Source organism: uncultured Thalassolituus sp. (genome assembly GCF_950066645.1).
In the GTDB taxonomy this organism is placed as follows: domain Bacteria; phylum Pseudomonadota; class Gammaproteobacteria; order Pseudomonadales; family Oceanobacteraceae; genus Thalassolituus.
The window spans coordinates 57,672-173,014 of sequence record NZ_CATMFB010000006.1; the positions used below are offsets into that span (position 1 = coordinate 57,672).

Consider the following 115,343-nt stretch of genomic DNA (forward strand, 5'->3'; position numbering starts at 1 on the left):
GGGTGGGCATCCGGAATACGGGCAAGGGCTGCCTGGCTGCGCTCACCGACCGACGCCGCCAGACGCCGAGCTTCTTCTGTCAGGTTGAGCGTTTCACCCACCGCAATGATTCGTGCCTGCACTCCGGCAACGGAATCTTCAGCAGCTATCCGGCGGACCCTGATACCCGCTTCCTGCAGTTGTGCAAACACAGTCTCAGGCCCGGCATCATCGCTGGCGATCACCAGATCTGGATGCAGCGCAAGGATGCCCTCGGCCGAAAGCTGCCTCATATAGCCGACCTGAGGCAGATCCAGAGCGGCTTTCGGGTAGCGACTGGTCGTATCCACCGCAACCAGACGATCCTGCGCGCCCAGAGCGTAAACAATTTCCGTCAGAGCACCATCAATACTCACAACCCGCTCTGCTGCATGGGTTGCCTGTGACAGTCCACAGGCAACCAGAAGCGTCATCAGATATCCGCTGAGGCGCCTCATGACACCTCTCCTGCTGTTGCTTCGACGAGCGAGAAGTCCGCCTCGATGGAAGCAATCAGTGCCTGCCACGCTGGATTTTCAGGCTCGCCATTTTTGCGTTCGCCAAACATCAGGGCCAGTTGTTCACCGTCAGTATCGAATACCTCCAGTGATGTCACGATACCGTCACTGGTCGGCTTACGAACCACCCACGCCTGACCGATCTGAGTAGTATCGGCATGCAGGTTAAAACCAGGGTCGAGTACGTTAAACCACGGACCTGTACGCTTCAGATGTTTTACCGGACCCGTGTGAATCTGAATCACTCCCGGGCTACCCACAAACACCATGATAGAAAGCTGGGTTTCTGCGGCGCTGGTTAATGCAGCCTCAAAGGCAGTCGAAGTCACCTGACGGGCGTAGTCATCACGCACAGCACGATAGGCCGTTGCACGTGTTGTCTTGTGCTTTTTCAACAACGCCAGAAAATGGTGAACATCCTTCAGTTCACTCCAGCCCTGCTCAAGCGCTTCAACATCCAGTGGATGATCTTCCGCCGGCTCACTGACCCGCGGAGAAACGTCGACAGAGGCCTCCTGATCATCACTGGTAAATTCCGCGATCAACGCATCAAACGCCTCGATGTCTGTTGCTTCACGAGCATAAATTTTATGCACGGCTTCGCCATATTCATCAAAGAACTGCAGGCTGCGACGTTCACCAACCGGGCTGTCTTCCCTGACGGCAAACGCCGTTTCAAAGCGGTTAAAAAATACCCGAAGGTCGATAACGCCCAGGGCAAGTCCCATGTTTCCATGAATACTGAGATCTTTATATTGCCCGGTTTTTTCATGCACCATGGCATCGTTCCGGGTCAGAGCCATGACCTCACCCAAAGACTCGATTCTTGCCATAATGCCTTTTGCATCACTGCGCAGGCGGATCACACCTTCTCCAGTGCGGGTTGCCAGCAATTCTGCTTCACTGACACCAAGAACCTCCGCTGCATTTCTGATACGCAGTGCAGGATTGTCTTTTTTCAGCTGCTCCCAACGGGTACCCAGCTCCTGATATGCCTGATTCATAATATTTTTCTCCGTCAACGAAAGGTTTATTCGCCGTCTGTCGCCAGTTCAATAAAACGTAATTCCGGACTGCCCGAGTCTTCCAGGCTGTAGTAATTACTGATCTGAAGAGCGAACTGAGTTGAACCTTCCGTTGAAGAATCAGTGTTCACCACATAAGTACGGAAGTTAGGCCAGAGTTTGTGATTTCCACCCAGGTTATAGGCGTACCAGCTTTGCTCTGCAAAAAGTCCGGTGCTGCTGTCCTGAGAATAATGCGAAGCAATATTGGCTGTGTTAATCACAGTCGCGCTGGTGTAACCCGCCAGGGCTTCCGCATCGATCGCCCCGAAAACAGCACCATTGCCTGTGCCGAACACACCGCCGTTGGTCCACAGATTAATCGCGCGCGCAGAAAGATCGACTTCATACTGAAGCTCCCATCCGTCAGCCGCACAATCCATTGACTGCACAGTGTCAAAGTCGAGGCAGACCAGAGTCTCGTCTTCACCAAATTCGACGCTGAAGGTTTCTTCATCACCAGCGAACTGAGAGGTACCAGCCGCCTGCGTTTCGTAGCGAACGGTCATACCGGTATAACTTGCGGCATCAATAAACAGCTTGCTGTACGTCGCGCCATCGGCATGACGGATAAGATAACCGACGCTTGTGTCAGCACTGATCTGGTGGGTCATAAAGTCATAAACGTACCAGTCGGTAAGGGCTGGTTCGTTGCTGTCCTGAACGTAGCTGAGAGTAGATGTGTCATACGCCACCAGCAGTGCAGCTTCTTCAATATCAGCGTCGGCATTCATAAATACGGAAGGATTTGCCGAACCGTCGCCGTTATAAAAATCATCCTGAGCATCGGCCAACGCCACGCTCACATTACCGGAACCAGAATCGCCACCATTCACTTTAATGGCAGTGCGTCGCAGCGCCAGCTGCCAGTCTGTTGACGTTTCCGCTTCTTCAGCCGTCAGCTCCAGCACCTTTCCTTCCGTCAGGCTGACAAATACCCAATCTGTATAGCTGGCTGCGTTCACTTTCAGGCTGGTCACACCCTGTGAATCCACCACCTGATCTGTAGTATCTGTCGTGCCGGTATCGACAACATCGGTGACATCTTCGAGACTACTGTCGCTGTCGCCACCACAGGCGGTCAGTCCGGCCAGAGCGACTGAAGTTATCAGCCATTTACCCATTTCTTTTGTCAGTGCGTTCATACATTTCCCCCAATATCAGAAACGGAAGTCGACGCCCACATAGGGAAATCGTCCTTCACTTGGTCTGCGGTCATAAGAGTCCGACGGATCACGAACGTTATCCGTCAGGTTATTAATGCCCCCGAACAGGAGCAGATCTGGTTGCAGGCGGTAACCGGTTTTCAGGTCCAGCCGAAGAATATCTGGCGAGTACGACACCGCCTCTGTGCTACTGATGCCACTGGCCATACCACTCTGATAATCCAGGGTCAGAGTCGTGTCCCAGGCATCAGTCCACTGAACTGTGGTCATACTTTTGAGATGACGTGGCGCGCGCAATAACAGCGGTAAATGGGTATCCAGGTCTTCGGCAGTCATCCAGGCATAAGAGAGGCGCGAAGATAAATAAGAGGTGCTGTATTGCACCGAGAACTCAGCGCCAAAGGTGCGTGCGTTTTCGAGATTTTCGTAACGATAAATAACAACGCTGCCGCCTGACTCGCGCTCACCGGAATCCTCTGCCTCTATCAGGTCGTAAAGGCGATTCACAAAACCTGACAGCTCAATATTCCAGTGGCGCTGATCAGAAAGACTCGCTGACATCTGAAAACTGTGTGATTTTTCGGGTACCAGATCTGGATTCCCAAGTACTTTGTATCCGTTAACGCTGTGATCAAATACGTAATAGCGATCTTTCAGGTTGGGCACCCGATAACCCAGGCCGATTGACTCCCGGAGCTGTACCTGCCATTCATCGCCCAGAACAAATTTCTGACGTGCCCCCAACGTAGGTGAAGCGTAGCCGCCAAAATCGCTGTCGTTCTGTAGCCGTAACCCGGGCGCCCACTCAAGAACATTTCCGTCGGACAGTTGCCGGGTTGCCGTCATCGCCATAAACGCTTCGACGCTGCCGCGGTCAGCACCGTCCACTTCTGGCGTGTAGATGTAACATCCTCCCGATGGCAGATTTACCGACACTGCTCCCTCAGCAGCGACGTCACACGTCAGGCGGACTTCTGCTTTATCCTGAGAAAGTGATTCCCCAAACACTTCCAGACCAGACGTCGCCAGCCACTGATATCCAAACCCGGAACCAATATCGGTCTGATATTGCGCCACTGCTTTATGCTGATCGTAATCCGCTTCACGCCACAGACTGCCGGGCAACGCCCCTGATTTATTCAGCTGCGCGGTATCATCGCTTTGTTGCTCATACAACGCCTGCACCATCCAGTGGCCCGAGCTGGTATGAAGGTCCGCCTGAGCCGTCATTCTCTGGCGGCTCAGATCTTCCGTTTTATAACCCGCACTTCCCGAACTGGTGACGCGACGATTAGTCAGCGCTTCTTCATAGTTTTCAGCGTTCAGGCGCCATTGCCAGCGCCCCTTTTCAGCCTGATTACTGACATCCAGTTTCACCTGAGTTTTGGTGCCATCGAAGCCCTGGGTCGCATAAGTCGCGTCGTCCAGATCGAATTCACTGGAAATGCGCCGGTCCATCATCAGATTCCACTTAAGGCCGACAAATTCGGTGTGCCCAGACACAAGCAGGTGACGCTGTGGAAGCGGCTCATCCGATAATTCACGATCAGAACCGAAAGTACCGGCCTGGGCAGAAATACGCCCACCCGTTGCGGCCTCGGTTTTCCGGGTAATGATATTGATCACGCCCCCCATTGCCGCGCTGCCATACAGTGCCGATGCGGCCCCCGGAATCACTTCAATCTGTTCTATATCCAGAGCGCCCAGTTGTGATGTATCGACCGTTGACCCAGTCGTTGCAGATACCGGCATGCCATCAACGAGTATCAACACCCTGTCCCCATTCAGACCCTGTAGCTGAACCTCTTCTCCGGTTTTGCCATGAATTTCCCGCAGCTGAATCCCCGGCAACATCCGCAGAGCATCCCGTATATCCCGACTGTGGAGCCGCTGGATGGTGTCAGACTCCATCACAAGCGTGCGTACCGGAGCATCCGCCAGCAGCGAAGGGGCTCGTGTCGCACTGATAACCATCGGGCCCAGCTCTGTGACTTCGCCATCGCCGTGACTGACGACAGAAGCAACCGCAAGGGCGCACGCAACGGGATAACGAAAGACCTGCACAGCACTCTCCAGGACATTTGAAACGCCGGGGAGTGTATTCTCAATCCAAACTTAATGCAAATCGTTATCATTTAGTATTGCATTTGAGAGGTCTTAGCATAGGCCTTTCAGGCTTGAAGGCTGGCAAACAGAGCGCTATCGTTGAGTTTTAGTCCGCTATCAAGAGATTCCGATATGAAAGGCAGCCAACGCGTCATCGATCAACTACAGAAACTACTGAACTGCGAACTGGCCGCCCGCGATCAGTACTTTATCCACTCACGCATGTACGAAGACTGGGGACTTAAACGCCTTCACGAACGTCTGAGCCACGAGATGGAAGAGGAAACTCACCACGCCGATCTGCTGATCAAGCGCATTCTGTTTCTGGAAGGCACCCCCAGCCTGTCACAACCTGACAAGCTGAATGTCGGTACAGACGTTCCGTCGATGCTGAAGGCGGACCTTGACGTTGAGTACTACGTTGCCGATGCGCTGAAGGAAACCATGGCCGTGTGCGAAGAAGAAAAAGATTTTCAGACCCGCGACATGCTGCAGGAGCTTCTCTTTGATACCGAAGAAGATCACGCTCACTGGCTGGAACAGCAACTCGGATTAATTAAACGGGTCGGCATGGAAAACTATCTGCAGACTCAGATGCTCTGATTGTATCAACGCAGCATCTGCGCTCGCAGATGCTGCAGTGCCCCTCTTTTATTTTTGTTTTCCCTCGATTAAAACGTCCCCTCCGGAAAAGATTTTCCGATTTTCTGTTAACCGTAACTCATTGTATTTAAACACTTATTGACTTCATTAATGGCCAAGGCATGCTCGCAAACGCAACTGTCAATTTACGTCAGTTGCGGAAAATTGAGCAATCCCTCATAACAATAAGTGTGGAAAATAAATGAAGTATAATCCCGCAAAAACCGGATGCCTGATTGGCATCACCAGTCTGCTTGCTGCCTGTGGTGGCGCTGACGACAGCAATTCTCCCGATAACCTGCGTAATTCCGGAAATTCAGATACCTCCGTATCTCTGAACTACGATGTGTCCGCGTTTCTGGCACAAAGTATTTCAGAAAATACCATATCTGCAGCCGATTTTACTGCCGATCAGGTACTGCGCGGCGAACTCGCGGCGACGACTATCGGTGGAGAGAACGATGGCCAGACAGAAACCTTTGCCTGGACAATCTACCTCGACGAAGACACCTTCGAAGCAAGCAGTAATGCGACGCTGACTCTGGAACCAGGCAACTATGACTTCGAACTTCTGATGACCAAAGGTGATCAGCAGTACGCTGGTTACGCGAATCAGAATCTGGTCGATGGCGAAAATGACGTCGCGATGACCATACGTCCGATCATTGGTGATGCTATCGACGATGTCACCATTATCGATCGTCTCGCCTATTTTAAATTCCAGTACGATGCTGCCGAACTGGCCGCACTGACCGCGCCGGGAATCGGCATCCAGGTCGATGCTGGAATTGAACAGGTATTTAACATCAATACTCAGACAGGCCTGAGTAATACGTTTGTTAACCTGCCAGTCGGCCAGCACACACTGGCACTGAAACTCTATGATGCTTCAGTACAGGTCGGTAAATCTGTGACGGCTCAGGAATCTCAGTACATCAGCTATGGTGCAGACCTGACGATGGACATCGTTCCTCTGTACAGTGAAATGCAGTTTCTCCTCACTGAAAACGGGGGCGATGCGAACCTGAGCGTAACCTTACCGGCAGAAGTGGTGAACGAAGTCGGTGGCGTTGCAAACCTGACGGCGACACTTGCCCTGATCAGCCCGAAAAACCCACTGCAGGAAAGCGCTCTCTTCTTTATTGAGCAGCCAGACGGCAGCTATCAGGCAGATCTGGTTCTGACCGATCTTCAGTACGACGAAGTTACCCTCAGCATGACCTTCACAGATAGCAGTACGTCTGATCAGGTCGCCAGCTGCAGCAACCTCTGGACGCTGAATAACCAGAATCAGGCCTTCAACTGTGATATCACTCTGATCCGCCGCGCCGTCGTTAACGGCAATATCCTCGCGGTGGTTGGTATCAACGTCGAAAATGAGCTCGGTCAGCCTGTCGCAGGCGCTGTGATTACTGACGCAGCGGGTAACACACTTGCCGTCACAGGAAGCGGTACTTACGGCACCAGCGGTTACGCCAAGCTCTACCTCCGTGCAGGTACGCACGAACTGACGGCCACTGACGTAACCAACGGTCAGCTGAACGAAACCAGTGTGACAGTGGCACCACTGGAAGTAGAAAACCTGATCATGGTACTGGCAGATCCGGTACCAAGCGGTCTTACCCCGTCTGACTGGACCTTCGATGGTGTGGCAGGCTACTCCATGACTGACACCGCACTGAACATCAGTGTTGGCGGTGGCGGCGGCGGTCTGAATGCTACCACCACGATTGCACAGGACGGTGTGGTCACCTTCGACTGGTCAATCACAGTCTACAGCGCCGGCCAGTACGGCGACCGGATCAGCTACGCAGTCAACGGCGCCCAGGTGAACCTGTCTACCGCAGGCACGGCATCGGGTACCGGCGTAAGCATCCCAGTAAGTGCGGGTGACCAACTGATGCTGAGTACCTGGGGGACGACCCAGTCTTCCAGCTACGCAGCAAGCTTCAGTAACTACACATTTGTAGCTAACTGATCACCAGCCTGATTTTTCAGGCAAAAAGAAAGCCGCTGCAAAGCGGCTTTCTTTTATCTGGTCAGCAGCATGTCAGACGTTCTGAGCGATGCGCCATAAAACCCCACTCGGGTCGTGGAGGGTAAATTCCCTCATGCCCCACGGCTGATCAACCAGCTCAGAAACCCTCACGCCAAAAGTAGTCGCAATCTTCCTTTCCGTCACAGCCGTATGCCAGGCATCCACATCTTCAACCAGAAGATGCATCATCAGATTCTCGGCCAGCGTCTTCTCGTAAAAATTCTGCAGGAGAAAGCTGCAGTGCCCGTGATAAAAATAAGCGACACCCTGAGTATCTGAAGCCAGAGTAAAACCAACGGCCTGATAGAAAGACCTGGACTGCTCGAAATCACGCGCTGGCACAAATGCCTTAATTTCTACTGTATTCAGATTAGAAGCCATAGTTCTTAAACCTTATAAGGGTCATCTGCCAGAAGATAACGACGTAACTCAGCCTTGTTGCGGTTTTCACTCAGCCAGGTCCGGATTTCCCGTACCTTCGCGTAATCTTCAGCGCCGAATTTCTTTTCATACAAGGCGGTAAACGTGAGCGCAGCATTTTCTTCCCGCAGGCGACGCTGCCATTGATCAGTAAGAATACTGTTTACCTGATGCGCCAGACCACGCTCTTTCAGATACTGCCACTCCCCTGCATCCAACCAGACGCCCCCTACTGGCGGACTGTAATCAAGCTTATGCTCTGTATCATTCGAGATCCGGTACTTCTGCATGATGGTACCCGTCATAGGACACAGCATCGCACCGCGGGAATCCTCCAGTTCATACTCCGCTGCTGCCTCTGATAACTCAGCATCGCTACGCTCCTGCCAGGCGACAAAGTCTTCGACCAGAAACCAGTCACCATGACACAAGCGACAACGATGAGAACGAAGGCCATCTTCTAGAAAGCCGGCTTTAAGTGCGTCTTTTTTACAGCTTGGGCACTTCATTACGCGCTCCTTGGTTGTCTTTTTTATCCATAATTAAGGCAGTCAGGTTAACACCTTATCCTTGAGGGGTATTTAACCAGGTCTTGTGGGCGGTCGAAATCACAAGGTCTGGTAGCTGCAAGCGCGGTTCAGTGAAGCTTAGGGCCCCCAATAATCAAACTCAAAAACCATTCCTTCAGGAATATTGAATTCTATTTCGCGACAGGCTTCTATCGTGTGCACTCCAGGAGCGATCTCCCTGATTTCCCCCAGGCCGTAACTCCATTCGTTGCCATCCAGTTTAATTGGATAGCAGTGCTCACCGTTATCTTTAAGGACAGCGAAGTAGGTTTTGCCATCATCAGAAAGAGAGACCTGACCGCGCAGGTGACCATCACCGGAGCAAGAAGCTAAGAAAGCTGCAAGCATAACCAGGACTGCTAGTCTTACTGAGCTATTCTTCATAAAGCGCCTTCAAACGATTTTTTTCGACAAGAGATGAATAACTTCGGCTCAATACACCGACCGCAACAACCATCATAAAACACCACAATAACCAGACAACGATACCAACCATATAACTCTGACTCATCTGCAGTATCTCGCCGAGAGCATCAAAGATCAGATGAATAACCATACACAGCAAAAACAACGCAATAGAGTGTCTATCTGACATTTTCCAGGCCCATCTCAATCCCCGCTTCCGGATACCACTGGCCACCGAAGGGAGTATCAACACCAAGCGACTTATCAGATAAACAGATACTGAATGACTGACAATACTAAGGAAGCTCACATAGAATTCATCCCCAGCTCGCAATACTATTTTTTCACGGATAGTCTCCGAAAGTCCCGCCAAGACAACCTCAGATGCAGCTGCCAGCCATACGATTACTATCAGCCACATCAAATAGCGCAAAGCGCTGCCATTGTCGAAAAACAACTTCTTTCTTTTATCATTACACTCCTCGCTCAAGAACAAATGATGATTGTGCACCATGGTCATAATAAACAGAGGAAGTAAACAGAGTATGATCAACATCGTGAGAACGATAGCAATAAATTTCTCATAGGATGGATTAGCAGAAGTAAGTGAAAAAATCGCGATCACTACCAAACCGCTCACACAGAAAATCGCATTAGCCCAAAAGAATTGGCCCGGCGTTCTGCACATCGTTCTAACTACCGAGATACAAATATCGATTACTGAGAAGTGAGTATTCATGCTAAACGTCCATCTGTTATAGCGAAAACGAAAGATTAATAAAAAGCCGCTAGTCATTCCTGAATAGCGGCTTTCTTTAAAGGCAGTAACGGTGGGCAGTGCCCGCCCTACTTATCAGCTGTTTTCAGAGCACCACACACGCGCATTACGGAACATCCGCATCCACGCACCGTCTTCGTCCCACTCACCTGGAACATAGCTGTTCTGGATGGCGCGGAACACACGTTCCGGGTGCGGCATCATAATAGTGACGCGGCCTTCATTGGCAGTCAGACCTGTGATCCCCTGTGGTGAACCGTTCGGGTTCAGCGGGTACTGCTCAGTGACCTTGCCGTAGTTGTCGGTGTAGCGCAGTGCAATCTGGCCTGCCAGTTCATCGATATCTGAGCTGTCGGCAAATTCTGCACGGCCTTCACCGTGTGCCACGGCAATCGGCATACGTGAGCCTGCCATGCCGGCGAAGAACAGAGAATCGGATTCCTGTACTTCAACCATGCTGACACGAGCTTCAAACTGCTCGCTCATATTGCGGACAAAGTGAGGCCAGTGTTCGGCACCAGGAATCAGTTCGTGCAGGTTAGAGAGCATCTGACAGCCATTACACACACCCAGTGCGAAGGTGTCGTGACGTTCAAAGAAGGCTTTGAACTGAGCACGCGCCTGATCATTGAACAAAATCGATTTCGCCCAGCCTTCACCGGCGCCCAGTACGTCACCGTAAGAGAAGCCACCACAGGCTACGAGGCCTCGGAAGCCCTCAAGGGTAACGCTGCCTGACAGGATGTCGCTCATGTGAACGTCAACTGTGGCAAAGCCAGCACGATCGAAGGCGGCGGCCATTTCAATCTGACCATTCACACCCTGCTCACGCAGAATCGCGACTTTAGGTGCGTTATCTGCTGGAAGATCAAAGGTAATGTCTTCGTTAATATCGAAGGTCAGTTCGGCATGAATACCTGGGTCATTGGCATCCAGCAGGCCATCGAATTCCTGTTTTGCACAGTCTGCGTTATCACGCAGCGCCTGCATTTCGTAGCTGGTCTGTGCCCACAGACGCTGCCAGTTAACGCGGGTTTCGCTGAGGAACTCTTCATCCTGGTAGCTGAAGGTGATCAGGCCATCGGTATTTGGCGAACCAATGACAGCGGTGCAGTCACCCAGACCTGCGGCTTCGAACTGAGCCAGCACTTCTTCCAGGTCATCACGCTTCACCTGCATGACGGCGCCCGGCTCTTCAGCGAACAGCGCTGCTGCCAGACCATCTTTGCTTTCGCTCAACAGGTCCATCGAAATATCGACACCACAATGCGCGGCAAACGCCATCTCAGTCACAGTAGCGAACAGACCACCGTCAGCACGGTCATGGTACGAGAGCAGTTTGTTATCGGCATTCAGGCCCTGCACGACGGCGAAGAAGGCTTTCAGGTCTTCTGCGTCATCCAGATCAGCAGGCACACTGCCAACTTTGCCGAATACCTGCGCGAAACAGGATGCACCTATACGGTTTTTACCGCGGCCCAGATCCACCAGCACCAGATCGCTGTCGCCAGCATTCAGTTTCAGTTCAGGCGTCAGCACTTTGCGCGCGTCGGTCACCGGGGAGAAACCGGTAATGATCAGTGAGGTCGGAGCTGTCACCGCCTTGTCCGCCCCGGCGTCGTTCCAGCGGGTTTTCATCGACATCGAGTCTTTACCCACTGGGATAGTGACCTGAAGATCCGGACACAATTCCATACCCACAGCTTTCACTGTGTCATACAGAATCGCGTCTTCACCGTCGTGTCCTGCTGCACACATCCAGTTCGCAGACATTTTAATGTCGGCGAGTTTGGCAATCGGTGCGGCCGCCAGGTTGGTAATCGCTTCTGCCACTGCCAGGCGACCAGACGCCGGGCCATCCAGCAGCGCAACCGGAGTACGCTCACCCATCGCCATCGCTTCACCGGCATGGGTATCGTAAGAAGACGTTGTTACTGCAACATCAGCCACCGGCACCTGCCAGGGTCCAACAAACTGATCACGCGCGACAGTACCAGTAATCGAACGGTCACCGATGGTGATCAGGAAAGATTTACTGGCAACCGTCGGCAGCTTAAGTACACGCGCGGCGGCATCGGCCAGATCAATACCTTCGATCTCAAAGCTCTGCGCTTCGAACTGACGGGTCGTGACATCACGATGCATACGCGGTGGTTTGCCAAGCAGTACCTGCAATGGCAGATCAACCGGCTTGTTGTCGAAGTGGCTGTCGGTGACCGTCAGGTGCTCTTCTTCGGTGGCATAACCGACGACAGCATAAGGCGCACGTTCACGGGCACAGATGGCGTCGAAACGAGCAAGATCTTCCTGCGCAACGGCCATCACATAACGTTCCTGTGATTCGTTGGACCAGATCGCCAGTGGGCTCATACCCGGTTCATCGTTCGGTACGTTGCGCAGTTCGAAGTTACCGCCGCGGCCACCGTCAGACACCAGCTCAGGGAAAGCGTTAGAAATACCACCTGCACCCACATCGTGGATAAAGGCAATCGGGTTGTTGTCACCCAACTGCCAGCAACGGTCGATCACTTCCTGACAACGACGTTCCATCTCTGGGTTTTCACGCTGTACGGAAGCAAAATCCAGATCCGCATTCGATTGACCGGATGTCATGGACGAAGCAGCGCCGCCACCCAGACCGATCTGCATGGCCGGGCCACCCAGTACGATGAGGCACGCACCCACCGGAATCTCACCTTTCTGTACGTGCTCGTCACGGATGTTACCGTAACCACCCGCAATCATGATCGGCTTGTGGTAACCACGGACTTCACCATTGTGCTCAAGTTCGAACGTACGGAAGTAACCACACAGGTTCGGACGGCCAAACTCATTGTTAAACGCGGCACCACCCAGTGGGCCATCGATCATAATATCGAGCGCCGACACAATGCGGTCAGGCTTGCCGTACTGGCTTTCCCACGGCTGTTCAAAGCCCGGGATCTTAAGATCAGAAACGGTAAAGCCGGTCAGGCCTGCTTTTGGCTTAGAGCCACGGCCAGTTGCACCTTCGTCACGGATTTCACCACCGGAACCTGTTGCTGCACCAGAGTGCGGCGCAATGGCGGTCGGGTGGTTGTGCGTCTCAACCTTCATCAGGATATGCATATCTTCCTGATGGTAGGTGTACTGACGGCTGTCGGGGTTGGGGAAGAAGCGCCCGGTTTTGTGACCACTGATCACCGACGCGTTGTCTTTATAGGCAGACAGAATGTTTTCGCTGTAACACTCGTACGTGTTTTTGATCATGGCGAACAGAGATTTCTCCTGCTCCAGACCATCAATCGTCCAGCTGGCATTAAAAATTTTGTGACGGCAGTGCTCAGAGTTCGCCTGCGCAAACATCATCAGCTCAACGTCAGTCGGGTTGCGACCCAGCACCTGGTAATTTTCAACCAGGTAATCAATTTCATCATCGGCCAGCGCCAGGCCCAGCGTTTTATCCGCTTCAACCAGCGCATCGCGGCCACCGGCCAGGATATCTACAGTCGTCAGTGGCGCAGGCTCCGCGTGAGAGAACAGACCTTCCGCTGCACTGCTGTCGGCAAGCACGGTTTCTGTCATACGGTCATGCAGAACGGCGGCTGCCGCTTCGCGATCTGCTGCGCTGATGCCCTGCACGTAGTAAACAATACCGCGCTCAAGACGATCGATCTTGCCGAGACCACAGTTATGAGCAATGTCAGTCGCCTTAGAGGACCAGGGAGAAATGGTGCCGAAGCGAGGAATCACCAGAAACAGTTCACCGTTTCCATCCTGCTGATCTGCTTTTGGCCCGTAACGCAGAATACGCTCCAGGACATGACGCTCCGTGTCGTTCAGGTCTTCGTTCAGGTCAGCGAAATGAACGAATTCCGCATAAACACCGGTGACCTGCGGCAGTACCTGCTGCAGACGGTTGAGAGTTTTATTCTGACGGAATGAGGAAAGCGCCGGGGCGCCACGCAGCTCAAGCATGGTGGTTCGACTCATAACAGGAAAAAAATGAGGCCGAATTGTACTGGATCAGGCGCATTCATTCCATAACCGGGGTGCGGCCGGGTAACTCCCTTTATGAACGACGCCGGACCATATTTCACAATCGTCACTCCCCCTGAATCAATCAGGAAAGATTGTTCCAGTACGCAGATTCTGGAGATTTCGGCTTATTTATCAGAAGGTTATGAAAACAGACAGATGTCAGCGCAGAGTAAACGACGCCCCCAGACCTGTTTCACAAGCCCGGCGGAGGTTAAAATCTGCGCAAAATATCAATCCAGGTGACGGATGACCAACCTACTGACGACACTGAAAATGACCCGGAGACTGCTCACTACGCTGGTCGGCGTCGTCGTGCTCACGGGAAGTGTACGTCCGTACCTGATCGAAGAAATTCAGGATCAGGGCTCTATCACCATCGTTACCCGTAACAATCCAACGACCTATTACGAGGATCGCCACGGATCTACTGGGTATGAGTACGAACTGGCAAAAGAGTTCGCAGAATATCTGGGTGTTGAGCTGAATCTTCTGGTTGTCAGCAATCTGAAAGAGGCGATGGACGCCCTGAAATCCGGAAAGGCGCATATGGCCGCAGCGGGTCTGACCCGTGAACAGACCGCCGCCTACCCTGTTACTTACGGTCCTTCTTACAGCTCGGTCAGCGAACAGATCATCTACCGTCGCAGTAACCACCGGCCAGAATCCTTGCAGGACCTGCAGAATGGACGCCTGATGGTAACGGCCCGCTCCCGCCACGCCAGCACTCTGCGCCGTTGGCAGCGTGAAGAACTGCCGTCCCTGAGCTGGCGCGAGAGCAGCGAGCTTGAGGCTTCCGATCTGCTGCAGATGGTGTCTGACGGCGAGCTTGATTACACCCTGGTGAATTCCAACGAGTTCCAGCTGATGCGGGCTTACCTGCCCAATCTGGATGTGGCCTTTACGCTGGGCGAATTGCAGTCGGTTGCCTGGGCATTGCCTGACCGTGCCGATACGACCCTGAAAGAGAAAGCATTCGACTTCTTTTACCGCCCGGAAACCGGCGCTCTGATGGCCGAACTGGCCGAACGCTTTTACGGGCATGTTGAACAGTTCGACTATGTGGGGGCACACCGTTTCCTGCGTCAGAAACGCCGTAGCCTGCCCAAGTACCAGAATTTCTTCGAGACTTCCGCTGCGACCTTTGGGTTCGACTGGCGTCTTCTGGCGGCGATGGGCTATCAGGAAAGCCACTGGAACCCGCGTGCCCGATCGTTTACCGGGGTACGTGGCATCATGATGCTGACCTTACGCACCGCGGATGAACTGGGTATCGAAAACCGCCTTGATCCGGAACAGAGTATCTACGGAGGCAGTAAATACCTCGCTGGTCTGCGCGAGCGTCTGAGTGAGTCTGTCCATGAGCCGGACCGCACCTGGATGGCACTGGCAGCTTATAACGTCGGCTTTGGTCACCTCGAAGATGCCCGCCGGCTGGCGGTCACCATGGGCAAAAACCCTGACCTGTGGATTGATGTTAAAGACGTTCTTCCGCTGCTGAGTCAGCAGCGTTATTACAAGCAGACCCGCTACGGCTACGCCCGGGGTCAGGAACCTGTTAACTACGTGCAGAATATCCGGCGCTACTACGATGTGCTGGTGTGGAACGAAGAGCAGGTCGTCGCTATGAATGAGCACCCACAATCGCACGAACACGGCACCGACGTGGCCGTAACCGTGATCCCGCCATTACTCTGATGATGCAGGTGGGGAGGCGCGCTTCAGGCGTTTCTTGCCCGCCCGTCGCTGGCTGAAAAACTCAGTCATAACGCCCGAGCACTCTTCTGCCAGCACTCCTCCGACAATCTCCACCTGATGGTTTAAAAAAGCTTTGTCGAAGAAATGTTCGGCACTGCAGGCAACGCCAGCTTTCGGCTCTGTGGTTCCGTACACCACCCGTCCGATACGACTGTGAACGATGGCGCCCGCACACATACTGCAGGGTTCAACCGTCACATAGAGTGTCATTCCCGGAAGACGATAGTTGCCTACGCGGGCAGCCGCATCACGGATGGCCATCACCTCGGCATGAGCCGTCGGGTCCAGCAGGCTGATCGGACTGTTCGAGCCTATGCCCACTACACGCTGGTCATCCACCACCAGCGCCCCGACAGGGACCTCTCCCTGCTCTGCTGACGCCCGGGCAAGCTGAAGCGCCAGAACCATCGCTTCGTTATCGTCCGCAACACGCTGTCCGACCAGCTGCCTGAGATCACTCATTGTGCATCCCATCCGCGATCATCCAGTTCTGTATTTGCCTGATCATCGGAGCGCAGTACTTTTTCAAGGTCGACGGCGTGCTGTTTCGCCATCGTGATGTATTTACGGTCATCTTCAAGCACCTCACTTAAGGCATAGAGACTTTTCTCGTCATGATGTTTGAAGAGTTTCGCAGCCCTCTGCGCCTGGTACGCCCGGAACCCCATGATCGTCAGAGCCTGACGCCCCATCGACAAGGCAGAATCAAAGGTCTCGCGCTCGATGTGGTCGGCTCCGGCATGAATCAGCTCTGCCGCTTCACGGCGTCCCGCTGCACGCGCGAGAATCTTCACCGAAGGATGATGGCGCTTAACCTGCTCAATGGTCTGCAGCATCCGCTCGTGATCATCAATGGCAAGCACCAGCAGCGTTGCATCCGCAATGCCTGCGGCATCAAGCAGATCTATCCGGGCAGCATCCCCATAAAACACTTTGTGTCCGAAGCTGCGCACCAGATCCACCTGCTGGGCATCGTGTTCAAGTACGGTGATCTCAAAGCCGTTCATCCGTAACAGGCGGCCCACAATCTGTCCGAAGCGACCAAAGCCCACCAGGATCGCCTTGCCTTCGGCATGATCAATTGCATCGTGAGGGCGGGCCTGTTGCTGGCCGCCTAATCGCGGCAGTACCAGCTTTTCGTTAATCACAAACAGCAGCGGTGTTAACGCCATCGACAGAGCGACCACCAGCGTCAGGGGTTCGATAATGTAAGCCGGCAGAACATCCTGAGCTGAGGCGAAGCTGAAGAGCACAAAAGCGAACTCCCCGCCCTGCGCCAATGAAAACGTGAATATCGCATTACTGCGGCTACTGAGCCCAAACAGTTTCCCGAGAATCAGCAGAATCACGAGCTTCACCAGAACCAGTCCGCCCACCATCGCCAGAACCGGCAAAGGCTCTGCCATAAAGAGCCCGAAGTCGATGCTCGCGCCCACAGAAATAAAGAACAGCGCGAGCAACAGACCTTTGAACGGCTCGACTTCGGCTTCCAGCTCATGGCGGTACTCTGAGTTCGCCAGTACGACACCCGCAACAAAGGTGCCCAACGCCGGTGACAGGCCGATGTGTTCCATCAGCAGCGCTATCCCAACCACCAGAAACAAAGCTGTCGCGGTAAACATTTCGCGCAGACGGGTCTGCGCAATAATGCGGAAAGCGGAACGGCTGAGCCAGCGCCCCACCAGCACAATGCCAATCACCACACCAAGTACCATCAGGGCACTCTGCCAGCCAGGCAGATTATGCTTGTCACTGAATGTGCCGACCTCCGAGACCGCCAGCAGAGGCAGAATGGCCAGCATCGGAATCACTGCGATATCCTGGAACAACAGAACAGCAAACGCCGACTGACCACTGTCATTGCGCATCAGTCCTTTTTCATTCAGTGTCTGCAGCACAATCGCCGTAGAAGACAAGGACAACACCATGCCGACCACAACGGCATGCTGCCAGTTATCGAGATAGATGGCGGCAATGCCGGCAATCGCCGCACTGGTGAGCACAACCTGCAGGCCACCCATGCCTATGATGGGCATACGCATACGCCAGAGCTTGGATGGGTCCAGCTCCAGACCGACCAGAAACAGCATCATCACTACGCCAAACTCAGCGAAGTGCATCACCTCATCGATGTCCTGGCCAATCAGCCCCAGTGCAAAGGGCCCGATCACTGCTCCCGCACAGAGATACCCAAGTACCGAGCCCAGCCCCAGGCGGGCTGCAATGGGCACCGCAATGACCGCTGCCGCCAGAAAGATAAACGCCTGAGCAAGAAAACCGGCTTCAGCCATGACGACACTCCTCCAGATAGCTCAGCAGATTCTGCCGGTAAGTCGCGACCGCCCGCTCAAGCACATCGTCCGTCATATGACGGCTGTGGTAGATTTCAAAATTCGGGAAGGCCTTAAGCGCACAGACATTTGCCATGCGTTCGTACTGGAGAAAATAATCAGAGAGCGGACGCTCGTTCACGCCTTCGGTCGCGTATGTATGCTCAGGCGCACCTGCTGTCATCACAATCCACAGGCCTTTTCCTTTCAGCTTCTGCTGATCCCGGCCGTACGCAAACCCGTACTCCAGCACCAGATCCTGCCATTCACGCAGTAGCGCCGGCATGTTGTACCAGTACACGGGGTGCTGAATAACGATCAGGTCGTGCTCCAGCAGCAGAGCCTGTTCCGCCTCTACGTCGATAAAGAAGTCCGGGTAGGTCTGATACAGGTCATGCACCGTCACATCAGAAATGCCCTTGATACTGTCGAGCATCATGCGGTTGGCACGGGAGCGCTGATGCGCAGGATGCGCGTATATGACCAGTGCTTTCGTCATAGGTCAGCCACCCGCCTTTTTCACGGTAAAGCCACGCTTGGTCAGTTCACTTACCAGAAGATCCCGCTGATCCCCCTGAATCTCGATGACACCGTCTTTCAGCGCACCGCCGACACCGCATTTTTTCTTCAGGTCTTTCGCCAGGGTTTTCAGTTCGGCCCCCACCAGAGGCACACCAGTTACCAGGGTCATGACTTTGCCCCCCCGGCCTTTGGTTTCCCGTGCGACCCGGACAATGCCATCGCCCGCAGGCGCAGCGTCATCACTGCAGCGGCAATCATCGACGGGCTGCTGGCACCCCGGGCAGGCGCGACCAAATTCAGTTGAATAAACAAGACCGCCGGAGGAAGATTTTTTAGCCATATCGAAGAACGCCTGAACCACTGGATATGGCGGGAAAAGTAACCGATACCGCCAGAGGGTTCAACGGCTCAGAAAAGAACGTTATCGCGCTGGAATTTAAGGATAACGATGGTGCCCTTGCCTTTCTCGCTGGCAATCTTGAGTTCACCCCCGTGATTCAGCATCAGGTTATAGGCCACCGTGAGGCCCAGACCCGTGCCGGCCCCCACTTCTTTGCGGGTAAAGAATGGATTGATCGCGTTCGGGACATCGGCCGCGTCCATGCCTACCCCGTTGTCTTTGATCACCACACAGACGTCGTCATCAGAAATCTCCGCGGCAATTTCTACAGTTCCGCCCTCGGGCATGGCTTCGCGCGCATTCTGCAGAATCTTATCAAACACCAGTTTGACCTGAGACCGGACACATTCCACGACAGGCACATCCTGCATCACATTCACAACATGGATGTTGCCGGTCACGTCCATGCCAGCATCGGCGACCGTTTCATTCATGACGTCTATCAGATCGACCGGCTCTTTCTCCAGTGCCTCAACGTCTGCGAAGGTACGAAGCTCGTTGACGATATTCTTTACACGATCAAGGCTATGGCGGGATGTTTTGACCAGCTCGGGGGCGTCCTCGCGAACAAAATCGTAATCAATAGACGCCCGCAGACTTTCCAACGCCTGACGTACTGTCATATCGGCAATTTCTTTCTCTGCCAGCTGATACTCTTCTGCCAGTTCAATCAGCTCGGTCAGGTATTCACTGAGGGTGGCAATATTGCTGTAAACCACAGCCACGGGGTTATTGATCTCGTGGGCCATGCCCGCCGCCAGATGCCCGAGCGAGGCCATCCTCTGTGCCTGCAGCAACATCCCCTGCATTTTCTGCAACTGATCAAGACTGGCCTGAAGGTTATGGTTACTGTCGTGCAGTTCCTGGGTACGCGCTTTTACTTTTTCTTCCAACTGCTCGTTCAGCTGACGCACACGGGTTTCTGCCATCTTGCGTCGCTCCATTTCGGAGGTAACGGCCGACAGCAGATCATTCAGCTTACTGGCCAGATCGTCTAACTCAGTACGTTGCAGGGGAGCTTCCACTTCGAGAGGCTCGCGTCCGGGCGCCATGAGATCAATGTCCAGCAGCTTGTTAGTCAGGCGCTTCACTGGCCCGGTCAGTTTGGTCCGGAAGATAATGATCAGAACAATGGCCAGCGCCACATTACGGGCAATATCAACCAGAACGATGGTGACGGCACGACGCTCGTAGCCTGCGGCCATCTGATTCTGATCCGCATAGAGGGTCATATGTCCGATGACCGCGGGGGATTTGCTGTATTGCGCCGGTTCTCGCAGCTCTACCGAGAACTCCGTGAATCCGGGCATCACCTTTCCTTCTGGCGACGTGACCTGAACCCCGACCTCAATCGCAAAACCCGACGAGTTTTCACGGATCACACCACCGACAATTCCCGGCCGCTCGATCAGACTCTGCAGTTCCGTGCGCAGGGATTCATTATCGTAATTATAGAGAGCAAGAGCGGTCGTAGGACGGTGACCCTCCATCATAGTCCGGGTATCAGTCGCAAAGTTACTGATCTCGGCGCGGTAATCCGTCACCATCTGTACTGCACTGAAAATCATCCCGGTGAGCACACTCCAGAGGATGACCTGCAGGGTCAGTTTTTTATCAATCGATGTCGATTGCTTCGGCACGGAAGCGACTCCACCAGCCCGTTTATACCCTCAGTATAGACGCCCCTACGGGATGGCAACCGCCGACCGGTCGACAACTTTGCGCATAACAAAGGAGGAATGCACGCCACTCACGCCATCAATGCGCGTTAATGTGCCCAACAGAAACTGCTGATACGCTTCCATATCTTCGACCAGTACCTTCAGAACGTAGTCGGCGGATTGCCCGGTGATCAGATAACACTCCAGCACTTCAGGGCAGGCACTGACCTCGCTTTCAAAGCGGTTGAAGCGCTCGGGAGTGTGCCGGTCCATGCTGATATTGATCAGCGCCAGCAGATCCAGCCCCAGACGACGCGCGTCGACATGTGCCCGGTAGCCCTGAATGATGCCGCCCTCTTCCAGGGCCTTTACCCGCCGTGAGCAGGGCGAGGGAGATAAGCCCACCCGGTCCGCCAGTTCAAGATTGCTCAGGCTGCTGTCTTCCTGGAGATACTGCAGGATGCGCCGGTCAGTCCGGTCGAGTACAACGGGGGGAAGTTTGCTGGCCAAAATCACTCCAGAAGCATAATTATTCAAACTTAATGAAAAATATAGTTATTTATTGCTAAAAACAAGCAATATCGCGCACACTTTGCAATCTTTCTCGCGGAAAGCGCGCCTATAATGATCACATACTGTTGAGGCAGCCGGAGACTCTCACCCGAGCCCGGCGGCAGAAGGCTCACGAGGCTGACTGAGGCAATGCTCACAAGGCAACACCAACCCGCCCTGCAGTACCGAATCCCGTATCCCAGAGGCATAAGCAATGAGTACCCCGACCAACCCACGTTTCAACCACCAGAAGTACCGCCCGTTCCCGCAGGTTAACCTGCCTGACCGACTGTGGCCGTCTCAGGTACTGACCCAGGCCCCGCAGTGGTGTTCTGTGGATCTGCGTGATGGTAATCAGGCACTTATTGATCCTATGACCGTTGAACAGAAGAAACAGATGTGGGCTCTGCTCGTGCGGATGGGCTTTAAAGAGATTGAAGTGGGCTTCCCTTCAGCATCTCAGCCAGATTTTGATTTTGTCCGCTGGTTGATTGAAGCCCGTCAGATTCCCGATGATGTCACCATCCAGGTGCTTGTTCAGGCTCGTGACGAACTGATCGAGCGGACGTACGAGGCCTTGCGTGGCGCGCGCCGTGCAGTGGTACACGTCTACAACTCAACGTCTCCGGTACAGCGTCAGAAAGTCTTTGGTCTCGATAAGCAGGGCATCATCGACATCGCCCGCAAAGGCGCGGCAAAAGTGCGTGACGAAGCAGCAAAACACCCTGGCACCGAGTGGGTCTTTCAGTATTCGCCAGAAAGCTTTTCCAGCACCGAAGTCGAGTTCGCCACCGAAGTCTGTAATGCCGTCATTGATGTCTGGCAGCCTACGCCAGAGAACAAAGCCATTATCAACCTGCCAGCCACGGTAGAGTCGGCGATGCCAAACGTTTTTGCCGATCAGATCGAATGGTTCTGCCGCCACGTTAATCAGCGCGACTGCATCACGGTCAGTATCCACACTCATAACGACCGTGGCTGTGGTGTTGCCGCTGCCGAACTGGCATTGCTTGCCGGCGCGGACCGGATTGAAGGTACCTTGCTGGGCAACGGTGAACGCACCGGAAATATGGATATCGTCACGATGGCGATGAACTTCTACAGCCAGGGCATTGATCCGGAACTCGATATCAGCATCGCAGACGACATTATTGCGACGGTCGAAGCCTGTACCAACATCAAAACCCACCCGCGTCACCCCTGGGTTGGAGAACTGGTCTATACCGCGTTTTCAGGCAGTCATCAGGATGCTATCCGCAAGTGTCTGGTGCAGCAGTCTGACGATGAACCCTGGGATGTGGCGTACCTGCCGATTGATCCGCAGGACATAGGCCGCAATTATCAGTCAGTAATCCGCGTCAACAGCCAGAGTGGTAAGGGTGGCGCCAGCTACATTGTTGAGCAGGAACTCGGTGTCACCCTGCCGCGCTGGATGCAGATTGAGCTTGCTCAGCATGTACAGCAGGCGGCAGAGCGCAGCGAAGGCGAACTGAGCATTGAGGCCATCGTGAATATCTTCCGTCAGGCGTTTATTCCGAAAGGCGGACACTATGAGCTTGCCAGCTACCAGACGGCGCATGAACAGCAACACCATGAAATTCATGCCAGTCTGCATGACGGTAGCCAGCTGCTGACCTTACATGGACAAGGTATGGGCAGTATCAGTGCCTTCACCGATGCCCTGCACAAGACGACCGGACTGGATATCCAGGTGGTTCAGTTTGAAGAGCAGGCGCTGTCTGAGGGCAGCAACGCACAGGCGATGGCCTTTGTTCAGATCAGCATCCGTGGTCAGCGTTTCACCGCGGCTGCGAGTGACAACGATACGCTGGCTGCCAGCCTGCAGGCGATTGTGAATGCCATGAACATTGCTATCAGTGCAGGCGTTCAGGCTGCGTGATCATCCGGGTCAGGGGCATCTCTGACCAGCAATACCCGGGCTGGAATGCCGGCCCGGTCAAACGCCTGCAACCACGCCTTCTGGTTCTTCTGCAGCGTGTCTCCCGGCCCTTTCACTTCAATCAGCTCGTAACTGCCGTCTTCACAGAAACGGATCAGATCCGGCAGGCCGGCGCGATGATGTCGCAGATCCCGGAGCATAAACTCAAAACACTTCTGCCAGTGCTCCACTGGAATACTACGAACCGCCAGAGTCAGTAACTCTTTGCTCAGGAATCCCCAATGCACGAAGGGATTGGCAAGCCCGTGATATCGCTCAAACGCCCCCAGAGCGGCGTTAAGCAGTGTGTCGGGATCAGCAAGCGACTGCCAGCAACGTGTCATCAGTGACTGCCGTTTCTCACTGAAGTCCTGGTCGTAAAGATCGGCGGGGCGTATCTGAAAAGGATGGAAAAACGCGCCTTCGAGCGGTGCAAACACGGCGTCCCAGAAAATCAGCCCGAACATCCCTGGGATCAGCAGGTTCTCGCAATAGAACAGGTTGTCTCCGGGATACTCCCGGGCCAGCGCTTCTGCCGTTGCGCGCTCGACACCCAACTCTGTCCGGCTGATGTCTGCCGGGAGCACCAGCAGATCACTTTGTGGTTGATGACGCGACTGATTAAGCAACTCGCATAAGGTGACAGCATCTTTGAGCTTGCGCGGGACGAAGGACATCAGAAACTGCAGTTCCTCCTCACACCAGGGCGCCGCAGCCATCTCTGAGGCGTAGGTTTCTGCCTGATCGGTCTGCCCGACCTGTACCAATAGCCGTAATGTACGCTCCCGCGCCGGATGGTGAGTTGATTTGGCATAGATCGCCAGTGCCTCAGTCGAGGCACTCAGGCGTTCCAGTTGCCGCCCGGTCTGATTCAGAAGACGATCACTGCGACGCCGCAGAATTCTGTCGTCACCAGCCTCCGGCAGGCTTGCTGCCAGACTGACCAGATCATTGACAGACGCTTGCCTGAACCAGAGTTCATCCGGCCACAAGGCAAACAACTGCGCATGTCGCTCAAGTTGCGCACGCGTCTGACACCAGCGGGTGGAGGTCGAGATCTCGTACTCAACGTAGCGATAAATCCCGAGATCACGCAGCACGAAGTCAGTGAGATTCTGATGAAGATTTCCGAAAAACAGCAGCCTCAGGGTATCGAGTTCCTGCTCGCCATAAACACAAACGATCGGATCATCGGTCAGTGTTGTCAGCACCAGGTTGCCCTCTGCCACCTCATCGCAGACCAGTGTCACCAGCTGCTCTTTCGGACAACCGCTGAGACTGCCGCGACCGAGCACTGCCACCAGCTCCGGGCGGGTAAACAGCGACACCCATTCATGACAGGTAGTGCGGGCAAGCTCCGACGTTGGGAACACCAGCTGGACAAACCGCTGGCTTGCCAGTTCACGCAACGCTGCCGGAATATCATCAATTTCGCGGTATTCGAGCCGCTCACTGCGGAACCAGTCACCCCGACGCCCAAGCAAGCGGACATAAAGGCACTGGGCAGCGGTGCTCAGCTGAAAGAAATCCCGACAGAAGCTCCGTTCATCGTCGGAGAGGAGATCGTCATACAGATCCCTCACCTGCGACAGCAGATGACAGAAATTATCGAGATAATAGGTGGCAGGTAATTCTGGAGTAACGTCAGCCATGATTCCGGAAATCAATGATTTCCGGAATCATAAATCGCTCAGGCCCCAAGCCCAAGCTCAGCTGCAGAAATTACTCTGTAAGGACAGGTCAGGAGTGTTTCTTCTTCTGATCCTGATCGTGGTGATGAACCGGCGTCGTCCCGCCGTAGGTAATCATCTCACCGATGATCCAGCCACCGACGAACCCTGTAATCGCAGCTTCAAATGACACTCCTGCGATACTGCCGATGATGACGCCAAACACGGCGCCGATGATGCCACCAAAAAACAACGCTTTGCGGCGGTAAAGTGACTTACTTTTATTGCTCATGTTGCATATCCTCCAGACGTTCAGGTATTGAACCAGGCCATGCTGCAGGCGGTTGTAGCAGCCTTTCCTGTGGCTTCCGATCATCATGATCGTGCTGCGAACCGTCTTGTTATTAAGCTATAACAGACTTCGCGAAGCGGTCAATGTGACTCTCCGGTTGTCCCGGAGTTCCATGACACAGGTTAGTAAAAACGGGACATTTTGCTGGAGAAAAATGAAACGTTTCAGTGCAAAGCCAGCTCACTTTTCAACGGTTGCACCAATGCTGCGCAGTCAGTGCGGTCAAAACCGCCTCAAACTGTCTTTCTGAACGCTTTGGCAACTTTGCATAGTCATTACAGAGGAAATAAAAAAAGCGCCCGAAGGCGCTTTCTTTGAATAGCAATCCAGCGACACTTAGTGCTGATGACCGCCTTCGCCGTGCACGTGGCCGTGCGCGACTTCTTCTTCGCTGGCTTCACGAACACTTTCAACTTTTACTTCGAACTTGAGTGACTTGCCAGCCAGCGGGTGGTTAGCGTCAACCGTTACTGTGGTCTCATCTACTTCGGTCACGATCAGGTTGATCGGGCCGTGTTCAGTCTGAGCAGTAAATGCCATGCCAGGCTCAACTTTTTCAACGCCCTGGAATGCTTCAACAGGAACCTGCTGGATGCGCTCATCGCTGTACTCGCCATAGGCATTTTCAGGGGCCACAGTGACTTCAAACTCGTCACCTGGCTGCTTGCCTTCCAGTGCCTGCTCCAGACCCGGAATAATGTTCTGGGCACCGTGCAGGTAAGTCATAGGTGCGCCGCCTTCAGACGAATCAATCACTTCGCCGCTGGCTACTTCAGTGACTTTATAGTGAATGGTTACGACTTTGTGCTGTGCAATGGTCATAGTATGTCCTGTTTTGTTCAGTGAAGCCCCACGGGCTGGAGAATGCGAAACGCAAAGGCGACGTGAGGAAGGGAGGACTTCCGGGACAGCGGCCGGTCTCTACGGTGTGGCGCCAGTATAACAAGCCTGCCACTGAGTAACAGCCCGTCAGAGAAAACGGATCAGAGGCTCAACCACAGAACGTGACAGAGTCCGCACCCTGCTCTCGCCATCAAACCGGACCTTGATATAGCTATCATCGAGACTGATCAGAGTCCCTTCACCAAAGGTCTCGTGCTGTAGTCGCCGGACCTGATCAAACTTACGCTCCACCACGCCTCCCGTTCGCGACACGGTTGCCGGAGGCGCAGCCGGGGTTGCCATGGTCAGCTTTAAGGAAGCAGCCCCGAGATGCTCAAGATAGGCAGGCAGCCAGTCTGCCACCGGCCCATCGGTCACCCGCAGAGCAACCGATCCGGCTTCTGACTCTACAGCGGTCATCAGGTCCTGTGTGCGGGTAAAGGCCATTTCGCGTTCAAACATACTGGCCTTGTCGCGGTCCTGAGGATTCGTCGCTTTGCCGGAGGGGGCCATCAGATGCAACTGACTCCTCGCCCGGGTCATACTGACGTACAGCAGGCGGCGTTCACTTTCGACGCTGGCGGGCGTCATAAACTCGCCTTCAGGCGCATAAGGGAAAAAGTGGGCGTTCAACCCGGGAACAATCACGACATCCCACTCACGGCCCTTACTTTTGTGCGCAGAGGTCAGAACCACGCCCTGCTGCGGCTTGCGCCGCTGCTCTTTCAGGCGACCCAGGAGGTCTTTCCAGTGGGCCAGCATGTCTTCGCAGTTCAGGTCAGTATCACGGACAAACCAGAGAAAGGCCTTGATCGTCTGCAAACGATCTTCGGTCTGCTGAGCCGAGAAAGCAGCGTCTTCGATGCCTTTCTCCAACTCCGTCAGATCCATGTAATCTTTCAGCAGTCGCCAGGCCTTCATATCTGCCGTTTCGGCACTCGCAATTAACTGCGCCCTGACCTCCAGCTGTTGTTTCTGCCACTGGCTGATGCCTTCAGGAATTGCCGCCAGCAAAGCCTCTCCAAAATGATCTGTTGCTACCGCCACGCGCCGTGCGGTGGCCTCCAGGTCCGCCCGGCGGATCTTAGGAAAAGGCGTCGTAAGGATATGCAGCCAGCTTTCTTCGCGGGCGCTCTGGCTGCGTCTGGCAAAACTGCCGGACGCGATTTCGAGCAGCAGCCAGAATATTCTTAACTCCCAGCGTTCCAGCACTGACTGGCTGTGATCCAGCTGGTACGGTACCCCGGCTTTCAGCAGCGCCAGCTCAACAGGAGCACACAGCGCCCAGACCCGGTGTATCACAGCTATTTCTGACGCCTCGCGCTGTGCGAGTTCATCTTCGATGATTTTCAGCGTCAGAGCGGCCTCATTTGCCGCCGGATGAAGGGCAATCCGGGTTCTGGGCGTGGAACTGTGTGAGAGGCCGGTGACGGGTTCGCGTTCGCGATTGTGATGAATCAGATGGTTAGCAAGCAGACTTAACCTGTGCCCGTAGCGGAAGGTATGCGGTAACTGGTAGGTCGAGACCTGGCCGAACTCCTGCTCAAAACGCTGCACAATAAATTCGGGGCGTGATCCGCGGAATTCATAAATGGTCTGATCCGGATCACCGATGACCATCACCGAACCACGGCCGCCGTGCAGCGTACTGAGCAGGCTCTGCTGAACTTCGTTGATGTCCTGATACTCATCCACCAGTATCCACTGCATGTGGCCGGAGAATCTGTCCGCGACCTCGGGGTGCGAGCGGAAACACATCACAGGGTCGTAAATCATGTCAGAGTAACTGATGCGACGCTGCTGGCGGCGCCAGTCTTCAAAACGATAAAACAGCTCTACGAAGATTTTGCACGCCGCCGGGTAGTCCTGCTGTTCATATACATCGGCGGCCGGACTCAGCCCCGCTTTCACCAGATCAATAAAAGCGACTGCTGGCTCAACCCACTTCCGGCGCTGAGAGAGAATATCCTGACGGGTATCGTCATCAGCGATCTCCTGCAGCAGACGCCAGACAACGCCTTCAATCTCGCCGTCAGAGAGAATCTTACTTTCATAAGCCGGCAATGCACCCTGCTGTATCAGCGACTGGTAAATGCGCAAACCGAGGGAGTGGAAGGTACGAACGTCAGGTAACGCCGCCCCCTGAATCAGACCGGACAAGCGCACGCGGAAATCTTCCTGCGCGGCCTTGTTGTACATCAGTACCAGCATTCTGCGCGCTGGCACACCGTCAGCCAGTCGTGCCTGAATAAAGTGCGTCAGTGTTGAGGTCTTTCCTGCTCCGGCCACCGCAATCACCCGCGCATGCCCGTTGCGGTGTGCGACGACTGCCTGCTGTTCGTGGGTTAACCGGGTAATAGCCAAAGGAAAGTGACTCCTGAAATTGAACCGGCATGGTACGGAGCACTTACGTGAGATGCAATTGCATCAGAGGGTGGCAGACGCAGAATAAAACCCGCCCCGGGACAGAGTCACCGGGGCGGGGGCTAGCGGGAAAGGCTGGTCAGCGGATACTGACCGGAATCAGGAAGCGGCTTTCGGAATTGCCGCACCCGAGGTGTCTGCCGGAGCATCATCCAGCTCATGGACAGCCGCTTCGAGCATGGCGAATTCCTCGTCAGCGGTTTTAGCCACCAGATGCTTGCGGCTGTAGCCGAAGAAGTAGGCCGCACCGATCACAAACAGCACGACGGTGTAGAAGAAGGCACGAGGATCAAACGCATATACACCGGTCAGCGCGACAAGCGACAACACCAGAGCAATCGCTGACGTGACGACGCCACCCGGAGTTTTATAAGGGCGTTCCATCTCTGGCTGACGGATGCGCAGCAGGATGTGACTCAACGCCATCAGTGCATAAGACACGGTGGCACCAACAACGGCCATGGCCAGCATCAGGTCGCCTTCGCCACTCAGAGAAGCCAGGAACCCGAGAACACCAGGAACGATCAGTGCACGCGAAGGTACTTTGCGCTCACTGGTCACAGACAGCGCCTGCGGCAGGTAACCCGCACGGGACAGTGCGAAAACCAGACGGCTGTAGCCGTAGATGATGGAGAAGAAAGACGCAATCAGGCCTGCAAGACCAAGAACGTTAACCGCAGTCGCCAGATTTTCATTACCGGTGACCTTCAGGGCGTCGACTAATGGTACTGCACTGCCACCCATGGCTTCTGCGCCTGCAGCGCCAGCCAGCAGCACGACCACAAGCAGAGCGGTGAACAGCAGGAAGACCATGGCACCAATAATACCTTTAGGAACATCTTTCGCTGGGTTTTTCGCTTCTTCCGCCGCCAGAGGAACACCCTCAACCGCGAGGAACAACCACATCGCAAACGGCAGAGCAGCCCACACACCGTACCAGCCAAATGGCAGTACTTCAGAGGCACCCGCTGCCGCTGTCGGCGCGATATCAAACAGACGGCTGGCATCAAAATCACCGATCAGAGCAACCGCCGTTGCCAGAATAGCGAAGACAGCCAAAGCACTGATCACCATCATGACTTTTAATGCCTCACCGACACCAGCCAGGTGAATACCAATAAACACCAGATAGAACCCGGCGTATACCAAGGGGCCATTTAACCCGGTCAGTTCTTCGAAGGCCGAACCGATAAATATCACAATGGCCGCCGGTGCGAGTGCATATTCAATTAACACCGCAAGCCCGGTTAAATAACCGCCCGCCGGGCCCATCGCCTGACGCGCAAACGAGTAACCGCCCCCCGCGGCAGGAATGGCAGCAGACATTTCTGCTAACGACAGCACCAGCGTTAAATACATAATGGCCATCAGAACGGCCGCAATCGCGAAGCCACCCCAGCCGGCTTCTGCTAGACCGAAGTTCCAACCGGCAAAATCACCGGAAATAACGTACGAAACCCCCAGACCCGCAAGCAGAATCCAACCTGCGGTTCCTCTTTTCAGCTGGCGCTTAGCCAGATACTCCTGATTAATATTGGTGTTTGACATATGAGTCTCTCCCCTGTGAGAACTTAGATATAAATCAGGAAATAAGAAAATTCTTATTTCCGGAAACGGTTTCAACGACATCGTCCTGCGTGCGGTCTTTCAGGTTCACACCGGACAGACGCAGGCGTCGTGATTCATTCAGCAGATAGGCCGCTCGACGCGCAGCCTCCACATATGAAAGGCCCGCCGGGCGGATATTTGAAATGCAGTTACGCGCTGCGTCAGTCAGGCCAACATGCGGTTGATAGGTCAGGTACAGTCCCAGGCTGTCTGGAGAACTCAGCCCCGGACGCTCTCCAATGAGAACCATCACACAGCGGGCATTAAGCAGCTCACCAACTTCGTCGCCAACGGCGACCCGTCCCTGTTCAACAACACAGAGCGGCGCCAGAGAAAAATCGTTAAGTTGTGGTAACAGTGTTTCGAGAAATGGCACGACATTCTGCTGCACTGCTAACGACGACAGGCCGTCGACGACGGCAATACTGAGGTCATACTCGCCTGCCACCTCTCCTTTAGTGGCGAGATCATGCTGCAGAATTTCCCGGGAATGAGAGTGCAACCGACGTCCGAGATCAGGACGCTGAAGATACGTCATCCGGTCGTCGGCACGACTTTGCAACCGGTGGATATCCGTTACCGGAATGCCGGCAGAGGATTCAATCGCAGAGACAAGCCCCTCAAAATCCAACGGAAAATGCACTGCATCACGCGCACGGGCGTGCGATAACTGAAACTCGAGTAATTCGTTGGTTGGCAGACTGACTCCCGCCCGCCCCAGACCAATGCGCGCATCGGTAAACTCACGCAGACGACGCCATGGGTTTTCGACCACTGGATTATCTGCAAAGCCGGTAGATTTATTTTTCATCATCAGACCCTCAGTGCTGACCAGAGGCCGGAGGCAGTGAATTCAGTGAACGTGCAAATGCGTCGGGCAGTGCGTCATTCAATACAAAGGCATCTCCCATAATCTGCATTTTGGCCAACCAATGGGCGAATTCAGGCGCGGGCTGACTGCCTAGCACCCGTCGGGCGTACAGCGCATCGTGGAAAGACGTGGTCTGATAATTCAGCATAATGTCGTCAGAGCCAGGAATACCCATGACAAAGGAACAGCCAGCCACACCCAGCAAGGTCAGCAGGTTATCCATATCGTTCTGATCGGCCTCCGCGTGGTTGGTGTAACAGACGTCACAGCCCATTGGCAGGCCGAGTAATTTTGCGCAGAAATGATCTTCGAGACCGGCGCGGATAATTTCTTTACCGTCGAATAAATATTCCGGGCCGATAAAACCGACGACCGTATTCACCAGCAGCGGACTAAATTTTCGCGCGACGGCATAAGCGCGGACTTCACACGTCTGCTGATCCAGCCCATGATGCGCATTGGCCGAGAGCGCACTGCCCTGCCCGGTTTCGAAATACATGACGTTATTACCCACCGTGCCGCGTTTTAAACTGAGTGCCGCGTCCTGTGCCTCGGCGAGCGTCGCAATGTTGAAACCGAATGAAGAGTTAGTCGCCTCAGTACCGCCTATCGACTGGAATACCAGATCAACCGGCGCACCGGCTTCGATGCATTCGATGGTATTGGTCACATGGGTAAGTACGCACGACTGAGTAGGAATTTCGTACTTACTGATGACTTCATCCATCAGTTTCATCAGTTTAATCGCCTGAGCGACATTATCCGTCGCGGGGTTAATACCAATGACGGCATCACCGTTACCGTACAACAGACCATCGAGAATACTGGCGGCAATACCGTTCACATCATCAGTGGGATGATTCGGCTGCAGACGAGTGGATAAATGCCCCGGCAGACCGATGGTATTGCGGAAGGCGGTTTTTATATGGCACTTTTTTGCAACCAGTATCAGATCCTGATTGCGCATAATCTTCGATACCGCTGCGGCCATCTCGGGTGTAATACCCGCTCGCACACCTTCTAATACCTCAGGTGTGGCCATGTCGCTTAACAGCCAGTTGCGGAAATCACCCACGGTCAGATGCGAGATTGCAGAAAATGCCTGTGCGTCATGGTCATCCATGATCAGGCGGGTCACTTCGTCTTCTTCGTACGGCACCAGAGCTTCATTAAGAAACTGTTTGAGAGGCACCTCTGCGAGCGTCATCTGTGCAATCACCCGCTCTTCGGCTGAGCGTGCAATCACGCCTGCAAGGCGGTCACCGCTGCGGGCCGGTGTCGCTCTCGCCATGACTTCGGCCAGGTCGTTGAAATGCCAGGTGCGTGTTCCTGCGGTGTAGCTGTATTTCATAGTTTTCCTTCGCGCTGTATCGCTCACTGTCGTCAGGAGGAACAGAAGTTGCTCTTATCTCTATGAGTCAGAGCGAGGGACATTCCATACGGCTATCAAATTTTGGCAAACTTTTCGGAGAGGCCATGAAAGCTGATGTCACGGGCCTCTGAGCTGGTTAGGATAGCCGCATCTATTGAATGAAGACCGACCGGAAGGGTTTGGGAGAGCGGAACAATGCACCAATACCAGACAAGCAGCGCACCATCAGCGAGCACAACAGAAGCTCACGACGCCGACCTGCACGCGCACAACCTTACTGACTGGCAACAGGAGTATGACCAACTGTCCGGTGGTCATTTCTACGGACGTATTGATGAAATAGCGCTCGACGGACTGCAGATCTTCCGGGAGCACACCAGCCAGGCGCTGCGCCAACAGTGCAATGTATGGCCGGATGCCATCTGGCTAGGTATTGCTGCGCAGCCTGCCGATTGCCGGATAAATGGTCTCGATGTTGGCGGACAACAGATTATGTGCCGTCCGGGTGCCTGCGATTTTGAACTCGTGACACCCGACAACTTTGATATATACGGCCTTGTGATCCGTACGGATGCATTATTGAGCGCGGCGGAAAACGAAGAGCTGGATCTGCGTGGTCTCAGCCTCCACGAGCACCCACGCTTAAACATTCCGGAAGAGACGATGGCACAGGTGCGACGTCTTCTCGCCAATCTGGTCAACCCCGATACGCCTGGGCTGCACCAGCGACTGCAGCGCCATCTGATTCTGTCCACACTGCTGGATCTGCTTAAGCAGGAAACTCCCGCGCGCAGACCCGCCACGAGCTATGCACACCGAAAAGCGGTGGTTGATAAGGTTAAGGCATGGATGGAAATTAATCAGGATGCTCCGGTAAGCATGACGGAACTGTGTGAACTCACACACGTCAGCCGCCGCACACTGCAGTACAGCTTCGAAAGCATTCTGGGTATCAGCCCATTAAAGTTTCTGCGTACGGCCAGGCTGAATCAGGTACGCAGAGCATTAAGTCACCCAGAAAACCATGGCCGCCCGGTCTCTTCCATCGCTGCCGACTGGGGCTTCTGGCATCCGGGACAGTTTGGGCAGGACTATAAAAAGCTGTTTGGCGAAATGCCGTCGGAGACGGTGTCTCGTGGGGAATTGATTTTTTAATCGTCAGACAATGTCCGTTGGGGAACACTTCCTGAGTTATTGAAACCAGCATGCGTTCGGCGCTGGTCAATGATGGGGGCGTTGGCCGACAGAGCAAAACCGAGCCCCGCGACTATATCGAGTTTCACTTCCACGTTAATCCGGGGCGATTTGTTTTGCGTGCCATAAGAACCCAGAAATTGAGCGGAAGAAGCCGTATGCGCTGGTTGAGATAATTCCGGCAGTGTTCCCTTACCTATCACGCACAAAAAAGCCCCGTTTCCGGGGCTTTCGATCTAAGCAATGTTCCTGTTTTAAGCTTACGCCTGCTGAGCTGATACCTGGCCATGCTCTGTCAGCGCTTTAATGCCACTGATACGGTTCGCTTCGGCGGCCAGTACTTTTTCTTCGTCGCTGGCGTATTTCTCATCCCACTCCAGCACTTTTGGCGTCATCAGGTGGTGCCACAGCGGTGGGATCAGGGCGACGACGATGGTAGTCAGGTAGCCATTGATCATGGTCGGTGCTTCTGGGTATGGGCGCAGGTCCTGGTATGGCACTTCACCGTGTGCGTGGTGGTGAGAGTGACGGGTCAGGTTGAACATGGTCCATGACGAGAAGCGCTTGTTGGTGTTCCATGAGTGACGTGGCTGCACCGGCAGTTCTGGGTTACGCACCATGCCGTAGTGTTCCATGTAGTTCACGATTTCCAGCAGGGCTTTACCGAACAGGCCGGCACCAATAAACAGCAGCATAGTTTCCACGCCACCCGCCAGGAATGCCAGTGCAACGATGATTGCACTCATGCCGTAGCCACGCAGTACCGAGTTACGGATCGACAGTGGGCTGTGACCCATTTTACGCAGGCGCTCTGCTTCGAGTTTCAGTGCGCTGATGTTGCCCTTAATAGTCGATGCCAGTACATGGAAATAGACGTTGCGGCCACGCGGTGCAGTCGCAGGATCTTTCGTCGTACTCACATAACGGTGATGACCGTAAACGTGCTCAACAGCAAAGGCAACGTCGAAGCTGAATGCCAGCAACCAACGACCCACGAACATAGAAATCGGGTCCCAGGTACGGTGTGTCAGTTCGTGTGCCGTAATGGTACCGACCATGCCAATCATCAGACCGGTAATAATCAGAGCACACAGATCAGATACCCAGGAGCCTTCGGCTTTTGCCGCCAGCACATCGTAGCCAGTCAGGCTGGTGAGCATTTCACCCAGACCAAACAGATCGCCAGCACTTACCTGCCAGAAATAAGCAAATACGATTAACGACAGCAGCGGTAATGCCAGCCAGAGCTGTACTGTGAGAATGCCTGGGTGCTTAAACGCTGGTGTTGAAGTGTCATCCCCCAGCACGGCGTCCAACACAATATAACCACCGAAAATGGCGATCAGACCATAAATGATCCAGTCGCTGCCCAGGAACATCGCCGCTGCAGCGAGCAGGCCGATGGCGTGAAAAAGAAAGTATTTGAGATAGTGGAACATAGGACTCTCCTTCCGTTATGTTCTTTTTTTAAAAGCTATTTTTAAGGTTTATTTTGTGTGCGAACGATCGGTAAACCGGTCGCAGTAGATTCCGTTATTGCTCATGCCCAGTTCTTTCAGGCAGCTTTCTGCAGCGTCCAGCATGGGCGGCGGGCCGCACATGTAGGTCTGCGAAATATCTGTTAATTCAGGGATTACGTCCGTAACTAGACCGCGACGACCATCCCAGCTGCTGCTTTCTGGTTCTTCGGACAGCACGGGAATAAAACGGAAGCGGCCGGACCAGTTGCGGGAAATCCGGGAAATATCTTCCAGCGCACACAGGTCTTTTTCAGTGCGGGCACCAAACAGGAAGGTCACATCGCGGTCGATCTTGTGGTTCATGGCGTCTTCGAGGATCGCCAGTACCGGTGCGATACCGCTACCACCAGCGATCATCAGCATTTCGCCGCCCCGCTTTTCACCCGCGTCCTGTCGTAAATAGAAATCGCCGTAGGGGCCATCGACAGTGACTTTATCGCCAACGACTGCATGATGATTCGCCCAGCCAGACATTTCGCCACCCGGTACTTCACGAATAAAGAAACGTACGTAATTCCCTTGAGGCGGCGTTGCAAATGAATAGCTGCGAGGGCCGGACGCGATACCCGGTGTTGAGAACAGAGCGTACTGGCCCGGGATATACGCCATCTCTTCTTCCAGAGTGACGGTCACGCTGACGATGTCTGAGGTGAGTTTTTCAATGGCGGTGATTTCACCTTCGTGCGCTTTCGCAACTGAGCTGCCATCAGACAGGCCATCAACATATACCGTCACGTCAGATTTCAGCTGGGACTGGCAGCCGAGAATGTATTTCTGTTCGATATCTTCAGAGCTGAGAATAAAGGCCGCTGAGGTTAATTCTTTGACCTGGCCGTCCTGCAGTCTGCATTTACAGGTTGCGCATCCACCCACTTTGCAGCTGTAAGGAAAGCGAACGCCCTGACGCAGCGCGGCAGTTAAGATCGTTTCTTTCGGGTTAACGGTGAACTCACCGACACCTTCAATGGTTAACGTGTGTGGTTTTGCAGATTTAAACAGCCCGAACATGTCTCGCCCTGATCATTGTTAGATTGTCGGACAATCCTACAATACAAAAAATGATTGGGAAGGTGATATCAGGCCAGAAAACCGGGCAGCAATAGAGCAAACGACTTCAGTTTCAGATCAGGATATGCGCAGACAACGCAAAGAAAACCTGAGAAATTCAGGCTTTAAGGGAAAGTGCGTGCGGGTGAATGCATGCCAGCCCCTCAGGATGAAGGGCTGGAGAACGGCTGTAAAACTGCCATTGCCTTGATATGAGTCAAGCCCGGGCGGGCTCATGACATCCCGTTTGGAAAATCGTCCAACCCAGCCAGCAGTGTGGCCCGCGCTGGTGCCAGCGCCTCGGTGTATGTCTTAAGTTGCGTGACTGCGTATGCCGCACGACGCTGCAGATACTCTTCAGATTCGCCCGCCGTCCCATTCCAGAGATCACCGGCATTACGCAGAATCAGATGCTCCGGTAGCCACAACAGACGTGAATTCTTATAGCCACTGCTACGCAGTTCGGCAATCACAAATGCGCCACCGACTGAGGCTGAGACTCCCACTAATAACGCCGGTTTATGCGCAAAATGCGGGTGATTGCACCAGAGAAAGAGATTTTTAAGACCTGCGGGCGCCATCCCGTGCCACTCAGGTACCACAAACACCAGCCCATCCGCGGCACTGATTCGGGCCTGAACATCAAGCACACTGTCGTTGGCCTGGCGCTCGCCATTCCAGAAAGGAAGATCAGCGGCAAACAGGTCGATAACATCGGCCTCGCCCTCAAAAAAACGTTGGTTTATTTCACCGGACAAACGCAGGCTTTCTGCGCCAGGTCGGTGGCTGGTGCTGATAATCGCGTACTGCGGCATCGACATGTCCCCCGTTTTAAGCTGAGTAAGAAGGACGGCGCTTCATCGCCGCGTACCAACGCTGAATATTCGGATATTCATCACCGATCCTGACTTTCACTATCCGGATAAAGTCGATGGCGCACACGGCGGTAATATCGGCAATGGAAAAACGACCGCCTGCGATCCACTCGTTGTTGGTCAACTGGGTTTCGAGCACAGGTAAGGCTTTCAGGAAGTTGCGCACGCTTTCCTGGCCGAAGTCTTCGACGGGCGTCATGCGGTCTTTAAAGAAGCCCGTGATGTGTTGAAAAGCAAACAGGGCTGGGTATAACAGCATGGATTCCATTCTGTGATCCCACATGTCGATAATTGCGCGCTCTTTTGCGGTAGTGCCATACAGTTCCGGCTCTGGGTAAGCTTCATCAATAAAGCGACAGATGGCAGGCGTTTCTGACAGGCAAAGTCCATCCGGCAATTCCAGCACAGGGACTTTGGAATATGGATTAACGGCCGCGAATTCTGGCTTCAGGTTGTCCCCGGCGCCGAGATCCAGTGATTCCTTTTCGTACTCAAGGCCTTTCTCGGCCAGAACCATGCGTACGCGACGTGGATTAGGTGCATGAGGATTGTCGTACAGTTTCATAGCGGCGTCTCTTGTCCTGTTGGGTGCAAGAAAGCTAGCGGCCCTGAAGAGGCGGGTCAAGTACAGAGAAGACTGAGTAACACTGTTGCTGTAAATGATACGCTGGCGGGTCGCCCGATTCGCTTACTTCACAGCTCGGATCCGCGGACCTGACAAACGACGACGCTTCACGTAACTAAGCCAACACCCAACGGACGATCACTGCTGTGTAAGAGCGGCCAATGCCGCAGCCGCAGCCGATGTCCGGTTCTCGACGCCCAGTTTGCGGAAAACCGGTTCGAGATGCTTGTTCACAGTCCGTGGGCTCATCGACAGAATCTGGCCAATCTCCTGATTCGTCTTGCCGCGGCTCAACCAGAGCAGAACTTCGGCTTCGCGATCCGTCAGACCAAAGCTTTCCTTAAGTATCCGGCGATTCAGCTCTTCATCATCGGGAATCAATCGCAGCAGAAATTCACCGGGCGCGGGCCGCCCTAAAAAGCGCAGCTGCAGTCGGATATCACCAACCTGCAGCCTTAGGCTGTCATTGCGATCTGGCTGGTTTGTCAGCCAGTGCAACGCCTGTGTCTGCAGCGCCGAAGCAAGCGAGGTTTCGTCCAGTCCTGCAGTATCCAGCAGAGACAATGAGCAGCGGGTCTGCCACAGAAGCGCGCCGTCGGTATTACACGCAAAGGCTGGTTGCCCCATTTCTTCCAACGCCATACGGGCACTTTTGGTTTTGCGGGAGTTACTCAGATGAACCTGAACACGGGCGAGCATCACTTCGAGATTCACGGGCTTGGTCAGGTAATCGACGCCGCCCAGCTCGAGGCCACGCACCACGTCATCGGGATCACTCAGACCGGTGAGAAATATCACCGGAATATCTTCCAGATCGGCATCGGCTTTTAATGCACGACAAGCCTCGAAACCGTCCATATTCGGCATCATGGCATCCAGCATAATAAGATCAGGCGGCATACGACGGGCAATATTCAACGCCTGCGCTCCGTCCATCGCGACCAGTACGGTATAACCTGCGCTAGCCAGGGCTTCGTTCATAAAAGCCAGTGATTCTGCGGTGTCATCCGCAACGAGTATCAGCCCCTGGCTGTTATGACCGACCATGATCAACTACCTTTCTGTTCATGGAAATAATATCGTTAAAGCGGAAACTGCGAAGCAGAGCTTCGGTTTCACGGGCGTATGCTGCGGTATCGTCAGAGGCTTTTAATGTTACCAGTAACTCTTCGATGCCGCTGACATATCCAAGCTCCGCCATCTCAATCATCTGGCGGGCGTGAGTCACGCTGACTCCCGGTTCAGTGACTGTCCTGGTCGTTACCTTCTCAGCATCACTTTCGTAGACCCAGGTGAGACCCAGAGCGTTTCCGACTTTCTGCAGCAGGACCTGATCACGGATGGGCTTGATCAGGTAATCGTTGTTCAGTCGCTCCTGCGGGTGCTCGGCAGCCCCCTGCCCTGCGGCCGATAGTTTATCTTCCGCATCGGCAGACACCATAATCACCGGCTTTATAAATCCGGACTCCCGTATTTCACGCAGGAATTCCCAGCCGGTCTTGCCGGGCATAGAGATATCTAACAAAACCAGATCAATCTGCGGGTCATGAATAATGCCAGCGGCAGAGAAGGCGTCTGTCGCCTCCAGTATTCTAAACCCGGCCGGTTGCAGAATTTCACTGACCAGACCGCGGTGGGTGGCATTATCATCAACCACCAGAATCGTCTTCGCAGGCCCTTCGTAACCGCTGACTGCACGCTCACTGCGGCTGACAGGCACTGGATTGGACACACTCGATAACATCAGTGACAAGCGGAATGTACTGCCTTTTCCGGGTTCACTTTCCAGCGATATCTCGCCTCCCATAATATCGGACAGCAACTGGCTGATGGTCAGGCCCAGGCCGGTTCCCGGTTGCTGAACCGTGCCGGGTTTTCTGATCCTTTCGAAAGGCTGGAAAATACGTTCGCGTTCTTCTTCCGCAATACCGCTGCCGGTGTCCGACACGGTAAATTCGGCGACCTGACTGCGGTAACGCACCTTCAGGGTCACACTGCCCTGCTGGGTAAATTTCACCGCATTCGACAGCAGGTTAATCAATATCTGACGCAGGTGTTTTTCATCTGTGCGGACAACCTCCGGCAGATAGCGCGGTGGCTGATAATTAAATTCGATGCCTTTTTCTGCCGCCTGAAGACGGAACATCTCAGTGAGTTCCTGCAGCAGGCTGTGAATACGGACTTCGTCGCGACGTACTTCCAGTCTGCCCGCTTCAATCCGGGAAATATCCAGCAGCCCCTCAATCAGATCGGCAAGGTGGTCTCCACTGCGCCGGATCAGCGACACTTTGGCGCTCTGGCGACTGTTCAGTGACGCATCTTTTTCGAGCAATTGTGCGTACCCAAGAATCGAATTCAGCGGGCTGCGCAGTTCGTGACTGATGCCTCCGAGGTAGCGGCTTTTCGCCAGGTTCGCAGCTTCAGCCAGCTCTTTGGCCTCCTGCAGCGCGCGGTCCGTAATTTCGTGGGCGGCGATTTCCCGGGTAAGCAGTTCGGTCTGGCGGTTTGCCTCGCCGAGCGCCAGCTCCCGGCTTTCGTTCGCCAGCACAAATAACCAGATCAGGACGCCTACGATAATCAGCAACAACAGATACACCTGAATTAAGGTGCTGCTGAGCAACAGCCGCCCACTGTCTTCAATCGGAACCTGCATATACACCAGCCAGAAGAGCAGGCCGACCACGCTGCCAATAATGGTCAGCAGGCCGGTAAACTGCAGCAGCCCCGGGCGCATTCTCTGAGCCAGCGACTGGGGAAGAATGGCCGTCAGCAAGGCTTCAATCTGGTCACTGAAGCGCGCCCGGTCTTTGCACTGATCATGACAGCGGGATTCCAGCGTACAGCAGAGTGAACAGATATGTCCTTTGTACGCCGGACACGACGCCATATCTTCAGCATCAAAGTCATTGTCGCAGACCACACAGCGGTGCTGTGCCTGTACCGGGGTCAGCTGAATCACATCCCGGGCGAGGTAGAAACGCCCTCGTGTTACCAGTGCAATCACCGGAGAAGTAACAAAGGCCGTCAGCAATGCCAGATACGGCGACAAGGCGCTGGCTTCTGGCCCGGCGACGCCGACATAACTGAAAATACCGACCAGCGACGCCAGAATCATAGACCCAAAGCCGACCGGGTTAATGTCATACAGGTAGGCCCGCTTAAATTCGATATGGTTCGGACTCAGCCCCAGCGGCTTATTAATGATCAGGTCGGCCACAAGCGCTCCTACCCAGGCCACGGCAACGTTGGAATAAATCCCGAGGATATGTTCCAGCGACTCGTATACCCCGAGCGCCATCAGCATCAGCGCAATCATCACATTGAAAAACAGCCAGACAACCCGGCCCGGGTGGCTGTGGGTCAGACGCGAGAAGAAGTTTGACCAAGCAATAGAGCCAGCGTAAGCATTGGTCACGTTAATTTTTACCTGACAGAGCACCACGAAGATGCCCGTCAGGGCGAGAATCACCAATGGCGATTCGGTCAGGTAACTGAACGCAATGATGTAGAGCTGAGTCGGATCAGCAGCATCCGATACCGGCAACCCATGATTCAGCGCCAGCACCGCCAGAAATGATCCCGCAAGAATTTTCACTACGCCTACAAGAATCCAGCCTGGCCCTCCCATCAGGAGTGCCGCCCACCACCGTCGGCGCGTTCGCTTATCTGGTTCAGGGAGATAACGCAGAAAGTCGACCTGCTCTCCGATCTGCGCGATCAGTGAAAAAATAACTGCAGAGGCAGCACCAAAATAGTACAGGTTAAATCCACCGCCCTGTTGCGGTGCAGGATTCTGAATGCCCTCAAACTGCGACCAGTCTCCGAGCATGCTGCCCTCGTGCCAGAGAATAAACACAAAGGGCGCCAGCTGCAGGGCTAGCCAGAGCGGTTGGGTCCAGAGCTGGAAGCGGGAGATAAGGGTTATCCCGTGCGTCACCAGAGGGATAACCACCACCGCGCTGATAAGGTATCCCGCCCACAGAGGAAGCCCGAACAGAATATCCAGTGCGGAGGCCATGATGGCCGATTCCAGTGCAAAAAAGATAAAAGTAAACGAGGCATAGATCAGCGAGGTGACGGTCGATCCGATGTAACCGAAGCCGGCACCACGGGTAAGCAGGTCAATGTCGACGCCATCCCGGGCGGCGTAGTAGCTGATGGGAATCGCTGTCAGGAAGATAATTGCAGAAACAACCATCACCGCCAGCACTGTCGCCTGAACACCATAAATCAGGGTAATGGCAGCACCGATCGCTTCGAGTGCAAGAAATGAAATCGCGCCGAGGGCCGTATTAGAGACCCGCGCAGCAGACCAGCGCCGGGCATCTTTGGCGGTAAAGCGCAGGGCATAATCCTCCAGGGTCTGATTCGCTACCCAGCGGTTATAACTGCGTCGGTTTGTCAGCGCCTGTTGCGCCATGGTCTGTCCCCCGTGTGTTGCAACCTCCTGTTTTATTGTTATTCCTGGTTTTTCTCTGACTACTGAATCACGTAATCACGTACCGTGCCAAGCGGACTACGTCATTTGACGTACCCCGGGAGGGTCATTCGGCGAATGTTACTGATGCCGCCAAACAAGCATTCTGCAAAGGCATCTGCAATTCCAACCACCGAAATGAGGCCTGACTATGAAGCTACTCAACCTCGAAACAACCGCTCTTGTACGGCGCGGCTTTCTGAAACACCTGCTCGCAGTACCTGCCGCTCTGGCACTCGCGACCACCAGCCTGCCCACCATGGCAGACAGCGCGAATACTACCGGCCTGGCCGTCACCAAAGATACGGTGAAAGTCGGTATTCTGCATTCCGTCACCGGCACAATGGCCATCAGTGAAACCGGCTCTGTACAGGCTGAAAAGCTTGCTATCGAACAGATCAACGCCATGGGCGGTGTACTGGGTCGTAAGATCGAATACATCCAGGAAGACGGTGCCAGTGACTGGCCAACCTTCGCCGAAAAATCGAAAAAACTGCTGGTGAACGACAAGGTTGCAGCGGTCTTCGGTTGCTGGACGTCCGCTTCCCGTAAAGCCGCTCTGCCCGTGTTCGAGCAGTATAACGGTATGCTCTACTATCCGACCTTCTACGAAGGTCTTGAGCAGTCACCTAACGTGATCTACACAGGTCAGGAAGCGACCCAGCAGATTCTCGAAGGTCTCGACTGGGCATCCCGTGAAAAAGGTGCGAAGAAATTCTACCTGCTCGGCTCCGACTACATCTGGCCACGTACCTCCAACAAAATTGCCCGTAAGCACATCGAGAATAAACTCGGTGCCAAAGTCGTGGGCGAAGAGTACTACCCGCTGGGTCACACTCAGTTCAACTCGGTGATCAACAAAATCAAGCTGAAGAAGCCTGACGTTGTATTTATCTCAGTGGTGGGCGGTTCTAACGTTGCTTTCTACAAGCAGCTGAAAGCCGCGGGCATCGACATGGGTAAAGAGAAGCCTCTGTTCCTGACCATCTCAGTGACTGAAGATGAAATTCTGGGCATTGGTGGTGAAAACATTGAAGGTATCTATGCCTCAATGAAGTACTTCCAGTCTCTGCCGAACGAAAACAACACCGCCTTCGTAAAAGCCTTTAAAGAGCGCTGGGGCGACGACATCGTGATTGGTGACGTAACTCAGGCAGCGTACCTTGGCCCATGGCTGTGGAAAGCGGCGGTAGAAAAAGCCGGCTCCTTCGATATCGACAAAGTGCGCGCTGCGTCACCGGGTATCGAGCTGACGACTGCTCCTGAAGGTTATGTCCGCGTTCACGAAAACCACCACCTCTGGTCTAAAACCCGCGTTGGCCATGCCCAGCCAGATGGCCAGTACAAAGTGGTTTACGAGAGCTCTGAGCTGATCGAGCCTGATCCATTCCCAGAAGGTTACCAGTAAGACTCACCGCAATATCTAAGTCTTATCTGATCTGAAAAAGCGGCCCTGTCCCCAGTACTTCAAGTACAGACATCAAAGACAGTGGCCGCCACCAACCACCGGGGAGAAACATCATGTTTGCCGAATATACCGCGGCCGAGCTGACCTCCATTTTTGCCATGCAGGGTTTTGCCGGTCTTATTCTCTTTTCTGTTTTTGTTCTGATGGCGCTGGGTCTGGCAATTATTTTTGGCCAGATGGGCGTGATCAATATGGCACACGGCGAATTTATGATTCTCGGTGCTTACACCACTTACCTGATTTCCAATCTGTTCGCAGATTATCTGCCTGGAATTTATTCCAGTTACTTTTTTATCGCCATGATCGTGGCCTTCTTTGTCACCGGGGCACTCGGGGCCTTTGTCGAATGGGCGATGATCCGTCACCTGTATCACCGCCCGCTCGACACTCTGCTCGCCACCTGGGGTCTGAGTCTGATCATGCAGCAGTTTTACCGCACCGTATTTGGCGCGCGTGAAGTTGGCGTGACACTGCCAGACTGGCTGATGGGCTCAATCGCCGTCACTGACATGGTAGAAATTCCGATCAACGGTCTGTTTGTGATGGGCCTCACCATCGTCATTACCGTCGGCGTTGCTCTGATGATGCAGAGATCGCACCTGGGTAAGCAGACACGCGCTGTCGTACAGAACCGTCCTATGGCTGCTGCCGTGGGTATTAATACCGAAAAAGTCGACCGCCTGACCTTCGCATTGGGTTGCGGTATTGCCGGTGTTGCTGGCTCGGCCTTCACTATGATCGGCTCGACCGGCCCGACTTCCGGCCAGCTCTACATCGTGGATACCTTCCTTGTGGTCGTCTTCGGTGGTGCAGCCAGCCTGCTCGGTACTGTGGCCTCGGCCTTCACCATTTCTCAGGCTCAATCCACCATGGAGTTCTTCCTCTCTGGTTCGATGGCCAAAGTGCTCACCCTGCTTGTTGTCGTTGGCATTCTGATGCTGCGTCCACAGGGCCTGTTCACTCTGAAAGTACGTCGCTGAGGGGGTTGAAAATATGAATAAAGTCGCAGCATTTATCGGCAAAAATCAGTACAGCCACATGATTATTCTGGCGCTGTTACTGCTCGTTGTTCTGCCATTATCTCTCGATATTTTCCGCCTCAATTTAGTAGGCAAATATCTCACCTACGCCTTCGTCGCACTGGGCCTTGTGCTCTGCTGGGGTTACGGCGGTATTTTAAGTCTCGGCCAGGGCGTGTTCTTTGGTCTGGGCGGTTACTGCATGGCGATGTTCCTCAAGCTTGAGGCATCGTCTCCTGAAAACACGGCGATTCAGTCAACGCCAGGTATCCCGGACTTTATGGACTGGAACCAGCTGACGGCCCTGCCGTGGTTCTGGGAGCCCTTCCACAGCTTCACCTTTACTGTGTTCGCTGTGATTCTTGTACCGGCTATTTTCGCCTTCATTATTGCCGTCGCCATGTTTAAACGTCGCGTCGGTGGTGTGTACTTCGCGATTATCACTCAGGCCGTGGCTGCCATTATGACCATCCTCATTATTGGTCAGCAGGGCTACACCGGTGGTGTGAACGGTATTACCGACCTGCGCACTCTGCACGGCTGGGATATCCGTACCGACGACGCAAAATACATTCTCTACTACGTGAATGCCTTGCTGTTGTTCCTGTGCCTGTTCGTGGCGGCTTTTGTCATCAAGAGCAAACTGGGCCGCTTACTCGTCGCAATGCGCGAACGGGAAGACCGTGTGCGTTTCTCGGGTTACGACGTGTCCGCCTTCAAGATCTTTATCTTCTGCCTGGCAGCAGCGATCTCAGCCATCGGTGGCGCCATGTTCACCCTGCAGGTCGGCTTTATGTCACCGTCGTTCGTCGGCATCGTGCCTTCGATTGAAATGGTGATTTTCTGTGCCCTGGGCGGCCGCCTGTCCATCCTGGGTGCGGTGTACGGCACTCTGCTGGTGAACTACGCAAAAACCAGTTTCTCCGAAACCTTCCCTGAACTCTGGCTGTTCGCCATGGGTGCACTGTTTATCGGTGTTGTGATGGCCTTCCCGAATGGTCTGGCCGGTATCTACCAGCGTTACATGGAGCCATGGCTGCTGAAGCTCAGCAAAAAAGATGAATCACCGTCAGCACCCGCTGTGGGCGCGTCGGAAAAAGCACCAGAAAGCAGCGATGAGCCAATGACTTCTGAGGAGCGTAAACATGCTTGAGTCAACCAAATCCATCCCAGCGAAAGACTTTGTATTGAGCGTTGAAGGCCTGACCGTCTCCTTCGATGGCTTCAAAGCAGTGAATGATTTATCGCTTTACGTAGAAGAACAGGAAATCCGCGTGATTATCGGCCCTAACGGGGCCGGTAAAACCACGGTACTCGATCTGATCTGCGGCCGCACCAAGGCCACCGAAGGCTCAATTAAATTTAAGGGCAAAGAACTGACCAAGCTGAACGAGCACCAGATAGTGCACGCCGGTGTGGGTCGTAAATTTCAGAACCCGTCGATTTATGAAGACCTGACGGTGTTCGAGAATCTGGAGCTGTCTTACCCACGTGGGCGCAATGTCTGGGGCGCCCTCTTCTTCCGCCGCGATGCCGAAGTCGTCGCCAAAGTAGAAGAAATTGCCGACATGATTTTCCTCGGCGACAAACTCGATATGTCAGCCGATCTGCTGTCGCACGGCCAGAAGCAGTGGTTAGAAATCGGCATGCTGCTGATTCAGGATCCGGAGCTGCTGATGCTGGATGAACCGGTGGCGGGCATGTCAGTCTCCGAGCGCAAACAGACTGCCGAACTCCTGCAGCGCATCACCAAAGACCGCTCAGTACTGGTGATTGAACACGATATGCAGTTCGTCGCAGACATCGCCGATCGGGTCACTGTACTGCACCAGGGCAAGGTCCTCTCTGAGGGCTCGATGGACCGGGTGCAGTCTGATCCGAAAGTTATCGAAGTTTATCTGGGTCACTGAGGAAAGCCGCCATGATGCAATTAACCGATTACTCCGTTGCCTACGGTCAGAGCACCATCATTGATGGCATGAACCTGACGCTGAACAAGAACGAGATCATCGCCATCCTGGGTCGTAACGGCATGGGTAAAACCACGCTGATGAAGTCTCTGATCGGCATGATTCCCAGCCAGGGCGGCAAGGTAACTCTCGAAGATACCGAAATTACGCCGATGAAAAGCTACCAGCGCGTCGGGGCAGGTCTGGGTTTTGTACCTCAGGGGCGGATGATCTTTTCCACCATGACGGTCGAAGAAAATATCGAAACCGGCCTCACCAGTACCGGTAAAAAAGAGATCCCGTCGGATCTTTACAGCATCTTCCCGGTGCTGGATGAAATGAAACACCGCCGCGGTGGCAACCTCTCCGGCGGTCAGCAACAACAGCTGGCCATTGCCCGTGCGCTGGCCAGTAACCCCAGTGTACTGCTGCTGGATGAACCCACCGAAGGTATCCAGCCAAGCATCATTAAAGATATGGCGCGCACGCTGAAACAGATCCGTACCCAGCGTGGGCTGTCGATTCTGGTATCTGAGCAGGTGCTGAGTTTTGCGCTTGATGTTGCTGACCGGATTCTGGTGATTGAGAAAGGAAAAATTGTACTGGATGTACCTGTGGAAGAAGCCGACCACGAAACCATTTCCAAGTACTTATCGGTTTAATTTTTTCTTATCTGAAAACTGGAGAGTTTTTTATGCGTCATGGTGATATTTCAAGCAGCCCCGATACCGTCGGTGTCGCCGTCGTTAACTACAAAATGCCACGCCTGCACACAAAAGAAGATGTGCTGGAAAACGCCGGAAAAATAGCCGACATGATCAAAGGTATGAAGGTCGGCCTGCCAGGGCTTGATCTGGTCGTATTCCCGGAATACAGCACCATGGGCATCATGTACGACGAAGAGGAAATGTACGCGACCGCAACGACGATTCCTGGCCCAGAGACCGATATTTTCGCTGCAGCCTGCAAAGAAGCCGACACCTGGGGCATCTTTTCATTAACCGGCGAACAACATGAAGAACACCCGAATAAAGCACCCTACAACACCCTCGTTCTGATCAATAACCAGGGAGAAATTGTTCAGAAATACCGTAAGTGTATCCCCTGGTGTCCGATCGAAGGTTGGTATCCCGGCGACCGCACGTACGTCAGCGAGGGCCCTAAAGGCCTGAAAATCAGCCTCATCATCTGTGACGACGGTAACTATCCGGAAATCTGGCGCGACTGCGCGATGCGCGGCGCCGAACTGATTGTACGCTGTCAGGGCTATATGTACCCGGCCAAAGAACAGCAGATCATGATGGCCAAGTGCATGGCATGGGCCAACAACTGCTATGTCGCTGTTGCGAACGCCACTGGCTTTGACGGTGTTTATTCCTACTTTGGTCACTCAGCACTGGTCGGCTTTGATGGCCGTACGTTAGGCGAATGCGGCGAAGAAGATATGGGCGTGCAGTACGCGCAGTTGTCGGTCTCTCAGATCCGCGATGCCCGTGCCAATGACCAGTCTCAGAACCACTTATTCAAACTCCTGCATCGCGGCTACAGCGGTGTTCACGCCTCCGGCGACGGCGATAAAGGCATTGCCGACTGCCCGTTCGAGTTCTACCGCACCTGGGTCACTGACGCAGAAAAAGCACAGGCCGATGTGGAAGCCATGACACGCACCACGGTCGGTGTTGCCGATTGCCCGGTCGGTAATCTCCCTGTGGCAGAACGCAGCATGGAGGCCGGCGAGTAATCGCCGGAGCCAGCATGGTCTTCGCTAACGAACGTTTACGGGAACAGACACGAAGCGCTAAGCCGTCAAGAGTTGCGCCGTCCCGGTTTGCGTTTAATCCGTCGGACGTCGCCACCAGCCTGCGGGCGCACATCCGTGGTCAGGACGAGGTGATCAACCGGCTGGAAGATCAGCTGAATGTTATTGCCAGTGGTCTGTATGACGAGCGCAGACCGCTTCTGTCCGCACTGTTTATTGGCGCAACAGGCACCGGAAAAACAGAGACAGTACGTCAGCTCGCTAAGGCGATTCACGGGCGCACTGATGCTTTCTGCCGGATTGATATGAACACTCTGTCGCAGGCTCACTACAGCGCCGCCATCACTGGCGCTCCTCCGGGCTATGTCGGCAGTAAAGAAAATCTCAGTCTGTTTGACGATGACCTGCTGTGCGGCACATCGACGCGCCCCGGCATTGTGCTTTTTGACGAAATTGAAAAAGCCGATACCTCAGTGGTTCGCGCCCTGATGAACGTGCTTGATAACGGCGTACTTAAACTTGCGTCGGGACAGAAGTCTCTGTCATTTCACAACACCCTGGTGTTTATGACCAGCAACGTTGGCAGCCGTCAGGCCGACCGCCTCGGCTGGCTGGAACAGCTTCCCGGAATGAATCGCCCTGCGGTTTATAAACGTGCCCTACTGCGCCATTTTGATACCGAATTTATTAACCGTATTGGCATTGTCGAATACTTTTCGGCGCTCCCGTCTACGGCGTTACCAGGTCTCGTTGAGCAGCTCGAAAGCGGGCTGAATGAACGACTGAAAAAGCAGCAGCTGTCTATTGCCATGGATAGCCATGCGCGCCTTTTCATTGCCCAGCACGCGGATACCAAACGTTATGGCGCGCGGGCTTTAGAGCGGGCTTTCCGCGATCACGTTATTACAGGAGTGGCGCGTTTTATTCAGACAGCGACCACCGCCACCACGCATCTTTGCCTGAAGATCAGCGCCAATCATCAGAGCCTGATTTTCCGGCCGGAATATTCTGCCGACGACGCAGAACACACACTGACTACCCCTACCAGCCTTTCGGCGACCCAAGGAGAAAACCATGACTGATACCATCATTAAAATTGATCTCAGTAAATCCGCCTATGACAACGATCAGGTGCACAACCGCTGGCATCCGGACATCCCTATGGTTGCGACAGTGAAGCCCGGCGATGACTTTATCGTTGAATGTTACGACTGGACCGGTGGCCAGATCGAAAATAACGATGATGCCTCTGACGTACGTGATGTTGACCTCAGCCAGGTGCACTTTCTGTCTGGCCCGATTGCCGTAGAAGGCGCAGAACCCGGAGATCTGCTGGAAGTCGATATTCTTGATATTGGCGCCTTCGCCGAACAGCAGTGGGGCTTTAACGGCTTTTTCTCGAAGAAAAACGGTGGCGGCTTCCTGACTGACCGCTTCCCGGAAGCGCAGAAATCCATCTGGGATTTCAATGGCATGATGACCAGCTCACGTCATGTACCGGGCGTTGAATTCGCCGGTATTCTGCACCCGGGCCTGATTGGCTGTCTGCCAGATAAGAAAATGCTGGATATGTGGAACACCCGCGAAAAAGCCTTAGTCGATACCGACCCTGAGCGCGTACCTGAGCTGGCGACACTCCCTTACGCTGAAACCGCGCATATGGGTCGTATGTCCGGCGATGAGAAAATGCAGGCAGCGGCAGAAGCCGCCCGTACTGTGCCGCCACGTGAGCACGGCGGTAACTGTGATATTAAAGACCTGACGCGCGGCGCAAAAGTCTATTTCCCGGTGTACGTTGATGGTGCCGGCCTGTCAGTGGGTGACCTTCACTTCAGTCAGGGCGACGGCGAAATTACCTTCTGCGGCGCGATCGAAATGGCTGGCTGGATTCATATGCGCGTGAATCTGATTAAAGACGGCATGGCGAAATACCAGGTGAAAAACCCGATCTTCAAGCCAAGTAAAATGGTTCCGAAGTATGACGACTACCTGATTTTTGAAGGTATTTCTGTCGACGAAGATGGCAAGCAGCACTATCTGGATACCAGTGTGGCTTACCGTCAGGCCTGTCATAACGCCATTAATTACCTGACGCAGTTTGGTTACAGCGAAGCACAGGGTTACGCCATTATTGGATGCGCACCAGTGCAGGGGCACATCAGTGGCGTGGTCGATATTCCAAACTCCTGTGCCACCCTCTGGCTGCCGACGGACATCTTTAAATTTGATGTGCAGCTCAATCCTGAAGGGCCTAAGAAACACCTCGACGGCAGCGTCGATATTCCTAAAGCACCTGACCTCGATTAAGGAGCAGTATCATGCCTCTCTATGATTACAAATGTCCTGACCATGGTGTTTTTCAGGAACTGGCTTCGATGGAGCACCATGACAAACCCGCGTTCTGCCCGCAATGCAAGACTCTGTCTGCGCGGGTCATCGTGTTGCCACCCGAAGTTGCCAACATGATCAGAGAGCGGCGTGAAGCCATGGAAGCTAATGAAAAGGCGAGTCACTCACCTGAGGTGATGACCGCCAGTGAATTCCACGAACGCGAAAAGGAAAAGCAGGAGCGACGTGCTCATAAGCACGGCAGTTCATGCGGTTGCGGAAGCCAGAAAAAGCGTCAGAGTAATCTGATGTATACGGCGGAAGGCAATAAGATGTTTCCATCAATGCGGCCGTGGATGATCAGTCACTGAGTCCCATCAGTGTGTTGAGATTGCCCCGGCAGACGCCGGGGCCTTTTTTACCGCCAGGTAAGAGTCTTAACCGCGTGGCTTGCGGTCGCGATCGCCGCCTTTGCGGTGTGGCTTACGAGGTGCCGAATCACGGTCACGACGAGGGCCATTACCATTGCCCCCCCCCGGACCATTACGACGCGGCGGACGGGAGGATTTTCCACGACTTTCCGGAATATCACTCTGGTTGAATACCCGCAGCTCCATAGAACGACCACAGACTTTCGCTTTCTGCAGCGTATTCATCACATGCGGAGGCATGCCCGCCGGCAGATCGATCACGGAATAGCTTTCCAGAATCTCGATATGGCCGATGAATTTACTTTCCAGATCTGCTTCGTTAGCAATCGCACCCACGAGGTTACCTGGGCGCAGGCCGTCGTTGTAGCCAACGTTCACCATATAGCGGCACATGTTCACATCCGGCTGCCCTTTTAACGGCAGTGCGCGGGTATCAGGAACGGCCTTACGCGAACCACGTTCCTGACGCTGGCCGCGATCACGACTGTCGCGGTCGTTGCGATCGTCATTATCGCGTTCACGGCGCGCTCTTTTTTCCATACGCTCGTCGGCTTTTTCGTCGAGGAACAGTGGCTTATTGCCCTGGAACAGACGGGCACAGGCGGCCGCAACATCCAGCGCGTCTACCGGGTGCTCGGTCAGGATACTTTCAATAATTTCACGGAACGGCTTGTTCTTTTCTGCATGCAGCGCATCCATAATCTGAGCACGGAAACGTTCACCACGTTTTGCGTTAACCTGCTCTGCAGAAGGCAGCGGCATTTCTTCGATCGGCTGGCGGGTGGCACGCTCAATATCGCGCAGCATACGTTTCTCGCGACCGCGGACAAACACAATCGCTTCACCTTCGCGGCCCGCACGACCGGTACGGCCAATACGGTGAACGTAAGACTCGGTATCCTGAGGAATATCGTAGTTAATCACGTGACTGATGCGCTCAACGTCCAGACCACGAGCCGCAACGTCGGTCGCCACGATCATGTCCAGCTGGCCAGCTTTCAGTTTTTCGACCGCACGTTCACGCTGCTGCTGCGGAATATCACCGTTCAGCGGCGCACACTTAAAGCCATTGGCGACCATAAAGTCGGCAACTTCTTCTGTGGCTTGCTTAGTGCGTACGAAGATCATCATGGCATCGAAATCTTCAGTTTCAGCGATACGCAGCAGCGCATCGTTTTTATGCACTGGGCCAACAAACCAATAACGCTGACGGATCTTATCGTTGGTCGTGGTCTTGGCTTCGATTTTTACCTGGACCGGATCATTCAGGTGGGTTTCCGCGACACGCTGAATTTCGCGAGGCATGGTGGCAGAGAACAGAGCCACCTGACGCTTTGACGGCGCCTGCTCAAGAATCCAGTTCACATCGTCGATAAAGCCCATGCGCAGCATTTCGTCAGCTTCATCAAGCACCACGGCTTTGATATCCGCCAGGCTCAGAGTGCCACGACGCAGGTGATCCATCACACGACCCGGGGTGCCGACCACCCACTGTGGGCCACGCTTCAGTTCACGCAGCTGGCTACCGTAATCTGTGCCGCCATACACCGCAGAGACTTCGATGCCCGGCAGATAACGGCTGTAGGATTTCGCGGCTTCAGCAACCTGCTGTGCCAGTTCGCGGGTCGGTGCCAGCACCAAAACCTGTGGCGAACGGAAGTCCGGATTGGTACGTACCAGCAGTGGCAGTGCGAACGCTGCGGTTTTACCGGTACCCGTCTGGGCCATACCCAGAACGTCACGGCCTTCGAGCAGTGTGGGAATACTGTTTGCCTGAATAGCAGAAGGGGTTTCATAACCCAGCTCTTCCAGAACGCGGAGAACGGGGAAAGGAAGGCCCAGGCCCGCAAAGCCTGTGCTTGGAGCATCACTCATAGTTGTCATTACCTGTAGTCGGTGGTCGCAGGGCCGGACCGTGGGTGGATCACTACTCGTCAGATCTCCGCTAACTTCAGGATGACACGGCTGAGCCCAATAAAAGGGCGCGGAGTATAACGGAAAGGCTCGACGATTTCCTGCATTATTTATGCATAAGCAGCCTGACTTTATGCAAATCTGCTGCAAGCCGACGACTCAGGGAGTACAATCGCGCCCCCATACAACTATTAACCCCACTGCAGTCATTGCTGCAGCCTCAGGAGTAATCTACGTGCTTAAAGTAAATGAGTATTTCGACGGTAAGGTAAAATCCATCGCTCTGCAGACCGAAACTCTGCCAGCAACCATTGGTGTTATGGAGCCAGGTGAATACGAATTCGGTACCAGCCAGAAAGAAGTGATGACGATTGTCTCTGGTTCAATGGACGCACTGCTGCCAGGTGCCAGCGAATGGGCCACCTTCAGCAACGGCGATTCGTTTGAGATTGAAGCAAACGTGAAGTTTCAGGTTCGTATGAGTGGCCAGACCGCTTACTTTTGCACGTACGAGTAACAGTGACAGGCCTGCTGCTCGCAGCAGGCCTGCCTTCTCAGGCAAGCGTCAGTTCGTTCACTGGCACCGGACGACTGAAGTAGAACCCCTGATAGGTCTCGCAGCCGTTCTCCCGCAGGAAATTCAACTGCGCTTCTGTCTCTACCCCTTCCGCCAGTACTTTCAGGCCCAAACCACGCGCCATGCTGATGATGGTGTTAGTAATGACCTTGCCCTCTTCTTCGACTTCCACGCTCTGAACAAAACTGCGGTCAATCTTGAGCTTATCAACACGATAACGATGCAGATAAGCCAGCGACGAGTAGCCCGTGCCAAAGTCATCAACGGCAAGCGCGACACCCAGCTTTTTCAGCCCGGCAATGGTCTCAAGTACCTGAGAACTCGGTTCAAGTAAGGCACCTTCGGTGATTTCCAGTTCAAGCCAGGCTGGATCAATACCCGTCACCTGCAGCAGGCGACGCAGACGTTCAACCAGTCCACCCGCCATAAAGGTGGGTTGCGTGATATTGACGGCCACCGTAATCGGATCAATACCGTCTGCCTGCCAGCGGGCGATCTGATGACATGCCTGCTCCATCACCCAACTGTCGAGATCTGGCATCAGGCCATTATCTTCAGCCACAGGCAGGAAACGTCCCGGCGCAATCAGTCCCTGAGCCGGATGGTGCCAGCGGATCAGCGCCTCGACCCCCACAATCCGCCCTGAATCCACGGCAACCTGCGGTTGATAATACAGTTGCAGCTCATCGGTTGACTGCAGCGCAACACGCAGCTGGTTACCGAGTTCCAGGCGATCCGATACCGCCTGGGTCATCTCATTGCTGTAAAACTTATAGTGATTGCGACCATGTTGCTTGGCCTGATACATCGCCACGTCGGCGTTACTCAGAAGCTGAGTGACGTCGGAACCATGATCAGGAAACACCGTAATGCCCATGCTGGCCCCGATGTGCAGCTCCTGCCCGACGCCCACATCAAACGGCGTGCGTAACAGATCGAGAATAATGTCAGCGACGTTGGCCACCTGTTGCTCAGACACAACGTTTTCCAGCACTATCACGAAATCATCACCACCCTGACGGGCGACGGTATCCGAATCACGCAGGCGCTGACGCATACGCTGCGCAAATTCCTGCAACAGGCGATCGCCAGCCGGGTGCCCAAGGCTGTCATTAATATGCTTGAAGTGATCGAGGTCGATGGCAATCACACCGACTTTGCGACGCTTAACGGTTGCTTCATTGATGGCACCCTCAAGACGGCTGAGTAACAGTGTGCGGTTCGGCAGATTGGTTAACGAGTCATAATTCGAGAGATGCTTCAGCTGCTGCTCAGATTCTTTTATCCGCGACATATCCGAGAATACGCCAACAAAATGCGTCACCTCGCTTTGATCGTTACGCACTTCTGTAATCGTCAGCCACTGAGGATAAACCTGGCCATTTTTACGCTTGTTCCAGATTTCACCGCGCCAGTATCCCCGTTCTGCCAGCTGCTTATTAATACGCGCATAAAAATCCGGGCCATGACGCCCCGACTGCAGCAGGGACATGGATTTGCCTGTCACTTCACGCTCGGAATATCCGGTAATAGTGCTGAAGGCAGGGTTAACGGCTTCAATGTTGCGCTGGGCATCGGTAATAACCACGCCTTCCATGGTGTACTCAAACACAGTGTTGGCCAGCCGTAAGCGGTTTTCCCGTGCTTGTTTTACCGTAATATCCTGCACCGATCCGACGCGGCCGATCACCTGGCCCGAACCATCGACAATCACTTCTGCCCGACCGTGAATAACCTTCACTTTTCCGGAAGGCGGGACAATCCGGTAGATCATGTCGGAAGGTTTACGTTCGGTCATACTCTCGGTGAGAGTGCGCGCTACGCGTTCGATATCTTCGGGGTGCACAAATTCGAAATAGCGGGCCAGGTTCACGACTTCTGTGCTTTCATCCTGCTCAAAAATCGCGGCGGCCTGAGGTGTGATGGTAATCCGGTCGTTAAGAACATCGTCATGCCAGGACCCTATGTTCGCGAGGCGCTCTGTCTGTCGCAGCAGCTGTTCGCGCTCTTCGAGCGTCCCCATAATGTGCATACGATCCTGCAACAGATAACAGAGTTGAGCGAAAGTACCGAGCTGTGCACAACGACGGGTGGTGAGATCCGGTACGCCATGATCAAACGTCAACAGCAGATAGCCGGTCAGACCCGTATCGTTAATCACCGGGATACGGCTGAGGCGCTCCCCGCCCAGACATTCCCGCACACGTTTCTGTGCAGCTGTTTCATCGGCTTCGGAACTGGTCCCGGCAGCAATACCTTCGCCCAGGTCCTGCCAGAAACCGGCGACCGTTTTTTCCAGATCATCGGGCGTGTCATAAGCAACGGACACCAACATCTCCGGACGTCGCGTCAGTAACTCAGGCGCAATATATATAGTGACACTGTGTGCTTTTAACAGGCGCGCAATCTGTAACAGCGCACCTTCAATATCAGAATTTAACGTTTCTGCACGGGTCGTAAGAAACACCCGCATAGAACGTTCTAAAATCGTTTCAAGGCGTACATCTGACGCTCCGAAACGTCCGCCTTTATCTGTCCCCGCTCTGCGGGCTTCATTTTCAATTCTTTGCCAGCCTTCACTGGGCTTATACTTTCCATCGGCCGCCGATGCCAATGCATTCATGCTACTACTCCACGAACCTTCGATGACCACCTGATTCTCTCCGTGAATGCATTGTTTCGTTCTGCTCTCATACCAGAGAGCGATACTCCTGATGTATGAGTGTAGACTATTAACACATAGTCACAGCGATTGGCCCTCTGTGACCCACTAATAATGTCAAATGACGACAAATATTATCTTTACAGGCCAGATTGTTTCAGGAGTAGAGGCGCCCTAGCTTATGTTTACCAAACAGGATCTCGTCAGCCTGGTCCAGACCACCATGCCATTCGGTAAATATCATGGAAAACGTATTTCAGATCTTCCGGAGGAATACCTTCTCTGGATGCAACGCAAAGGCTTTCCTGACGGGCGTCTCGGTTACCTGCTACAACTTATGTTAGAAATAAGAATTCACGGTGCCGAAGACGTTGTTCTGGCACTGAAAAAAAATTATCCACCGATACTTAATCACCCACCGGCCAACGGAGTGCACTGATATGCCAGTACTGGGGTTGCTTGAAACTGATGTTCTCTATCCCGACCTGCTGGAGGATTACCGCTCGTACGGACATATGTTCCGGACATTATTATCGGAACTGGACAGCCATCTGGAATTCCGCCACTACGAAGTACAGCAGGGTGAGTTACCTCAGGATCTCAATGAATGCGACGCCTACCTGGTTACCGGGTCGAAGACCGGCGTGTATGACGATGCCGGATGGATAGCTCCCCTGAGCGACTGGATCAGACAGGCATACCGGGAAGATGCCCGCCTGCTCGGCATCTGTTTCGGCCACCAGATTCTCGCCCACGCTCTGGGTGGTCACGCGGAAAAAAGTGACAAAGGCTGGGGCGTGGGTAACCACATGACACGGGTGGAACACCTGCCGGTCTGGCTCAATGACGACTGCAGTCATTTTCAGCTGATCTACAGCCATCAGGATCAGGTGCAACAGCTGCCCCCGGGGGCGCGACGGTTGGCCGGCAGTGAATTCTGCGAAAATGCGTCCTGGTTTATTAACGACCAGGTGCTGACATTTCAGGGGCACCCTGAATTTACGCCAGAATATTTCCGTCGCCTGCTTGAACGCCGCCGCGAATGCGTAGGCACTGAACTGCTGGACGCCGCGATGGAAGCCATCAGCCAGTCTAACGACAGCGAGCGTATTGCCCGCTGGTTACTTGAGTTTATTCACCTGCCCCGCACCTGACGCTTATTCGTTCAGAATGTTCGCGACGTACCAGCAGCTCGCTTCTTTTTTGAGCCCCTGCTGGTCCGCCCATGCCAGTGCATCCCGCACCAGAATCTCGGCCAGCCCTTTGCCGCGCAGGCGGAAAGGCACATAAGTGTGCGTAAAATTGATCCGGTCGCCCTGTAACGTGTAATCCAGCACGCAGGTATAACCGTCCTGCTCCAGAATAAAGCGCTGGTTTTCCGGCTGATGCTCGGTCATGGGTTTCCCTCATCGTTATGAGATGCAAGAGTCAGGGAGGCCAGGCGTCGGCCTTCGAGAATGACCTCTCCCGGGTAGCGGTCGTCACCTGCCGCACTGAATTCAAAGCGGTAGGTTCGGATGGCGAGAGGCCGCCCCTGATTCCAGCGCCACCGTAACCCTGTCTGCTGGACCGTATCATCCAACAATTGCAGCCCCTCTTTTCTGCACTCCCGGCGCAGATACTGAAGTACCTGTAATTTGGCTCGCTGGCCACGCTGCCACAAAGGCCACAGCATCAGTCCGATCGCCAGCAGCACGACGAGGGTTAACAGATTCACAGGGGAAATCTCCGCTCATTATCCCGAATGCGCGTATAATACCCGAAATTCCTGTTCCTGCCTGTGGAGACGCTCATGGCCAAGCGAGCCTGCGCCAGTCATATCCTTGTTAAAACCCGTGATGAAGCAGAACGCCTGCTGAAGCAATTGCAGCAGGGGGCTGAGTTTGACCGTCTGGCGCGCAAGTATTCCACCTGCCCGTCGTCCCGTAACGGCGGCTCGTTGGGAGAATTCAGCCGGGGAGATATGGTCAAACCGTTCGACGAGGCGGTATTTAAAGGGCCACTCCTTGAAGTTCAGGGGCCTGTCAGAACTCAGTTCGGCTGGCATCTGATCAAAACCCTGTACCGCCAGTAAGAGAGACCGACACCATGTTAAAACCCGGACTGTTTTACACTCTGACCGCCGACGACATGCTCTCTCAGGGCCTGTATCTGAAAGACGAAGAAGGCGAGCGCGTGCTGCTGCCACGACGCCAGGTGCCCGAAAATATCCAGACGGGCGACAGCCTGAAGGTATTTGTCTACCTCGACTCGGATGACCGCCTGATTGCCACCACTGACCGCCCCCGCGCGCAACTTCACCAGGTCGCCTCACTTCAGGTAAAGGACGTCAACAGCACCGGTGCCTTTCTAGACTGGGGGCTGCCAAAAGATCTGTTTGTACCCTTCGCTGAGCAGAAACAGCGCCTGGAAGCAGGTAAGACCTGCCTGGTGTATATCACTGAAGACAATACTGGCCGTCTCATCGGTTCGACCCGCCTGAACCGCTTTATTAAAGATGAAGCCAGATCAGACTGGCCCGGTGCACCTGCGCCCTTCACTCAGGGGGATATCGTCCGTCTGATCATCGCGCAGCGCACAGACATAGGCTACAAAGCCGTGGTGAACGATGAATACTGGGGCGTACTGCATGAAAGCCAGATTCATAAGGCCATCCGTGTCGGTCAGAAAACGGAGGGCTACATCCGCCGGGTCCGCGACGACCATCGCCTGGATCTCAGTCTGGAGCCGATAGGTCATGCCCGTGCCGATGCGCTGGCCAACCGCATCATGAAGAAACTGGTTGAATCCGGAGGCCAGCTTGGCCTCAGTGATCACAGCCCGGCAGATCTGATTGAACTGCACTTCGGCGTCAGCAAGCGTGCGTTCAAAATGGCCATCGGGAAACTGTTCAAAGATCGCCAGATCGTCATTGAAGCTGACGGTATCCGTATTGCTGATGGCCCGGGTGATGAGCGCCGTAGCGCAAAACCGCGCAACGACCGGAAACCAGCGCAGACAGGTAAAGCGGATAAGAAAGCCGAAAAAGCGCCCAAAGCCGCTGCCAGAAAGACAGTCTATCGCAATCCGAAAAGCCAGTCTGAACGGACACTGAAGCTGAAAAAATAAGCAAAGCCGAGTATAGTGCCCGGCTTTAAACCATGCCCTGACAGGAACACCCCGTGATCTCAACTGCCAATATCACCATGCAGTTTGGCGCCAAGCCGCTGTTCGAAAATATCTCTGTTAAATTCGGCGACGGTAACCGCTACGGTCTGATCGGTGCCAATGGCTGCGGTAAGTCGACCTTTATGAAGATTCTGGACGGCAGCCTGGAGCCAAGCGCCGGTAACGTCAGTATCTCTCCGGGTGAGCGCATGGGTAAGCTACACCAGGACCAGTTCGCCTTTGAAGAATTTACTGTGCTGGACACAGTGATGATGGGTAACAAAGAACTGTGGGCCATCAAAGAAGAGCGCGATGCTATTTACGCAAATCCGGAAGCCAGCGAAGACGACTATATGCGTGCCGCCGAGCTTGAAGGCGAATTCGCCGAGCTTGATGGCTACACCGCTGAGAGCCGTGCGGGCGAACTGCTGATTGGTGCGGGTATCGGCACAGAGCTGCATCAGGGGCCGATGTCAGAAGTGGCTCCAGGCTGGAAGCTGCGGGTATTGCTGGCTCAGGCCCTGTTCTCTAATCCGGACATCCTGCTGCTCGACGAACCGACCAACAACCTCGACATCAACACCATCCGTTGGCTCGAGGGCATCATCAATGACATGAAGTGCACCATCATTATCATCTCGCACGACCGTCACTTCCTGAACTCAGTATGTACCCACATGGCCGATATCGACTACGGCACCATCCGTATCTATCCGGGTAACTACGATGACTTTATGATTGCGTCGACTCAGGCACGCGAGCGCCTGCAGGCGGACAACGCGAAGAAGAAAGCACAGATTGCTGAACTGCAGCAGTTCGTGTCGCGCTTCTCTGCTAACGCTTCCAAAGCTAAACAGGCCACCAGCCGCGCCAAGCAGATCGAAAAAATCAAGCTGGACGATATCAAACCCTCGAGCCGCCAGAGCCCCTATATCCGTTTCAATCAGGAAAAGAAACTGCATCGCCTGGCGCTTGAGATCGAAGGCCTGGCACACAGCTATGATGGCGAAGCTCCGCTGTTCAAGAACACTAACCTGCTGGTAGAAGCCGGCGAGAAAATCGCGGTAATCGGTGCCAACGGCGCCGGTAAAACTACCTTCCTCAAGTGCCTGGTCAACGACGTGACGCCGACGGGCGGTACCATCAAGTGGGCTGAAAACGCCGATGTTGGTTATTACGCTCAGGATCACGAGTACGAATTCGAAGCGGGTGGCACGCTGTTCGAGTGGATGGAGCAGTGGAAAACTCAGCAACATGACGATCAGGCAGTGCGCGGCACCCTGGGTCGACTGCTGTTCAACCAGGACGACATCAAGAAAAAGGTGAAAGTCTGCTCGGGGGGTGAAAAAGGCCGCCTGCTGTTCGGCAAGCTGATGATGGCAAATCACAACGTGCTGCTGATGGACGAACCGACCAACCACATGGATATGGAATCCATTGAATCGCTTAACCTGGCGCTTGAGATGTATGAAGGCACACTGATCTTCGTCTCTCACGACCGTGAGTTCGTATCGTCACTGGCGACCCGTATTATCGAGATCCGCGACAATGAAATCGTCGACTTCCACGGTACCTACGACGAATACCTGAAGTCTCAGGGCATCGAATAATACTTTCGCACCAGAACAAAGCACTCTGTTCCACCTTATGCCCACCCTGTGGGCATAAGGTTCTGATTTTCTTCAGCTTTCTCCCGTCCTGTCTTACCTGACACGGTTTTCTGACACTCTGGCCCGACCTTTGCAGTGTGACTATCACAGTAATGCAAATACCTATCGTTCGCCCGGGAGAATCCTGCTGTGAGAAGTCTGCTATTCACTCTGATTATGACACTTGTTCCTGTTTCTGTGCCCACGCTCTGCTGGGGCCTCACGGACGCTGAAGCCATCAACGTCTCTGGGCGTCAGCGTATGCTCTCCCAGCGCATGATGAAGAACTATCTGATGATTGGGTCAGAAGTGAAGGCAGATGAAGCACAACGACAGCTGGATTCTGCGGTAGCCCTGTTTGAAGAACAGTTTCTGGCGCTGCGCGATTACGCGCCCACTGCTGAGATCAATAAGCAGCTGGATGAGGTTGAGGATATCTGGCTGAACCATCGGGTAAAGATCATTTCCACCCCGGAAAAGAAAGACGCACCCGAGCTGATGGAAGAAAACCTGAAGCTGCTGACGGCCTGTAATGACGTGGTGAAGGCCATCGAAGTTCACTCCGGTATCGCCAGCGGTAAGCTGGTCAACATGTCCGGCCGCCAGCGTATGCTGTCGCAGAAGATCGCCAAAACCTACATGGCGATGTACTGGAATGTAGACGCCCCGACGCTGGCGGATGAATTTAATCAGGCCATTGATCTGTTCGATGATTCTCTGACCGAGCTGCAGTCATCAGATAAAAACGACGGCCCACTTAAGAACGCTCTGACCCGTGCCCGCAATCAGTGGAAGTTCTCGCAGTCAGGGTTCGGTCTCGGCGACGAAGGGCGCTACGTCCCTACTGTGATTTCTGTAACAACAGAGTCCATCCTGCGCAAAATGGATCAGATCACCGGGCAGTATGAAGCACTGATGAACGCCGATCAGCTGGTCGCCGGGACTGACTGATCAGGGGCAGACGTAGCGGAAGCTGTCATCCAGATCTTCCGGTAACACCGCCGAGCTCAGGCCACTGCCGCTAAGCTCGGCACAGAAAGCCTGCCGCGCCACAGGGTCAGTGACCAGCGACTCTGCATACTCAACATGTAACACCGCCTTGCCAGCTTCGATGAAGGGCGCCAGTGCATCGCATTCCTCGTATTCCCAGCACTCCTCGTTGACCGCAAAGTCGAAGTCATCCACCAGATCCGGAATCTGATCAAGATCGTTCTTGAGCGCAATTGCCAGTCCACGATCATGCGCAGAGGTCGCAAGGAAGCGGTTGTACTCAAGCTGATCCGGCCCGGTCAGGGCGAATCCACTGTCATTGCTGTAACCATCCACGTTATCCGGCTCTACACCGTCACAACCTTTTGTCTCAGCCATATCCAGTCGGGCAAGCATGATATCCCTGACGGACTGCTCGCGGATATCCAGCCAGCGCTCGTCTTCCCAGCCATCCAGCGTGTTGCCTAAAACGGCAGAGGGAAAATCACCGGCATCCCCGCGCCAGTCTTCGTACGAGCCCGCCGAGAAGTAACAGATCACCCGACGCCCCTGCGCCTGCAGATCAGCAATCAGATCTGAGCTGCTGTCTTCGAGGTCAATGTCGTAAATATCGACGTCATAGCCAGTGTTCACTGTTCCCTGAAGCTGCCAGTGAAAGGTCGCACCCGTGGCTGGCACATAATGGCGGATACTGCTGCCCACCGAAGGCCCTTCGTCGCTGTCGCCGCCGCATCCCGCGAGGATCAGGCCAGAGGCCAGAAGAATCGAAACTTTATGCATTTTTCCCTCTCTGTAGTGGTGCGAGACTGAGGAGCAATTCTCAACTGTCACTCAGATCACGTGCTATATTTTCTGGGCAGTATCCTAATCAGTAACAGGAAGTACCTATGCTCCCCGTCACACAAGACGACATTTCGCTGGATTCCCTTTACCGTATCGTCTCAGGCGTCACCTTCTTTAAGGAGCTGATGAAAAACGCGCCTGAACAGTTTGAACTTCTGATGAGTATGGCACGTTTCGTCACCGCCAAAGAAAATGAAATCATTCTCCATAAGGGCGATGGCGCCAACATTCTGTACTTCCTGCTGCGCGGTCAGCTCGATGTGACGCAGGATGACGAGTCCGATCAGATGATCAATCAGGTCAATCCGGGAGAGCCGTTTGGCGTGATGGCGATGGTGCTGAATTCCAAGCGCTCCGCGTCGGTAAAAGTCACCAGTAAGCAGGCATTACTGGCAGGTATTGAGTTTGCTCATTTCCGTCACAACGACGAAGCCAGTATTTTCTCACTGCACACCCGCATCACGTTTTTCCGTATGTTAAACAGCAACATACGCTGGGCACTTGAGCGCAACCGTATGGCAGAACCGGAGCATCCTCTGATTGCCAGAATGCGCACACTGCCGATATATACCGGAGAAAAAGGCACCGCGGCCGAGCTTCATGAGCAGATGCATCTGGCGCATCTTCAGTCGGAACTTCTGCGCGACTGGAACGAATCCCGGGCATGACAGGGATCAGACTGTTGCACAAATAGACGATGGTACAGCTTCCCCCAGCCGCGTAAGACTTTTAGAATTTCATTTCCTGACGGATTCCCCGCCGCTGCAGACAAAGTAGTTGCTAATGCCTGAAATTCTCAACTGGATCATCATTGCGCTCGCATTGACTGGTCTTCTTGCCGTTATTTTTGAAGAAATTATTCACATCAATAAAGCTCAGTCGGTGCTTTTTCTGGGCACTCTGTCCTGGGTACTGCTGTTTGCCACCTCGTCTGGCACCGAATATCACCAGGATGTGATGAAAGGCCTCGAAGAAAACATTGGCGAGATCGCCGGACTCTGGCTTTTTCTTACCGCTGCCATGACCTTTGTGGCATACCTTAATAAGAAAGGGCTGATTGAGAATCTGATTTATAAATTTCTTCCCGAGCAGATGACCGAACGTGGCCTGCTGCTACTCACCGGCTTATTTGCATTCGGATTTTCGTCGCTGGCGGACAACATTACTGCAACCCTGATTTCCGTCGCGCTGATTCTTTCACTGAACCTGCCTGCCCAGAAAAAGCTGCGGTTTGCCGCTGTGGTGGTCTTTGCGGTGAATTCCGGGGGGGTTGCCATGATTACCGGGGACGTCACCACGCTGATGATTTTCCTGGAAGGCAAAGTCTCCATCACCAACCTCCTGTTTCTGTCGTTACCGGCACTCACGGCCGTACTCGCGCTGATCGCTATTCTTATGCTGCCATTGAATGCGCCGGCGACCATCTCGTATCACAACAAAGAAATGCAGGCTGTGGACCTCACCGTCGCTGGCATATTTCTGTCGACCATTCTGACCACGATTATTCTGAATGTGGCGTTTGATGTCCCTCCGGTGCTGACTTTTCTGACGGGCCTGTCGGTCATGTTTCTGGTGGCGAAGTTCATGGGTCAGGACACCGAAAGTGACCCGATCATGGATTACATCCGCCGGATTGAATTCGACACTCTGATGTTTTTCCTGGGCATATTACTGATCGTCGGCGCACTGAAAGAAATTCACGCGCTCGAAAGCTTTGTCCGTATCTACGATTATCTGCCAGCGTGGCAGGCAAACTTCCTGATGGGGCTGATTTCTTCGATCATCGATAACGTGCCCTTAACAGCCGCTCTGTTGAAATCAGACGTGACTATGTCACCTGCGGAATGGCTGGCACTGACCTATGCCGTTGGGGTGGGTGGCTCGCTGCTGATCATCGGATCAGCAGCGGGGATCGTTGCCATGAGCAAGATCGAAGAACTGACGTTTGGCTCGTATCTGCGCTTTATTGTCGCCCTGCTGGCCGCCTATTCTCTGGGATACGGCCTCACTTTAGCCCTGGGCAATCTACTCTGACCGACACCTGATCAGCGGTTCTGCTCGTAGCGTAAAGCCAGCGAGCGGAGCGCACCTTCGTGAGATTCCAGCCACTGTGCCATCTCCTCCGGCGCATGTTTCATCGACGGCCACTTCAGGCCGTAACCGGATGGCTGAAACAAAGGCGCAAACAGAGAACAGGCGGTCAGGTCTGCCCGGGTAAAGGCGTCGCCCACCAGAAAGCGGTTGTGCGCATAAATCTGCCGCAGCTCTCCCAGAATACGGTCCATATCATCCATCGCCTGATGCGCAGACGCTTCGTTGATTTTCATCCAACGTCGCATCACAGAAGAAATACGCCGATAGCCGACACGAAGAAACAGCCGCATAAACCAGGGCTGTTTCGCACCCAGTAACGGAATGATCACTCCGGGCTGAGGCAGCAGGTAGTGGTAAACAAAGGTGCGCACGGCAGGGCCCGCCACCTCATCAAGACGGGCTTCCCAATCCTGCACGCGCCGGGCCAGATCTTCATCAGCAGGCACGAGGGGCTTATCGGGATAATGCTCCTCAAGGTAATCCAGAATCTGAGATGACCCCTGAACGATATCTCCATGATGCTCCAGAACCGGAACAAACGAATTTGCCGCTATTTTCCGCACACGGCTGATGTGCGGTCCGGGCACGAGATTGATTTTTTTATATTCAATTTTCTTGTAGTCCAGTACCCAGCGAACTTTTTCGCAGTAATGGGATACGGGAAACTGGTACAGAAAAACGCTCATTCTGATCTCCTTAACGGCGACCAGAGATCCCCCGGAGCGCCGTGTGCATCTGTGCCCAGGCCTCCACAACCTGAGCCGCATCCTGCGGAGCTTCACCGCAGAAAACTTCATCCGGAGAGATCACTGACCCTTGTACAACACAGGCTTCCTTCACCATTCCTGTCGCTACCAGTGTTTTCCCCACAAAAAAATCGTGCTGGAAGTATACGTACTTCCTGTCCCGGGCGACCATTCTGGTCGTCATGTCCAGTTTTGCCAGAAATGCCACCGGACGTATGTACACCATATCCTGTGCGGCGATCAGGCGCGTCCCCGGAGACGTCTGTAACCTGTGCTTCACGCCATACCAGTAGCGGAAGCGTCCCAGCTCCATGTAGCTGAGAAATCTGAAGTTCGGAAGGTGCAGTCTCCAGCCCATATCGTGCGGCCAGATTCTGAAACTCAGCTCAGGAGCTGCAGCATCATCATGGCGCAGACCCAAGCCTGACAGCCAACACCAGAAAAAACGAATAAACAGGTTCATGTCACTACCCGGTGAAGAGAAAGCCCGCAGCTTAACGCGCGTCTGTTACCCGGTCATTGGCCGGGCCGGCATCTATGGCAGGAAGAACTGCAGCTCTACCTCTGCCCCTTTGATACTGTCTTCAACAGAGAGGTTTCTTGCCTCTTCTGACTCATCCCAATGCAGACGCCCGGAAAAGTTCATTTTCGGATCAGTCGTCAGAGGCTGAAACACGTCCGGCAGTATGCCGTTGTTTTCAACTCTGCCCGGATTTTTATCCCAGTACATTGCAGGAAGACTCAGATTGAGTGGTTGCCTGTCATTATTGTTTTTATATTCCTCAAGCATTTCGAGAGGTTGATACGTCTGTGCATCATCAGCACTCAGCGCCCCGGTATCAGCTTCTGTTACTTCTGGCTCAGCTACCCGCAATGGCGGTAGCTTAAAGCCGCGCAGGATAGGCTCACAATCCTGTCCGCAGGCGGCCAGAAGGCTGCCCGAGAGCAAAAGTATGGTTATGCCAGTCACTGGCTTCAAGCCGCGGTACTTCATAGTGCTGTCAGCGAAAAAGTAATTGAGAGCATATCACCGTGTCGTAAACCGTCCAACGTATCAGTCGTGCCAGTTGAGCGCTGAAACATGGACCAGTTCACAGTTTAAAAAATAATCGTTCATTAATCCGCACACTGCGACGGGCCGGCCTTCAAACACGACCACTGGCCAGCTACGCCGCAACCACACCGGCACCCCATGGTGCTGCCAGATATCCTTCAGATCCCGTGATGGCTGGCCCGGCCTGCTTCGCAGTGCTACCTTGCCAGTCACGACCGACGTTAACTCCCCTGCAGCGACCACCTGTGCACCGGCAAGAATATTCATCACCGTAGGTAACACATCCAGCTGCGCCCCTGCCCACCCCTGCTGGCATTGAAGCAAGGCCTGTGGGCTGGGCTTATGGGGATACCATACGTACAGTTTATCCCTGAAGCGCTGCAGTACGACCTGTCCCAGATCACACCTTGGGTGTCTGTCGCGCCCCGCGCTGAGACTCTGCTCAAACCAGTGCCCGACCTTTTCACCCTCGGGCCAGACAAGTTTATTGCGCTGCAACCAGTATCTCAGTGCATGTACCCGCACATTGTCAGGGGCCTGCCGCAACGCACCCAGATCGAGGCTCCAGCGGCCGGTCAGGGGCCACTGTTCCTCACACAGCATCGACTCAAGCTGTGGCTTCAGTAGCTCGGTCAGCAACTGATAATCCGCCTGTAACCGCTCTGCCGTGCGCCCCAGCGTCGCCACCAGCGCCGGATGCCGCCCGGTAAGACGCGGCAGAATCTCATGACGCATCCAGTTCCGCTCGTAGCTTTGGTCGTCATTGGATTCGTCGTGAATCCACGCGAGCCCCATTCCCTCCGCGACCGTCTCTAACACAGTCCGCGGGACAGCCAGCCAGGGACGCAGTACCCGCCGGGTCTCCCCCGCTTCACTACTCAACGGCCGGACCGGCAGCATAGCGCCAAGCCCAGCGAGACCACTGCCCCGCATCAGGCGCAGCAACAATGTCTCAGCCTGATCGTCGGCATGATGACCCGTCAGTAGGACATCGTCAGAGGCAATTGTATCCCTGAACACCCGGTATCTTTCCTCCCGGGCCGCCGCCTCAACACCGAGTTTTTTCTTTCTGATCCGCACCCGGTTAACTGTCAGCGGCACCTCTAATGCGCTGCAGACAGCCTCACAATGCGCCTGCCAGTCTCCGGCGTTGGGGGAAAGTTGATGATTGATATGCAATGCGCGCAAACGCGGCTGGAGCGCGGGGTCTGTCGCTGCAAGCGTCAGGAGCAGCGTCGAATCCAGACCACCACTGAAGGCCACCCAGATGACGGCGTCCGCCGGGATAGCGCTGAGCGATTCCGTCAGCGCCCTGCGCAGCGCCGACGATGCATCAGCCAAAGACGAGCTCAACGGCATCGTCTCCGAATTCATATTTCAGTTCCTGAAGCTGCTCGTCCGTCGGGTTAATACGCCAACGGTCATCCAGCTCAATATCACAGGCGGCGACTTCGTTACGGTAATCAATGACCACCGGACAACCGTTTTCCAGCGGCCGTAGCATGGCCGACAGACGTTTACAGAAATTGTCATCCACGGCATCGCCGTCCAGACGGACACGTACCGAGCGGGCAAAATTCAGGCGCGCCTGACTGATTTCCATCGCAGTACGCCCGGTGGCTTTCAGGCCTCCGGAGTAATCGTCATGACTGATCTGAGCTTCAACCACCAGCACCTTATCTTTCGCCACCACTTCCCGGACCTGCTCGTAGACATCCGAAAACAGTGCGACTTCCATCCGCCCTGAACGGTCATCCAACGTGACAAAGCACATATTGTCGCCACGCTTGTTTTTCATCAGACGCATGTCGACCACCAGCCCCGCCAGTTTCTGCGGGGCTTTGGCCTCCTGCAGATGCGATAACCGGGTCGGTACCAGCTTGCGGACTTCCTGCTCGTATTCATCGAACGGGTGTCCGGTAACATAGAGACCAAGGGTATCTTTCTCACCCTGCAGCCGTTCTTTGAGTGGCCAGTCCCGCAGGTTGCGATGACGTTCATACACATCTGCCGTATCCGCAGCCTCTGCTTCAACTTCGCCAAACATATCGAACATACCGGCGGCTTCGTTCGCTGCTGACTGGTTTGCCGCTTTAATGGCATCCTCGATACTGGCCATAAGCACGGAACGCGGAGCTGTGTACTCAAGGCGATCGAACGCCCCGCAACGCACCAGAGCTTCCAGTACCCGCTTATTAATTTTCTTCGGATCGACGCGCTCGCAGAAATCAAACAGATCACGGAAGGTGCCACCGGCCTTACGCGCTGCGATGATGGCATCAATCGGACCTTCACCCACGCCCTTCACGGCCCCCAGGCCATAGACGATGGCACCATCATCATTCACGGTAAATCCGTACTGGCTCTGATTTACATCCGGCAGAACCAGTTCGAGTCCCATTTCGCGGCACTCTTCGATAAAGGTCACGACCTTATCGGTGTTCTGCATATCAGAGGTCAGTACCGCTGCCATGAATGGCGCTGGATAATGCTGCTTCAGCCACAGAGTCTGATAAGACACGACCGCATACGCGGCGGAGTGCGATTTGTTAAAGCCGTAACCCGCAAATTTCTCTACCAGGTCAAAGATTTTCATGGCGAGGTCAGGATCAACCCCAACAGAGACAGCACCATCACGGAAGGTGTCCCGCTGCTTTGCCATTTCTTCAGGCTTTTTCTTACCCATCGCCCGACGCAGCATGTCTGCGCCGCCAAGTGTGTAGCCCGCCAGTGTCTGGGCGATCTGCATCACCTGTTCCTGATAGACAATAACCCCGTAGGTCGGCTCCAGAATTTCCTTCAGACTCTCATGCTGGAAGTCAGGGTGCGGATACGCGACTTCGGCGCGACCGTGCTTACGGTTGATAAAGTCATCCACCATCCCGGACTCAAGAGGCCCCGGACGGAACAGGGCCACCAGAGCGATCATATCTTCGATGTTATCCGGCTGCAGACGCCGGATCAGGTCTTTCATACCGCGGGATTCAAGCTGGAACACCGCGGTCGTTTTTGCTTCTTTGAGCAAGGTGTATGACGGCGCGTCATCCAGTGGGATCGCGCTGATATCGACCGGAGGCAGATCCAGCTTGGCATTCTGGCGGTTGATGGTTTCCAGTGCCCAGTCGATGATGGTCAGGGTCCGCAGACCCAGGAAGTCGAACTTCACCAGGCCCGCTTCTTCAACGTCGTTCTTGTCGAACTGAGTCACCAGGCCGGTGCCATCGGGCTCACAGGCGGTCGCGGAGAAATCCGTCAGTTTGGTGGGTGCAATCACCACCCCACCCGCGTGCTTACCTGTCTGACGGGCGATCCCCTCAAGCTTGAGGGCCATCTCCCAGATTTCCTGAGCTTCTTCGTCTTCATCGAGAAACTCTTTCAGCAGGGCTTCGCTTTCGAGCGCTTTTTCCAGCGTCATGCCCGGATCACCGGGGATCAGCTTCGACAGTTTGTCTGCCAGACCGAACGATTTCCCCTGTGCCCGGGCGACATCGCGCACCACTGCGCGCGCTGCCATGGTACCGAAGGTCACAATCTGCGATACGGCTTCACGGCCATAGTTATCGGCGACGTACTGGATGACCTTTTCACGATCCTCCATACAGAAGTCGATATCGAAGTCGGGCATGGAAACCCGTTCAGGGTTAAGGAATCGTTCGAACAGCAGATCGTATTCCAGAGGGTCCAGGTCGGTAATCTTCTGCGCATATGCGACCAGAGAGCCGGCACCGGAACCCCGCCCCGGACCTACCGGGATTTCGTGATCTTTCGCCCACTGAATGAAGTCCATAACGATCAGGAAGTACCCGGGGAATCCCATCTGGATGATGATATCCAGCTCAAACTTCAGACGGTCGTCGTAAGGCTTACGCTTTTCTGCGTATTCCGGTGAATCTTTGGGTATGTCCGCCAGTATGACATCCAGGCGTTCGTTCAGACCGACTTCAGAAATCTTCCTGAAGAAGTCATCTTCATTCATACCTTCCGGAATCGGATAGTCCGGAAGGTAATAAGTCCCGAGTTCAACTTCGACCGTGCAACGGCGGGCAATTTCAACCGTGTTCTCAATCGCGCTGGGGATATCATTGAATAACGCCAGCATTTCTTCTTCAGAGCGGAAGTACTGCTGATCCGAATATTCCCGTGGGCGGCGTTTATCTTCCAGCGCGTACCCCTGACCAATAGACACCCGGGTTTCGTGAGCTTCAAAATCATCGGCTTTGATAAAACGCACATCGTTGGTCGCCACCAGGGGCATCCCAAGCTTGTTGGCAAATACCAGTCCGGCACGGATCAGTGCTTCTTCACCCGGTCTGCCGGTGCGCTGGATTTCGTAGTAGAAGCGATCCGGGAAGTGGATCATGTACTCGGAGATCAGCGCCTCTGCAGCGTCCACTTTGCCTTTCAGAATCCGCTGACCCACGTCACCATCACGACAGCCAGACAGCAGAATCAGGCCTTCATTCTTCTCGAGCAGCCATTCTTTTTTGACCATGGCTTTATCGTAATGCTGGTTCTCAGCATATCCGCGAGATACCAGTTCACGCAGACCAAGGTAACCAGCGTTGTTCAGACACAGAGCAGTGACCCGGAAAGGTGCCGTCTGATCTTCGGGGTTTTCCAGCCACAGATCGGCCCCCAGTATCGGCTTCAGGCCGGCACCCAGCGCAGTTTTATAAAACTTCACCAGAGCATACATGTTGGCCTGATCAGTCAGCGCGACCGCCGGCATAGAGGCAGCATCTGCCGCCGCCACCAGCTTCTTCACCCGGATGGTGCTGTCATAGAGCGAGTATTCAGAGTGAACTCTGAGATGTACGAAACGATTGGCCATGTGATTCCCCGGAAACTGCTCCGGGATTGTACCGATTTTGTCTGCACCAGAGAAATCAGTGACGCGGAATCAGGACACACTGTTGAGCCGGGAGGGTCCAAAGATCTTTGACCTGACGGCCCGCTCCGCCTATATTGCACGCCCCGCACTCAGCGGGATTGTTCTCGGGGCGGGGTGAAATTCCCCACCGGCGGTAATGGCTCAGGCCTCAGCCCGCGAGCGCCTGCGCTACCCGCGCAGGGACAGCAGATCCGGTGAAACTCCGGAGCCGACGGTTATAGTCCGGATATGAGAGACCCTGATTCACCCTTTATGCAGGTAATATTGATGAATCAGACCACAAAGACTGAATTTAATCCGGCGCAACAACGTTTCGCCTTTATCCACGCGTCCTGGCACACAGACATCGTTCTGAAGTGTCTTGATGGCTTCCGTAAGGGCCTAAAGGACCGCGGATACGATATCGACCAGATCGATGTCATTGCCGTACCCGGCGCTTACGAAATTCCGCTTCAGGCGAAACTGCTGGCAAAGACCGGGCGTTACTCCGCGATCGCCTGCAGTGCTCTCGTCGTCGATGGCGGCATCTACCGTCACGACTTTGTTGCGGCAGCCGTGTGCAACGGGCTGATGCAGGTTCAACTGGAAACGGAAGTGCCTGTCCTGACTGCGGTGCTGACACCACACAACTTCCACGAGCATGACGAACACCGCGAATACTACACGCGTCACTTCGTTGTTAAGGGAGAAGAGCTGGCGAACGCAGCAGATGGGGCGCTGCAGGCAAAAGCAGCGATCTGATCAGTCGTGATGCAGGCTGCTGGGATAACCAAACGCGGCCTGCAACTTCCGGATACGGTCACACTCTGCAGAAATCTCGTCGCAGAGCACATCCAGTTCAAGGTCGTCTTCAGGTTGCAATAAACCATTACCCACAATGCTGTCACCCGGCATCATAGAAGACACAGGCGCACGCGCCCTTCCGAAAATACTGATAAGATTCCGGAACAGAGTCTGCAACTGTTGATTCAGGTTGCCACCCGGTATGTCATTCATGGTTCGCGTATTCCGCTACAGGACGTTTGTTCAGTGTAGCAAGCCTGCTGACAATGCAAGTCGACAGAACTCGCCAACTGTTACCGGGTGATCAGTATACTGACGCTCAGCAATAAATAACTACGACTTAACGGTAAAACCTGACTTTTTTGTCGCCATTGACCTATGAGTAAAAAACGCCGGGACATCCCGAACTACCAGCTGCCTATTATCGAGACCCACTTTCATCTCGACTACCTGAAAGACGCGCCTGCAGAGGAGGTTCTCGCTGCGGCCCGGGAACTGGGTGTCGAACGCTTTATGACCATTGCAGTGACGCCGGCCAATATCCCGGTAGTGCTGCAGCTGACGTCTGAGCACACAGATCTCTTCGGGACGCTGGGCGTACACCCTCATGATGCTGCCGAATTCAGCGATGAGACCGACGCCACCATCCGACAACATCTGAACAACGACAAAATCGTTGCCGTCGGAGAAATCGGGCTGGACTACTTTTACGACAACTGTGACCGGGAAGTTCAGCGTCAGGTCTTCGCGCAACAGCTTCGTATTGCTGCAGACACCGACATGCCGGTCGTGATTCATACCCGGGAGGCCGATGAAGATACGATGGCCATCCTCAGGGAGTACGCCCCCCAGATGGCCAGGAAAGGCGTCGTTCATAGTTTCACCAGTGGTCCGGAGCTGGCCGAGCTGGCCGTTGAGCTGGGCTTCTGCCTGGGCATTAACGGCATAGTGACCTTCAATAAAGCGGAGAACGTGCGCGAGATCGTTGCTCAGACGCCCCTGACTCACCTGCTGCTGGAAACCGACGCCCCGTATCTGACACCGGTGCCTTATCGCGGAACAGAGAACGCCCCTAAGTATCTGCCTTTTATCGCCGAAACTATTGCCCGGGTAAAAGAAGTCAGCACAGAAGACGTGCTTCGACAGACCTATGAGAACTCGCTAAGGACCTTTTTCAGCTGACCATGAGGCCCTGACGGGGAGGCGAACCCCGCCGGCAGGCTCTGGCCGTTGACAGTAGTCGTATAAAATAGCCGCTTGCAATAGCGCCGCCACAGCCTCAATCTGTCGGATCATTTCAGGGAAACAGGATAAGGACATGACTCTGAGAGCATTGTTCGGACACGGCTGGCTGGCGCTGGCGAGTGGTATCGTTTTTATTATCTCCCAGGGGCTGGTGGGCTCTGTTCTGGAAAGCGGTGGGGCTTCTACCCTGCTGTTCAGCTTTCAGTTCACCTATGATCCCGACACGTTCTCCGCGCTGCTCGCGTCCATTTCACCAGAACAGCTGCACGCCCTCCAGGGGCACTACTCCTACGATCACCTGCATCCTCTGTGGTATGGGCTCTTTATTGTGTCCTTCACAGCCTGGTTGCTGAAGATCAATAATATGGCTCCGCGCTGGGATATCCTGATCGCGACAGGAGTCATTCCGTCCGTTCTTGATGTCATCGAAAACCACATACACGAACCCGTGTTTAACGGGCTGGTCGCCGCTGATGACGCTGCGATCGCATTGGCAGGCATCTGCGCGACCGTGAAATGGCTGATGGCGGCACTTTATCTGATTTTTGCTATCGTACTTATTGTCCGCTTCCGCAAATCCCGACGTACCTGATCCTGCTGTTATGAAGAAATCCACCACCAAAAAAGACCTGCGTAAGGCACTTAACGACGATATTGAAGAATATCTGCGCCGCGGTGGTGAGGTGCACTCGTTTGCCCGGGGCGAATCCGGACTGGTGGATGGTCGCTACAACGAACAGGCCATGGCCTTCGACAAACGCCAGGAACGGACGCCCGTTCCGGAGGTCCTGAAAGCCATTGATGACCGTAAGGAAGCACGCAAAAAATCCCCCCGCAGGGCACCACAGAAACGCAGTTCCGGGCCGAAGAAGAAAGTCATTTACGACGACTTCGGTGAACCACTCAGGGTGATCTGGGAAGACTGATCTATGCTCGACACGCCTCTGGCACTGATTGTTGCGCTGGCCTTGTTTGCTTTCGGGCTCTGGTCCCGTTGGGTAGAAGAGCGCGCAATCACCGCCCCTATGCTGTTTGTATCCCTGGGCGTTATGACCAGGCCTCTCCTCCTAGACTGGTCTGCGCCCGGCATAGATGCAGAGGGGCTGAAAACCATCGCGGAACTGACACTGGCATTAATTCTCTTTACCGATGCCAGTCAGATTAACCGCTCTCATCTGGCAAAATTTGAAAATCTGCCACTGCGGCTGCTGGCTGTCGGGCTCCCGCTGACCATCGCCGCCGGGATGCTGGTAGCTCTGGGCCTGTTCGATATCGGTTGGAGTACCGCGCTTCTGCTGGCGATTATTCTGGCGCCGACGGATGCCGCACTGGCGCAGACAGTATTTGGTGAAAAAAGCATCAGCGAATCTCTGCGTCATTCCATCACAGTTGAAAGCGGACTGAACGATGGCCTGGCACTGCCTGTTCTGTTGATGACCATCGCCGTTATTGGCGCTGGCGGCATTCTCGCGGTTGACCACCTGCACTGGCTGAGTTTTTTTCTGCAGCAGATACTGCTGGGGGCCGTGACCGGAATACTGATCGGCCGGGTGGGTGGTTTCCTGATTCAGCGCGCCAGCGCCCGTCAGAGTATGGACCCGGTGTTCCAGCGGCTCGCCTCACTGGCATTGGCACTCCTCACTTACACCAGCGCTGAGCATCTCGGCGGCAATGGTTTTATTTCAGCCTTTATGGCGGGGCTGTTTCTGCAGTCTCACCAGACGGTGGTGATCAGTCGCTTAAAAGAATTCGGTGAAGCAGAAGGACAGCTGCTGTCACTGATCATGTTTTTTCTGTTCGGTCTGATTTATGTGCCGGGTGCACTGCAACATGCCAGCCTGCCGGTAGTGATTTACGCTCTGCTGAGCCTGACCCTGATCCGGATAGTTCCGGTATTTCTCTGTCTGGCGGGTACCGGATTACGCCTCAGGGACAAAGCATTTCTGGCCTGGTTCGGGCCACGGGGAATCGCCAGTATTCTCTACCTTCTGCTGGCGATAGACACGTTAGGATTCCGCGAGCAGACTGAGTATTACGATGTGCTGTTCAGCACGAGCGTGCTGACCGTTTTTCTCAGCGTGTTTCTGCATGGTTTTTCAGTGCCACTGTGGACCCGGCTGTTCCGGCACTGATCAGTGTTCGCGGCCAGCAGCGCGGAACAGCAGCGTCATATACGCCAATGCCACCAGCATCACCCAGATTCCGTTAAACAGCACTGCGTCATAGCCATAACTCCGGAACCCCACGGCCCCTGCCGCCGCGCCACCGATAAAAGCAAAGAAGATAGCCGTCTGCAGAATAAACTGAGGACGGGCAAAGCCGCGGCCTGCAAGCAGATTCCCCAACGCAGATCCGATATCCGACACTATGCCCGTAAGATGAGTGGTACGGATAACCGAACCGCTGTAGGTGGCAACCATGGCGTTCTGCAGACCGCACGCGGCCGAGGCCAGCCACTCAGCGTGGAAGGTATTATGCGTAAAGCCATACCATGCAAATAACAGCAGAGCAGATTCAATCAGCAGGGCCACACCGTAACGTCGCCCCAGTTTCAGCGCTTCGTTACCTATCACCAGACCACTGATCATGGCCCCGGCGATAAAGCTGAGAATAATGGCTCCGGTATGCCAGAGTAACTGCCAGTCGTAGCGGGTAAGTGCCTCTGCGGCAATGGTTGCGGTGCCCGTGACATGAGACACCGCATTGTTCACAAACGACAGCAGAGCGACGCTATTGATAAAGCCTGCGTTCAGAGCGAGCAGTACACTGCCTGCAAATACCCAGAACGGCAGACGATGAATCATTGATCTGAACCCCGGTGCTGCGACCAGGGGTCCCGCCCACCGGGTTTATCACTGCGCTTCAGCCGCACGTAGAGTTCTTCAACTTTGCTTCGTGCCCAGGGGGTTTTACGGAGAAATTTCAGACTGGATTTAACGGATGGATCGCTGCGGAAGCAGTTAACACGAACCTCGGCGGCCAGGCCTTCCCAACCAAGCCGGGCTTCAAGATAGCGGACGATCTGCTCAAGCGTTACGCCATGTAATGGGTCTTTTCCGGCGCCCTCGCGCCCACCGTCCGTCATAGTCATCTCATCGTAAAACGTTCAGAAAATAAAAAGCCCGGACGAATCCGGGCTTCTATTATGAACCTGTTGTCCGCACCTGTGAATTATTCAACAGGGTTGGCACACTCAAAGTGGGTCGGCTCAAATTTGCAGCGCACTTTACGCTGCAGCTTCAGCATTTCAGCATCGTAGTAGTCGCGCGCACGCAGCTGCAGACGAGCCTCCTGCATCATGACCTGATACTCCGCTTTATCTTCCGGCGGGATATCAATCCAGTATTGCTGAGGGATGTCACCTTCCTGAGCTTTGACCAGCTTTTCAATGGTTTCAAAACGGGTCAGGAAATCCTCACGAACCAGCTGTGCCAGTTCCGCCGGGAATTTATCAGCGCGCCCAACCAGCTGCAGAGTAATCTGTGAGAACGGATAGTCTACGATACCACCGTTATCGCCCAGACCTTTGTACAGCTCCATGATGCTGTAGGCCGCCAGCGGTGCCGCCAGAACGTCAACAATCTTGTTGTTGAACTTAGTCCCGGCGTTAACCAGGGCGGTCGGTACCGGGTTGGCACCAATCTGCGACACCATTTCTGCCTGAACCAGATCGTAATCCAGTACCGCTACGCGCTTACCTGCGGCTTTCGCCAGCGTGTTAATTTCACGGTCATTAACGAAGATAAACGCAGCGCCCATCGGTGCATAACCCATAACCACGTACTGACCTTCGGTCATGCGATCAGACATTTTCGGGCTGGTGATCGCCGTCATCAGCAGCTTCATGTGATCACGGCTTGGTACTGCACCAATCGCATCGATCGTGCCCGTGTACTTGTTAAACAGACGGGCGCGCAGACCGGTGAACAGAGCTGCATCACACATGCCGGCTTTCAGTTCTTCAGTCAGAACCGATTCACTGGTGTAAGCGTCCAGCTCAACCTGAACTCCCCAGCGCAGCAGTTCAGCCGTCTGATCAACAGCAGCGTTGTAAATCGGACCGTTTTTACCGGCAATGTCCCAGACACAGATACGACGTGCCGGGATGGTGCCATCTTCATTCAGCATCTCAGGGTACATCCCCTTGATGGCTGCAATACGCTCGTCTTTCGTCAGTTTCGGATTCATTGCGACCGTACGCAGCTCTGCTTTCTTAGCTTCGCTGACCGGCTGTGCCGCATGAGTGTAGGAACCTGCAAGGGTAGTAACAGCGCATAGGGCTGTCGCGAGTAAACGCTTCATAATGTTTTCCTGTTATTCTTTTTCTGCATCCGGGCCATCCATCACATCCCGGCCCGGGAATTTCGCACTTTTAACGGAGCAAACATTCCGCTCCAGAGAGACTTACTTTACACCTGTCTGTTAACTTTGACCAGCCTGACTCAGATATGAGTCTGACCTGAGGCCCTGACCATGCGTTCCTGACGCATGGAATACCACCACCAGATACTGCAGACAGGTGCCAGAATCAGACCGACAGGCAAACCGACCAGTAACAGCCAGCCCACCAGCGACAGGCCATATAGCACCCGGGCGATGTTGATTTCACCGACGATACAGACCTCGCTCAGTGAAAACATGATGTCGCAACCCATTAACTCGGCCAGGGCTGCGCCAAATACGATCAGCAGAAAAGGTGTCATCACCAGCAGAGCGGACGTCCACAGGCTGATCAGAGCTTTCTGTGACAGTTGCATTATTCTGCCTCCTCATCCCGCAGGCGGTTCTTGGCTTCGATCCACTGCGACATGTATTTGCTGCTTTTCAGATAATGATGACGGAGCATACCACTCAGGAACGGGAGTGTGCTCTGTCCTGTGCGGCCATTCATCAGGTGGTTAAGGCGATCCTTCAGTCTCTGGCCATGAATGTCCACCGAAAAGCGCGATTCCATCACCACAGGGCCACACTGACTCAGTGCGTGCCAGTGGCTGTCATCCTGATAGAGTGCCACCGCCGCTTCGACAAAATCCTGATCACTGTCACACACACTCGCCGGCATCTCAGCATCGCCGTACATCCCTTCCGCGCCAATGGGCGTCGTTACGGCTGGGGTGCCGAGACAGGCAGCCTCAAGCAACTTGCCCTTCAGGCCTGCGCCAAAGCGCAGAGGAGCAAGCATCACACGTGCATTGCTGATCACGTCTGTTGCACTGTCGGCCCAGCCTTTCACCAGAAAACCTGACTTTGGGTGATGCAGTTGTGTTGCTTTCGGCGGCGGATAGGCACCGTAAATATGGCACTCTGCCTGAGGCAGGCGTGCCCGGATCTGCGGCCAGAGTTCTTTGAGCTGCAGTACGGCATCCCAGTTCGGCGCATGACGGAAATTACCGATCGAGACAAAGTGCTGGCGCTGCGACAGTGGTACGAGCGGCCGCCGGTCCGGCGCGATCATAAACGGGGAATAACAGAGAATGTCTTCAGGCACAGGTAAGACCTGAGTCAGCCATTGCATCTCAACCTCAGAGATGACCAGGGTCAGGTCACAGCGGAGAATCGCAGCGACTTCACGATAAGCGAGTTCGCTGTTGAGATCCTCAGGCACCACAGACCGATTCTGCCTGAGAGCACGGTGCCGGGCATCCCGCAGACTGTGCATATCTTCCATGTCCAGCAGGCGCAGCGCTTCCGGGCAGGCCTCTTCTACCCGCCAGCCGAACTGTTCTTCCATCATAAACCGGTCAAACATCACCACATCCGGACGGATCCCGCCGATCCAGTCATTGAAACTGGAACAGTTGAGCCGGATGGCCACCGGCTCAATGCCAGCGTCTCTGAGATCCGGTGCATGGGAGCTTTCTTCCGCCGGGGATGCAAAGATGATACGGAAGCCTTCTTCACGGAAGACAGCCAGCAACTGCAACATCCGGCTGCCTGCGGCGGAGGAATCCGGTTCGGGCCAGACATACCCGATAACGACAAGTGTTTTCATAGCAGGCATTATAACCGGCCTCGATCAACTGCCGGGACAAAACTGTGCTACTGACAGCGAAAATTCTGATCACCTTTCTGACGGTTGTCCTGCTGGCCGCTGTCGCCCGTCGTATGGGTGCAGCGGCGGCGGGTGTTCTGGCCGGTTTTCCGCTCGGCAGTGCGATTACCCTTTACTTTATCGGCGCTGAGCAGGGGACTGAATTTGCTGCCGAAGGAGCAGTTCACACCATCGCCGGTCTGCTGGGCTGTCTGGCACTGGCCAGCAGCTACAGTGTCGTCGCCACGCGGTTTCCCCGGGCACGCCAGATCGCCCTGCCGGTCTGCCTGTCGGTGCTGGCATTTCTGCTGGTTGCCATGGTGCTGCAGTACCTGCCACGCCTGCTCTGGCTCTGCCTGTTGCTGACGCTCGCTGGCATTCTGATCACCCGTCACCTGCTCCGCCGTATACCAGATCATCCACTGACCATTGATCAGTCGTCGTTCTGGCAGAAGCCCGTCCCCGCCATTCTGTTCCGGGCGACGGCGGCAACGGCCAGTGTGCTGGGAATTACCGCACTGGCACATTGGCTGACGCCAGCGCAGGCGGGTCTGCTGTCGGCTTTTCCTGTGAGTTTTTTCCCGACACTGGTCGTACTGCAACTCAGCTATGGCGCTCCTGTGGTGGCCACCACAGTCCGCCAGTATCCTGAGGGCCTGGGGGCGATGGTGGTCTATGTCGTCACCGTCACCTGGAGCTATCCAGCCTTCGGCCTCAACGAGGGCACTGCCCTGGCACTCGCCAGCGCCATTGGATATCTGATCCTTTATGCACTGGCACGTCGGGCACTGCGGCGTACGACCTGATATAATCGCCGCCGTAATTAATCTGAACACACCACAGGTATCACATGAGCGACACCTTTCCTCCTCAGTTTCTGAAAGATGCAGTCGATCTGCTGGAAAAAGACGGATTCCGGACTTCTGACGTCTGGTATCACGGCACAGCGTCAGGCCTTGCCGAGTCCATCATGACCCAGGGTCTGATTGGAGGCGGCGACACAGAAACCGCTCAGCGCGAACAGAATACACTGGGCACCATAGGTAACCGTCAGTTTGCCGCTGCTGATCCGGTCTATCTGACCCAGAGCCGCGAGCTGGCACTCTACTGGGCCATCGAAACCACCCACCGCCGCAATATGTTCTTCCAGAAAAACGAGTTTCCTCTGGTGCTGCGCGTGGATATGACGGGGGTGGAAGTGAAGCCGGACGCTGGCGCTGCCGCCATTGCCATTGAACCAGGCAACAACTACATGGAAGCGCTTAAGCTGACGTACAAAGAAGCCGGTATCGATTTCCCTGAAGACATTAACCCGATGAAAATCGACCGTGATTTCTACCTGAAGAAACTGGGCATGGCGTACAGCGCTGATGCCATTCCTGCGGAACGCCTGTCCGTCGTTCGTCCGGACTGATGAAACGCATTTACCTGGCGGGGCCAGAAGTTTTTCTGCCGGATGCCGATCAACTCGGCGCACAGAAGAAAGCTCTCTGCTCCCGCTACGGTTTTGAAGGTCTCTTCCCACTCGACACTGTGATCCCGCCTGCGGAGACGCCCGAGGCGACTGGCTTTGCCATCTCCGCAGCTAACGAAGCTCTGATCGCCTCTGCCGATATTGTTGTTGCCAACCTGACGCCATTCCGTGGTCCCAGTGCCGACGTCGGTACCGTCTACGAGATTGGCCTCGCCCGAGGCATGGGAAAAACCATTCATGGTTACAGCAATGAACCTATGCCCTACACCCAGCGTGTATTTGCCCACTGCGGAGCAGGCAATATAGGTGATCAGCCTGTAGGGGACCTGCGCGACCGGGACGGGTTAAAAATTGAAGAATTTAATCTGACCGACAATCTGATGATCGACGGTGGCATCCGTCTGGCGACAGGCCTGCTGCTGGTTGCCCGGAAAAAGCTCTCTCTGAGCAACCTCGCTGTGATGGAAGACTTACTGCAGCGGCTCTGATCCCTCCACTGCACCACAGCCCAGCTCCGGTGACGTGAAGTTGAAGTACTTCTGGTCACGTGATCCGACAAAGCCGAATCGCTTCGACTCGACCACAATCACAGTTAACCCAGCCAGGGTACAGATCTGCGGATAATGCAGGTACACCTCCTCTGCGACCTCCCCGGATATGCCCTCACGGTCACAGACAGCGTTACCACACCCATTTCCTGAGAGCTCAATGGATACGCTAAGAGAAGCCGGAAGAGGCTCGCCACCAATTTTAATGCTGGTGGGTAAGTTGACGACCACAGAGCGGAACCGCACATCCTCATTCAGCGTATTATGCAGAGCAAGTAATTCACCCAGGCTGCTGTTTTCCGCCACCTTTGGCATGGCAAGAGGCCATATTAATGCTGCGGCAAAAATCACTGCGGTAACGGCTTTGTGAAGCACGGGAGTCGGCAACACACTCTCTTTTTCAAGCACCTGCCGGACGACGTAAGTTCCGGCTAACCAGTCATGCCAGCCACGACGATCAGTACGGTTAAAAATCATGAGGTAGGCGAGAGACAGCAAGCCACCAAACAATATTACCGTGACAGGCACCAGCACCCAGGACTCAAGCGAAGGAATTGAAAATTTATTCAGGGAAATTGGGAGGCTGAAGACTGCACTGCGAAGCAATACTTTCTGAGCTGAAGGTGAAGCGCCTTCTGCATCAACCAGCCAGATTTTCAACAGACGCTTACCAGGTGTCTGTCCATTCATCGCTGGCCTTTCCCAGAAGTAGAAATAACCAACAAGCAGCAGGTAGCCGCAGAAATAGCCAGGATAATAATGCTGCGCCCAGAAATCAGGGGCGGCAAAAAGAATTCCGAGTGCTATCAGCGACACGAGAATGTTGTCGATAAAAAAAGCGATGGCCCGACGCCAGAAGCCGGCTATGGGCGGCAATTGAATACTATCCATGACAGGACGTCCTTACTTCATTCAATGTGAGTTGTGCTGTTTACGAAAAAACACCCAGGCAAAAAACAGCATAAATACCGCATCATTGAGGCCATAGATGCTGTAGAACACACCGGCAAACAGATCCTGTGAATACACAGCACCCAGATCGTTAGCGCTGATCCACAGGCCCCAGGCGACCACGTATACCAGCTTCTCGACCGCAAATGCGCCTGCCAGCCAACGGATATTGCCGGTCGAAAACGCCGCGCCCAGGTAAGCGAGCCCCCAGACCATGATCATCAGTAAGCCGAAAGAAGACATGACAACAGGGTCAGCTTCCATCAGCGCGGTATTGGTGAATCCGCGGGAAAAAGTCAGCACGCCACCAATATTCATCAGGGCAGCAGCGATAAAACCTTTCTGTATCAGCGTAAAAGACATTCGTTAATTCCTTATTTCCGGTCGGCTGAGTGTACAGGTAAACGCCCATAAAAAAACCGGCCCTTGTGAGGCCGGTTTCCATTGCTGCGCGGTTAAGCAGCAAAACTTACGTACGGATAGCATGTGCGACCATCAGGAATCGCACATCGAGGGAACATTCAGTCGCGACGCTGGTTTCGACCTGTACTTCACCTGTACGAGAAACCAGCAACAAAGAATGAACAACCTCAGGCAGCGATCATTACATCATGCCGCCCATACCGCCCATACCACCCATGTCTGGCATCGCTGGCGCGTCTTCTTTCGGCAGGTCAGCAACCATAGCTTCGGTGGTAATCATCAGACCGGCAATAGACGCAGCCGCCTGCAGGGAAGAACGGGTGACCTTGGCAGGGTCCAGAATACCCATCTCGATCATATCGCCGTACACGCCAGTCGCCGCGTTAAAGCCGAATGAACCTTCACCGTTCTTCACTTTGTCGACAACAACAGAGCCTTCCGCGCCTGCGTTTGCAGCAATCTGACGGATTGGAGATTCCATTGCGCGCAGCGCCAGAGCAATACCAACGTTCTGATCTTCGTTGTCGCCTTCAACAGACACGGTGGACAGTGCGCGTACCAGAGCAACACCACCACCAGCAACAACGCCCTCTTCTACTGCTGCACGGGTTGCATGCAGAGCATCATCAACGCGGTCTTTCTTCTCTTTCATTTCAACTTCAGAACCTGCACCAACTTTGATGACGGCAACACCGCCAGCCAGTTTCGCAACACGTTCCTGCAGTTTTTCTTTGTCGTAGTCAGAGGTAGAGGCCGCCATTTCTGCACGGATCTGTTCAACGCGGGCAGAGACTTCGGCTGCTGCACCAGCGCCGTCAACGACAACGGTATTTTCTTTGCTGATCACAACGCGCTTAGCGGTGCCCAGCATATCCAGAGTGGTCGTTTCGAGAGACATGCCCACTTCTTCAGAAATCACCTGACCACCGGTCAGTACTGCGATGTCCTGGAGCATAGCTTTACGACGATCACCAAAACCTGGTGCTTTCACTGCCGCAACTTTGAAGGTACCACGCAGGTTGTTAACCACCAGAGTGGCCAGCGCCTGACCTTCTACGTCTTCAGCGATAATCAGAAGAGGACGACCGGACTTAGCAACCGCTTCAAGTACCGGGATCAGCTCCTGCAGATTGTCGATTTTCTTATCGACCAGCAGGATCAGTGGGTGTTCAAGTTCAGCAACCATTTTTTCCTGGTTGTTGACGAAATAAGGAGACAGGAAGCCACGGTCGAACTGCATACCTTCAACCACTTCCAGCTCGTCGTTCAGGCCTTTGCCTTCTTCAACGGTGATGACGCCTTCTTTGCCTACTTTTTCCATCGCTTCTGCGATGATTTTACCGACGGTTTCGTCAGAGTTAGCAGAAATAGTACCCACCTGAGCGATGGCTTTGCTGTCTTCACAAGGCTTAGCCTGTGCTTTCAGTGCTTCAACCACGGCCGCAGTTGCTTTGTCGATACCGCGCTTCAGGTCCATCGGGTTCATGCCTGCTGCAACTGCTTTCAGGCCTTCGTTAACAATCGCCTGAGCCAGAACAGTCGCAGTGGTTGTACCGTCACCCGCCTGATCATTGGCCTGGGACGCTACTTCTTTAACCATCTGGGCGCCCATGTTCTCGAACTTGTCTTCAAGTTCGATTTCTTTAGCAACTGAAACACCGTCTTTAGTGATGGTTGGTCCGCCGAACGCTTTGTCCAGAACGACGTTACGGCCTTTAGGACCCAGGGTCACTTTTACCGCATTCGCCAGGATGTTTACGCCTTCCAGCATTCTTGCGCGGGCGTCATTACCAAATTTTACTTCTTTAGCAGCCATAATAATTTTCCTTCAAATGAGTTGTCTGTACAGATCGTAGCCAGGTGACAATCAGGCTTCGATCACACCGTAAATATCGCTTTCGCTCAGGATCAGCAGCTCTTCGCCGTCGACTTTGATTGTGTTGGTGCCCGAGTACTTACCAAAGACCACGGTATCACCCACTTTGACATCTACAGCGCGTACATCGCCGTTTTCAAGAACACGGCCTGTACCGACAGCTACCACTTCGCCCTGATTAGGCTTCTCAGCCGCAGCGCCCGGCAGCAGGATGCCGCCCGCTGTGGTCTGCTCTTCTTCCTTGCGACGGACTACGACGCGATCATGTAAAGGACGAATTTTCATCGAAGTTTCTCCAATCTATTAGCACTATGGTGGATAAACGGGGAGCCTGACACTCAGTGTGACTGACTCAGAAGCCGCCCCAAAATCTGTTGTTTCTCTCTATGGGGGAGGAGCAAAGTGTTTTCAACACCTCCGCCACAAAAATTTTTCACATACGGCGATCAGTCTTCCCGGCGATAGTCGCCTTCAATCACATCACCCTGCCCCGGACGACGGGGTTCGCTCTGCGCCGAATGGCTCTGGGTGTAGTTCGTCTGTGTGCCCATCACAATATTGCCGGCGAAGCGCTTCATCACCGAGCGCGCCATCTGGCCACGAACGCCCGGCAGCAGCAGAGTGAAACCACAGATATCAGTCAGGAATCCGGGCGTCAGCAGAAGTGCCCCCGCCAGCGCCAGCAGAAAGCCTTCTGCCAGCTCCTGCGCAGGCAGTCCCCCCTGCGCCATGCGCTCATTTGCACGCATCAGTGTCGACAATCCCTGACGACGAAGAAGATTGACCCCGATGATGGCGGTCAGAAAAATCAGGGCAAATGTCCAGAGGACACCAATGGTACTGCCGACCTTGAACAGAACAGCCAGCTCCAGTATCGGCACTATGATAAAGATGATGAGTAACGGCACTGCGCTCTCCGACGTTGGCAGAATTCTCTGCATGGGTGTGTCTGGTATATGGGTACGGCTGTCGCGTTTTGCAAGCCGTCTCTACAGAGCCAACTGGGGTGGCGTGTTTGCCCCTGAAACTTTCACCCTCCGCTCTTACCTGAATAATTGTTCCTGTAAGTGCGTCAATATGACGGCAAATTGTCCCTTTTTGCCCTATTAAACGAACGCTCTTGCCCGGATAGTTCCGGCGTCCGCTGATTTTTTGAGGTTAATATTGATGGCGACCGAACATTTTGACGTCCTGATTGCCGGTGCTGGTCTGTCCGGTATCGGTGTGGCCTGCCACCTTGCACAGAAGTGTCCTGAGAAGAAAGTTGCGATTCTTGAAGCCCGCAGCAGTGTCGGAGGCACGTGGGATCTGTTCCGTTATCCGGGCATACGTTCCGACTCAGATATGTTTACTCTGGGTTATCGCTTCAAGCCATGGACCAGCGACAAAGGCATTGCCGATGGCGGTGACATCCGCGATTACATCCGTACTGCCGCCAGCGAAAATGGTATCGACCAGAAAATACGCTTTAACCATAAAGTGATTCAGGCGGACTGGAACAGTAAAGAATCTCTCTGGACCGTAACCGCAGACGTTGACGGCGATGTCGTGACATACACTGCAAAGTATCTGATGGGATGCACAGGGTATTACGATTACGACGAAGGCTTTACCCCGGAATTTGAAGGACGCGAAGATTTCGCAGGACAGATTATTCATCCTCAGTTCTGGCCTGAAGATCTCGATTACAAAGATAAAAAAGTGGTTGTCATCGGATCAGGTGCAACGGCCGTTACGCTGATTCCTTCAATGTCCCGGGATGTTGAGAAAATCACCATGCTGCAGCGTTCACCGACTTACGTCGTGCCGGTGCCAAGCAAAGATAAGCTGGCAATCCGTCTGCGCAAATACCTGCCAGAGAGTGCGGTATACACCATCATCCGCAGCCGTAATATTCTGCTGACGATGGCATTTTATAATTACTGCCGCCGCTTCCCGCAGAAAGCCCGTGAGTTTATTTTCAACTTTAACCGCAAAATTCTGCCGAAAGACTTTGATATGTCGCACTTCACTCCGAAGTACAACCCATGGGATGAGCGCCTGTGTGCGGTCCCGGGTGGCGACCTCTACAAAGCGATTCACAAAGGCAAAGCAGACGTCGTGACCGATCAGATTGAGCGCTTTACCGACAAAGGGATTCTGCTGAAATCCGGCAATACCCTGGACGCCGATATTATTGTCACGGCGACCGGACTGAAAGTGGTTGTTCTGGGTAAAATCAGGGTCACACTCGATGGTCAGCCGTTCGATGTCACTGACAAAATGAGCTACCGCGGCGTGATGTTTGAAGGTATTCCGAATGCGGCGATGGTCTTCGGTTACACCAACTCGTCCTGGACACTGAAAGCGGACCTGATTGCCGACTACTTCTGCCGTCTGGTGAAGTATATGGATAAGAAAGGCTACGACTCAGTTATTCCGGTCAACCACGATCCGGGTATGCCAAAGAAATCGTTTATCGACATGACTTCTGGCTACATTTCCCGCGTGAAAGACCAGCTGCCACTGCAGGGCACCCGTGGTGCCTGGAAACTGCATCAGAACTACTTCCGCGACTGGATCTCTCTGCGCCTGAGTGGTTTTGGCGTAAAAGAGCTGAAATACGGACGTAAATAAGCGTCTTTGTCACCCCGCTGTTACATCAGCGGGGTGAACTCCTCCCAAACCTGACATAGAGCCAGCCCCGGGTCATACCCGTCAGGATTGCAGTTATACTCTGTTTTCTCACTACTTATTTCTTCTCCGCCTCCGGAGGTATTTATGAATCTGAAACAGAAAACCATCGCTGTTACGGGCGCTGGTCAGGGACTCGGCCGCTCTATGGCCGTTGAGCTGGCCCGCAAAGGCGCGAACATCGCGGTGATTGATCTCAACGAAGAAGCCATGCATGAAACGCAACGTCAGGTAAATGCGTTGGGCAGCGAAGCACGCTGCTATGTATGCAATGTCGCTGACGAAGAGTCCGTCGAAACAACCTTTAACGCAATTGCCGCTGATTTTGGTGGACTGCACGGCCTGGTCAACAATGCGGGCGTGTTACGGGATGCCCTGATGGTAAAAGCCAAAGGCGATGAAATCACTAAGATGTCACTGGCGCAGTGGCAGACCGTGATTGATGTGAACCTCACCGGGGTATTTTTATGTGGACGGGAAGCTGCCGTGCACATGATACGGGGCAAAGAACCCGGCAGTATCATCAATATCTCCAGTATCAGTCGTGCGGGAAATATGGGGCAGACAAACTATTCTGCCGCCAAGGCCGGGGTGGCTGCGATGGCCGTGACCTGGGCAAAAGAACTGGCGCGCTACAATATCCGCGCAAATGCCATTGCGCCCGGATTTATTTCGACCGAGATGACGTCGGGTATGCGTCCTGAAACTCTGGAAATGATCTGCTCTGGTATCCCTGCATCGCGTATGGGGACACCAGAAGAAATCGCCCATGCTGTGATCTTTCTGATGGAAAACGAGTACGTATCCGGTCGGATCGTCGAGGTGGATGGCGCCTTGAGAATCTGATGGCGCAACCCACCGCAGAAGAAAAACTCTGGCTGGCACTCAGTCAGGTTCCCCGGGGCCATGTGATTGCGTACGGTGCGCTGGCATCTCTTGCGGGCCTTCCGGGGCGCGCACGCTGGGCAGGTCGGGCATTATCGACACTGCCGGCGGACACGCGCCTGCCCTGGCACCGTGTGATCAACGCAGGAATGCGTATCAGCTTTGCTCCGGGCTCCCCGGCATTTGAACGTCAGAAACAGAAACTGGAAGCCGAAGGAGTGACGGTTTCTGGTAATGGACGCGTTCATGCTCCTCGGTTTGGCGCTGATTTCACCTCCCAGGACTTCCGCAAAGCGACGCCGGATGACCTCTCTGTCGCTAAATAACCCCCGCCGTATCCGCAACACCGCCGGTGACATACACAGGTAGCGCTCACCAACTATTCATTTCATGCATGATTCTGGATTCATTTATTACGAATATTTTATTGATCAAAACACGCCGGAAACGATAGTAAGTACAAACTAACATACAGAATCGGACAGCCCTCTGACACTTCCGGCCAGACGGTGTAATAGAAAGAAGACGCTAACCGGCCTCCTGAGGTGAAGCTATCCTAGTACCAGAAGCAGATGAAGAAGTTGTTTCAGATCAAAAAGGCACCGGATTTTGTCGCCCGATCACCTGTAATCCCTTCAGGGTTTCATGGATATTAGCTGTCATCGGGATCGCCGGGCGATCCACCATAAAAACAACCGAATTTGCAGGTACTCTCATGGCTAACGAATTTTTCGACGTACTTATCATTGGTGCTGGTCTGTCTGGCATTGGTGCAGCATGTCACCTGAAGAAAGAATGTCCGGGCAAGAGCTTCGCTATTCTGGAAGGTCGCCAGGCGATTGGCGGCACCTGGGATCTGTTCCGTTATCCTGGCATCCGTTCAGATTCTGACATGTACACCCTGGGTTACGACTTCAAGCCATGGGTTAACCAGAAAGGCATCGCAGACGGTGATGATATCCGCGGTTATATCCAGGAAGCCGCTCAGGAAAATGACGTCGAAAGCCACATTCGCTTCGGTCATAAAGTGACTGGCCTGAACTACTCCAGTGCTGATTCTCTCTGGACCGTTGATGTTGAAGTGAATGGCGAAGCCCGCCAGTACCGCGCCCAGTTTGTTCTGAGCTGCACCGGTTACTACAACTACAACGAAGGCTTTACGCCTGAGTTCGATGGTCGTGAAGACTTTAAAGGTCAGGTTCTGCACCCGCAGTTCTGGCCTGAAGACCTGGACTACACCGGCAAGAAAGTAGTGGTTATCGGCTCCGGGGCCACTGCAGTGACTCTGGTTCCGGCGATGACTGATAAAGCCGAAAAAGTCACCATGCTGCAGCGTTCACCGTCGTACGTGATTTCTGTGCCGCAGATGGACCCAGTGATCAAATTCATGCGTAAGATCATGCCTGAAAAGTGGGTGTATAAAGTCACCCGTGGTCGTAACGTGACCATTACACTGGCGATCTACAACTTCTGTAAGAAGTTCCCGGGCCTCGCCCGCAAACTGCTGCAGAAGCAGGTAGCTGCGCAGCTGCCAAAAGATTTCGACATGAAGCACTTCACACCTAAGTACAACCCATGGGACGAGCGCCTGTGTGCCGTGCCTAACGGTGATATGTTCAAGGCGATTTCCAAGGGCAAGGCAGACGTTGTCACTAATCACATCGACCGCTTCGTCGAAAACGGCATCCTGCTGAAAGATGGTTCTACCCTCGAAGCCGACATCATTATCACAGCCACAGGCCTGAAAATTCAGCTGCTGGGCGGCATCGACATCAAGAAGGATGGTGAAATCATCCCGATGAACGAAAAGATGAGCTACCGCGGACTGATGTTCCAGGACGTACCTAACTTCGGCATGATCTTCGGTTACACCAATGCCTCCTGGACCCTGAAAGCAGACATGCTGGCAAAATGGTTCTGCGGTCTGCTGAAGCACATGGATCACAACGGTGTACGTCAGGTACAGCCTGTGAATCACGGTGGTTCGATGGAAACACGTCCGTTCGTTGATATGCAGTCTGGCTACATCGCCCGTGTTGCAGACACTCTGCCGCGTCAGGGCATGGAAAAGCCATGGAAACTGTATCAGAACTACTTTGCTGATATGGCGTCTCTGAAGCTGGGTAAATACGACGTGGACACGCTGGAATACAGCAACCAGGTTGTGACCTCAGAGCCACGTACGGCCTGATCGGTTTATCCCGATAAAAAACCCGGCAACTGCCGGGTTTTTTTATTTCTCAATAAAGTCATACAGCGGCTTGTCTCTGTCGACAATATGCACCGTAAACAGTCGCAGCGTCTGCTCGCCTGTCACTTTCATTCCACCGTGCGGCACGTCTCTCAGATTAAGTACCGCTTTGCCGGTCGGTAGACTAATCGTGCCTTTTCCCGGTATTTCCACCTCTGCACCATCAATAATGTACGCCGCTTCAAGGCCGTGGTGAATATGACGCCCCATAAACTCACCGGGAGGATATTCAGCAACAGAAACAATCACCTCCATATGCTCTGCACCCGATAACACGGCGCGCTGCTGCTCCTGCCGAAGGTGGGAATCAGAATATTTCTGGGCCGTAACGGCTGTCGCTACACCTGCGAGAAACAGAGAGCCACCTAATGCCAGAGACCGAAGAATATTTGCCATAAAAAATGCCCGGATAATAAAAATTATCCGGGCATTATGCGTGAGCCAGGTCAGCAGGTCACCCGACCAGATCAGCCGACTTTAAACTGGCGGACCTTATCGCTGAGCGCTTCAGTAATAGAGCGGGCCTTCGCCACGGCCTGCACGGTACCTTCCGCATTGCGAGATGTTTCTTCGCCTGTGCTGCGGATCGATTCAAGATTGGTATGCAGATTATCGGCAGAATGCTTCTGCTCAGCAGCCGTGCTGACGATCAGACTGGTTTTACCCTGAATGTCACCCATGCTGGTCTGAATTTCACCGAGCGTGTCACTGACCTGAACAGAATTCTCGACCGTGGTTTCAACCATGTCGCGATTTACGCGCATGGTGTCCACCGCCTTAACAATATTCTGCTGTACTTCACTGATCAGGGATTCGATCTCCTGAGCCGAGCCCTGAGTACGGCTCGCCAGCGTGCGTACTTCGTCGGCTACAACGGCAAAACCTCGTCCCTGCTCACCCGCACGGGCGGCTTCAATCGCAGCGTTCAGAGCCAGAAGATTGGTCTGCTCGGCAATGCTTTTAATGGTTTCAAGAATCGTGCTGATGGACGTCGAGTTATCAGCCAGTCGGTTAACCGCCGCCATCGAATGTTCCATTTCCTCTGACAGACGTTTTACCTCACCCATCACACGCTCGACCACTTTGCCCGCTTCATCCGATTTGGTCTGCCCTGTGGCAGCGGCCTGTTCAGCGGCTTCGGCCAGTGACGTGACTTCGCCTGCTCCGCGGGCGACATCAGAAATAATTTCAGAGACCTGACGCGTCTGTACCAGCTGGCTTTCAACTGCCTGACGACTGCGGTTAGCGATGTCTTCCACCTGATTAACGTTCGTACTGACCGCACCCGACGCTTCCTGCACAGCGGTCAGTGTCTGCCGGATATTCACAATCATCTGATTAAATACATCACGCAGCTGGCCCATTTCATCACGGCCATCGAATTTAATTTCACGGGTGAGGTCACCACTGGCAACCGTACGCGAGACGCTGGCAAAGTGCTTGATCGATGAACGGATCGAGATAAAGAACGCCAGATAGAGATACACAATCACAGACAGTGCACCTACAAGTACCAGGACCAGCGTCGTTACCCGCTGTTGCTGCGAAGACAGTCTCTGATTCATGATATTTTCGATCAGAGGGAAGATCTGATCTTTAATGCTTTGCAGATCAGACGATTTTTCGTTGTATATCTGATCAAACTCAGACCACGGCATTTCCACCGAGGCCGCCACGATAATTTCGTCATCGAGAATCATGCGCAGCTCGTCAATAAATGCTCTGAGAGACGATGCTGAATCCGTCAGTGATTGAGCACCCACCGCCTCCGCACTGGTGATCACCAGGTCGACTTTCGGCTGCGCAGTCAGAACTTCGTCATAGACAAGGTTCATCAGATCATACGTATTTGATTGCAAATACTGTTCAACCATCGCAAACATACCTGCCGCATGGCCCAGGCCAAGAGACCGCTCCACGGAAGGCAGATCCACCAGCAGCACCGTACTTAAGCGCTGCACATTGGTGTCCGGGTCGAGAGAGATACCCGTCCGTTGTCCGTACTGGCGGGTTATCAGATAGATTTCGTCAATGCTTCCCTGATAGTAATTAAACTGATCAAGAAATGTCGGCTGGCGATGCTCACCCACCATGCTGAAACGCGGCAGAAACTTGCTGCGCCACTCTTCGAGCGACGTACGCAGAGTCTCATCGCCTACAAGGTCGATCAGAGCACTGGTTTTCTTTGGCAGAGCCGTAAGGCGTTCCGAGGCTGCTGAGCGCAGTGCCTGATCCTGCTTGTGGGTCGCCACAGAGGCAAGGTCGCGGGTTGTTTCGAGATACACCACAAAATCAGACAGAGCGCGGACATCGCTGACAGCAGCGATTTCCAGCTCAGTCTTTTTCATAGATTCAAATGCCGCCAGAAATACCTGGCCGCTGAGTACCACGAGAGGCACCATGAACAGAAAACTGATCAGACCAAACTTCGCAGCGTAATTCAGCTGCGCCATAAATTTGATGCCTGGCAGCATCAGTGATTTGAACATAGCGCTCTCACCCAATAAAACTACATCAACAGTTCACGCATATCCTCCAGGCAACGCACCACGTACTGGCTGAACCTTGCTGCTTCTGCACCGTCGATCACTCTGTGGTCGTACGACAGTGACAGTGGCAACATCAGACGTGGCTGAAATGCATTGCCGTCCCAGACAGGTTTCATTTCTGATTTCGAGAGTCCGAGAATGGCGACTTCAGGAGGGTTAACGATCGGAGTAAATGCTGTTCCTCCGATGCCGCCCAGACTCGACAGACTGAAACATCCGCCCTGCATGTCTTTTAAGGTTAGCTTACTCTCACGGGCCAACTGCGCTTTGTTACTGAGTTCTTGTGTAATTTCTGTAACAGACTTTTTATTGACGTCACGCAGTACCGGCACCAGTAATCCTTTAGGGGTATCAACCGCCACACCGATATGAACGTAATCCTTCATAATCAGTGACTCACCATCCTCAGACAGCGAGGCATTGAACGTTGGAAACTTCTCCAATGCTCTGGCGATCGCTTTCAGCACAAAAGGAACGATCGAATAACGAACATCACCCGCGGCGTTGCGTGACTTACGGAAGGCTTCCAGTCCGGTAATATCAGCCTGATCAAACTGGGTCACCTGCGGCACATTGAGATTCGCGATGGTCATCGCTTTCGCCGTTGCACGCTTAATATTGTTCAGAGGCTCACTGTGCACCGGACCGAAGCTTGCAAAATCAACAGGCGCGACACGCGGAATACCTGCCCCACCCGCCGCTGCAGGTCCTTTCACCCGCTCTTTAACGAATGCCTGGATATCTTCTTTAAGGATACGGTCTTTCGGTCCACTGCCCTTCACTAACGTCAGATCAACGCCGAACTCCCGGGCCAGTTTGCGTACGGCCGGGCCGGCATGCACCTTAGACGCAGGCGTATCCCGAACAGCAGATCCGGACGGGGCTGACACGGCGGCTGCGGGCTTCTCTGGTGCCGGTGCAGGGGGTGTCCCGGGTTCTGCTGGCTTCTGTTCCGCTGGCGCTGGCCCGGAGGCTACGCCACGAACGACCACCATAGGGTCCCCTTCATTGACCTTGCCACCCAGCTTCACCAGAATTTCTTCAACGACCCCGGCCACACCGGCAGGAATCTCCATGGAGGCTTTGTCTGTTTCGAGTGTGATGACGGACTGTTCTGCATCAATGGTTTCACCAACACGAACAGACACCTCGATCACATCAACGTCTGATGCCCCGCCCAGATCGGGCACTGCCACCGTCACAGAGGTCGCCTCTGCAGCTGGCACCTCTGTAGCCTCAGGCGCATCCGCGACCAGGGGCGCTGGCGTCTCTTCGGGTGTCTCTTCGGATGAGTCTGCCGGACTACTGTCTGCTGTATTGGCAGCACCCGCTTCTAACTCCGCAAACGCATCGCCTTCGTTAACTTTATCCCCCACCTTGATCATTAAGCGGGTAACTGTACCTGCGGTATCCGCAGGAATTTCCATACTGGCTTTATCTGTTTCGAGAACAATCAGCGCCTGCTCCTGCTCAATGCTGTCGCCTTCGCTGATCAGTACCTCAATGACCTCGACATTACTGGCGCCACCAAGATCCGGAATTTTCAGTGTTGTCATATGCTCAGTCCTTAGCTGTACAGCGGATCAGGTTTAGACGCATCAATACCCAGCTCATCGCGCCAGGCCGCCAGTTCTTCCGCACTCAGGCTTCCCTGACGCTTGAGTTCAACACCCGCACACCAGGCCACGTGCTGCCAGTCCACTTCGAAGAAGCGGCGCAGCGCCGCACGGGTATCACTGCGACCAAAACCATCGGTGCCCAGTACCTGATAAGTACGACCTTCCGGCATAAACGGACGGATCTGCTCAGGGAACGATTTCATATGATCGGTGGTCGCGATAATCGGCCCCTGCGTTCCCTTGAGTTGCGTAGTCACATAAGGTTCATGAGTCCGCTCATCGGCGGAGAGCATGGCTTCCCGCTCGCAGGCCAGTCCGTCGCGACGCAGTTCGTTAAATGACGTCGCTGACCAGACGGTCGCGGCGACGCCTTTGTCGTTCAGCCACCCGGCGGCAGTCTCTACCTGACGCAGAATCGACCCAGAGCCTAACAGCTGTACAGGCTTGTCCGTCAGCGCCGACTGGCGCAGGCAGTAGAGTCCACGACGTATCCCTTCCTCAACGCCCTCGGGCATCGCAGGATGCGCATAGTTTTCGTTGAGCGAGGTGATGTAGTAGAAGACCTTCTCTTTCTTCTCGTACATGCGCTTCAGACCGTCCTGAACAATCACGGCCATCTCGTAGGCATAAGTAGGATCGTAAGAGATGCAGTTAGGAATCGTTGAAGCCAGAATATGACTGTGCCCGTCCTGATGTTGTAGCCCTTCACCATTGAGCGTGGTACGCCCGGATGTCGCACCGATCAGGAAACCCTGACACTGCATGTCCCCCGCTGCCCAGGCCAGATCACCAATACGCTGGAAACCAAACATGGAGTAATAGATATAGAAAGGAATCATCGCCAGGCCATTGGTACTGTACGAGCTGCCTGCGGACATCCATGCGGCAAAGGCACCGGCCTCGTTAATACCTTCTTCGAGAATGCGCCCTTTTTTGTCTTCGCGGTAATACATCACCTGCCCCTGATCGACAGGTTCATAGAGCTGGCCTTCTGACGAATAAATACCCATCTGACGGAACATGCCTTCCATACCAAAGGTACGCGCCTCGTCCGGCACAATCGGTACCACCCGATCACCCATATTTTTGTCTTTGATCACCTGCGAGAGAATGCGGACAAACGCCATGGTGGTCGAGATCTCACGGTCGCCGGTACCGTCCAGCTGAGACTGGAAGAACGACAGATCCGGTGCCGTCAGTGCCTGCCAGTTCTCGTGACGCACCGGCAGATAACCACCCAGCTTTTCACGCTGCTTGCGCATGTAAGTCATCTCCGGACTGTCAGCCGGCGGACGGTAGAACGGCAGATGCTCCAGATCCTGATCACGGATAGGAATATCGAAACGGTCACGGAAGCTCTTCAGACTGGCAATATCCAGCTTTTTCACCTGGTGCGCCTGATTCTGCCCTTCGGCTTCAGCGCCCATGCCGTAACCTTTGACGGTATGCGCCAGAATCACGGTTGGTTGACCGGTGTGATTTACCGCCGCATGGTAAGCCGCATACACCTTGTACGGATCATGGCCACCACGGTTGAGTTTGAAGATGTCCTCGTCGGAAAGATCTTTAATCAGCTCTTTCAGTTCAGGGTATTTTTCGAAGAAATGTTCCCGGGTGTATTTACCACCCTTCGCCTTGTAGTTCTGGAATTCACCGTCCACGGTTTCATCCATTCGCTTCTGCAGCAGCCCCTTACGGTCTTTCGCCAACAGCGGATCCCAGTGACGACCCCAGACCACTTTAATCACGTTCCAGCCGGCGCCACGGAACTGGCTTTCCAGCTCCTGAATAATTTTACCGTTACCACGCACCGGACCATCCAGACGCTGGAGGTTGCAGTTGATCACAAAGATCAGGTTTTCCAGCTTCTCACGCCCGGCCATGCCGATAGCACCGAGTGTTTCCGGCTCGTCACATTCTCCGTCTCCGAGGAATGCCCAGACCTTACGCCCTTTACGCGGCACCAGCCCCCGCGCCGACAGATAACGCATAAAGTGCGCCTGATAAATTGCCTGTAGCGGCCCCAGCCCCATAGATACCGTTGGGAACTGCCAGTAATCCGGCATCAGTTTCGGGTGCGGGTAGGACGACAGCCCGGGCCCCAGAGCTTCCTGTCGGAAACGCTCCAGATCGCTGTCGTTAAAACGGCCTTCCAGATAGCTACGGGCGTAAATACCCGGAGAAACATGCCCCTGATAGTAAATCAGATCACCTAGAGGCGACTGTTCACTGTCGGCATTCGGTGCACGGAAAAAATGGTTAAAGCCCACGTCATACAGAGTCGCACTCGATGCGAAGCTCGAGATATGACCACCAAGATCACCCGCGCCTTCTTTGTTGGCGCGCAATACCATCGCCAGCGCATTCCAGCGCACCAATGAACGGATACGACGTTCCATAAAAAGGTCGCCAGGCATCGGCGCTTCTTTTTCCGGGGGGATGGTATTGCGGTATGGCGTATTCAACGCATACGGCAGCGGCATACCATCACGGGTCGCACGTTCGGCGATTCTTTCAATCAGAAAATGAGCGCGCTCAACACCTTCGGCGCGTATCACTGAGTGGATGGCATCCAGCCACTCTTTGGTTTCCTGCGGGTCGGTATCGTTGGTATGTACCTGATCATCCATTCTTGGGGCTCCTGAACGGGGGGCTTAATATCCTGTAACCAGTATAGATACTCTGGGCAAAAACACGTGATCACAGCCAGATGGCCGGAAACGAACCCAGACGAGTCGTCTGTGTATGACTTTCAGCATAGCCCGGGTTTCCCGGATTTTTCAGACTAAACTGACTTTCTATGCAATCTGATGAATGGACAAGTGAATCTCCTCACAGTTTCACCCGTGTGACGCTGCCCAGCACTCAGGCCGCCAGATCAATTCGATTACCTATTGCTATCAACCAAGTAAATATATTTAAGTTACGCTATTAAACGCTTTTCACTATTCTGGCTCTGACATCAGCCCTTATTCCAATCTGCACAGGAGATGAGAGATGAACCCGGATACTGGCGCTCTGCTTTCGTGGAAAGACATTCTTCGGCAACACGCACAGGAGCATCCTGCGGTCACCGCTGGCCTGCTTTCCGCTGCGCTGGTCGTTACCGCCCTGCTTGTCCAGAGCCTGTTTAATATCAGTCGGGGACCGGATGCCGAGTTCGTTCGCTATGCATTGCTCGGGGGCACCGCAGGATTCCTGGCCACCGCACTCGGTGCCCTCCCGGCTCTGCTCCTGAAGCGAATCCCACGCCAACTGGAAGACAGCATGCTTGGCTTCGCCGCGGGCATGATGCTGGCCGCCGCCGCGTTCTCACTGCTCCTGCCAGGAATAGAAGCGGGCACCGAATTAACGGGGAATGCATTCAACGGTGGGCTGCTCGTGGTGTTCGGTATGTTAATGGGCGCGTTATTAATGTTAGGGCTGGATGAGTTCACTCCGCACGAGCACGAAAAAACAGGCCCCTGTGGTCCGGGCTACGAACGTTGTGACAGAGCCTGGTTGTTTGTTTTTGCTATCGCCTTGCACAACCTGCCTGAAGGCATGGCTGTCGGTGTCAGCTTTGCGGGTGGCGACATGAGTGTCGGTCTGCCCCTCGCTACCGCCATCGCACTGCAGGATATTCCAGAAGGTCTGGCCGTCGCGCTGACATTGCGCGCTGCGGGGTTCTCAGGCGCGACTGCCGTACTGGTCGCCGCGGGCAGTGGCTTGCTTGAGCCCGTCGGTGCGTTACTCGGGGTAGGGCTCGCAGGTGGGCTTATGTTTGCTTACCCGGTGGGGCTGGGTCTCGCCGCCGGCGCTATGATCTTTGTCGTCTCGCATGAAGTTATTCCTGAGACTCACAGGAATGGTCATCAGACAACGGCAACGATGGGACTGATGGCAGGCTTCGCGCTGATGATGGTATTAGATACCGCGCTGGGATAATTCCGCCAGTCATTGATACGGCAATCAACACACAGATGCTGGTTGTCGTATCCAATGGATTAACATTATTCGACCTCTTGTTACTTATTATTTTTAAATCCCAGAAAAAACTATTTATAAAATTCTAAGTTATTAAAACCCGGAAATTACCGGAATTTCCGTTACAGTTTTTTACCGCAAGTCTCCCCCAGCTGACATTCCTGTCGCCCCACGTTGGACTTTTGTTACTCGCTCAATGTACTGGCATCACGCGCAATGTCAGTGCTTTTGACATGCCCCCGGGCGCAACTATCGTTAATCCCATAAGCGGCCTATCTGGAGCAGTTAATTTCCAGGTGACCTTTTCCGGGTTCAGTCTCTGACCCGCGATGAACAGACAGCGTACAACAGCGCTCAACCTGAACCCTGATGCAGGACAAAACTATGGCACTTGTGAAGAAAACTCAGTCCGGTGGTGTGAAATCTCCAGAACAGTCTGTCGATCCTAATGTCGCGAAAGAAGCTGAGGCGCAAAGACGACGTGCGCGCACTCTGGCGAAGCAACAGCAGGCCGCCGAGCGGATTGCCGCAGCGGCGGGTCAGTTGTCTTCCGGTATCACCGAAGCGGCGGCTGCCAGTCAACAGCTGCAGAGTGCTTCTGACCAGATAGCTGTCACCGCAGAGGAAACAAGCGGTGCTGCGCAGGAATCCCTCGCCGCGTTCAATCAGGTAAATACAGCGATCAGCCGTCAGCTCACCAATGCCGAAGATTCCCGCTCCCGCTGTGACAGCCTGACCGCCATAGTAAAACTCACCAGTGAAAACATCGACAGTCTGGTTTCGAACGTACGCGAAGCCGCCACCCGCCAGGCCGCATCGGTCGACATGGTCTCTGAGCTTGAAAAACAGGCTGCTAACATCGGCGATATCGTCAAAGCCGTTGTCCGCATCGCGGATCAGACTAACCTCCTCGCACTGAACGCCGCAATCGAAGCTGCCCGCGCGGGCAAACACGGCAAAGGGTTTGCCGTCGTCGCCGATGAGGTGAGAACACTGGCAGAAACCTCTGAACAGAGCGCAAATCAGATCCAGGAACTGGTTAAACAGATCCAGCATGAAGTAAAAGCCATCGCAGACGGCATTAAAGAGTCTTCCGAGCGCGTTGAGGGCGAGGTCGAAAAAGGACACACCATCCGTGACCAGCTGACGGGTATCCGTCGCGATATGGCGGAGATTATGGAAGGCGCACAGGAAATTGCTAATGGCGCTTCGCAATCCAGTGTCGCAGCCAAACAGGCACTGAAAGGCATGGAAGACATCGCCACCGCCGCTGAGGAGCAGTCTGCAGCCGCCGAAGAATCTGCCAAGACGGTGAATGAACAAAGCCAGGCACTCAGTGAATGCGAACGTACGTCTCAGAGCCTTTATGACCTCGCGGATGATCTCCGTAATTCGACCGACGTTGCAAAAAGCGCAGAAGAAGTCGCATCCAGCGCTGAAGAACTGTCTTCTGCGGTACAGGAAATCAGCCGCGCTTCCACCCAGATCATGACGGCCGTAGAGCAGATCCGCCTCGGTGCTCAGACCGCAGCCGCCGCGACCGAAGAATCCTCAGCAGCCATCAACCAGATTGAACGCGGGCTGGAAGTGGCTCAGGAACGCGCGAACCGCAGTCAGGATCAGATCGGAAAAATCAAAGAATCACTGTCCACCAATAAAACATCGGTCGACGAGCTGATCCATGGCATTGGTGCCTCGGTCGAGTCGACTCAGGCGAGTATCCGTCAGGTCCGCGATCTGGAAGTAGTGTCGCGTCGGATCGACAAAATTGTCGAAGCCATTTCTATGGTGTCCATCCAGACCAATATGCTGGCCGTCAACGGCTCCATTGAAGCTGCCCGGGCTGGAGAGTTTGGCAAAGGATTCGTCGTCGTAGCGACAGATATCCGCAATCTGGCTCGCGATTCTGCCGAGAATGCCGATCAGATAAAAGACCTGGTGAAATCCGTACAGGACCAGATTTTTACTGTGAGTAATGATCTTGATGAGATCGTTATTTCCGCTCAGGAAGAAACCGAAAAAGCCAAGTCCTCCACCGACAACCTCGCAAAAATCGAAACCGATATTCTGCTGGTAGAAAAAGGCTCTGAAGAAATACTTACCGCTTCGAATGATATTTCCGCCGCAATCCTACAGGTCAAGAAAGGTTCAGAGCAGATAGCGACCGCCGCCCAGGAAGCTGAAAAAGCGGCGGATGAAGCAGCCACTGCGGCAGAGCAGCAATCTCAGGGTGCCGATGAACTAGCCTCAGCCATCGAAGAAATTGCATCACTCGCAGACGAACTGCAGAGCATGTAAGGAGGCACTTTATGAGTGCAGCAGAAGACATGATCGATCAGGAAGAGCTGGACGCAGAGACCAGCGAACGTCACCAGTACGTGACCTTCCGTGTGGGTGAAGAGCTGTTTGCCGTAGATATGAACCCGGTGCAGGAAATCATCCGGGTTCCCGAAGTTATTCGCGTACCGCTGGCACCACCATCTCTGTGCGGACTGGCGAACCTGCGTGGCAAAGTGCTGCCCGTCATTTCATTGCGCTACCTGTTTGCTCTGCCAGACACCGAAAATGACGAAGCCACCCGTGCCGTTGTCATTGATGTCGGCCAGCCCATCGGTTTCGTCGTCGACCGCGTCGCGAGTGTGATTGAAGTTGATCCGGCAGATATTGAAGACGCTGGCCGCCTTCGTACCACCGTCGACACCAGTATGCTGAAAGGCGTCATCAGAAACCATGGCGGCAATATGATCATGGTGGTCGATTTTGACCTTCTGGTGGAGCAGGAATACGCCCATCTCGAACCACTCACCAGTGACGGCAGTCTGCTTGCTGGGGGACTGCTTGATGACAGCTTCAATAATGACAATGAAGACGAAGACCCGGACGAACTTCAACTCGTCAGCTTCGTCATTAACCAGCAGGAATACGCGGCGCCTATTGAGGACGTCAAAGAAATTGTACAGATGCCTGATTCGGTGACGGCAGTTCCCCGCTCTCCGGGTCACATTCTGGGGTTGATGAATCTGCGTGATCAACTGTTGCCGCTGGTCGACCTGCGAACCCTTTTTGCACTCGATTACCGGGAGCCCGATGACAAAAGCCGGGTCATTGTTGTTGCCTCTGGAGGCTATTCGATTGGCATCGTCGTTGACAGCGTCAGCGAAGTGCTGCGGGTAACGCGCGACGATGTTGAAGGTCTGGTGCCTATGATGGCGCGCGAATCTGAACTGTCGGACATCACTGATATCTGTCGTCTTAATAACGGCAAACGGCTCGTATCAATTCTCTCAATTGAGCGCCTGTTCGGTAACGGGGCTCTGCTCGAAACTCTGGAAGAACTGTCGGAGGAAAACATGCTGGAACAGGAGCAGGACATCAACGACACCCAGGATACGGAGTCAGATGACGACAATCAGGTGGTGGTTTTCAGACTGAACAGCGAGGAATTCGCGGTTCCTATCATCAGCATCCAGGAAATCGTTCGTATCCCGGATGAACTGATCCGGGTCCCCAAAGCACCGGATTTTCTTGAAGGTGTGATTAACCTGCGTGGCATCGTGCTCCCGGTCATTGACCTGCGCACCCGACTGGGACTCGTCGCCAGTGAGCGCAACGAACGACAGCGTATTGTTGTGTTTCTTATTCATGGTGTACGTACCGGATTTATTGTCGATCAGGTAACAGAAGTACTGCGACTGCCGGAAGGCTGTGTTGAGTCCTCACCGAAAATAGCAGGTGAGCATGGTGATCTGTTCACCGGCATGGCTAACCTGCAGGAAAGTAAGCGCATGATCCAGCTCCTGAATCCGGACACGCTGATGGATCAGGATACAGTGGCCACCCTGGAAACCGCTGCCGGAGGTCAATAACGCCATGCTGAAGATTCTGATTGTTGACGATTCTGCGCTGATGCGCCGCCATCTGACACAATTATTTGAGTCAGAAGGCGACTTTCTTATCCGCCACGCCCGCAACGGTAATGAAGCAGTAAGGGAAAATCGCGAATTTCAGCCTGATGTTGTCACGCTGGATATCAACATGCCTGAGTTGGACGGCATATCAGCGCTGTCACTGATTATGGCCGAACGTCCGGTTCCGGTGATCATGCTGTCATCGCTCACCAAAAAAGGGGCGCTGGCAACCTTTGAAGCACTGAATCTTGGCGCTGTTGATTTCGTGGCTAAGCCAGACGGAACCATTTCACTTTCGGTGGATGATATCGCCCGCGACCTGGTCAGTAAGGTACGGTCGGCCGCCCGTGCAAAATTGCGCCCGGGGCGTACCAGAGAAACAGCAGCTCCACTGTCACGTCCTGCCACAACGCCACAGCCCAAAGCGCCTGCTGCTCCGGTGCGCAACTCTCAGGCACCCACCGGTGTACGGGACAAAGTGATTTTAATCGGTGTTTCAACCGGAGGCCCACGCACGCTGGAAGACATTCTTCCTGCACTGCCGGCAAACCTGAACGCTCCGATTGTGATTGCCCAGCACATGCCCGCCAGCTTCACTCAATCGCTGGCCAGCCGCCTTGACCGGGCCTGTGCAATGAAAGTAATGGAAGTGAACAAGGCCACGCCACTTGAATCAGGCACCATCTACATCGGACGGGGCAGTGCCGATGTGACGCTCTGCGTCCGGAATAATCAACTCTATGCCCAGAGCAAACCCGAAGATGCTGAATACCTGTGGCACCCTTCCGTCGAACTCCTGGGGCAGTCAGCCATGCGCTACTGTGATCCGCGTCAGGTCATGGCCATTCTTCTCACGGGCATGGGACACGACGGCTCGAAGGTCTTTACTGAACTTCATAAGAAAGGAGCTTCCACCATTGCTGAAAGCTCTGAGACAGCCATCGTATTTGGCATGCCTGCGGAGCTGATCGAACGACGTGGCGCTGGGAAAGTCCTTCCGGCAACCGCCATTGCCAGTCAGATAATTCAGTTCGCTGGACAGTAACAGGAGAACCTTATGGCCCTGAAAAAATCCAGAAAGAAAAATACAACGCAGTCTCAGAATGAAAAACGTGACTGCAATCAGATCCGCAATGAGCTTCTCAGTGATGACGCCTCATCACGCCGCTGGGCTGCACGAGACATCGTTAACTGCCCCGGAGCCACGCATATGCTGCTGGACCAGCTTAATAACGAAGAAGAGCCGAGCGTCCGCCAGGTCATTCTCAGCAGCCTGACACAGCTCGGCGATTCAGAAGCCGTTGAAGGCCTGGTGAATTGCCTCCGCAGTGAAGATGCCAGTCTTCGTAACGAGGCTATCGAGGCAATGAAGCAGCTCCCTGAAGAAGTTGCGCCCATAATGGCCACACTTCTCAACGACCCGGATCCGGACGTCAGGATATTTGCGGTAAATATTCTGGAATCACTCTGTCACGACGACGTTGAACAGTGGCTGGTCAGTGTTATCCGGGACGATGAACACGTCAACGTCTGCGCCACTGCCGTCGATCTGCTTGGGGAAGTCGGCAGTGAGATATCAATTGAAGCCCTGACCGGACTGAAGGACCGTTTTACCGAAGAGCCGTATATTCAGTTTGCGGCAGACCTTGCCATGAAGCGGATCTCCGGGGACTGATACGAATGAGCGATCATAATATCAGCGAACATGACTTCGATAAATTTGCCGAGTTTTTCTATCGGAAGACCGGCATTAAATTCGAGCCAAGTAAGCGCTATTTTGTCGACAAGCGCCTGACCGAACGTATGCGTGAAACCGGATCAGATTCCTTCCGGCACTACTTCACGACCCTACGTTTTCAGGCCAGTGGTGAAGAACTTCAGCGACTGACCAACCTGCTGACGGTCAATGAAACCTACTTTATGCGGGAAGACTACCAGTTCCGCTGCCTGATTGACTCAATGCTGCCGGACGTGATCAGTCGTCATGACCCCCGCAAGCCCATACGTATCTGGTGCATCCCTTCTTCATCAGGGGAAGAGCCTTATTCCATTGCGATGTATCTGCTCGAAGAATGGGAAGGTATCAACGACTGGGATGTCGAGCTTATCGCCTCGGATATTGATACGCAGATTCTGGCAACCGCGCAGAAAGGTATTTATTCAGAGCGCTCCATCCGCAACGTTCCTGCAAGCTGGAAGCGCCGCTACTTCAAAAGCGTGCCCGGCGGGCACCAGGTGTCTGAAGATATACGTGATGCCGTCGAATTTACCCGGATCAATCTGTCAGAGCCTGCGGACGTCCGCAGTATGCGCAACATCGACATTATTTTCTGCCGTAACCTGCTGATCTATTTCGACGACAAATCCCGCAAAGTCGCGGCTGAATACATGTACGAAGCAATGTCTCCAGGGGGTTACATCTGCCTTGGTCACACTGAATCCATGGGCCGGATATCTCCGCTCTATCGTGTTAAAAAATTTCCCGCTGCCATCGTTTATCAACGACCACTGGAGGCAAAATGAAGCATATTCTCATCGTGGATGATGCCAGTACAGTGCGTATGTATCACCGCAATATTCTGGAGGCGGCAGGGTACACAGTTGACGAGGCCGTCAACGGTATCGAAGCTCTTGAAAAAGCTCTGACCGGAAAATTCGATCTCTACATAGTCGACATCAATATGCCGAAAATGGACGGTTATGAATTTCTGCAGCAGCTGCGCCGTGAACCCATGCATCAGGCTCCGGCCGTCATGGTGTCGACCGAGGCAGCCGAACTGGATCACACCAAAGCCTATTTTTCGGGCGCCAATCTCTACATGGTGAAACCAATCAAACCTCTGCAGATGATGACCTACGTCCGCTTGCTGATGGGAGAGGAAAGCGCATGACTCCGTTACTAGAACAGTTTGTGTCCGAGACCCGGGATCTGCTTCAGGGAATCAGTGAGCAACTTCTCGCCGTCGAAAAATCAGACGACAAAAAGACGACTCTGAACGAGCTTTTCAGACTGGTGCACACCCTGAAGGGGAATACCGGGTTGTTTGAATTTCCGGATCTTACCCGGGTACTGCACGCTGGCGAAGATGTTATGTCTGAAGCACGTGAGAATACCGGACTCTGGGATCAGAACCTCACCGACCTTCTGTTCGACACCATGGATTTTGTCGGCCAGTTCTGTGACAGCATCGAAGAGTCTGATGGCAACCCGGTCGCAGACACGAAAAAAGCCATGGCCCTCGAATCGTCACTGCGCAAATATCTTGAAAGCAGTGACGAGAAAGAGAAAAAAGCGCCAGCTGAAAAGCCTGCGGCTAAAACCCCCGCTAAGAAAACCACACGGCGCAGCAAAACCACCGCCTCGACAGCGAAGAAAAAAACGACCAGCAGGAAGAAGTCATCCCGTCCTGAACTGGCTGCTGATATTGCTCTGCCACCCGATGCTCTGAAGGTGTTTGATCAGAAGTCTCTGATGACTGCCTGGAGCCAGAACCCAACTGATGATTCCCTGTGGCTGGTCATCTACCGCCCGATTACTGAGTGTTTTTTCCAGGGCGACGACCCTCTGCATACCGCCAGAACGACCCCAGGAGTGGTGGCGGGATCTGTCACCAGTGAGTGTCAGGGCACAGAAATCAGTGACCTTGACCCATACCAATGCGTTTCAGAGCTGTACCTGATCAGCAATGCCACTGAAGAAGAAGTGCTGGAGCATTTCCGCTATGTTCCGAATCAGATTGAAACCCTGGCGCTGAACACAGACGACCTGTTAGTGATTCAGGGGACCGAACAATCGGATGCCGTTGATGCCGATATTCTTGAATCGCTGTGCGATGCCGTCAACCAGTCAGACTGGTCAGGCGCCCGGAACATAGCCAATGCTGCACTGGAGCTCATGAACCCGGCTCTGGAGGCCGCCTCTGCCCTGACATGGCTGAATACCATTTTTGCCGGATCTGACGGGGGTGTCCGCGATGCCGCCATCAATATCGTGCAGAAACTCCGTTACTGCCTCCATCAGCCCGCGTGGGAATTCGATCAGGTCGAGACTGGCCCTGACCAGGACTCAGCAACGGATACGGACACAGATGAGAGCCACAGCGAGCATACAGAGAGTACTGACAGCTCAGGTCTGGAAGCGCTGGATATTTCTGAGGATGACCGCGAGGCACTGGAGCATATTCTCAGAGTACAGCGCCGTATTCTCGACCTGAATCCCGATGATGCCTGGTCTGGAGGACGGGTGTCTGCCGTCACTGAAGTACTGCACAACTGCTTTTATAACCTGGGAATGTCGGATGCCGTCAATGAACTGGCAGCACTGACAAATGCCGCTCTCGAAGGCGACCTTGAGGAACTGATTCACTGGCTGGACGAAAAACTTTCCGGGGCAGATCAGGCTCCTGAGGCAGATCACGAACCAGACGAGGACGAGGACGAGGACGACCAGGATGAAGTAGTAGAAGAAGTCGAAGAGATTACCGCTGACGTCGATGAAGAACGCTCTGAACAACCACAGGCAGAACCACTTCCTGTCGAACCAGCACAACCCTCTGCCCCATCTTCGAAAGAGGACACCGACAGTAAACCTGTCGCCTCTATTGGCACCTCACGCAGTGTCAAAGTTGATCAGGAAAAAATTGATCGCCTGATGAATCTGATCGGCGAAATGATTGTTGCCAAGAATGCCCTGCCTTTCCTTGCGAAACGTGCGGAAGAGCAGCATGGCCTGCGTGATATGGCCCGCGAAATTAAAGAGCAGTATGCCGTTGTTAACCGGATCGCAGAAGAAATGCAGGATTCCATCATGCAGATCCGCATGATGCCCTTCTCTTTCATTTCAATGCGGTTCCCACGACTCGTACGTGATATTTCCCGGCGTCTGAATAAAGAAGTGCAACTGATCATTGAAGGTGAAGATACCGAGGCAGATAAAAATATTATCGAATCGTTAGCTGAACCCCTGATCCATATCGTCAGAAACAGCCTGGATCATGGCATTGAAATGCCTGATGTGCGGACCGCTGCAGGTAAATCTGCTGCTGGTACGCTCACCATTAAAGCCTCTCAGGAAGCGGACCGGGTACTGATTGAAATTCATGATGACGGTAAAGGAATTGATCCGGATTTGATCCGCGAAAAAGCCTTTGAAAAAGGTCTGATTGACGATGCAACCCGTCAGCGACTGACTGACCGGGAGGCAGTGAACCTTGTTCTTCTTCCTGGTTTTTCCACAGCCGAAGCGGTATCCGACCTCTCTGGTCGTGGCGTCGGAATGGACGCCGTGCGCAGCGCAGTAGAAAAAGTAAACGGAACCATGGCACTCGACAGCGAGCCCGGGAAAGGCACCCACATCCGCATTTCGCTGCCAATGTCGATCGCAGTCACCCGCGTGATGATTGTCGAGTCCGATGGTCAGTTGATGGGCGTGCCTATGGATCAGGTACTCGAAACCGTCCGTGTTCCGCGCTCAGAGATTTATACGGTCAAACATGTACAGACCACCGTATTAAGAGACCGCATCGTACCACTGAAGGCACTCAACCAGCTGCTTGCGCTGCCTTCTCCGCAGGTGATCAATGAAGAAGACGAGCATGCGGTTCTGGTGGCGCGTGTCGGTAGTGATGTTATCGGCCTGATCGTCGACGACTTCCGTGGCTCGGTCGATATTATTCAGAAACCTATGTCTGGTGTGCTCTCCGGTATCCAGGCGTATTCAGGTGCTGCACTGATCGGTGATGGCTCCGTACTGATGGTACTGAATCTGAAGGAGATACTCTGATGCCCATAGTCTACAGTGAAAAAGAAGCCTCTCTTCAGGAGGTCGTCACCATTCAGGAAGTCGATGACCTCCTGGAATGGCTGCTCGCTAATACAGACGCCAGTATTGATCTTGCAGAATGTCGCCATCTGCATCTGGCAGCCCTTCAGACACTGGCCAGCGCCCGCAGACCGGTCACTGCCTGGCCACAGGATGAAGCATTTAAGGGCTGGATCAAGCCGTTGCTGACAACAGGAGAATAATTACGATGAGTAAAACCATTTTTGTCGTCGACGACTCTGCAACCATGCTGATGAGTGTCCGTGCCTCCCTGGAAATGAATGGTTTCAAAGTTGAAACAGCCTCAGATGGCGTTCAGGCCCTCGATAAGCTGAACAGCATGAGTCCCGATCTGATCATCACAGATATTAATATGCCCCGGATGGGTGGCATGGAGCTGATTCAGGCTCTCAGAGCCATGTCCAAATTTCGCTTCACTCCGATTCTTACTCTGACCACAGAGAGCGAGTCCGGCAAAAGGGATCAGGCCAAACAACTCGGTGCGACTGGCTGGTTGGTCAAACCTGTTCCCGCAGGTGACCTTGTGAGAATTATCAAGCAGGTTTTACCGGGCGCGTAAGCGACGGAGGTGCAGATGAAACGAGATACTGAACTTAAAGAATTACGAGTACGTCGCAACCGGTACGCCTTACTTGCTAATGCCGCTGTGCCTGTTTTTATCATGGCAATTATGTTGTTCGGATACGTGCCGATTGACCGGGCCATCGCCCGTATGCATGAAGCCAGTGTCGTAGGTAGCGCTCTGTTTATGGGGGCCGTGACCTTCGTTCTGGTGCACATGAACCGCTTATGGGTTAAGTGGTTTGTCGCGCGTATGACCGATGATGCAGCCCCCTCTCAGGAAAGTAACTTCGATGAGGCAGAGCCCGTCATGGTATTGTCGAGCGCAGAAAAACAGATGCTTTCTGATCTGCGCGATGTACTCATCAGCTTCAGCCCTGTCGCTGCCCTGTTTAATGCACATCTGGCCAAAACCAATGAGGTGACCGAAGAGGCTGCCACCGCTATTATGAACCGTCTGCTGGCCATTAATGAGCGTTCTCAGAGTTTCCTTCATGCACTGAGTGAGGGTAAAGACGAGGCCGACAACATCAGTGAAAATGCGCACAGCATTATCGAGCGCAGTCACACTCTGCTTTCTGAAATGACCCGCTATCGGGAAATTCACGAAGAGCAGCGCCACAAAGAAGAAAAAGCCATCCGGGATGTCGTCTCTCAGGTGGAAAGCTTTAAACCCCTGATCGGACTGATCCGTGATGTCACCAAACAGACGAACCTTCTGGCACTGAATGCCGCCATCGAGGCGGCGCGTGCCGGTGAGGCCGGGCGTGGATTCGCAGTGGTTGCCGACGAAGTTCGTAATCTGTCTATGCAGATTGAAGAAGCTGCAGGAAAAATCGAAGACAGTGTTCTGCAGGTATCCAGCACGGTAGAAGGTCAGCTGAAAACCATGGCCAAGAGCAGTGAGCAGACTGCCGACGAAATGAACTGGCTGGCGAATATTACTGACGCCGTGTCCTCTATTTCAGAAGACTTTGAACAGGCCGTCGGGGCACTGGATCATCTGTCGGGCGGAACGCACGACGCGGTGGATTTTGTCCGTTCCTCCGTGATTGAAGTTCTCAATGAATCTCAGTTTCAGGATGTGACCCGCCAGCAGATTGAACATGTTCAGCATGGCCTGGAACTGCTTGAAGAACGTTTCCGCCTGCTCAGCCAGGCCGTTGCCGGAGAGATTGACCATCCATTACTGGATCTCAGTGATGTGATCGAATCACTCGAAAAGATATACACGATGCAGATTCAGGCGGATACGCACCAGTCCGTAGTGACCGGTGAAACGCCGAAAGCTGCCAACGACCGTCCACCGATAGAATTGTTCTGAACTCTGGAGAAGCGACATGGCAGTCCGTATTGCAATCTGCAATCGTAAAGGCGGCACCGGCAAATCGACGGTGTCTGTCAATCTCGCCGCAGGACTGGCGCAACAGGGACTCAGAGTTCTGGTGCTCGATATGGATTCACAATCGCACTGTGCAGCCGGCCTGGGAGTGCCCGTCCGGCCTCCCTATCTTCACGACATCTTCCGTCGCAGCGATATCACTCTGAGCGATGCGATCAGAACATCTGATTTTCCGGGGTTGTCGCTCGCACCTGCGGACCCGAATTTTGATCACGGGATGGCAGGAGCAGATCAACTCTTGCTCAGCCACCACCTCGCCAGTGAATCTTTGGACAGCCAGTATGACGTGATTCTGATCGACACGCCGCCATCCCAGGATCAACTTCTGATGAACGCCCTGATGGCCGCACATTGGGTGATCGTTCCTTTCGTGCCTCACTTTCTGTCGTATCAGGGGATCAAGCAACTGATCCGCCTGATGCATGGAATAAAAACCACAGAAAATCCTCAGCTGCAGTTAGCCGGATTTCTTCCGACCATGGCGAGTACGACCATGCGTCATCACAAAAAAATTATGGAAGAAGTCGGACGCCATTTCGGAAAAGACAGAATTCTGCCAGCAATCCGTACAGATATCCGTGTGGCCGATGCCTTCGCGACCGGGCAACCTGTTATTGGGTTTGCTCCGCGATCCAGAGCGGCAGAAGATTTTTCTCAACTGAGTCGTTGTATTTCAGAGCGACTTCAGGAGCAGGCGCACTGACGGATCATGCCGCCTGGGTGGCCATATACTCGCGGAATTTCTCCAGTGTCATCGGCCGGGCAAAGTAATACCCCTGCATTACACGGCAGCCATGAACCGCAAGGAAATCACGCTGCGATTTCGTTTCGACACCCTCGGCACACAAATCCATGCCGAGTTTCCGGGCCATCTCAATAATCGTCAGAACCAGCGCATCATCCCGTGCAGACGCTCCGATATCATCAACAAACTGCTTGTCGATTTTAATCACATCAATCGGAATTTTGGTGAGGTAACTGAGCGAAGAATACCCGGTACCAAAATCGTCCAGTGCTACCCGACACCCCAGAAGGGCAATATCCCGGAAGAAGCTGTTTGCAAGGTCCAGGTTATCGAGATAGGAGTGCTCAGTCACTTCAAACTCTAATAACTCTGTCGGGATCTCATATTTATCAAATGTTGATTTGATAAAATCCGGGAAATAAAATTTTTTCAGATCATACGATGACAGGTTAACCGATACCGGGACTTTCTGAGGCAGTTTAGAAAAGTATTCCTGAACATCCTTACATACCTGTTCAATCACCCACTCGGTAATAGCGGTAATTTTACCCGCCTGCTCAGCAATCGGAATAAACTCACCCGGCGATACAAATCCAAGCGTATGACTCTGCCAACGGATCAGAGCCTCCGCTCCGATCACCTGTCCCTCGCTGGTCACCTTGGGCTGGTAATAGAGAATAAACTCGTCGTGAGACAGTGCCTGATCAATCGCATTGGCAATATCAATCCGGCGCTGATAACCCTCAAGCATTTCCGGATTAAAGAAACTATAGCGCGACTTCCCCATGCTCTTGGCGTTGTACATAGCCACGTCAGCATTGCGGATCAGGTCGTGCATATCGTAGCCACTCTCAGACGCCCGGGCGATCCCGACACTGGCCCCGATACGGATTTCCCAGTTATTGATCACAAAAATTTCACTGAGGCCTTTGACTATCTGTTCTGCCAGTAATGGCATATCCATGGGCGCCTCGTGGCTCAGAACCAGAAATTCATCACCACCATGACGTGATACAACATCTTCTGTCGGCACAAACTTTTTGAGACGGACCGCCACCTCAGCCAGTAGTTTATCGCCCACTTCGTGTCCAAGGGTGTCGTTAACCACTTTAAAACCATCCAGGTCAACGAACATGACCGTCAGGTCTCCCTGCTGGGGTTTTATTTCTGCAATGGATCGCTCCAGCAAGGTCATAAAGCACTGACGATTAACCAGCCGGGTGAGACTGTCGTAATTCGCCAGGTATTCCATTTCTTCCCGGCGCTGCTCAAGCAGCTCGACATATTCCTGATTGATCTCAGACTCCAGACGGATAGCATCCATCATGTTGTTTATATCTCGGGTCAGGGATGACACTTCATACTTGCCGGACTCGCGGATCTGCAGACTGTAATCTTTGGTTTCCTGCACCTGTCGTGCGAACTGCGATAAACGGGTCAGCGGCCACAGCCAGCGACTGGCCTGAAAATAAAACAGCCCCATCAATACCAGCATCACCGCCAGAGCAACCGGTAAAATGCGCAGCGCCAGTGTTGTCCGGCTGTCACGGATAGGGCCATTCAGGTCGTTTATGATCACCAGATAACCAAATACCAGGGTTGGCTCACCAATGCGTTTTACCGCAATCAGGTGGTCATCCTGCCGGTACATGCCCGGCTGGCGGGTATCCCAGTACGAAAATTCGACCTCTTCAAATTCCGACTGATTAAGTAAGGCCGCGCCGGCGTATATCTCAAGGACATTCCATTCGGGGTCATAGACGGCGGCGCCAATCACATTGGGGTAAGGCTCAAGACTGAGCAGATAGCGCTTGAGGTCAAAGAAGTAGTTCGGCTCGTTGAGAACAGCGATCAGATCATTCGCCATGTTGTCAGACAGGGCATTGAGATCGCTTTCAACATAACGGGAGTACAGCTCACTGTGCTCGCGCACAGCAGAGTAAAAGACGGCCCCCGCAACAACAGCGATGGAGACCAGGCTCAACAGCATGATTGCAGTTCTGATGCTCCTGACCAGCATGCGGGTTTCCCACTCCTTTCCCTGTACACAATTGTCTTTTAATACTAGCCCATAATCACGAGGAATGAATGGCCCCGTGGGAGATATTTACAGCGCTGGGATTCAGGTTCTTTACCACCCGGCCAAGTTATGACAGATTGAGCCACCACAGCGAAGTGAGAACCGTGTCCGTGAGTACCGGATAAAGTTCACTATACTCAGACTACAGGACGAGTGCCGGTCTTATCCGGCTGAGGCGAAAGAATGACAATAACGGGCCGGAGTGCTTTTCTAATCAATGCATGCCTTGCCGGAGGGCTGTCTGCCAGTCTCCCGACCCAGGCCATGGAGCTGACAGATAACTTTGAGTTTTCAGGTTTTGCCCGCATTGCAGCAGGTTTTCTGGACAGTGAAGATAAATATCTGGATGGCTACACCAATGATATTTCAGCCACTCAGCAATCTCTGATTGCGATCCAGCCTACCTATCACTTCACCGACAGTCTGTCGCTGACCAGCCAGCTGATTGCTCATTCCAGCGAAGACCGGGACTCAGGGGTTGAATGGCTCTATATGAGTTACCGGCCCAGCAGTGCATGGCATATCCGCGCCGGACGACTCCGCATGCCGTTTTTTTACTACAGTGACAGCGTGGACGTTGGATATTCTTACCCCTGGATGACACCGCCACTGCAGGTATACAACAACTACCTGTTCTCGACATTTGACGGCGTCAGTGCCAGTTATTTCTATTCAGGCCCGGGATTCGGGCTCTACCTTGAAGGTTACTACGGTAACTATGAAGGCGACCTCTATCTGGCCGGTGGCAAAATTGATGTCGACGCCAAACTGACCGACATGACCGGACTGGTCATGATGCTGCAACGTAATAATGTGGCTCTGCGTCTGTCTTATCATTCGGGCTTTAACCGCACGACCATTCCGCAGCTGGAGCCCCTGATCAATACGCTACGTCAGTATAATTTTAACGACAGCGCCGATTCCCTGGGATCAGACGGTGATGTACAGACCTGGCAGGTGTCCCTCAGTTACGATACGCCGCTGAGCTTTTATCGCGCCGAATGGGTACATACCCGCACGCCTTTTGATCTCGCTTCCAATTTCAGCGGCTACTACGCCATGGCGGGCCGTAACATTCAGGACTGGAGTGTCTTCCTGACCCTCGCTGGTACGGAATACAAAGACGTCAATCCCGAACGGGAGCTGCCTCCACCCTCCAACCCTCCGGCGACGGAGCTGGATCAGCTGTCCGCCGCCTACTACTCAGTGTTTGACCGGACCCCCAACGGCACCATTAACAGCATCAGTCTGGGCACCCGCTGGGACTTCCGCCCACAAATGGCACTCAAGGCAGAAATTGGCTATTACGAAGAAAACTCTGAACGCAGTGGCTACTTCGATACGCCCACATCCGGAAGCTACCTGAACGGCAGTGATCCCGAGAAAGAAAGCGCGACCCTCTATCAGGTTGGCTGGGAATGGATATTCTGATGAAGAGAATAACCCTCCGCCTGATACTGACCAGCTTACTGACTCTCGTCTGTAACAGCTCTGCCCTGGCAGACAGTTCGGACGATATTGTCGTTGTCGCCAATGTCAGTCACGAACAGGCAACGCTGACCCGCGAGCAGGTGAGAAACCTGTTTATGGGAGCGTCCGTTGGCTACCAGCTCTATCCTGTGGCACTGCCGCCACAGAACAGAACCCGCAGTCTGTTTAATGCCAAGGTCATCGGTATGGCCGAATCACGTATTCAGTCGTACTGGGCCCAGATGAAATTTACCGGTCGTCTCACACCTCCTGAAGAAGTGCGTAACGAGCGCGAAATGCTGGCTTATCTGACGCACAACAAAGGCAGTATCGGCTATCTGACGGCGGACACCGAGCTACCAGAGGATCTGGTCGTACTGTTCAGTACCGACTGAGACAATTACCGATCTCCAGGGCCCGCAGATGCGGGCCTTTTTTATTTTACCTTCCTGTCTGTCGTAACCTGCAATTGAATACTGTTTTTACATACAGTACTGTATATAAAAACATGCAGAGGTTAAGACTATGTCACTGCAGAACGTTATTTCGGAGCGTCCTGAACTGCGCCCGCTGATGCGCAAAGGTCAGGTCTGGTCTGCTCAGCAACATCACCCGGAGAAAACTCAGGCCCTCTCGACCGGCTACCCCGAGCTGGACCGTCAATTGCCCGGTGGCGGCTGGCAACCGGGTCAGATCTGCGAGATTTATCACCCGCAGGCT

At 53.9% G+C, this 115,343-nt stretch carries 104 protein-coding genes and 1 riboswitch (2 of these 105 cut by a window edge); of the genes, 50 read left to right on the plus strand and 54 right to left on the minus strand.

Features of this window, described 5'->3' with window-relative positions; genetic code table 11:
* The 4 genes in view from Q1L85_RS06960 to Q1L85_RS06975 are tightly spaced (at most 26 nt apart) and all read right to left on the minus strand, a layout consistent with a single transcriptional unit that may run on beyond the window.
* Nucleotides 1–476, minus strand: partial view of a hemin ABC transporter substrate-binding protein gene (locus Q1L85_RS06960; protein ID WP_300424473.1) — the 5' portion only. 370 nt of this gene lie to the left of the window's left edge; 476 of the gene's 846 nt are visible here — the first part of the coding sequence; its start codon is at nucleotides 474–476; its stop codon lies off the left edge, out of view.
* Nucleotides 473–1,540: a hemin-degrading factor gene (locus Q1L85_RS06965; RefSeq protein ID WP_300424475.1), complete on the minus strand. Its 1,068-nt coding sequence runs from the start codon at nucleotides 1,538–1,540 to the stop codon at nucleotides 473–475. The genes Q1L85_RS06960 and Q1L85_RS06965 overlap by 4 nt, the downstream gene beginning before the upstream one ends.
* A 26-nt stretch (nucleotides 1,541–1,566) precedes the next feature.
* Nucleotides 1,567–2,745: an HmuY family protein gene (locus Q1L85_RS06970; protein WP_300424477.1), complete on the minus strand. Its 1,179-nt coding sequence runs from the start codon at nucleotides 2,743–2,745 to the stop codon at nucleotides 1,567–1,569.
* 15 nt (nucleotides 2,746–2,760) lie between these two features.
* The gene (locus Q1L85_RS06975) at nucleotides 2,761–4,830 is read right to left on the minus strand and encodes a TonB-dependent siderophore receptor (protein WP_300424479.1); all 2,070 of its coding nucleotides are present in this window, start codon (nucleotides 4,828–4,830) and stop codon (nucleotides 2,761–2,763) included.
* A gap of 174 nt (nucleotides 4,831–5,004) precedes the next feature.
* On the opposite strand from Q1L85_RS06975, the gene bfr reads away from it, so the two are divergent.
* Nucleotides 5,005–5,475 (plus strand): bacterioferritin, encoded by a 471-nt coding sequence (bfr, locus tag Q1L85_RS06980; protein WP_300432702.1) that lies wholly within the window; start codon nucleotides 5,005–5,007, stop codon nucleotides 5,473–5,475.
* A 241-nt stretch (nucleotides 5,476–5,716) separates the two neighbouring features.
* Nucleotides 5,717–7,492 (plus strand): hypothetical protein, encoded by a 1,776-nt coding sequence (locus tag Q1L85_RS06985; protein WP_300424481.1) that lies wholly within the window; start codon nucleotides 5,717–5,719, stop codon nucleotides 7,490–7,492.
* 72 nt (nucleotides 7,493–7,564) lie between these two features.
* Here Q1L85_RS06985 and Q1L85_RS06990 read toward each other — a convergent pair whose 3' ends face one another.
* From Q1L85_RS06990 to purL, 5 genes are all read right to left on the minus strand, one after another.
* Complete coding sequence (locus Q1L85_RS06990) at nucleotides 7,565–7,933, minus strand: VOC family protein (RefSeq protein ID WP_300424482.1); 369 nt, start codon at nucleotides 7,931–7,933, stop codon at nucleotides 7,565–7,567.
* 5 nt (nucleotides 7,934–7,938) lie between these two features.
* Complete coding sequence (locus tag Q1L85_RS06995; RefSeq protein WP_300424484.1) at nucleotides 7,939–8,481, minus strand: zf-TFIIB domain-containing protein; 543 nt, start codon at nucleotides 8,479–8,481, stop codon at nucleotides 7,939–7,941.
* 138 nt (nucleotides 8,482–8,619) lie between these two features.
* Complete coding sequence (locus Q1L85_RS07000; protein ID WP_300424485.1) at nucleotides 8,620–8,925, minus strand: hypothetical protein; 306 nt, start codon at nucleotides 8,923–8,925, stop codon at nucleotides 8,620–8,622.
* Nucleotides 8,915–9,685 carry a hypothetical protein gene (locus Q1L85_RS07005; RefSeq protein WP_300424487.1) on the minus strand — a complete coding sequence of 257 codons (771 nt, stop codon included), beginning with the start codon at nucleotides 9,683–9,685 and terminating at the stop codon, nucleotides 8,915–8,917. The genes Q1L85_RS07000 and Q1L85_RS07005 overlap by 11 nt, the downstream gene beginning before the upstream one ends.
* A gap of 114 nt (nucleotides 9,686–9,799) precedes the next feature.
* Nucleotides 9,800–13,681 (minus strand): phosphoribosylformylglycinamidine synthase, encoded by a 3,882-nt coding sequence (purL, locus tag Q1L85_RS07010; RefSeq protein WP_300424555.1) that lies wholly within the window; start codon nucleotides 13,679–13,681, stop codon nucleotides 9,800–9,802.
* A gap of 309 nt (nucleotides 13,682–13,990) precedes the next feature.
* Here purL and mltF point away from each other — a divergent pair, with 309 nt between their 5' ends.
* A complete protein-coding gene (gene mltF, locus Q1L85_RS07015; protein ID WP_300424488.1) occupies nucleotides 13,991–15,439 on the plus strand; it encodes a membrane-bound lytic murein transglycosylase MltF in 1,449 nt (482 codons plus the stop codon).
* Here mltF and tadA read toward each other — a convergent pair.
* The 6 genes from tadA to Q1L85_RS07045 all read right to left on the minus strand — a co-directional run bounded on the left by tadA (nucleotide 15,431) and on the right by Q1L85_RS07045 (nucleotide 20,922).
* On the minus strand, nucleotides 15,431–15,961 hold the full coding sequence (tadA, locus tag Q1L85_RS07020) for a tRNA adenosine(34) deaminase TadA (protein WP_300424490.1): 531 nt from the start codon (nucleotides 15,959–15,961) through the stop codon (nucleotides 15,431–15,433). The two genes, mltF and tadA, sit on opposite strands and share 9 nt — an antisense overlap.
* Nucleotides 15,958–17,790 (minus strand): monovalent cation:proton antiporter-2 (CPA2) family protein, encoded by a 1,833-nt coding sequence (locus Q1L85_RS07025; RefSeq protein WP_300424492.1) that lies wholly within the window; start codon nucleotides 17,788–17,790, stop codon nucleotides 15,958–15,960. Before Q1L85_RS07025 ends, tadA begins: the two co-directional genes overlap by 4 nt.
* Nucleotides 17,783–18,328 (minus strand): NAD(P)H-dependent oxidoreductase, encoded by a 546-nt coding sequence (locus Q1L85_RS07030; protein ID WP_300424494.1) that lies wholly within the window; start codon nucleotides 18,326–18,328, stop codon nucleotides 17,783–17,785. Before Q1L85_RS07030 ends, Q1L85_RS07025 begins: the two co-directional genes overlap by 8 nt.
* A gap of 3 nt (nucleotides 18,329–18,331) precedes the next feature.
* Nucleotides 18,332–18,691 carry a translation initiation factor Sui1 gene (locus Q1L85_RS07035; RefSeq protein WP_300424496.1) on the minus strand — a complete coding sequence of 120 codons (360 nt, stop codon included), beginning with the start codon at nucleotides 18,689–18,691 and terminating at the stop codon, nucleotides 18,332–18,334.
* 68 nt (nucleotides 18,692–18,759) lie between these two features.
* Nucleotides 18,760–20,391, minus strand: coding sequence for a sensor histidine kinase (locus Q1L85_RS07040; RefSeq protein WP_300424498.1), 1,632 nt, complete (start codon nucleotides 20,389–20,391; stop codon nucleotides 18,760–18,762).
* A 45-nt stretch (nucleotides 20,392–20,436) separates the two neighbouring features.
* Entirely contained in the window at nucleotides 20,437–20,922 is a 486-nt protein-coding gene (locus Q1L85_RS07045) for an Lrp/AsnC family transcriptional regulator (RefSeq protein ID WP_300424499.1), read from the minus strand.
* A gap of 256 nt (nucleotides 20,923–21,178) precedes the next feature.
* Here Q1L85_RS07045 and leuA point away from each other — a divergent pair, with 256 nt between their 5' ends.
* Nucleotides 21,179–22,864 (plus strand): 2-isopropylmalate synthase, encoded by a 1,686-nt coding sequence (leuA, locus tag Q1L85_RS07050; RefSeq protein WP_300424501.1) that lies wholly within the window; start codon nucleotides 21,179–21,181, stop codon nucleotides 22,862–22,864.
* Here leuA and Q1L85_RS07055 read toward each other — a convergent pair.
* The 7 genes from Q1L85_RS07055 to Q1L85_RS07085 all read right to left on the minus strand — a co-directional run bounded on the left by Q1L85_RS07055 (nucleotide 22,852) and on the right by Q1L85_RS07085 (nucleotide 32,061).
* Nucleotides 22,852–24,555, minus strand: a complete 1,704-nt coding sequence (locus Q1L85_RS07055; RefSeq protein ID WP_300424503.1) for a VRR-NUC domain-containing protein — start codon at nucleotides 24,553–24,555, stop codon at nucleotides 22,852–22,854. The two genes, leuA and Q1L85_RS07055, sit on opposite strands and share 13 nt — an antisense overlap.
* Nucleotides 24,556–24,643: 88 nt before the next feature.
* A complete protein-coding gene (locus Q1L85_RS07060; protein WP_300424504.1) occupies nucleotides 24,644–24,865 on the minus strand; it encodes a rhomboid family intramembrane serine protease in 222 nt (73 codons plus the stop codon).
* Nucleotides 24,866–25,261: 396 nt separating this feature from the next.
* The gene (locus Q1L85_RS07065; RefSeq protein WP_300424505.1) at nucleotides 25,262–25,747 is read right to left on the minus strand and encodes a peptidylprolyl isomerase; all 486 of its coding nucleotides are present in this window, start codon (nucleotides 25,745–25,747) and stop codon (nucleotides 25,262–25,264) included.
* 147 nt (nucleotides 25,748–25,894) lie between these two features.
* On the minus strand, nucleotides 25,895–28,171 hold the full coding sequence (locus Q1L85_RS07070) for an ATP-dependent helicase (RefSeq protein WP_300432708.1): 2,277 nt from the start codon (nucleotides 28,169–28,171) through the stop codon (nucleotides 25,895–25,897).
* Between the two features lie 159 nt (nucleotides 28,172–28,330).
* On the minus strand, nucleotides 28,331–29,779 hold the full coding sequence (eat, locus tag Q1L85_RS07075) for an ethanolamine permease (protein ID WP_300424509.1): 1,449 nt from the start codon (nucleotides 29,777–29,779) through the stop codon (nucleotides 28,331–28,333).
* Nucleotides 29,780–29,813: 34 nt separating this feature from the next.
* Nucleotides 29,814–30,653 carry an ethanolamine ammonia-lyase subunit EutC gene (eutC, locus tag Q1L85_RS07080; RefSeq protein ID WP_300424510.1) on the minus strand — a complete coding sequence of 280 codons (840 nt, stop codon included), beginning with the start codon at nucleotides 30,651–30,653 and terminating at the stop codon, nucleotides 29,814–29,816.
* Nucleotides 30,654–30,660: 7 nt separating this feature from the next.
* Nucleotides 30,661–32,061 carry an ethanolamine ammonia-lyase subunit EutB gene (locus tag Q1L85_RS07085; RefSeq protein WP_300424512.1) on the minus strand — a complete coding sequence of 467 codons (1,401 nt, stop codon included), beginning with the start codon at nucleotides 32,059–32,061 and terminating at the stop codon, nucleotides 30,661–30,663.
* A gap of 216 nt (nucleotides 32,062–32,277) precedes the next feature.
* Between Q1L85_RS07085 and Q1L85_RS07090 the strand changes: the two genes are divergently transcribed.
* The gene (locus Q1L85_RS07090; RefSeq protein ID WP_300432711.1) at nucleotides 32,278–33,237 is read left to right on the plus strand and encodes a helix-turn-helix domain-containing protein; all 960 of its coding nucleotides are present in this window, start codon (nucleotides 32,278–32,280) and stop codon (nucleotides 33,235–33,237) included.
* A 299-nt stretch (nucleotides 33,238–33,536) separates the two neighbouring features.
* Here Q1L85_RS07090 and Q1L85_RS07095 read toward each other — a convergent pair whose 3' ends face one another.
* The 6 genes from Q1L85_RS07095 to Q1L85_RS07120 form a co-directional block, all read right to left on the minus strand.
* Nucleotides 33,537–34,715, minus strand: coding sequence for an alkane 1-monooxygenase (locus Q1L85_RS07095; protein ID WP_300424516.1), 1,179 nt, complete (start codon nucleotides 34,713–34,715; stop codon nucleotides 33,537–33,539).
* Between the two features lie 48 nt (nucleotides 34,716–34,763).
* Nucleotides 34,764–35,804, minus strand: coding sequence for a 2Fe-2S iron-sulfur cluster binding domain-containing protein (locus Q1L85_RS07100; RefSeq protein ID WP_300424518.1), 1,041 nt, complete (start codon nucleotides 35,802–35,804; stop codon nucleotides 34,764–34,766).
* 272 nt (nucleotides 35,805–36,076) lie between these two features.
* The gene (locus tag Q1L85_RS07105; RefSeq protein ID WP_300424519.1) at nucleotides 36,077–36,664 is read right to left on the minus strand and encodes an NAD(P)H-dependent oxidoreductase; all 588 of its coding nucleotides are present in this window, start codon (nucleotides 36,662–36,664) and stop codon (nucleotides 36,077–36,079) included.
* Between the two features lie 10 nt (nucleotides 36,665–36,674).
* Nucleotides 36,675–37,283: a glutathione S-transferase family protein gene (locus Q1L85_RS07110; RefSeq protein WP_300424521.1), complete on the minus strand. Its 609-nt coding sequence runs from the start codon at nucleotides 37,281–37,283 to the stop codon at nucleotides 36,675–36,677.
* A gap of 198 nt (nucleotides 37,284–37,481) precedes the next feature.
* On the minus strand, nucleotides 37,482–38,390 hold the full coding sequence (locus Q1L85_RS07115) for a response regulator transcription factor (RefSeq protein WP_300424522.1): 909 nt from the start codon (nucleotides 38,388–38,390) through the stop codon (nucleotides 37,482–37,484).
* Complete coding sequence (locus tag Q1L85_RS07120) at nucleotides 38,377–41,763, minus strand: ATP-binding protein (protein WP_300424524.1); 3,387 nt, start codon at nucleotides 41,761–41,763, stop codon at nucleotides 38,377–38,379. The genes Q1L85_RS07115 and Q1L85_RS07120 overlap by 14 nt, the downstream gene beginning before the upstream one ends.
* Nucleotides 41,764–41,971: 208 nt before the next feature.
* On the opposite strand from Q1L85_RS07120, the gene urtA reads away from it, so the two are divergent.
* From urtA to Q1L85_RS07165, 9 genes are all read left to right on the plus strand, one after another.
* Nucleotides 41,972–43,228, plus strand: coding sequence for an urea ABC transporter substrate-binding protein (gene urtA, locus Q1L85_RS07125; RefSeq protein ID WP_300424526.1), 1,257 nt, complete (start codon nucleotides 41,972–41,974; stop codon nucleotides 43,226–43,228).
* A 113-nt stretch (nucleotides 43,229–43,341) separates the two neighbouring features.
* Entirely contained in the window at nucleotides 43,342–44,268 is a 927-nt protein-coding gene (gene urtB, locus Q1L85_RS07130) for an urea ABC transporter permease subunit UrtB (RefSeq protein ID WP_300432715.1), read from the plus strand.
* Nucleotides 44,269–44,281: 13 nt separating this feature from the next.
* A complete protein-coding gene (gene urtC, locus Q1L85_RS07135) occupies nucleotides 44,282–45,460 on the plus strand; it encodes an urea ABC transporter permease subunit UrtC (protein ID WP_300424530.1) in 1,179 nt (392 codons plus the stop codon).
* A complete protein-coding gene (gene urtD, locus Q1L85_RS07140; RefSeq protein WP_300424532.1) occupies nucleotides 45,453–46,217 on the plus strand; it encodes an urea ABC transporter ATP-binding protein UrtD in 765 nt (254 codons plus the stop codon). The genes urtC and urtD overlap by 8 nt, the downstream gene beginning before the upstream one ends.
* An 11-nt stretch (nucleotides 46,218–46,228) precedes the next feature.
* On the plus strand, nucleotides 46,229–46,918 hold the full coding sequence (gene urtE / locus Q1L85_RS07145) for an urea ABC transporter ATP-binding subunit UrtE (RefSeq protein WP_300424533.1): 690 nt from the start codon (nucleotides 46,229–46,231) through the stop codon (nucleotides 46,916–46,918).
* Nucleotides 46,919–46,950: 32 nt separating this feature from the next.
* The gene (locus tag Q1L85_RS07150) at nucleotides 46,951–47,997 is read left to right on the plus strand and encodes an aliphatic amidase (RefSeq protein WP_300424535.1); all 1,047 of its coding nucleotides are present in this window, start codon (nucleotides 46,951–46,953) and stop codon (nucleotides 47,995–47,997) included.
* Nucleotides 47,998–48,011: 14 nt separating this feature from the next.
* The gene (locus Q1L85_RS07155) at nucleotides 48,012–49,097 is read left to right on the plus strand and encodes an AAA family ATPase (RefSeq protein ID WP_300424537.1); all 1,086 of its coding nucleotides are present in this window, start codon (nucleotides 48,012–48,014) and stop codon (nucleotides 49,095–49,097) included.
* Nucleotides 49,090–50,322, plus strand: coding sequence for a formamidase (fmdA, locus tag Q1L85_RS07160; protein ID WP_300424538.1), 1,233 nt, complete (start codon nucleotides 49,090–49,092; stop codon nucleotides 50,320–50,322). The genes Q1L85_RS07155 and fmdA overlap by 8 nt, the downstream gene beginning before the upstream one ends.
* Nucleotides 50,323–50,333: 11 nt before the next feature.
* Entirely contained in the window at nucleotides 50,334–50,714 is a 381-nt protein-coding gene (locus Q1L85_RS07165; RefSeq protein ID WP_300424540.1) for a zinc ribbon domain-containing protein, read from the plus strand.
* 66 nt (nucleotides 50,715–50,780) lie between these two features.
* Here Q1L85_RS07165 and Q1L85_RS07170 read toward each other — a convergent pair whose 3' ends face one another.
* Entirely contained in the window at nucleotides 50,781–52,649 is a 1,869-nt protein-coding gene (locus Q1L85_RS07170; RefSeq protein WP_300424541.1) for a DEAD/DEAH box helicase, read from the minus strand.
* Nucleotides 52,650–52,923: 274 nt separating this feature from the next.
* On the opposite strand from Q1L85_RS07170, the gene Q1L85_RS07175 reads away from it, so the two are divergent.
* On the plus strand, nucleotides 52,924–53,205 hold the full coding sequence (locus tag Q1L85_RS07175) for a pyrimidine/purine nucleoside phosphorylase (RefSeq protein WP_300424542.1): 282 nt from the start codon (nucleotides 52,924–52,926) through the stop codon (nucleotides 53,203–53,205).
* 37 nt (nucleotides 53,206–53,242) lie between these two features.
* Here the strand turns inward: Q1L85_RS07175 and Q1L85_RS07180 are convergent, their stop codons facing one another.
* Nucleotides 53,243–55,888, minus strand: coding sequence for a bifunctional diguanylate cyclase/phosphodiesterase (locus Q1L85_RS07180; protein ID WP_300424544.1), 2,646 nt, complete (start codon nucleotides 55,886–55,888; stop codon nucleotides 53,243–53,245).
* A 220-nt stretch (nucleotides 55,889–56,108) separates the two neighbouring features.
* Here Q1L85_RS07180 and Q1L85_RS07185 point away from each other — a divergent pair, with 220 nt between their 5' ends.
* Together Q1L85_RS07185 and Q1L85_RS07190 are read left to right on the plus strand one after the other, a co-directional pair.
* Nucleotides 56,109–56,366 (plus strand): DUF3820 family protein, encoded by a 258-nt coding sequence (locus Q1L85_RS07185; RefSeq protein ID WP_300424546.1) that lies wholly within the window; start codon nucleotides 56,109–56,111, stop codon nucleotides 56,364–56,366.
* 1 nt (nucleotide 56,367) lies between these two features.
* A complete protein-coding gene (locus Q1L85_RS07190; protein ID WP_300424548.1) occupies nucleotides 56,368–57,081 on the plus strand; it encodes a hypothetical protein in 714 nt (237 codons plus the stop codon).
* Nucleotides 57,082–57,084: 3 nt separating this feature from the next.
* On the opposite strand, the gene Q1L85_RS07195 is transcribed toward Q1L85_RS07190, so the two are convergent.
* Nucleotides 57,085–57,324 (minus strand): GNAT family N-acetyltransferase, encoded by a 240-nt coding sequence (locus tag Q1L85_RS07195; RefSeq protein WP_300424550.1) that lies wholly within the window; start codon nucleotides 57,322–57,324, stop codon nucleotides 57,085–57,087.
* Nucleotides 57,321–57,644 (minus strand): DUF3301 domain-containing protein, encoded by a 324-nt coding sequence (locus tag Q1L85_RS07200; RefSeq protein ID WP_300424552.1) that lies wholly within the window; start codon nucleotides 57,642–57,644, stop codon nucleotides 57,321–57,323. Before Q1L85_RS07200 ends, Q1L85_RS07195 begins: the two co-directional genes overlap by 4 nt.
* Nucleotides 57,645–57,719: 75 nt before the next feature.
* Between Q1L85_RS07200 and Q1L85_RS07205 the strand changes: the two genes are divergently transcribed.
* The 4 genes from Q1L85_RS07205 to Q1L85_RS07220 all read left to right on the plus strand — a co-directional run bounded on the left by Q1L85_RS07205 (nucleotide 57,720) and on the right by Q1L85_RS07220 (nucleotide 61,674).
* Entirely contained in the window at nucleotides 57,720–58,001 is a 282-nt protein-coding gene (locus Q1L85_RS07205) for a peptidylprolyl isomerase (RefSeq protein WP_300424553.1), read from the plus strand.
* Between the two features lie 14 nt (nucleotides 58,002–58,015).
* On the plus strand, nucleotides 58,016–59,035 hold the full coding sequence (locus Q1L85_RS07210) for a S1 RNA-binding domain-containing protein (protein ID WP_300432721.1): 1,020 nt from the start codon (nucleotides 58,016–58,018) through the stop codon (nucleotides 59,033–59,035).
* 53 nt (nucleotides 59,036–59,088) lie between these two features.
* Complete coding sequence (locus Q1L85_RS07215; RefSeq protein ID WP_300428288.1) at nucleotides 59,089–60,684, plus strand: ABC-F family ATPase; 1,596 nt, start codon at nucleotides 59,089–59,091, stop codon at nucleotides 60,682–60,684.
* 189 nt (nucleotides 60,685–60,873) lie between these two features.
* Nucleotides 60,874–61,674, plus strand: coding sequence for a type IV pili methyl-accepting chemotaxis transducer N-terminal domain-containing protein (locus tag Q1L85_RS07220; protein WP_300432723.1), 801 nt, complete (start codon nucleotides 60,874–60,876; stop codon nucleotides 61,672–61,674).
* On the opposite strand, the gene Q1L85_RS07225 is transcribed toward Q1L85_RS07220, so the two are convergent.
* Nucleotides 61,675–62,493 (minus strand): endo alpha-1,4 polygalactosaminidase, encoded by an 819-nt coding sequence (locus Q1L85_RS07225; RefSeq protein ID WP_300428290.1) that lies wholly within the window; start codon nucleotides 62,491–62,493, stop codon nucleotides 61,675–61,677.
* Between the two features lie 107 nt (nucleotides 62,494–62,600).
* Between Q1L85_RS07225 and Q1L85_RS07230 the strand changes: the two genes are divergently transcribed.
* On the plus strand, nucleotides 62,601–63,224 hold the full coding sequence (locus tag Q1L85_RS07230) for a cyclic nucleotide-binding domain-containing protein (RefSeq protein ID WP_300428291.1): 624 nt from the start codon (nucleotides 62,601–62,603) through the stop codon (nucleotides 63,222–63,224).
* A gap of 115 nt (nucleotides 63,225–63,339) precedes the next feature.
* Nucleotides 63,340–64,590, plus strand: coding sequence for a sodium:proton antiporter NhaD (gene nhaD, locus Q1L85_RS07235; protein WP_300428292.1), 1,251 nt, complete (start codon nucleotides 63,340–63,342; stop codon nucleotides 64,588–64,590).
* An 11-nt stretch (nucleotides 64,591–64,601) separates the two neighbouring features.
* Here the strand turns inward: nhaD and Q1L85_RS07240 are convergent, their stop codons facing one another.
* The 5 genes from Q1L85_RS07240 to dnaE all read right to left on the minus strand — a co-directional run bounded on the left by Q1L85_RS07240 (nucleotide 64,602) and on the right by dnaE (nucleotide 71,281).
* Nucleotides 64,602–65,336 (minus strand): glutathione S-transferase family protein, encoded by a 735-nt coding sequence (locus Q1L85_RS07240; protein ID WP_300428293.1) that lies wholly within the window; start codon nucleotides 65,334–65,336, stop codon nucleotides 64,602–64,604.
* A 10-nt stretch (nucleotides 65,337–65,346) separates the two neighbouring features.
* Nucleotides 65,347–65,859, minus strand: coding sequence for a thioesterase family protein (locus Q1L85_RS07245; RefSeq protein WP_300428294.1), 513 nt, complete (start codon nucleotides 65,857–65,859; stop codon nucleotides 65,347–65,349).
* 72 nt (nucleotides 65,860–65,931) lie between these two features.
* Complete coding sequence (locus Q1L85_RS07250) at nucleotides 65,932–66,390, minus strand: hypothetical protein (protein ID WP_300428295.1); 459 nt, start codon at nucleotides 66,388–66,390, stop codon at nucleotides 65,932–65,934.
* A gap of 60 nt (nucleotides 66,391–66,450) precedes the next feature.
* On the minus strand, nucleotides 66,451–67,824 hold the full coding sequence (gene tilS, locus Q1L85_RS07255) for a tRNA lysidine(34) synthetase TilS (RefSeq protein ID WP_300432726.1): 1,374 nt from the start codon (nucleotides 67,822–67,824) through the stop codon (nucleotides 66,451–66,453).
* Nucleotides 67,784–71,281, minus strand: a complete 3,498-nt coding sequence (gene dnaE / locus Q1L85_RS07260) for a DNA polymerase III subunit alpha (protein WP_300428584.1) — start codon at nucleotides 71,279–71,281, stop codon at nucleotides 67,784–67,786. The genes tilS and dnaE overlap by 41 nt, the downstream gene beginning before the upstream one ends.
* A gap of 156 nt (nucleotides 71,282–71,437) precedes the next feature.
* Nucleotides 71,438–71,583: riboswitch (FMN riboswitch) on the plus strand.
* A 25-nt stretch (nucleotides 71,584–71,608) separates the two neighbouring features.
* Between dnaE and Q1L85_RS07265 the strand changes: the two genes are divergently transcribed.
* Nucleotides 71,609–72,082, plus strand: a complete 474-nt coding sequence (locus Q1L85_RS07265; protein ID WP_300432728.1) for a 6,7-dimethyl-8-ribityllumazine synthase — start codon at nucleotides 71,609–71,611, stop codon at nucleotides 72,080–72,082.
* On the opposite strand, the gene Q1L85_RS07270 is transcribed toward Q1L85_RS07265, so the two are convergent.
* Nucleotides 72,083–72,337, minus strand: coding sequence for a hypothetical protein (locus Q1L85_RS07270; protein ID WP_300427994.1), 255 nt, complete (start codon nucleotides 72,335–72,337; stop codon nucleotides 72,083–72,085). It abuts the gene before it with no gap.
* Between the two features lie 165 nt (nucleotides 72,338–72,502).
* On the opposite strand from Q1L85_RS07270, the gene Q1L85_RS07275 reads away from it, so the two are divergent.
* The 4 genes from Q1L85_RS07275 to Q1L85_RS07290 all read left to right on the plus strand — a co-directional run bounded on the left by Q1L85_RS07275 (nucleotide 72,503) and on the right by Q1L85_RS07290 (nucleotide 75,501).
* On the plus strand, nucleotides 72,503–73,306 hold the full coding sequence (locus Q1L85_RS07275; RefSeq protein ID WP_300427993.1) for a TatD family hydrolase: 804 nt from the start codon (nucleotides 72,503–72,505) through the stop codon (nucleotides 73,304–73,306).
* 136 nt (nucleotides 73,307–73,442) lie between these two features.
* On the plus strand, nucleotides 73,443–73,961 hold the full coding sequence (locus Q1L85_RS07280) for a hypothetical protein (protein ID WP_300427992.1): 519 nt from the start codon (nucleotides 73,443–73,445) through the stop codon (nucleotides 73,959–73,961).
* Between the two features lie 10 nt (nucleotides 73,962–73,971).
* Nucleotides 73,972–74,295: a hypothetical protein gene (locus tag Q1L85_RS07285; protein ID WP_300427991.1), complete on the plus strand. Its 324-nt coding sequence runs from the start codon at nucleotides 73,972–73,974 to the stop codon at nucleotides 74,293–74,295.
* A 3-nt stretch (nucleotides 74,296–74,298) separates the two neighbouring features.
* Nucleotides 74,299–75,501 carry a sodium:proton antiporter gene (locus Q1L85_RS07290; RefSeq protein ID WP_300427990.1) on the plus strand — a complete coding sequence of 401 codons (1,203 nt, stop codon included), beginning with the start codon at nucleotides 74,299–74,301 and terminating at the stop codon, nucleotides 75,499–75,501.
* Here Q1L85_RS07290 and Q1L85_RS07295 read toward each other — a convergent pair whose 3' ends face one another.
* The 5 genes from Q1L85_RS07295 to Q1L85_RS07315 form a co-directional block, all read right to left on the minus strand.
* Nucleotides 75,502–76,173 carry a YoaK family protein gene (locus tag Q1L85_RS07295; protein ID WP_300427989.1) on the minus strand — a complete coding sequence of 224 codons (672 nt, stop codon included), beginning with the start codon at nucleotides 76,171–76,173 and terminating at the stop codon, nucleotides 75,502–75,504. It abuts the gene before it with no gap.
* On the minus strand, nucleotides 76,170–76,454 hold the full coding sequence (locus Q1L85_RS07300) for a VF530 family protein (protein WP_300427988.1): 285 nt from the start codon (nucleotides 76,452–76,454) through the stop codon (nucleotides 76,170–76,172). Before Q1L85_RS07300 ends, Q1L85_RS07295 begins: the two co-directional genes overlap by 4 nt.
* Before the next feature lie 86 nt (nucleotides 76,455–76,540).
* Entirely contained in the window at nucleotides 76,541–77,671 is a 1,131-nt protein-coding gene (locus Q1L85_RS07305) for a putative solute-binding protein (RefSeq protein ID WP_300427987.1), read from the minus strand.
* Between the two features lie 140 nt (nucleotides 77,672–77,811).
* Complete coding sequence (locus Q1L85_RS07310; RefSeq protein WP_300427986.1) at nucleotides 77,812–78,126, minus strand: hypothetical protein; 315 nt, start codon at nucleotides 78,124–78,126, stop codon at nucleotides 77,812–77,814.
* A complete protein-coding gene (locus tag Q1L85_RS07315) occupies nucleotides 78,126–79,370 on the minus strand; it encodes a glycosyltransferase (RefSeq protein ID WP_307726805.1) in 1,245 nt (414 codons plus the stop codon). The genes Q1L85_RS07310 and Q1L85_RS07315 overlap by 1 nt, the downstream gene beginning before the upstream one ends.
* 35 nt (nucleotides 79,371–79,405) lie before the next feature.
* Here Q1L85_RS07315 and Q1L85_RS07320 point away from each other — a divergent pair, with 35 nt between their 5' ends.
* The 3 genes from Q1L85_RS07320 to Q1L85_RS07330 are packed head-to-tail and all read left to right on the plus strand — an operon-like array spanning nucleotide 79,406 to nucleotide 81,362.
* Nucleotides 79,406–80,206: a hypothetical protein gene (locus Q1L85_RS07320; RefSeq protein ID WP_300427984.1), complete on the plus strand. Its 801-nt coding sequence runs from the start codon at nucleotides 79,406–79,408 to the stop codon at nucleotides 80,204–80,206.
* Nucleotides 80,207–80,250: 44 nt separating this feature from the next.
* Nucleotides 80,251–80,814 carry a hypothetical protein gene (locus tag Q1L85_RS07325; RefSeq protein ID WP_300427983.1) on the plus strand — a complete coding sequence of 188 codons (564 nt, stop codon included), beginning with the start codon at nucleotides 80,251–80,253 and terminating at the stop codon, nucleotides 80,812–80,814.
* Nucleotides 80,814–81,362: a nucleoside 2-deoxyribosyltransferase gene (locus Q1L85_RS07330; RefSeq protein ID WP_300427982.1), complete on the plus strand. Its 549-nt coding sequence runs from the start codon at nucleotides 80,814–80,816 to the stop codon at nucleotides 81,360–81,362. The genes Q1L85_RS07325 and Q1L85_RS07330 overlap by 1 nt, the downstream gene beginning before the upstream one ends.
* On the opposite strand, the gene Q1L85_RS07335 is transcribed toward Q1L85_RS07330, so the two are convergent.
* The 5 genes from Q1L85_RS07335 to Q1L85_RS07355 all read right to left on the minus strand — a co-directional run bounded on the left by Q1L85_RS07335 (nucleotide 81,345) and on the right by Q1L85_RS07355 (nucleotide 85,613).
* Nucleotides 81,345–82,313, minus strand: coding sequence for an RDD family protein (locus Q1L85_RS07335; RefSeq protein ID WP_300427981.1), 969 nt, complete (start codon nucleotides 82,311–82,313; stop codon nucleotides 81,345–81,347). The genes Q1L85_RS07330 and Q1L85_RS07335 overlap by 18 nt on opposite strands.
* Before the next feature lie 21 nt (nucleotides 82,314–82,334).
* The gene (locus tag Q1L85_RS07340) at nucleotides 82,335–82,736 is read right to left on the minus strand and encodes a hypothetical protein (RefSeq protein ID WP_300427980.1); all 402 of its coding nucleotides are present in this window, start codon (nucleotides 82,734–82,736) and stop codon (nucleotides 82,335–82,337) included.
* 241 nt (nucleotides 82,737–82,977) lie between these two features.
* Nucleotides 82,978–84,612: a chaperonin GroEL gene (gene groL / locus Q1L85_RS07345; protein ID WP_300427979.1), complete on the minus strand. Its 1,635-nt coding sequence runs from the start codon at nucleotides 84,610–84,612 to the stop codon at nucleotides 82,978–82,980.
* A 51-nt stretch (nucleotides 84,613–84,663) separates the two neighbouring features.
* A complete protein-coding gene (locus Q1L85_RS07350) occupies nucleotides 84,664–84,957 on the minus strand; it encodes a co-chaperone GroES (protein WP_300432734.1) in 294 nt (97 codons plus the stop codon).
* Nucleotides 84,958–85,118: 161 nt separating this feature from the next.
* A complete protein-coding gene (locus Q1L85_RS07355; protein ID WP_300426768.1) occupies nucleotides 85,119–85,613 on the minus strand; it encodes an FxsA family protein in 495 nt (164 codons plus the stop codon).
* Nucleotides 85,614–85,839: 226 nt separating this feature from the next.
* Between Q1L85_RS07355 and Q1L85_RS07360 the strand changes: the two genes are divergently transcribed.
* From Q1L85_RS07360 to Q1L85_RS07375, 4 genes are all read left to right on the plus strand, one after another.
* Nucleotides 85,840–87,288 carry an NAD(P)/FAD-dependent oxidoreductase gene (locus Q1L85_RS07360; protein WP_300426767.1) on the plus strand — a complete coding sequence of 483 codons (1,449 nt, stop codon included), beginning with the start codon at nucleotides 85,840–85,842 and terminating at the stop codon, nucleotides 87,286–87,288.
* A gap of 144 nt (nucleotides 87,289–87,432) precedes the next feature.
* A complete protein-coding gene (locus Q1L85_RS07365; protein WP_300426765.1) occupies nucleotides 87,433–88,191 on the plus strand; it encodes an SDR family oxidoreductase in 759 nt (252 codons plus the stop codon).
* Nucleotides 88,191–88,556 carry an MGMT family protein gene (locus tag Q1L85_RS07370; protein ID WP_300432737.1) on the plus strand — a complete coding sequence of 122 codons (366 nt, stop codon included), beginning with the start codon at nucleotides 88,191–88,193 and terminating at the stop codon, nucleotides 88,554–88,556. The genes Q1L85_RS07365 and Q1L85_RS07370 overlap by 1 nt, the downstream gene beginning before the upstream one ends.
* A 389-nt stretch (nucleotides 88,557–88,945) precedes the next feature.
* On the plus strand, nucleotides 88,946–90,421 hold the full coding sequence (locus tag Q1L85_RS07375) for an NAD(P)/FAD-dependent oxidoreductase (protein WP_300426762.1): 1,476 nt from the start codon (nucleotides 88,946–88,948) through the stop codon (nucleotides 90,419–90,421).
* Nucleotides 90,422–90,463: 42 nt separating this feature from the next.
* On the opposite strand, the gene Q1L85_RS07380 is transcribed toward Q1L85_RS07375, so the two are convergent.
* From Q1L85_RS07380 to aceE, 4 genes are all read right to left on the minus strand, one after another.
* Complete coding sequence (locus Q1L85_RS07380; protein ID WP_300426761.1) at nucleotides 90,464–90,877, minus strand: hypothetical protein; 414 nt, start codon at nucleotides 90,875–90,877, stop codon at nucleotides 90,464–90,466.
* A 71-nt stretch (nucleotides 90,878–90,948) separates the two neighbouring features.
* Nucleotides 90,949–92,970 carry a methyl-accepting chemotaxis protein gene (locus Q1L85_RS07385; RefSeq protein WP_300426760.1) on the minus strand — a complete coding sequence of 674 codons (2,022 nt, stop codon included), beginning with the start codon at nucleotides 92,968–92,970 and terminating at the stop codon, nucleotides 90,949–90,951.
* A gap of 20 nt (nucleotides 92,971–92,990) precedes the next feature.
* Entirely contained in the window at nucleotides 92,991–94,586 is a 1,596-nt protein-coding gene (locus Q1L85_RS07390; RefSeq protein ID WP_300426759.1) for a dihydrolipoyllysine-residue acetyltransferase, read from the minus strand.
* An 11-nt stretch (nucleotides 94,587–94,597) separates the two neighbouring features.
* Nucleotides 94,598–97,279: a pyruvate dehydrogenase (acetyl-transferring), homodimeric type gene (gene aceE / locus Q1L85_RS07395; protein ID WP_300426758.1), complete on the minus strand. Its 2,682-nt coding sequence runs from the start codon at nucleotides 97,277–97,279 to the stop codon at nucleotides 94,598–94,600.
* Between the two features lie 367 nt (nucleotides 97,280–97,646).
* Here aceE and Q1L85_RS07400 point away from each other — a divergent pair, with 367 nt between their 5' ends.
* From Q1L85_RS07400 to Q1L85_RS07455, 12 genes are all read left to right on the plus strand, one after another.
* Nucleotides 97,647–98,576: a ZIP family metal transporter gene (locus Q1L85_RS07400; protein WP_300426757.1), complete on the plus strand. Its 930-nt coding sequence runs from the start codon at nucleotides 97,647–97,649 to the stop codon at nucleotides 98,574–98,576.
* Between the two features lie 423 nt (nucleotides 98,577–98,999).
* Complete coding sequence (locus Q1L85_RS07405) at nucleotides 99,000–100,913, plus strand: methyl-accepting chemotaxis protein (RefSeq protein ID WP_300426756.1); 1,914 nt, start codon at nucleotides 99,000–99,002, stop codon at nucleotides 100,911–100,913.
* An 11-nt stretch (nucleotides 100,914–100,924) separates the two neighbouring features.
* Nucleotides 100,925–102,481: a chemotaxis protein CheW gene (locus Q1L85_RS07410; protein WP_300426755.1), complete on the plus strand. Its 1,557-nt coding sequence runs from the start codon at nucleotides 100,925–100,927 to the stop codon at nucleotides 102,479–102,481.
* A gap of 4 nt (nucleotides 102,482–102,485) precedes the next feature.
* The gene (gene cheB, locus Q1L85_RS07415) at nucleotides 102,486–103,568 is read left to right on the plus strand and encodes a chemotaxis-specific protein-glutamate methyltransferase CheB (RefSeq protein ID WP_300426754.1); all 1,083 of its coding nucleotides are present in this window, start codon (nucleotides 102,486–102,488) and stop codon (nucleotides 103,566–103,568) included.
* A gap of 12 nt (nucleotides 103,569–103,580) precedes the next feature.
* Nucleotides 103,581–104,198, plus strand: a complete 618-nt coding sequence (locus Q1L85_RS07420) for a HEAT repeat domain-containing protein (RefSeq protein ID WP_300426752.1) — start codon at nucleotides 103,581–103,583, stop codon at nucleotides 104,196–104,198.
* 5 nt (nucleotides 104,199–104,203) lie between these two features.
* Entirely contained in the window at nucleotides 104,204–105,046 is an 843-nt protein-coding gene (locus Q1L85_RS07425) for a protein-glutamate O-methyltransferase CheR (RefSeq protein ID WP_300426750.1), read from the plus strand.
* Complete coding sequence (locus Q1L85_RS07430) at nucleotides 105,043–105,414, plus strand: response regulator (protein ID WP_300426748.1); 372 nt, start codon at nucleotides 105,043–105,045, stop codon at nucleotides 105,412–105,414. Before Q1L85_RS07425 ends, Q1L85_RS07430 begins: the two co-directional genes overlap by 4 nt.
* On the plus strand, nucleotides 105,411–108,305 hold the full coding sequence (locus tag Q1L85_RS07435; RefSeq protein ID WP_300432743.1) for a chemotaxis protein CheA: 2,895 nt from the start codon (nucleotides 105,411–105,413) through the stop codon (nucleotides 108,303–108,305). The genes Q1L85_RS07430 and Q1L85_RS07435 overlap by 4 nt, the downstream gene beginning before the upstream one ends.
* On the plus strand, nucleotides 108,305–108,547 hold the full coding sequence (locus Q1L85_RS07440) for a hypothetical protein (RefSeq protein ID WP_300426625.1): 243 nt from the start codon (nucleotides 108,305–108,307) through the stop codon (nucleotides 108,545–108,547). Before Q1L85_RS07435 ends, Q1L85_RS07440 begins: the two co-directional genes overlap by 1 nt.
* 5 nt (nucleotides 108,548–108,552) lie before the next feature.
* Nucleotides 108,553–108,924: a response regulator gene (locus Q1L85_RS07445; RefSeq protein ID WP_300432745.1), complete on the plus strand. Its 372-nt coding sequence runs from the start codon at nucleotides 108,553–108,555 to the stop codon at nucleotides 108,922–108,924.
* Nucleotides 108,925–108,939: 15 nt separating this feature from the next.
* The gene (locus Q1L85_RS07450; protein ID WP_300426622.1) at nucleotides 108,940–110,250 is read left to right on the plus strand and encodes a methyl-accepting chemotaxis protein; all 1,311 of its coding nucleotides are present in this window, start codon (nucleotides 108,940–108,942) and stop codon (nucleotides 110,248–110,250) included.
* Between the two features lie 16 nt (nucleotides 110,251–110,266).
* A complete protein-coding gene (locus Q1L85_RS07455; protein ID WP_300426621.1) occupies nucleotides 110,267–111,031 on the plus strand; it encodes a ParA family protein in 765 nt (254 codons plus the stop codon).
* Between the two features lie 4 nt (nucleotides 111,032–111,035).
* Here Q1L85_RS07455 and Q1L85_RS07460 read toward each other — a convergent pair whose 3' ends face one another.
* A complete protein-coding gene (locus Q1L85_RS07460; RefSeq protein WP_300426620.1) occupies nucleotides 111,036–113,063 on the minus strand; it encodes a bifunctional diguanylate cyclase/phosphodiesterase in 2,028 nt (675 codons plus the stop codon).
* A 273-nt stretch (nucleotides 113,064–113,336) separates the two neighbouring features.
* On the opposite strand from Q1L85_RS07460, the gene Q1L85_RS07465 reads away from it, so the two are divergent.
* From Q1L85_RS07465 to imuA, 3 genes are all read left to right on the plus strand, one after another.
* Nucleotides 113,337–114,584, plus strand: coding sequence for a hypothetical protein (locus tag Q1L85_RS07465; protein WP_300426619.1), 1,248 nt, complete (start codon nucleotides 113,337–113,339; stop codon nucleotides 114,582–114,584).
* A complete protein-coding gene (locus tag Q1L85_RS07470; RefSeq protein ID WP_300426617.1) occupies nucleotides 114,584–115,018 on the plus strand; it encodes a hypothetical protein in 435 nt (144 codons plus the stop codon). Before Q1L85_RS07465 ends, Q1L85_RS07470 begins: the two co-directional genes overlap by 1 nt.
* A gap of 130 nt (nucleotides 115,019–115,148) precedes the next feature.
* Nucleotides 115,149–115,343 carry the beginning of a translesion DNA synthesis-associated protein ImuA gene (imuA, locus tag Q1L85_RS07475; RefSeq protein WP_300426616.1) on the plus strand. The gene runs 474 nt beyond the window's last position, so only the first 195 of its 669 coding nucleotides appear in the window; it begins with the start codon at nucleotides 115,149–115,151; its stop codon lies off the right edge, out of view.

Coding starts and splice junctions, on each gene's coding strand:
- Q1L85_RS06965 (WP_300424475.1), bottom strand. CDS start 1,540: ATGAATCAGGCATATCAGGAGCTGGGTACCCGTTGGGAGCAGCTGAAA.
- Q1L85_RS06970 (WP_300424477.1), bottom strand. CDS start 2,745: ATGAACGCACTGACAAAAGAAATGGGTAAATGGCTGATAACTTCAGTC.
- bfr (WP_300432702.1), top strand. CDS start 5,005: ATGAAAGGCAGCCAACGCGTCATCGATCAACTACAGAAACTACTGAAC.
- Q1L85_RS06985 (WP_300424481.1), top strand. CDS start 5,717: ATGAAGTATAATCCCGCAAAAACCGGATGCCTGATTGGCATCACCAGT.
- Q1L85_RS06990 (WP_300424482.1), bottom strand. CDS start 7,933: ATGGCTTCTAATCTGAATACAGTAGAAATTAAGGCATTTGTGCCAGCG.
- Q1L85_RS06995 (WP_300424484.1), bottom strand. CDS start 8,481: ATGAAGTGCCCAAGCTGTAAAAAAGACGCACTTAAAGCCGGCTTTCTA.
- Q1L85_RS07000 (WP_300424485.1), bottom strand. CDS start 8,925: ATGAAGAATAGCTCAGTAAGACTAGCAGTCCTGGTTATGCTTGCAGCT.
- Q1L85_RS07005 (WP_300424487.1), bottom strand. CDS start 9,685: ATGAATACTCACTTCTCAGTAATCGATATTTGTATCTCGGTAGTTAGA.
- purL (WP_300424555.1), bottom strand. CDS start 13,681: ATGCTTGAGCTGCGTGGCGCCCCGGCGCTTTCCTCATTCCGTCAGAAT.
- mltF (WP_300424488.1), top strand. CDS start 13,991: ATGACCAACCTACTGACGACACTGAAAATGACCCGGAGACTGCTCACT.
- tadA (WP_300424490.1), bottom strand. CDS start 15,961: ATGAGTGATCTCAGGCAGCTGGTCGGACAGCGTGTTGCGGACGATAAC.
- Q1L85_RS07025 (WP_300424492.1), bottom strand. CDS start 17,790: ATGGCTGAAGCCGGTTTTCTTGCTCAGGCGTTTATCTTTCTGGCGGCA.
- Q1L85_RS07030 (WP_300424494.1), bottom strand. CDS start 18,328: ATGACGAAAGCACTGGTCATATACGCGCATCCTGCGCATCAGCGCTCC.
- Q1L85_RS07035 (WP_300424496.1), bottom strand. CDS start 18,691: ATGGCTAAAAAATCTTCCTCCGGCGGTCTTGTTTATTCAACTGAATTT.
- leuA (WP_300424501.1), top strand. CDS start 21,179: ATGAGTACCCCGACCAACCCACGTTTCAACCACCAGAAGTACCGCCCG.
- Q1L85_RS07055 (WP_300424503.1), bottom strand. CDS start 24,555: ATGGCTGACGTTACTCCAGAATTACCTGCCACCTATTATCTCGATAAT.
- Q1L85_RS07060 (WP_300424504.1), bottom strand. CDS start 24,865: ATGAGCAATAAAAGTAAGTCACTTTACCGCCGCAAAGCGTTGTTTTTT.
- Q1L85_RS07065 (WP_300424505.1), bottom strand. CDS start 25,747: ATGACCATTGCACAGCACAAAGTCGTAACCATTCACTATAAAGTCACT.
- eat (WP_300424509.1), bottom strand. CDS start 29,779: ATGTCAAACACCAATATTAATCAGGAGTATCTGGCTAAGCGCCAGCTG.
- eutC (WP_300424510.1), bottom strand. CDS start 30,653: ATGATGAAAAATAAATCTACCGGCTTTGCAGATAATCCAGTGGTCGAA.
- Q1L85_RS07085 (WP_300424512.1), bottom strand. CDS start 32,061: ATGAAATACAGCTACACCGCAGGAACACGCACCTGGCATTTCAACGAC.
- Q1L85_RS07090 (WP_300432711.1), top strand. CDS start 32,278: ATGCACCAATACCAGACAAGCAGCGCACCATCAGCGAGCACAACAGAA.
- Q1L85_RS07095 (WP_300424516.1), bottom strand. CDS start 34,715: ATGTTCCACTATCTCAAATACTTTCTTTTTCACGCCATCGGCCTGCTC.
- Q1L85_RS07100 (WP_300424518.1), bottom strand. CDS start 35,804: ATGTTCGGGCTGTTTAAATCTGCAAAACCACACACGTTAACCATTGAA.
- Q1L85_RS07105 (WP_300424519.1), bottom strand. CDS start 36,664: ATGTCGATGCCGCAGTACGCGATTATCAGCACCAGCCACCGACCTGGC.
- Q1L85_RS07110 (WP_300424521.1), bottom strand. CDS start 37,283: ATGAAACTGTACGACAATCCTCATGCACCTAATCCACGTCGCGTACGC.
- Q1L85_RS07115 (WP_300424522.1), bottom strand. CDS start 38,390: ATGGTCGGTCATAACAGCCAGGGGCTGATACTCGTTGCGGATGACACC.
- Q1L85_RS07120 (WP_300424524.1), bottom strand. CDS start 41,763: ATGGCGCAACAGGCGCTGACAAACCGACGCAGTTATAACCGCTGGGTA.
- urtA (WP_300424526.1), top strand. CDS start 41,972: ATGAAGCTACTCAACCTCGAAACAACCGCTCTTGTACGGCGCGGCTTT.
- urtB (WP_300432715.1), top strand. CDS start 43,342: ATGTTTGCCGAATATACCGCGGCCGAGCTGACCTCCATTTTTGCCATG.
- urtC (WP_300424530.1), top strand. CDS start 44,282: ATGAATAAAGTCGCAGCATTTATCGGCAAAAATCAGTACAGCCACATG.
- urtD (WP_300424532.1), top strand. CDS start 45,453: ATGCTTGAGTCAACCAAATCCATCCCAGCGAAAGACTTTGTATTGAGC.
- urtE (WP_300424533.1), top strand. CDS start 46,229: ATGATGCAATTAACCGATTACTCCGTTGCCTACGGTCAGAGCACCATC.
- Q1L85_RS07150 (WP_300424535.1), top strand. CDS start 46,951: ATGCGTCATGGTGATATTTCAAGCAGCCCCGATACCGTCGGTGTCGCC.
- Q1L85_RS07155 (WP_300424537.1), top strand. CDS start 48,012: ATGGTCTTCGCTAACGAACGTTTACGGGAACAGACACGAAGCGCTAAG.
- fmdA (WP_300424538.1), top strand. CDS start 49,090: ATGACTGATACCATCATTAAAATTGATCTCAGTAAATCCGCCTATGAC.
- Q1L85_RS07165 (WP_300424540.1), top strand. CDS start 50,334: ATGCCTCTCTATGATTACAAATGTCCTGACCATGGTGTTTTTCAGGAA.
- Q1L85_RS07170 (WP_300424541.1), bottom strand. CDS start 52,649: ATGAGTGATGCTCCAAGCACAGGCTTTGCGGGCCTGGGCCTTCCTTTC.
- Q1L85_RS07180 (WP_300424544.1), bottom strand. CDS start 55,888: ATGAATGCATTGGCATCGGCGGCCGATGGAAAGTATAAGCCCAGTGAA.
- Q1L85_RS07185 (WP_300424546.1), top strand. CDS start 56,109: ATGTTTACCAAACAGGATCTCGTCAGCCTGGTCCAGACCACCATGCCA.
- Q1L85_RS07190 (WP_300424548.1), top strand. CDS start 56,368: ATGCCAGTACTGGGGTTGCTTGAAACTGATGTTCTCTATCCCGACCTG.
- Q1L85_RS07195 (WP_300424550.1), bottom strand. CDS start 57,324: ATGACCGAGCATCAGCCGGAAAACCAGCGCTTTATTCTGGAGCAGGAC.
- Q1L85_RS07205 (WP_300424553.1), top strand. CDS start 57,720: ATGGCCAAGCGAGCCTGCGCCAGTCATATCCTTGTTAAAACCCGTGAT.
- Q1L85_RS07210 (WP_300432721.1), top strand. CDS start 58,016: ATGTTAAAACCCGGACTGTTTTACACTCTGACCGCCGACGACATGCTC.
- Q1L85_RS07225 (WP_300428290.1), bottom strand. CDS start 62,493: ATGCATAAAGTTTCGATTCTTCTGGCCTCTGGCCTGATCCTCGCGGGA.
- Q1L85_RS07230 (WP_300428291.1), top strand. CDS start 62,601: ATGCTCCCCGTCACACAAGACGACATTTCGCTGGATTCCCTTTACCGT.
- nhaD (WP_300428292.1), top strand. CDS start 63,340: ATGCCTGAAATTCTCAACTGGATCATCATTGCGCTCGCATTGACTGGT.
- Q1L85_RS07240 (WP_300428293.1), bottom strand. CDS start 65,336: ATGAGCGTTTTTCTGTACCAGTTTCCCGTATCCCATTACTGCGAAAAA.
- Q1L85_RS07245 (WP_300428294.1), bottom strand. CDS start 65,859: ATGAACCTGTTTATTCGTTTTTTCTGGTGTTGGCTGTCAGGCTTGGGT.
- Q1L85_RS07250 (WP_300428295.1), bottom strand. CDS start 66,390: ATGAAGTACCGCGGCTTGAAGCCAGTGACTGGCATAACCATACTTTTG.
- tilS (WP_300432726.1), bottom strand. CDS start 67,824: ATGAATTCGGAGACGATGCCGTTGAGCTCGTCTTTGGCTGATGCATCG.
- dnaE (WP_300428584.1), bottom strand. CDS start 71,281: ATGGCCAATCGTTTCGTACATCTCAGAGTTCACTCTGAATACTCGCTC.
- Q1L85_RS07265 (WP_300432728.1), top strand. CDS start 71,609: ATGAATCAGACCACAAAGACTGAATTTAATCCGGCGCAACAACGTTTC.
- Q1L85_RS07270 (WP_300427994.1), bottom strand. CDS start 72,337: ATGAATGACATACCGGGTGGCAACCTGAATCAACAGTTGCAGACTCTG.
- Q1L85_RS07275 (WP_300427993.1), top strand. CDS start 72,503: ATGAGTAAAAAACGCCGGGACATCCCGAACTACCAGCTGCCTATTATC.
- Q1L85_RS07280 (WP_300427992.1), top strand. CDS start 73,443: ATGACTCTGAGAGCATTGTTCGGACACGGCTGGCTGGCGCTGGCGAGT.
- Q1L85_RS07285 (WP_300427991.1), top strand. CDS start 73,972: ATGAAGAAATCCACCACCAAAAAAGACCTGCGTAAGGCACTTAACGAC.
- Q1L85_RS07290 (WP_300427990.1), top strand. CDS start 74,299: ATGCTCGACACGCCTCTGGCACTGATTGTTGCGCTGGCCTTGTTTGCT.
- Q1L85_RS07295 (WP_300427989.1), bottom strand. CDS start 76,173: ATGATTCATCGTCTGCCGTTCTGGGTATTTGCAGGCAGTGTACTGCTC.
- Q1L85_RS07300 (WP_300427988.1), bottom strand. CDS start 76,454: ATGACGGACGGTGGGCGCGAGGGCGCCGGAAAAGACCCATTACATGGC.
- Q1L85_RS07305 (WP_300427987.1), bottom strand. CDS start 77,671: ATGAAGCGTTTACTCGCGACAGCCCTATGCGCTGTTACTACCCTTGCA.
- Q1L85_RS07310 (WP_300427986.1), bottom strand. CDS start 78,126: ATGCAACTGTCACAGAAAGCTCTGATCAGCCTGTGGACGTCCGCTCTG.
- Q1L85_RS07315 (WP_307726805.1), bottom strand. CDS start 79,370: ATGCCTGCTATGAAAACACTTGTCGTTATCGGGTATGTCTGGCCCGAA.
- Q1L85_RS07325 (WP_300427983.1), top strand. CDS start 80,251: ATGAGCGACACCTTTCCTCCTCAGTTTCTGAAAGATGCAGTCGATCTG.
- Q1L85_RS07330 (WP_300427982.1), top strand. CDS start 80,814: ATGAAACGCATTTACCTGGCGGGGCCAGAAGTTTTTCTGCCGGATGCC.
- Q1L85_RS07335 (WP_300427981.1), bottom strand. CDS start 82,313: ATGGATAGTATTCAATTGCCGCCCATAGCCGGCTTCTGGCGTCGGGCC.
- Q1L85_RS07340 (WP_300427980.1), bottom strand. CDS start 82,736: ATGTCTTTTACGCTGATACAGAAAGGTTTTATCGCTGCTGCCCTGATG.
- groL (WP_300427979.1), bottom strand. CDS start 84,612: ATGGCTGCTAAAGAAGTAAAATTTGGTAATGACGCCCGCGCAAGAATG.
- Q1L85_RS07350 (WP_300432734.1), bottom strand. CDS start 84,957: ATGAAAATTCGTCCTTTACATGATCGCGTCGTAGTCCGTCGCAAGGAA.
- Q1L85_RS07355 (WP_300426768.1), bottom strand. CDS start 85,613: ATGCAGAGAATTCTGCCAACGTCGGAGAGCGCAGTGCCGTTACTCATC.
- Q1L85_RS07360 (WP_300426767.1), top strand. CDS start 85,840: ATGGCGACCGAACATTTTGACGTCCTGATTGCCGGTGCTGGTCTGTCC.
- Q1L85_RS07365 (WP_300426765.1), top strand. CDS start 87,433: ATGAATCTGAAACAGAAAACCATCGCTGTTACGGGCGCTGGTCAGGGA.
- Q1L85_RS07370 (WP_300432737.1), top strand. CDS start 88,191: ATGGCGCAACCCACCGCAGAAGAAAAACTCTGGCTGGCACTCAGTCAG.
- Q1L85_RS07375 (WP_300426762.1), top strand. CDS start 88,946: ATGGCTAACGAATTTTTCGACGTACTTATCATTGGTGCTGGTCTGTCT.
- Q1L85_RS07380 (WP_300426761.1), bottom strand. CDS start 90,877: ATGGCAAATATTCTTCGGTCTCTGGCATTAGGTGGCTCTCTGTTTCTC.
- Q1L85_RS07385 (WP_300426760.1), bottom strand. CDS start 92,970: ATGTTCAAATCACTGATGCTGCCAGGCATCAAATTTATGGCGCAGCTG.
- Q1L85_RS07390 (WP_300426759.1), bottom strand. CDS start 94,586: ATGACAACACTGAAAATTCCGGATCTTGGTGGCGCCAGTAATGTCGAG.
- aceE (WP_300426758.1), bottom strand. CDS start 97,279: ATGGATGATCAGGTACATACCAACGATACCGACCCGCAGGAAACCAAA.
- Q1L85_RS07400 (WP_300426757.1), top strand. CDS start 97,647: ATGAACCCGGATACTGGCGCTCTGCTTTCGTGGAAAGACATTCTTCGG.
- Q1L85_RS07405 (WP_300426756.1), top strand. CDS start 99,000: ATGGCACTTGTGAAGAAAACTCAGTCCGGTGGTGTGAAATCTCCAGAA.
- Q1L85_RS07410 (WP_300426755.1), top strand. CDS start 100,925: ATGAGTGCAGCAGAAGACATGATCGATCAGGAAGAGCTGGACGCAGAG.
- cheB (WP_300426754.1), top strand. CDS start 102,486: ATGCTGAAGATTCTGATTGTTGACGATTCTGCGCTGATGCGCCGCCAT.
- Q1L85_RS07420 (WP_300426752.1), top strand. CDS start 103,581: ATGGCCCTGAAAAAATCCAGAAAGAAAAATACAACGCAGTCTCAGAAT.
- Q1L85_RS07425 (WP_300426750.1), top strand. CDS start 104,204: ATGAGCGATCATAATATCAGCGAACATGACTTCGATAAATTTGCCGAG.
- Q1L85_RS07430 (WP_300426748.1), top strand. CDS start 105,043: ATGAAGCATATTCTCATCGTGGATGATGCCAGTACAGTGCGTATGTAT.
- Q1L85_RS07435 (WP_300432743.1), top strand. CDS start 105,411: ATGACTCCGTTACTAGAACAGTTTGTGTCCGAGACCCGGGATCTGCTT.
- Q1L85_RS07440 (WP_300426625.1), top strand. CDS start 108,305: ATGCCCATAGTCTACAGTGAAAAAGAAGCCTCTCTTCAGGAGGTCGTC.
- Q1L85_RS07445 (WP_300432745.1), top strand. CDS start 108,553: ATGAGTAAAACCATTTTTGTCGTCGACGACTCTGCAACCATGCTGATG.
- Q1L85_RS07450 (WP_300426622.1), top strand. CDS start 108,940: ATGAAACGAGATACTGAACTTAAAGAATTACGAGTACGTCGCAACCGG.
- Q1L85_RS07455 (WP_300426621.1), top strand. CDS start 110,267: ATGGCAGTCCGTATTGCAATCTGCAATCGTAAAGGCGGCACCGGCAAA.
- Q1L85_RS07460 (WP_300426620.1), bottom strand. CDS start 113,063: ATGCTGTTGAGCCTGGTCTCCATCGCTGTTGTTGCGGGGGCCGTCTTT.
- Q1L85_RS07465 (WP_300426619.1), top strand. CDS start 113,337: ATGACAATAACGGGCCGGAGTGCTTTTCTAATCAATGCATGCCTTGCC.
- Q1L85_RS07470 (WP_300426617.1), top strand. CDS start 114,584: ATGAAGAGAATAACCCTCCGCCTGATACTGACCAGCTTACTGACTCTC.